37 protein-coding genes and 8 pseudogenes are annotated in these 81,387 nt (G+C 40.8%); 14 read left to right on the forward strand and 31 right to left on the reverse strand.

Going from position 1 to position 81,387, the window contains the following annotated elements; translation table 11 throughout:
• Window positions 1-113: 113 nt before the first annotated feature.
• The gene (locus HWQ42_RS08740) at window positions 114-290 is read right to left on the reverse strand and encodes a hypothetical protein (protein ID WP_292811032.1); all 177 of its coding nucleotides are present in this window, start codon (window positions 288-290) and stop codon (window positions 114-116) included.
• A 420-nt stretch (window positions 291-710) separates the two neighbouring features.
• On the opposite strand from HWQ42_RS08740, the gene HWQ42_RS08745 reads away from it, so the two are divergent.
• Window positions 711-1,100 (forward strand): transposase, encoded by a 390-nt coding sequence (locus HWQ42_RS08745; protein WP_292811034.1) that lies wholly within the window; start codon window positions 711-713, stop codon window positions 1,098-1,100.
• A gap of 213 nt (window positions 1,101-1,313) precedes the next feature.
• Here HWQ42_RS08745 and HWQ42_RS08750 read toward each other — a convergent pair whose 3' ends face one another.
• From HWQ42_RS08750 to HWQ42_RS08790, 8 genes and pseudogenes are all read right to left on the reverse strand, one after another.
• Window positions 1,314-2,228, reverse strand: a complete 915-nt coding sequence (locus HWQ42_RS08750; protein WP_292811036.1) for a hypothetical protein — start codon at window positions 2,226-2,228, stop codon at window positions 1,314-1,316.
• Window positions 2,229-2,306: 78 nt separating this feature from the next.
• A complete protein-coding gene (locus tag HWQ42_RS08755) occupies window positions 2,307-3,158 on the reverse strand; it encodes a hypothetical protein (protein ID WP_292811038.1) in 852 nt (283 codons plus the stop codon).
• Window positions 3,104-3,700 (reverse strand): hypothetical protein, encoded by a 597-nt coding sequence (locus HWQ42_RS08760; RefSeq protein ID WP_292811040.1) that lies wholly within the window; start codon window positions 3,698-3,700, stop codon window positions 3,104-3,106. The genes HWQ42_RS08755 and HWQ42_RS08760 overlap by 55 nt, the downstream gene beginning before the upstream one ends.
• A 34-nt stretch (window positions 3,701-3,734) precedes the next feature.
• Window positions 3,735-3,919, reverse strand: a pseudogene (locus HWQ42_RS08765) (ISKra4 family transposase); the annotation flags it as partial.
• 407 nt (window positions 3,920-4,326) lie between these two features.
• On the reverse strand, window positions 4,327-5,352 hold the full coding sequence (locus tag HWQ42_RS08770) for an iron-siderophore ABC transporter substrate-binding protein (RefSeq protein WP_292811042.1): 1,026 nt from the start codon (window positions 5,350-5,352) through the stop codon (window positions 4,327-4,329).
• Between the two features lie 15 nt (window positions 5,353-5,367).
• Window positions 5,368-6,015, reverse strand: a pseudogene (locus HWQ42_RS08775) (TonB-dependent siderophore receptor); the annotation flags it as partial.
• Complete coding sequence (locus HWQ42_RS08780) at window positions 5,910-6,671, reverse strand: hypothetical protein (RefSeq protein WP_292811044.1); 762 nt, start codon at window positions 6,669-6,671, stop codon at window positions 5,910-5,912. The gene HWQ42_RS08780 and the pseudogene HWQ42_RS08775, both read right to left, overlap by 106 nt.
• Window positions 6,672-7,076: 405 nt before the next feature.
• On the reverse strand, window positions 7,077-8,477 hold the full coding sequence (locus tag HWQ42_RS08790; RefSeq protein ID WP_334813089.1) for an iron chelate uptake ABC transporter family permease subunit: 1,401 nt from the start codon (window positions 8,475-8,477) through the stop codon (window positions 7,077-7,079).
• A 285-nt stretch (window positions 8,478-8,762) separates the two neighbouring features.
• On the opposite strand from HWQ42_RS08790, the gene HWQ42_RS08795 reads away from it, so the two are divergent.
• Entirely contained in the window at window positions 8,763-8,960 is a 198-nt protein-coding gene (locus tag HWQ42_RS08795) for a hypothetical protein (protein WP_292811046.1), read from the forward strand.
• A gap of 12 nt (window positions 8,961-8,972) precedes the next feature.
• A pseudogene (locus HWQ42_RS08800) lies at window positions 8,973-9,587 on the forward strand (IS982 family transposase); the annotation flags it as partial.
• A gap of 104 nt (window positions 9,588-9,691) precedes the next feature.
• Here the strand turns inward: HWQ42_RS08800 and HWQ42_RS08805 are convergent.
• From HWQ42_RS08805 to HWQ42_RS08895, 18 genes and pseudogenes are all read right to left on the reverse strand, one after another.
• A complete protein-coding gene (locus HWQ42_RS08805) occupies window positions 9,692-10,102 on the reverse strand; it encodes a hypothetical protein (protein ID WP_292811048.1) in 411 nt (136 codons plus the stop codon).
• Between the two features lie 38 nt (window positions 10,103-10,140).
• Window positions 10,141-11,832, reverse strand: a complete 1,692-nt coding sequence (locus HWQ42_RS08810) for a GUN4 domain-containing protein (protein ID WP_292811050.1) — start codon at window positions 11,830-11,832, stop codon at window positions 10,141-10,143.
• A gap of 28 nt (window positions 11,833-11,860) precedes the next feature.
• Window positions 11,861-13,879 (reverse strand): ABC transporter ATP-binding protein/permease, encoded by a 2,019-nt coding sequence (locus HWQ42_RS08815; RefSeq protein ID WP_292811052.1) that lies wholly within the window; start codon window positions 13,877-13,879, stop codon window positions 11,861-11,863.
• A 442-nt stretch (window positions 13,880-14,321) separates the two neighbouring features.
• Window positions 14,322-14,726 (reverse strand): hypothetical protein, encoded by a 405-nt coding sequence (locus HWQ42_RS08820; protein ID WP_193945309.1) that lies wholly within the window; start codon window positions 14,724-14,726, stop codon window positions 14,322-14,324.
• Between the two features lie 128 nt (window positions 14,727-14,854).
• On the reverse strand, window positions 14,855-16,966 hold the full coding sequence (locus tag HWQ42_RS08825; RefSeq protein WP_292811054.1) for a patatin-like phospholipase family protein: 2,112 nt from the start codon (window positions 16,964-16,966) through the stop codon (window positions 14,855-14,857).
• Between the two features lie 132 nt (window positions 16,967-17,098).
• A complete protein-coding gene (locus tag HWQ42_RS08830) occupies window positions 17,099-18,076 on the reverse strand; it encodes an MvdD family ATP-grasp ribosomal peptide maturase (RefSeq protein WP_292811056.1) in 978 nt (325 codons plus the stop codon).
• 78 nt (window positions 18,077-18,154) lie between these two features.
• Complete coding sequence (locus HWQ42_RS08835; RefSeq protein WP_292811058.1) at window positions 18,155-19,147, reverse strand: MvdC family ATP-grasp ribosomal peptide maturase; 993 nt, start codon at window positions 19,145-19,147, stop codon at window positions 18,155-18,157.
• Between the two features lie 279 nt (window positions 19,148-19,426).
• The gene (locus tag HWQ42_RS08840; RefSeq protein ID WP_292736178.1) at window positions 19,427-19,561 is read right to left on the reverse strand and encodes a microviridin/marinostatin family tricyclic proteinase inhibitor; all 135 of its coding nucleotides are present in this window, start codon (window positions 19,559-19,561) and stop codon (window positions 19,427-19,429) included.
• A gap of 485 nt (window positions 19,562-20,046) precedes the next feature.
• Window positions 20,047-22,038 (reverse strand): ABC transporter ATP-binding protein/permease, encoded by a 1,992-nt coding sequence (locus tag HWQ42_RS08845; RefSeq protein WP_292811060.1) that lies wholly within the window; start codon window positions 22,036-22,038, stop codon window positions 20,047-20,049.
• Window positions 22,039-22,140: 102 nt separating this feature from the next.
• Window positions 22,141-22,962 carry a pyrroline-5-carboxylate reductase gene (proC, locus tag HWQ42_RS08850; protein WP_292811062.1) on the reverse strand — a complete coding sequence of 274 codons (822 nt, stop codon included), beginning with the start codon at window positions 22,960-22,962 and terminating at the stop codon, window positions 22,141-22,143.
• Window positions 22,963-23,004: 42 nt separating this feature from the next.
• Window positions 23,005-24,111, reverse strand: a complete 1,107-nt coding sequence (locus HWQ42_RS08855) for a zinc-binding dehydrogenase (protein WP_292811064.1) — start codon at window positions 24,109-24,111, stop codon at window positions 23,005-23,007.
• Between the two features lie 59 nt (window positions 24,112-24,170).
• Complete coding sequence (locus tag HWQ42_RS08860; RefSeq protein WP_292811066.1) at window positions 24,171-24,968, reverse strand: hypothetical protein; 798 nt, start codon at window positions 24,966-24,968, stop codon at window positions 24,171-24,173.
• 39 nt (window positions 24,969-25,007) lie between these two features.
• Window positions 25,008-35,539, reverse strand: a pseudogene (locus HWQ42_RS08865) (amino acid adenylation domain-containing protein); the annotation flags it as partial.
• Window positions 35,540-35,584: 45 nt separating this feature from the next.
• A pseudogene (locus tag HWQ42_RS08870) lies at window positions 35,585-43,597 on the reverse strand (amino acid adenylation domain-containing protein); the annotation flags it as partial.
• A gap of 57 nt (window positions 43,598-43,654) precedes the next feature.
• The gene (locus HWQ42_RS08875) at window positions 43,655-47,404 is read right to left on the reverse strand and encodes a type I polyketide synthase (protein WP_292811073.1); all 3,750 of its coding nucleotides are present in this window, start codon (window positions 47,402-47,404) and stop codon (window positions 43,655-43,657) included.
• On the reverse strand, window positions 47,401-60,285 hold the full coding sequence (locus HWQ42_RS08880; RefSeq protein ID WP_292811075.1) for a non-ribosomal peptide synthase/polyketide synthase: 12,885 nt from the start codon (window positions 60,283-60,285) through the stop codon (window positions 47,401-47,403). Before HWQ42_RS08880 ends, HWQ42_RS08875 begins: the two co-directional genes overlap by 4 nt.
• Window positions 60,286-61,306: 1,021 nt before the next feature.
• Window positions 61,307-61,462: a hypothetical protein gene (locus tag HWQ42_RS08890; RefSeq protein ID WP_292811077.1), complete on the reverse strand. Its 156-nt coding sequence runs from the start codon at window positions 61,460-61,462 to the stop codon at window positions 61,307-61,309.
• Between the two features lie 204 nt (window positions 61,463-61,666).
• Window positions 61,667-61,906, reverse strand: coding sequence for a hypothetical protein (locus HWQ42_RS08895; RefSeq protein ID WP_292811079.1), 240 nt, complete (start codon window positions 61,904-61,906; stop codon window positions 61,667-61,669).
• Between the two features lie 958 nt (window positions 61,907-62,864).
• On the opposite strand from HWQ42_RS08895, the gene HWQ42_RS08900 reads away from it, so the two are divergent.
• The 5 genes and pseudogenes from HWQ42_RS08900 (at window position 62,865) to HWQ42_RS08920 (ending at window position 69,012) form a co-directional block, all read left to right on the forward strand.
• Window positions 62,865-64,025: an AAA-like domain-containing protein gene (locus HWQ42_RS08900; RefSeq protein WP_292811081.1), complete on the forward strand. Its 1,161-nt coding sequence runs from the start codon at window positions 62,865-62,867 to the stop codon at window positions 64,023-64,025.
• 584 nt (window positions 64,026-64,609) lie between these two features.
• Window positions 64,610-66,025 carry an AAA-like domain-containing protein gene (locus HWQ42_RS08905; RefSeq protein WP_292811083.1) on the forward strand — a complete coding sequence of 472 codons (1,416 nt, stop codon included), beginning with the start codon at window positions 64,610-64,612 and terminating at the stop codon, window positions 66,023-66,025.
• 140 nt (window positions 66,026-66,165) lie between these two features.
• Window positions 66,166-66,843 (forward strand): AAA-like domain-containing protein, encoded by a 678-nt coding sequence (locus HWQ42_RS08910; protein ID WP_292811086.1) that lies wholly within the window; start codon window positions 66,166-66,168, stop codon window positions 66,841-66,843.
• Window positions 66,807-67,739: pseudogene (locus tag HWQ42_RS08915) on the forward strand (ATP-grasp domain-containing protein); the annotation flags it as partial. The gene HWQ42_RS08910 and the pseudogene HWQ42_RS08915, both read left to right, overlap by 37 nt.
• Before the next feature lie 541 nt (window positions 67,740-68,280).
• Entirely contained in the window at window positions 68,281-69,012 is a 732-nt protein-coding gene (locus tag HWQ42_RS08920) for a beta-1,6-N-acetylglucosaminyltransferase (RefSeq protein WP_292811108.1), read from the forward strand.
• A 122-nt stretch (window positions 69,013-69,134) separates the two neighbouring features.
• On the opposite strand, the gene HWQ42_RS08925 is transcribed toward HWQ42_RS08920, so the two are convergent.
• Complete coding sequence (locus HWQ42_RS08925) at window positions 69,135-69,938, reverse strand: phytanoyl-CoA dioxygenase family protein (protein WP_292811088.1); 804 nt, start codon at window positions 69,936-69,938, stop codon at window positions 69,135-69,137.
• Between the two features lie 291 nt (window positions 69,939-70,229).
• Entirely contained in the window at window positions 70,230-71,675 is a 1,446-nt protein-coding gene (locus HWQ42_RS08930; protein WP_292811090.1) for an MFS transporter, read from the reverse strand.
• Window positions 71,676-71,814: 139 nt separating this feature from the next.
• On the opposite strand from HWQ42_RS08930, the pseudogene HWQ42_RS08935 reads away from it, so the two are divergent.
• The 3 genes and pseudogenes from HWQ42_RS08935 to HWQ42_RS08940 form a co-directional block, all read left to right on the forward strand.
• Window positions 71,815-72,294: pseudogene (locus HWQ42_RS08935) on the forward strand (transposase); the annotation flags it as partial.
• A gap of 126 nt (window positions 72,295-72,420) precedes the next feature.
• Entirely contained in the window at window positions 72,421-72,510 is a 90-nt protein-coding gene (locus tag HWQ42_RS35480) for a hypothetical protein (RefSeq protein ID WP_367119044.1), read from the forward strand.
• Window positions 72,511-72,620: 110 nt separating this feature from the next.
• Window positions 72,621-72,857 carry a hypothetical protein gene (locus tag HWQ42_RS08940; RefSeq protein WP_292811092.1) on the forward strand — a complete coding sequence of 79 codons (237 nt, stop codon included), beginning with the start codon at window positions 72,621-72,623 and terminating at the stop codon, window positions 72,855-72,857.
• A 79-nt stretch (window positions 72,858-72,936) separates the two neighbouring features.
• On the opposite strand, the gene HWQ42_RS08945 is transcribed toward HWQ42_RS08940, so the two are convergent.
• The gene (locus tag HWQ42_RS08945) at window positions 72,937-74,766 is read right to left on the reverse strand and encodes a DUF4157 domain-containing protein (RefSeq protein WP_292811095.1); all 1,830 of its coding nucleotides are present in this window, start codon (window positions 74,764-74,766) and stop codon (window positions 72,937-72,939) included.
• Window positions 74,767-75,470: 704 nt separating this feature from the next.
• Here HWQ42_RS08945 and HWQ42_RS08950 point away from each other — a divergent pair.
• Window positions 75,471-76,004 carry a hypothetical protein gene (locus HWQ42_RS08950; protein ID WP_292811097.1) on the forward strand — a complete coding sequence of 178 codons (534 nt, stop codon included), beginning with the start codon at window positions 75,471-75,473 and terminating at the stop codon, window positions 76,002-76,004.
• A gap of 380 nt (window positions 76,005-76,384) precedes the next feature.
• Here the strand turns inward: HWQ42_RS08950 and HWQ42_RS08955 are convergent.
• Window positions 76,385-76,544, reverse strand: a pseudogene (locus HWQ42_RS08955) (IS1 family transposase); the annotation flags it as partial.
• A gap of 64 nt (window positions 76,545-76,608) precedes the next feature.
• Between HWQ42_RS08955 and HWQ42_RS08960 the strand changes: the two are divergent.
• Both HWQ42_RS08960 and HWQ42_RS08965 read left to right on the forward strand, forming a co-directional pair.
• Window positions 76,609-79,548: a type I polyketide synthase gene (locus tag HWQ42_RS08960; protein ID WP_292811099.1), complete on the forward strand. Its 2,940-nt coding sequence runs from the start codon at window positions 76,609-76,611 to the stop codon at window positions 79,546-79,548.
• On the forward strand, window positions 79,493-81,364 hold the full coding sequence (locus HWQ42_RS08965; protein ID WP_292811101.1) for an SDR family NAD(P)-dependent oxidoreductase: 1,872 nt from the start codon (window positions 79,493-79,495) through the stop codon (window positions 81,362-81,364). Before HWQ42_RS08960 ends, HWQ42_RS08965 begins: the two co-directional genes overlap by 56 nt.
• Window positions 81,365-81,387: the final 23 nt, after the last annotated feature.

Raw genomic sequence — 81,387 nt, forward strand, 5'->3', positions numbered from 1 at the left:
CTGAGTCTGAATGGTAGGGCTTTCACCTACATCTGACCGAGAGTTCAACCTTTAATGACAGTAATCTGCTGTCGGGCTGGTTTAGTTATGTACGGACTGATTACCGTGATTCACTAAACAACGAATCGCACTAGCACATCTGCCCATTTAGGAGCAGCAGACTTTGTACTTTTCTTTAATTGAATACGAAAGCGAATGCGAGTTTTATTTAACTGTGAGAAATTGTGGCGCTCGACTACTGCATCAGTTAGGAAATTCGCTGCGATAGGGTTGTCAATTGCTTGTACCATAATCGTTGACCTCAATCATTATTCTTCACTTTCAATTAAGCGAAGCTTTCTTTGTGGCTATTTCTCAATTTGTGAATGTCTCTAGTAGCTCTATAGATTACTTTTGTAGAGCTATTTTGTAACCTAATATGTCTTTTAATGACTGGTGGTTTATGTATGGACATTTAATGACTGGTGGTTTATGTATGGACATGGCTTAAAATAGCTGAAGTTGCTGTGAATTATCCTGTACCGCAGGCTTCTCATAGACCATGCCTTCGACCTCATAACAACGAGTCATAAGTTTGTTTCGATTTAATCGAAAGCTGGCTTTTTTCTTTTGATTTGGCAGAGGTAAAAATAGATCCTGTGGATGTTTTATAGTACCTTCATCACCCAAATATCGAGAAAGCGTACTGTTGATTTGGTCAACTCTTAAATGTGATTCTAACTCCCGGTAATATTGATGACCGTCAGCCCGGACAGGATTTACTGAGTGGTTTGTTTGGCAAAATCTTCGCTGATAGAGGTTATGTCTCCCAGAAATTAGCATCTCAACTTTTAGCAGACTTTGGAATTGAATTTTTTGCTAAACCTCGTCGCAACATGAAAAATAAGTTGATGCGTCTTCTTGACTTGCTTTTATCCCATAAACGCTCCATTATTGAAACGATTAACGACCAACTCAAGAATATTTCTCAAATTGAACATTCTAGACACCGTAGCCCCGTTAATTTCTGTGTTAACGTTCTTTGCGGATTAATCGCTTATTGTCACCAACCGAAGAAACTCAGTCTTCAACTAGAGTGGCTTTTACCTTCATATCTTTAACCCGAACTCAGGTTGAGTAGTTCCTCTTGGCGCATTAAGGCAGCAAGTAATTCGGCATTTTCTTGAGGGGTCATTTGTTTGTACCAAAAGCATTTTCACTTTCGCATTGGCGCAGCCGTTTAATTGTGATATATGAAGCGTAGAGCCAATAAAACAGCGCTCTTGATTTCACAAAAGCGCTTTCTATTACTAATTATTTGTAGTTACGGATTACTAGTGTGAATTAAATCTTGCTAACAACTCTTCACGGGATAAACTAGACAATTCCAGTAAAAATCTTGCAAAGTCATCTGGTGCTAACTGCAACAAATTATCGACCACTCTCGCTAATTCTTCATCCACAGAACCAAACCTAAATCTCAACAAGTTTTCTACAACTTGACGGCGTTCAAGTTGTACACCTTGCTCCACACCTTCTTGTACTGCTGCTGCTCTAGCTTCTTCGTAAGCTTGAGTTAAGTTCATGATCAACTCCTGGTCATCTTTGGTTAATTCTGTCTGTGTCATTACACTGATACGCCACCTGTAAACCATTTCAAGAACATTACGGCGGACAAGATTCTCTGGTGGAAGGGCAACCAGTTCACTTACTGCTTGGATTTGTACTTTTCCCCTCCCTAAGAGCCTAAACCACAGCGTGTCTGGAGTTCGCGGTAGCTTGTTAATCGCTACTATTGCTGCTCTTACTCCTTCAGGCAGAAAGTACACCCCGCTCATCCAATTGTCTAAGTCTAGTTTAGCTCCAAAAGCCTTGAGCAGAGCTTTGGAAGCACTTGGAGAAATAATCCACAGTTGTGCTAGCTCGTTCTCCGCTATTGTTATATCTTCCCTGTTGGCTTTACGTTGCGCGTCTGCAATCACAGTAAATAATTTTTGAAGGCAACTACGTACTTCTGTTCTATTTGGTTGATTACAAAACGGTTCTAGCAAAGTAGTATTTAATACCGCAATTCTACCCAGTAATCCTAAAGTTTCTGCATCAACTGCAGATGTCGGTGTTGGCGAAAATAACACATCAACAAATCTTGTTTCATCAGTTACTTCCCTGTTAGTTTTTACTTCCCCAAAGGGAGAAAGTAACTCTTCTAAAAACTGCTTGGCAAATTTATCATGAGGTTGTTGGATCATTTTGTCCCTGGCGAACTGTGTTTTATTTTACGAGGTTGAGAAAAGCTTGGTGGTGGGTTTCTATACCCACCTTTTTATTTACGCTGCTACCAACTCCCGACGAACTTGCGGCAGTTCAATTGGAGCAGTTGCCCTGGATAGCACCTCTACAGCCTCTTTCACACTCCAATACTGCACTCCATCGCCACACTGCCAGTAGTAGGTCTTGGGGTCGTTTTCCCAGACTTCATCAGCGTTTCTGACCTTGAAGAGTATGCCCAAAAACTCACCATCTAGATATACGTTGTGAGCCGTCTGGAGGTCAGTGCGTCGTACATAGGTCAGTCGATAGCCGTCCACTAGCGTACACAAGTCTTCTGCACGAGTCCCGCAATACCCACAGTTACCGCACCCATGTCCTTCGCAGTCTGGACAGATGGCAGCAGGCATATTCCACTTCGGCAGTGTAAAATCCCATTCAGCCGGCGGAGTTAATATTTGAGGCTTCTGTGAAGTGTAGCAACCAGCATGACCGATTATCTTATCAGGATAGTATTGGATGCTCAACGATAACCAATCACAATCACCTAACAAGCCAATTTTCTCAGAAGCTTGTTTTAATTCCTCATCTTCCTTGTGATTGCACTCTACTGGAGCAGAAAGACTCGCTTTAACTTCTGCTACTGCACGTTTGAAAGGCTCTTTGTGATATCTAGCATAGCCGTGGGTCATTTTCATCCACACGATATCATCATTATTGATCCAGATAGTTACTACATCTTCGGGCTTGCAGTTTTTGGAGTAGTCTGACTGATTGACGATAGTTGCAATGATTTGGCGATCCTGTGTGGTTAGCGGATCTTTTGTTGGCACAGGGGCTGAAACTTGTGTCATCATTAGAAATACCTCTTGTTTGGGGTAAAAAGGCGATCGCTTAACTGGTTTTGGCACTCTTGTTCTTTGTATCTTGCTTCCTCTATATACTGTTTTCCATCTTGTTCATAATTGCCCTGGTCTAGAGTATCCTGTAATCTTTCTAAAGTTCTCGATAACTCTACCAAACGCCATTTTAAGGACATCATCGAGTCTGCATGGGGTTGTAACCAATTAGCTTCGATTAAAGATTCCCCGGCTAAACCCATAATCCGGTTCAAGTTTTCTGCACTTACCCGCACTACCCGATCTTGTGCCGGGATTTGTTCAGATGCGGATATTGCCAGACTCTTCTCCTCGGAAGAAAGAGATTGTGATGTCTTTTGATGATTAGGAAACTCTGTTGATGAGGGAGACTGATTTCGGGATGCGGCAGCTGACTCTGGAATTAATTGCAGAGTGACTTTACTCAAACTTGGAGATGGAGATATTTCTGTGTTCGTCTTTTTCTGACTCACCTCACATACTGGTAAAAACACAACTTGCGGATTCAAAAATGCAGTGACTGCTGATTGCGTCAGGGTAAAAGCTGCATTCTGGTTTGCTAACCAATTAGGCAAGTCTGCATGGGAGCATCTCACTTTTTCAAGTGGCTCAAACAGACAATAATCTATTTAGGTAAGCACAACGATGGCAAGGACTTGAGGCACATTTTCCCGCTTCCACTGCGCCCCAGAAATCTTAGTTCGACGGTCAACCTGTTTAACCGCAGATTCAACCGACCCAGAACCAATCGAACAAATTTGTTCAGCTTGATGATATTCGTAATTGATGATGCGTAGGCGTAGCCCGCATTTATTAAAAAAGCAATGAACCTTAAATTTTAATGCTGATCTAATATTTTATTTTAAATACCCAATATCATAATTGCCATATCCTGGCAATATTTTGGATGATTAGTTTCTCCCATGCTATGCTTTACCACTCGGCACTCTGTGCTTGGCTGTTGAAAGTTTGAGTTTTTCACTTGCAGAGAAATACTGCTACAAACTGAAACAGATATAAATATCAAAATTCCTAATAAAAATAGGGAAATTAAGTGGCGCAAAGGTATCTTCACAAGTTTAACTCCTCACCCAAATGTCTCAAGGGAGCAACACTCAATAGACCTCTTGCAAAAGTCCCTAACACTCCTCCTGGCTTGCGGGGAGGGGAGACAAAGCGTAGCTTTGACGGGGTGGGGTTCTTATGTTTTTGATTTATGCAAGAGGTCTAATGACCTACTTTCACGAGTTTGAGGTTTGTTGACGAAATACTTCTCAATATTGTCCATTACAGCATGAGCCGCCAGAAAATCAAACCCATACCAACTCTGAAAATCTACAGGAAATACTTGTTTGTTTTGGACAGCTTTAACTTTAGACCATAAGGGTTTTCCCCGAAGTTTTTCTAAAGTAGAGCAATCATTTTTTTGATAACATCCGATAAAAATAACATCACTATCAATTTCGGAAAAACTTTCCTCGGAAATGGGCAAGGATAAATTATTAGATGATTTGGGAGATAGCAGTCCAATATCATTTAAAATTGTGCCAGAAAAGGATTTTTTCATACCAAGATATACTCCTCCAGAGTTAACATACACAAATGATGCCCGAAATGGCTGAAGATGATTATTCTGTAATCTCTGTTTTAGTTTTTCAACTCTTTGATAGTAGCCATTTAAGAGTTGAGTAGCTACCTCTGTTTTATCAAAAACTTTTGCGGTTTCTTTTAAGTGTTGTTTCCAATCTCGTGAAATCTCCGCCCAAGGAACTAATACAGTAGGAGCAATTTGTGATAATTGCTTGTACTGCCCTCGTGATGACGGATCTGAAGGACTAATGATTAAGTCGGGCTTAAGTTGCAGAATTTTCTCTAAATTGGGTTGGCTAGTAGAATAACTATGTAAAACAATTCCTTTGATTCTTTCTGCCAAATAAGGGGGAACTTCGGAATTGATTTCTGTCCGAGACCATATTGCTGCTGCGATTGGCTTGATACCCAAAGCAACGGTTTCACCAAGACTCAGGATATCTAAAGCTACAATCCGTTGAGGATTGAGTGGAACGCAGGTTTCCCCTATTGGATGTTTTATGATTCGACAATTTTCTGCTGAAGATGTTGGAGATGTGGCATCTTGATAGTTACTTTGGCTACAGGCACAAACAAGTATAAATGCCACAATTCCCAGACATAGCAGATAGGTGAGACGGCGTAGAAACCTCTTCATGAAAACCCTGACTTTTTAAAACGTCCAAGAAATAGTTCCCTGCACAGTAAATGGCGCACCAGGAGAGACTCGCAATTGATTGAAGGCATTTTCAAAATAATCCACATTAAAGAGGTTTTTGATATTGATCGCAGCACGTAATCTGTCTTGCTTGTAGAAGATAGCAGCATCAGTTGTTAAATAGCTGGGTACTTCAAATGTATTTCCAGCATCTCCGGCGCGATCGCCTACATAAAAAAGTCCCAAACCAAAGCCCAAACCTTGTAAGTCTCCTCGTTGAATTTCGTAGGTTGTCCATAAGCTGGCAGCATGGGGAGTTGTCTGCAATGCACGGTTCCCGACTGGAATGATATTATCTTTAGTCACGCGGGCATCGTTGTAAGCATAGCTAGCAAAGATGTTCCATCCTGATAAAATTTCACCCGCGAGACTGAGTTCGATTCCTTGACTACGCTGTTCTCCAGTTTGAACAGCAAAGCCTAAGTTATCTGGATCGTCAGTTACAATATTCGATTGGGTAATATCGTACAACGCCAATGTAGTTGAAAGCCTGTCATTCAAATCTGCTTTGACTCCAATTTCAAACTGAGTCCCCTTGGTTGGCTTAAATTCACTTTCATCAAAGGCTCGACCAATTGCTGGCTGGAATGATTGACTGTAGGAATATCCTGCTCTTGAAATTGCTGAAAATGAAGCGTAATCAATTCCATCGACTTACTTTCTAGATACATTCGCTTCATCAAGCCTTGATAAGGACACTGTAGAATATTACATAATACCATCCACATTTGCTGTGTAATTTCCCCTTGGTGGTAATAGGGCTGTAACTTATCACCGATTAAAGCTTGACGCAGAGAAATTGGTATTTGTTCTAATTCTTCCTCGCTAAAACTTTGAAAAAATTCCTGCGGTTCGATTTTCAGATAAATGCGTGAAAACTTCTCACCGGCTTTCCACCACTCCGTTTCTTTGATATCACAGTTACATTCCAAATAATATCTGCCTACTGATTCATCAGTCTCATTAGTTAAACCGTGGCGTTCAATTCTCACTTTTCCTGAAAGAAAAAAACTCAATCCAAATTGAAATTCATCTAAACTATATTTAACCCACACCAGATCATCAATAAACTCCCTTTCATTTATACAAATAGACAATCCATTACGTAATTTTATCCAGTATTCATAGATATTAGAGATATTTAAAATCTTCCCTTGGTGGATAGTTTCAACTCCCTTTGATTGACTGGAAATTGCGCCATTTTGCTCACTTTCTACCCACAGTTCTTCCCACTCTGTATCTGTAAAAATTTTTGTCATGGTTTAATAATAATTAATGTCATTATCAAGCTGATATATGATTGGGGCTGAGGCATTGTTTAGAATTATCCAAAAGGCAATACTATGCTATGTGGGATGCTCATGGTTGCTCCCAGTCAGCTTGTTGTGAAATGGTGATAGTCATAGCGATCGCTCTGGCGATAAGTACCCCAGCAAGCTATATAATCTTTCTTTAAATAAGAAAGATTCTTAATTATTGCACGAAATTCACCGTTAGAAAAGCGACTTGCTCACAATTCTAACCTCTCACGGATGACCTTCCCCTGATGCAGTAGTTCGTCGAAGACTTGGCTGGAGATGGAGATAGGCATAGTTAGAGCTTGCTGAAATAAAAGTAAAATTTACATGTCCACAAAAAATGTAGATGTTTTATAGGCTTTTTAACTATCCCTTTAAATTGGCGATCGCAGACAAACCTACGCCCATTAAAATGAATAGAACGGGGGAACTACCATTATTCCAAGCCAAGGAGTAAATTAAACCAGCTATCAATAAAGCACCGACAAAGGCTGATACAGGCAAAGTGTAAATGGGCGCTGAGGGAAATAATACAATTACTATAAAGGCTGCTAGACTTGCTCCGGCATTGATGCCAATAATGCCGGGATCAGCTAATGGATTGTGTGTGATGCCTTGAAAGATACTCCCAGAAACGGCCAGTGCCATTCCCACCATGAAAGCAACCAGGGTAAGGGGTAGACGCAGGTTATAAATCACAAAAGTATGATCTGGGTTGCCTGTATCTATACGCAGTACAGTTTTGATGATATCTAAGGGCGAAATAGGATATTCACCCCGCCCTAAATTCATCACCATTACTCCCACGGGTAATTCTTGGGGTTTGAGTAAGATACGCGCAGCGACATCTGCAACTAAGAGTAAAGTTGCACCCACTACTGCGGAGTATGGCAAAATCCAACGGTAATCAGCTTTGATGAAAAATCTCACGATATGAGGAACAACTAAGCCAATAAAGCCGATGGGCCCGGCTAGAGAGACGGAACTTCCTGCCAGTAAAACAACGCTTATAGCGGTCGCAATTTTGACCCAAGCTGTGTCTTGACCCAAGCCTTTAGCCACATCTTCACCCAGACTCATAGTAGTAATTTGTCTACCAAGGGCAAAGGCAACTACTAAGCCAATCATGACGAAAGGCAATGCTGACAATAAGATGTTGAAATCCCGTCCCGCCAGAGAACCAGCCAACCAAAATCTAATTTCTTCTAAGGTGCGTTGACTGACGATGAGAATAGCAGTAGTGAGGGAAGAAATCAGTGCCGTGATCGCCGCGCCTGCTACAGTGATATTTAATGGTGTAGCTCCTCCCTTTCCCAAAGAACCGAGAAAGTAGACTAATATTGCTGTCGCGCCTGCATCCAAAAAGGCCACAATGGTTAAAATACCTAACGAGAGGCTGCCAAACACAAAAATTGTGGCAACTACAGCTAATGCTGCTCCTGACTCAATCCCTAAAATCCCTGGATCTGCTAAGGGGTTGCGTGTCAAACCTTGCATTAATGCGCCGGCGACTGCCAAGGATGATCCTACAACAAGAGCGACGAGCGATCGCGGTAATCTCACCGTCTGAATCACTAAATGCTCATAAGAACCGTCAAAGGTGATAAAGGATTCCAGAATCTTGTTTAACGGTATTTCTGCTGCCCCCAAAGTTACACTATACACCAAGCAAGTTAGCAGAATCAGTATGCCCAGAATCAGACCCACTAATGGCGATATTTTCGGTGTGTTCCAGTTTTTGGGTGATGCTGTGGTTGCTCTTGTCATTATTTTTTAGTCAATTGAAAAATATAATCATTTAGGTAAGCCAATCGTGCCTTCTGTCACATTTGCAGTTTCAACATCTTAATTGACAATTTTTATACATTTATCGAGTATTTAAACAAGGTATATTCTCAAAATATCTTGATTTTCACGCTGATGTAAGCAGGAAGTTCCAAGATCATAACTTTATACTTATTAACCTAAGTTGCTAGTTATGCGGGAGTGCGATCGCTCCAGAAGTCACTTAGGTAATAAAATCCCCTCCAGAGCGAAAAATAGGAGGGGTATATGTTAAACAAAATAATTACTGTCTATGCTATCACTGACGACTTGTTAAAGGCGATCGGGCATCATGAAGATTGCCGTCGTGAGATGAGTGATGCAGAAATTATTACTACGGCATTAATGGCGGCAATGTTCTTCAATGGGAATCACAGCTTGGCTTGTACTTGTATGAAAGACCATAACTTGATACCCAATATGTGAGAAAAATCACGATATAATCGGCGATTACACAATGTATCGATGTTAATCAATGACTTATTTCATCAAATCAGTATGATACTCAAAGAAAATAGTAATTTTACTGAATATCTTTTAGACTCGTTTCCAGTACCGATATGTGAGAATATTCGGATTTTTAATGTTCGGTTAATCAAGTCAAAGGAATACAGAGGTTATATCGCGTCTAAAAAACGCTATTTCTATGGAGTTAGAGTTCAGTTATTAACTACTAAAACTGGTATTCCAGTCGAATTCGTATTCATGCCTGGTAGCGCTTCTGATGTACGTGCATTAAATGCTTTACCGTTAAATCTGCCAGATGGTAGTGAAGTTTATGGTGATTCAGCGTATACCGATTACACTGTTGAGGATAACCTCGAAGAAACTAGTCAGATATCGTTAAAAGTGATGCGGAAAAAGAATTCTAAGCGTCAAGACCTGCCCTGGAATCAATACATTAAACAATCTACTCGGCATTATATTGAAACCGTGTTTAGTAGTATCACTCGTGTTTTCCCAAAATCGATTCATGCAGTCACATATGAAGGGTTTTTACTGAAACTCCAAGCATTTATTTTTGCATTTACTCTCCAACAAGCGTTTATCTAATAAGTTAATTTTAATACTTGAAACCGAGTTAACACTTTTATATTGGGTTAGCTTTAAATTACGGTTGCACTTTTAACAACCGTATTACAAGCATAAAATAAGTATTAATTTATTTTTATACCAGCAATTCTGTGATTTTTGTCGCTTATTAAAAATTTTAATTTATCAATTTCAATAACCTCATAATTTTCTGTTACAAATATAGAGTAGATGCTGGCTATCATATCTGCCAAATTTACTCTAGATAATATCAGTATTTGCAAATTGAAAAATGATTTAGGAACAGTTTTAACAATTAAACATAATCTTTTATCATTTACGTGCCATACACCAGTAAATTTATTACCCGTGATAAATTCTCTAGGTTTAGATAAAAGAAACGTTTGAATTCTAGTTTGCTCATAAGTCATATTATCTTTAAATTCGATAGAATTTTTTTCCCAATTTGTATTAAAACGCCATTTTCCAAGAAGTAAAATTTCTATTTCTGTATCTGACAGATTCATGTTATTCATTGGCTTTTTCTCCTATTATTAATTAAATAATGTTTAATTCACTCATGGTAAATTTCATGACAAGTTTTGGCACGAGTAAAAAATAAATGCATCTGCCATACTAGCCAAGATCCAACTCGCCAAGCTGCCATTGACAGGGGGGTTGTAGATGAATATGAAGGTATGTCTAATATATTTTGGTCATAATATAACCATTTAACTGGTAGATGTCCCATCGGTGTCGTTGGGGATAATTTAAAAGTTAGTTGGTCGTAATTTAACCAGTTTCCCTCTTTTCGCCAACCCAGGCGATCGCCAAGTCTTTTTTCTGTTTCATAATCTATTTGACCGCCTATTTCGTTCCAAATACTTTGCTGAATACTAAAGCCAAAGTAACCATGACTGTATTGTTGCCAAAGTTGATCAAGTTTATGAAAAGCTTCACATGAAAAGTTAAGAATATCCTGTTTATAAACTTCATTCCAATCATTCTTACCCATGACTTGTAGCATTAATTTAGCTGTTTCAATATCAGCTTCTTGCCACTTGTGCTGTGTAAGAAGGTTTTGCAATTTACTGTAATCAATATTCCAATTAATTTTAAATTCTGTGGGAAGCTCAATATCAATATCATTATTAGGTTGTTCCGTCAATTCTGTTTTCTCGATAAAAGGTTGAGGATAAGGAGAAACAATATCTGCTTCTTCTATCCCTAGCACTTTCTTTTGAGCAACCAGTTGAGTAGACATATAATTAGATATTAGGTAAATCGCTTGATTTAAAGTTATCTCATTTTTACTTAGATCGAAGTCATGAACCTGTAAATCTAATAATTTTGACTGAAAAAAAGCATCTTGCAGTCTATCTTTTTTATCATAACTTGCCACTAATAAATTGAGGATGTCATGAGATATCGTACTAGGATCTTGTATTGTTAATAAATTAACTTGAGAATTTAGAGTACTACTTGCTAAATTTTGAATTTCTCCTACAATTGCGTAAAAATCTGCATCTCCTTTTACTACATCATCTATTAAAGATTGAAACGGACTAAAGTAATCTTGTAGAGAGTTTTCTAGATTAATTGCTGTTTCAGCTATTTTTGCGATTTCTTGACGAATTTTTGTAGCTTTGACTTGATATTCATAAATCTCTTGATACACCTCTATATCTTTAAGTATTTTCTGAATAGCTTGCTTTTGATTTTTGGTATCTTCCGCTAAATTTTTAATTCCTTCACTGAGTAGTTTTACTTTTTGTAAAATTAAAAAGTTAGTATTACTTAACAGTAAAATAGATTTTAAATTTTCTTCTTCCTCGCATTTTAACTTGTCAATTATTTGAAAATTTTTATGATTTTTTATCTCTAGCTTACTTCTTTCCTCATTTACTTTTCTAATTTCATCATACTTTTGGTTAAATAGATTTTTCCAGTCATCTATAAATTTTAATAAAAATTTTTGATAACTATTTTTATAATTTTCTAAAAAATCCAGAATTTGAGTATAATTTGAGATTAATGATTTAACCTCTGCTAAAGTTTCTCTTTGACTAATTTCTTTTTTACATTTAATTATTCCCCAAAAATAAAAATGATATTTAGTACCTTCTTTAATTAAGCTTTGGCATTTTCTAATTTTCCTTTGAAATTTTTTTAGTTTTGGGTTTTTTAAAGTAGGAAATTTGTAATGTGTTTCATAAATCGTAATAGATTCATAAGTAACTAATTGTTTTTGGTTTATAATTAGCATCACTTACTTTTAAATATACAAATATTTACTAAACTCTTACCCATTTCAATACCTCTGGGTTCTTGTTATAGCGGTAGGTTACACCATCTTTAGTAGTCACAGACTTTTCTTGACTAGCCTTGCTTCTGATGGTAGTAATAGAATAGTCTGTTAATGTCTGAAGCTCTTTATGAGAAAATCCTATAATTGTGGCACTTACTGTTGATTCTAGTTTTATTTTGAGTTCATTCTTAGGATAAATATCTATCGTAATTTGCTCCTTTTCAACTGGTTTAATAACAATTCCTTTTTGCAATTGATAATCTGGCATAGAAACAAGTTGCCAATTAGATTCTTGTGAAAGTTCTAACACCCATTGATGATAATTAAATAAGCTTTCTCTATGACCAACGCTGATAAAAGTTGTTTTCGTTGATTGTAACTGTTGATATAGATTACCTTCGTTATTTAAATCTAAAGCACTCGTTGCTTCATCTAAGATAGTGAAACTAGAATGTGTAATTAATAGCCGTGCAAAAGCGAGGCGTTGTTGTTCTCCTAACGACAATATATTTTCCCAAGGAACTTCTGTATCAAAACCATTTATGCGGGTAAGTAAGTGTTGCAGATTAACTTGTTGCAAAATGTGTTCAAGTTCGCGATCGCTCATTTTTCTATCTGTGTGAGGATAGAGCAACTGTTCGCGCAAAGTCCCTAAAATAATATAAGGGCGTTGGGGTAAGAATAATACTTCTTTTAAGGGAGGACGCACTAGACGACCAGTTCCCGCATTCCACAAACCAGCGATCGCTCTCAACAAAGAACTTTTACCTCTACCACTAGAGCCAACAATCAGTAACCCTTCACCTGGCTCAACAGCAAATGATAAATTTTCAACAATTACCTGTTCATAATTTGGCGTTTGTAAAGTGACATTCTCAAAAGCTAAACGTTCTTCTTCTAAAATTTGAATAGTACTGACATTTTCTGGTTGTTTACTAGCAGCCTGTAGCGCATCTGAAAACTCTGCTAAACGCTTTAGATAGCCAGAAAATCGCCCTGAAATCCCAAATTCGGCTATCAGTTCTCCTAGAGCATTAGAAAACATAAAGCAAGCAAAACTAGCTTGGTTAATTTGTCCATAATCAATTTGATCTTGAAGAAATAAAGGTGTAAGAATGAACATCGAGAATACGCTAATTGCAGACTGATATGCTCTACCAAAAGCGTCTTGTCCCCTCTCTAAATTCAGCCTGCGTTCAGCAGTTTTTAAAACATTATCAAATCGGCGCTGAATTATATTTAATTCTTCATCTTCTCCCTGAAAAAAAGCGATTGATTCAGCATGATTACGAACATGAGTTAAGCAATAGGCAAAATCTGCTTTAAATGCAAGTTCTTCTTGGTTAACTTTATTTATTCCTTGATTCAAGTAAACAGCTATTAAATTACCTATACTTGTATAAATAACTAAATAAATTGCGATTTCTGGAGAAACTATCCAAATAATTATCAAACCACTGACCATTTCTAAAGATTTTTCTAGTAAAGAAGATGAGAATCTCAAACCAATACTAGTAATAGGTTCTATTTCTTGGGATAAGCGTTGATCTGGATTATCTATATCAGATTGAAAATTGATTTTATAATAAGCTTGATTGCTTAAATACTTTTCTAAAACATGAATATTTAGCCATTTATACCAATCAAGAATTATTTTTTTTCTGACATATCTCAAAAGAGTTACTAATAAGACTATTCCTACAATGATGAGACTAGAAAACCATAAAGTACTATTATATTTATCAAGGTTTCTCTGTTCAATAACGATATCAATTACATAGCGATTCCAGTAACTATTTGCAGCATTTACACCAACACTTACGACTATTAATAATACTAAGAGAATGAGCATTCCCCATGAGCGAATTACATCTAAAAATGCTCTTCCTTCTGCTTTTGTTGGATACCAATAAGGTTGAGCGACTACTTTCACATCCTGCCAAAACTGAATCAATGCTGAAAAAGGATTTATTGTATTTTGCTCACGCACAGATGGAGTTTGCATATTCTAAAAATGTAGCCGTTACTAATTACCTAGGAATTTTGAAATGGCCTTTGAAAATTAAGTTAGACTCAGAGGCCATTTTTGATTTTAGAGAATGTCTGAAAACTTTTATGGTGTTGTATTCGAGCTTTGTAGATCCCCCTAAATTTCCCTTTTTAAGGAGGGATTTAATTAAATTTCCTTCTTTTTTAAGGGGAGCCAGCTACGCTGTAAGCGTTAAAACAGGCTAGCAACTGGCGTAGGGGGGATCAAATCGAATGCACTAGTACAGCACGGCGTAAATAAAGCAACTATTTCAAATTGTTCAAAAGCCTGTCTTCTAAGCTTTTTGACTTTTGACCCTTCGACTGCGCTCAGTGTCAAGGTTGAGCGAACTTGTGCTGAGCGTAGCCGAAATAGCCGAAGCCTTGACTTTTGAATGCGTGACTTCCGCTTTGCGGTACTAGGTCAATGGTTCCTCATCAACAATTTCGACTGTTCTCGGAAAAGGTCCTTGGTCAGGCTCAGTAACGACTACTGGGCTAATATGATGTTTCAGTTTGAGTTTTAACTCATCTGAAATGGGCAATTCTTGAATTTCTTTGAGAAGAAATCTGACAGATTCAGTTTTGCTACGTTCTGTATAGATGAGCTTGAGAATGTTTTCAATTCCAAATCCCGCTATATATTCCCCTAGAACGGCTACCAGCCCAAGCAAGCCCAAACCTCCTAAGAGGCCTAAAGGCCCGCCCAGCGTTGAAAGCATAGCGACAACGGCAGCGACATTACCCCCTGATGCACCCGTTGCTATCACGAAAAGTATGCCAGGAAGGCCTAAACCAGAAATTTTTTTGACGAGTTCATCCATTGTACTTACCTACAATCCTTATAAAGTGAAAACATGACTAAGAGAGTCATTACTAATTTCTTTTGTGAAGAAATTAAAAATCTTACATCTTGCACCAGTTAGTTGGTGCAAGATGTAATAAATCTGATTTAGCCCAAAAAAAGACTACACAGTTCATCGATTTCTTGACTTTTGTTAGATATTAGTCGATGGGCTATAGCTTGTAACTGACGAGTATTTTGGAGTTTGGTATTATCTATTTCTTCTAGTTCACTATCTAACAATGTTTGAAAGCGATAATAAAAACTTTTAGCTTCTTTATCAGTAGGCTCAAACAACTGTTCTAATTCTCCAGCTACCACTTCACTACCACCGTCAAACACAATATTTAAAAGTGGTCTTCCCCATTGTAAGAGTCCCCAATTTTTGACTTCTTTATAAGGGTAAACACTCGTCAGCGAACCTGTACCTAAAGAAACTACTAAAATATCTTCTGTATTGAGGACTTTTTGGGCTTTTCGTTTACTACTAATTTGTGCTTCTAAAATAGCTAAATGGGCTGGATTATTAGCAAATACTCCACCATCGATTAAAGTATAGGCGATGCCGCTATTGTGGGGGTTTACAAGCCGATGAGGAGCAAAATAAGTTGGAGTAGCACTAGTTGCTAATGCTGCATCTAGGAGCGAAAACCCACCACATAACTTCTGAAAACTCTTAGATTCTATTTGCTGTTTTTCTAGTTGGTTTGTAAAAAATATCGGAATTCGCTGCTCGATATCGTAACTCGTTACAAAAACTTCTTTGAGATTATTTTCTAGAGGAGCGTTACCAAAATATTGCTTGAAAATTTCTTCTTTGCTTTCGGAAGGATATTTTGGCTGGAGAAATATATCCTCTAATGGGCCGAGTAGTCTTTCAAACAACGGTTCATAAAATATATCTACCCCATACTCAAGAAAGAACTGTAGGAGATCCTCAGCAGTGTATTCAGCTACTGGCAAGTTATCAGATACATTGGAACTTAATCGGGGTTTAGTTAGTCCAAGTGCTAAAATTCCACCGCTGGAAGTGCCAGTAATTAAATCAAACAAGCTGAATATAGGCTTTTGTGTCCGCCTTTCAATTTCTGCTAGGATTAATGCAGGAATAATGCCCCGAATACCGCCTCCATCAATGGAAAGTATTTTATATTTGGGACGGGCTTTTGTATTCATGGTTTCTGGCGATTCCTCCTGAGTTAATATTTGTGCTTGTTGGATATTGACAGGAGCTTCAGTTTGGTCTGTCTTGGTTTTATCGTCATGTGGTTCGAGAGCGATCGCGGTTAGAATAATCTCGGATTCTTCCCTGTTTGTTTCTGTCTGTTGAATTTCCTTTGGTTGATCTTCGTCGTCGCTTACTAACGATACCGTTGCTGCTAATAAACTTGTGGTTAGTGGTGAGATATTTTCTTCAGGAATAACTGCTGTTTCAGTTTGGATCTCTTCTTGAAAATCTTCTTGATTGAATAATTCTCCTGCAAATGGAACTGGATTGAATGATTGTGTTGCAAATGGAATTTCTGCTAAAGTCCAAATAGGATTACCACGAAAATTTCCTTGATAAGACTTTCCAGTTTGGTTTTTGCCAGTTTGGTTTTTTACAGTTGTACCTTGCCCTTCGTCTAATCTCCAGTAGGCCACTAATCCTGATTCATCTCCGACTATTAGCCCACAACGATGAGTCTGAATTTGTGCTTGAGTACAGGGATAATTCCAAACACTAATATTTGCTAATTGTCCTTTGAAATAGACCTGTTTGTGTAACGTTGCTCCCAGAGTTATAGAACTTGTGGCTTTGTTTAAAGATGAACCTCTAAGAGAATCGTTGTATTCATGCTCGTCAAGATATATGGTTAGCTGACCACTATTAAAAACAATAGCAAAAAAGTGCCATTGTCCTATAGTTAATTCTCCTTGCCCAAAGGTTTTGATATTTTTGTTAACACTTTCATCAATGTATATATCTAGGCTTCCTGTTTCACTGATGCCAAATTCAAAGTTATCGCTGTATCTCTCTGAAGAACGGGCAAAAAATACATTGCGCGTCCCGTAACTAGTGGCTTTATTTGTTAGTTCATGTGGATTTACCCATCCTGAAACCGTAAAAGCTGAACTCCCTTGAGCGAAAACGCCCCCAATATCGTTTCTGCCAAAATCTATATAATCATTTACCCCATCAAATGTTAAAACTGTTTGTGTATTTACGAGGTTTACCACAATAATTTAATCTCCAAATATCAATAAATTCATAATTTTAAATAAGAAATTTAATATTAATAAACTTAATAGTGAAATCTCACTAACACCTTTCAAAATAGAACACAATAAAAATATACAAGGCTCAATCACCTAATTTTTATGAGTCAGTAATACCTCTGTGATCGCCTGCGAAATGGGGTAGTGTGGTGGATATATCTCCAGCCAAAAAAATTCCCCGACTGGGTTAACTTCGAGGAATACATGGCGACCATCGGGCGTGATAATAATATCAATTGCTCCATAGTTTAAGCCAAAATAAGCCATCAGTTTGAGCAATTTTTTCTCAATATCTTCTGGCAAATTGTAGGGCTGCCAATTTTTAACTAAGGCTCTTCCCTCTTTGCGCCAGTCGTAAGTAGATCCTTCTAAGCTTTGAGAATCTACTGCGGCAGTAAACACGCGGTGTCCAACAATAGTTGTCCGCAGCTCCAATGCCTTGGGTACATTTTCTTGAAAGGTCATCGGACAAAAACGCAGTCCTTCCATATTCTCCAGATCATCATTTGTAATTGGAGTAGTAAACACAACATTTTCTCGTCCCTGATCATCATAGATAGCAAAGGAAGAAAGCATTTTGGTAACTATACCTTGCTTACACTCTTGAGCAAATTGCTTGACTGCTTCTGGATTGTTTGAACTCAGAGTCCGTGGAGTTACAAGACCAACTTCTCGTGCAACTTGCAATTGTAGTTGCTTATTATTAGCCCGGTCTACATTGGACATTTTATCAAAGTGGAATCCCTGAAGGCTGGCAATCATACCCCTGACTGTGGCGCGACATTCGTTAATTGACGCATCTCTGTATTGCTTGTCCATTGATTCGGGGATTTTTTGTCCGTAGCGCATCCGCCGATACCAAACTGAGGAGACCTCACTCAAATCTAGTTTCTGTTCGCCATCAGTAATAATTACCCGTTCAGTATCGCCGCAGTAAATATCTAACTTCACCTCGGTGGGATATCTGTCTGTATCAAAGCGAAATGCTTTTTCTCCTCTAGCCTCAATTTCTTTGATCACTAGAGGAATACTTTCGTTGTCTTTACTAAACGTGACTATTAATACGGTCATAAAAACTATGAAGTGTGAAGTATATAGACACCTTTTGGGTAGCTTGCCACAGGCTAATATCAAATATTAAATTTTTGATTATTCATTTTTTCTTTGAAGTAGGGCGTCTGCGATCGCACTTGCAATAGGCAAGTCCAAATCTTTTTCCAACATTCCCCACTCTCCCAGAGGGTTGATTTCCAAAAAGACGTATTCGCCTGACGGTGTAACGATGAAATCTAAGGCTCCAAACAACAGCCCAAATTTCCCTATAAAGGCTTTGAGACGACTAACTACTTCATCAGGAAGTTGGTGGTGTTGCCATGCGCCAATATCAACACCAGGTTTACGCCAATCAACTTTGGCTGCTGCATACACATCTGCATTTAGCGCCCCCACAAATACATTACCATTCACATACACTACCCGTAATTCCTGTTGCTTTGGAATTTGCTCTTGAAAAACCATTGGGCAATAGCGCAGTGATTCGGCATCTTGTAAGTCTTCTTCCTTGACAATGCTGGTGTAAAGAAAAAACGAGGAGTTAGCTTCCATACTGCGGGAAAGAGCAGTTAAGAGCTTGCTCACCATTTTGCCGTTAACTTGCTGGAAAAACTCTCGTGCTGCTTGGGCTTTGTTGGTAACAAGAGTCTGGGGAATAACAAAACCTACTTCAGACGCAATCCGTAGTTGACGCAGCTTGTTACTTGCATAATCTATCCGCTCTAAATTATCTACCCAACAAGCTCCCTTGAGGCTGTCCCAAAAAGCATCTAAAGTTGCTTGTGATTCTCTAATGCAGGCTTCTCGGAACTTTGGCGCTAATTCTTGACTCAGTTCTGGTTCCCAAATACGGCGCATCCATACAGCTTGCACCTGCTCTGTGCTGATAGAGTGGTTGTTACATTCTATAATGTGGTAGCTTTTAGACTTATCAAAATGTGCTGTTAATTGGACTTCTAGAGGAAACTTATCAGTATCTAGACGAAATGGTTGCACCCCTTTTTTTGATAAGGCTTCTGCCACTCTATCTATTGTGAAAAAATCACCACTGTGGGTGATTAATAAAACAACATCACGAGATAGGTGCATAAATATTTTTTCAGGATAATTTTAGGAGGTAGCTATTAATTAATAGCAAACATATTGCTTTCGATACCCAAAAATATTTGAAGAATTTAGGCGAATAGAAAAAGCAATCACCTCCATGTTTGGAAAAGGTAATATGAAAGCGATCGCTCTGCGCCATCGCGTTTATATGAGTAGTTTTCAGTTATTTGATAACTGCTACTCTATGAAATTATGATTCAGTCAATTACAAGGTATCTTTCCGACCAGAAAGGTACTTTCAGATGTAGAAGACTAAATAAATTATCTATCTTCCAAATCTGAAGGATACTTGTAAGTCCAAGGAACCTCTGTTCCTTCAGTAGCTTGCTCTGACAAGAAACGCGCAAAAAATGGTATTGCTACGATATCCATTGTTTCTACTGTGTTTGTAGGCATAGAGTTTTCCTTAAAATAAATTGATTTTTCAAGTAAAAATATATCATTAATTAAATATGTTTTCAAGGTCAGTTAAGACAGTTAAGAAGTAATTATTCTAAGGTAGCTAGGAAAGTTAAGAAAGTTAAGAAAGTTAAGAAAAAACTATTTAATAATCATCAACTTAAGTAATCAAGGTCATAGTAATTTTATTTGATTATTGAACAAGTAGGGGTGGTTTCTCCGAGATGATCAGTAGTAATTAATAACATTTTTAAACCCGCCCCTACTTTTGCCTGTTTTCTTTGCTGTTAATTTCTTTCATACATAATTATATTTAATAATAAACCAGATTCCTATACACACCAGTTATAAGTTATTAGTGAACAACAAAAACCCCAATTTTTTAAAAAAGTCGGGGTTCTGAGCAAGGACAACTTTTACAAATCAAAATAGAAGACTATTCTTTCACAGGTGATAATTCAACTGAACAGATTGTCTAACCGCTAAACTCTCAGCCATTTCAACACACTTGAGTTCTTGTCATAGCGGTACGTCAACCCATCCCTAGTAATAACAGAATCTCCTTTGCTTGCCTTACTTCTAATAGTGCTAATGGAATAGTTAGTTAATTCACTTATTTCCTTATGAGTGAGCTTTTCACTTGTGGTTGTTTCTGTCAATATTTGAGATTGATTTTGCAACTCATTATTAGGCGCGCTTTGAATATTTATTGCTTTTTGATTTCGATAATCTTGCACAGTCACAAGTTGCCAACTGGAATCTTGTGAAAGTTCCAAAACCCATTGATGATAATCAAACAGGCTTTCCCGATGCCCAACACTGATAAATGTTGTTTTCGTCGATTGTAACTTTTGATATAAACTTCCTTCATTTTGCAAATCTAAAGCACTCGTTGCTTCATCCAATATAGTAAAGCTAGGATGAGTAACTAACAGTCGTGCAAAAGCCAAGCGTTGTTGTTCTCCTATCGATAATATATTCTCCCAAGGAACTTCTGTATCAAAGCCATCGACTCGACTCAATAAGTTTTGTAGGTTGACCTGTTGCAAAACTTCTTTGAGTTCTGCATCAGTCATTTGACGACTGGTATTAGGATAGAGCAATTGTTCGCGCAAAGTTCCCAAAATTATGTAAGGACGTTGGGGTAAAAATAAAACTTCTTGTAATGGAGGTCGCACTAAACGGCCAGTTCCCGCATTCCACAAACCAGCGATCGCTCTCAATAAAGAACTTTTACCTCGACCACTTGGCCCAACAATCAATAAACCTTCTCCAGGTTGAACAGACAAGGACAAGTCTTCAACGATTACTTGTTCATAGTTAGGCGTTTGTAAGGTAACATTCTCAAAAGCAAGATGGTTTTCTTCTATTATTTTAATGGTGCTTACATTCTCCGGTTGTTTGGTCACTTCTTCTAACGCACTCGAAAACTCAGCTAAACGCTCAACGTAACTCGAAAAATTTCCAGAACTGCCAAATGCAGTTATTAGTTCTCCCAAAGCAGTAGCAAACATAAAGCTAGCTACACTAGCTTGTCCAACTTGTCCGAAATCAATTTCACCTTTAATATACAAAGGCGCAAGTATGAATAACATAAAAAGTTCTATAGCAACCTGATATGCTCTGTTAAAAATGTCTCTATTTCTCTCCCAATCAATCTTGCGTTTAATGTTTATTATCAATTTACTAAATCGGCGTTCAATTATATTTGATTCTTGTTTTTCTCCCCGAAAAAAAGCTATTGATTCAGCGTGAGTGCGAACATGAGTTAGGCAGTAATTATAGTCAGCTTTAGATTCAATTTCTGCTTGATTAATACTATTTAATTCCTGATTTAGGTAGACAGCAATCAAATTGCCCATAATCGTGTAAATAACCAGAGCAACAGCAATCTGTTGGGAAATTGACCAGATAATTGCTGTAAAAGTTATCATTTCCAGTACTTTTTCTAGAAAAGTAGCTGAAAAATAGAGGACATTACTGGTAATTGGTTCAATCTCTTGGGATAAACGTTGATCTGGGTTATCAATATCAGCTTTAAAATTAATTTTATAATAAGCACGATTGCTTAAATATTTATCTAAAATCTGATTATTAAGCCATTTGTACCAATCAAGAGCAATTTGTTTTCTAACAAATTTAGAAAATCCTAATAAAAGCGTTACCAAGACAAGTCCAGCAGCATAAAAGGATATAATATTAACAAATTTAGAATAATCTTTTTCCTGAAGTATGATATCAACTATGTAGCGATTAATAAAACTATTAAAAGCAGTTACACCTACAAATGCAATTATTAGCAATATTAGGAGAATAAGCATTCCCCATGCACGAATTACGTCTGAGAATGCTCTTTGTCCTGGCTTTGTTGGATACCAGTAAGGCCCAGCAATCACTTTGGCATTTTCCCAGAATTGGATAAAATCTGAAAAAACATTCTTTGAGGGTTGAGCTTGAACAACTTGGGTTGGCATATTTGAGAAATAAATTAAAATCTTTTATCAGCTTTAATACTTTTTAGTGTTGAATGAACAGTAATAAGTACCGAATAAGTAACCCCAATCAGCGCTAATTTTTTAACTGATATTACCTAATTGTTGAGTGCGGCTCAAAGCGGCAAGCACTGCATTAGAAATAACAGTTCGCATACCACCTTTTTCTAACTCGTAAAGACCAGCAGCAGTGACTCCCCCAGGACTTGTTACCTTGTTTCGTAAAACTGCTGGATGTTCATGAGTCTGAAACATCAGTTCTACACTACCAGCAATCGTATGCAATGTTAGTTCTTGGGCTTGTGTGCGAGTTAAACCCATCTGAACGCCAGCATCAATCATCGCTTCGATGTAGAGAAACACGAATCCAGTCCCCGCGCTACTCAACGCCGTTGCCATATCAAGGTAATGTTCATTTTGGGTAGTAAATTCCTTACCTAATGCTTGTAAAATGACTTGGGTATGCGATCGCTGTATCTCTGTCACACTTGATGATGCACTCCACACTGTAGTCCCATGACCAACTTGTAGTGCAATATTTGGCATTGTACGGACAACAGCAGGATGATTCAACCCTTGGCACAGAGATGAAATACTCGCTCCACTCACAATACTAATTACTAAAGCATTAGGTGGAATTTTATCCTTAAGCATACCCAGAACCTCTACTAAAACCTGCGGCTTCACCGCCAATATCACAATAGATGCGCCAAGAACCGCTTCTATATTGGAGGTTGTAGTACGTACTCCATATTCCCTTTCTAAATGAAGGCATCGCGCAGAAACTGGATCGCTGACTATAATTAGATCGGCTTTGGGAACAATTTTCGTTGATAACAATCTAGTAATTATCATTTCGCCCATCGTGCCACCGCCGATAAAGGCAATTTTTAAATCTGTGAGCATATTTTCTCCCGATTATCTAAGTCATTTGATATATTGTTGTCATTAAGATAAATTGGGCTGAATCACAGCTTTTAATACAGAGCCTTCCTCTACATCTGCCAGTGCTTGATTAATTTCTTGTAGTGTGTATGAACGGCTAATTATGCTTGACCAAGCAATATTTTTACTGGGATCACTATGACGTTTTAGTAATTCAATCATTCTGTAAAAATGGCTGAAATCAATTCCCCAAGTTCCGCGAATATCAATATGCTTTAGATTAATTTCTAGGTGTGGATTGATAAGAATTTCACCCGTGTTTGTGTAATGCCCGACAATAACATAGCGACCTCCATTTCTGGTCATATTCAAGCCCTCTTTGACAGCAATGGGAATGCCTGTGGCTTCAATAGTGACATCAGCACCGTGTCCGTTTGTCAATTCCAAAACCCGCTCAATATGTTGTCGTGGCTCATCAGGCTTAATTGCAAGGGTTTCATCTACACCGAAGGATTTTGCAACTACTAATCGGCTCTCAAATTTATCAATTACAATTACTTTGCCCGCACCTGAGAGCAAAGCTAGAATTGCCGCACTCAAACCCACAGGCCCGCAACCCTGCACCACGACGACATCACCAATTTGAATCTGCACTCGATCAATAGCGTGTAGTGCAGTTGGTAAGGCACATCCTCCAGCAATGAATTGTTTTGGTGAGACTTCTTCGGGTAGAGTTAGAACTTTAACTCCTGGTTTGAGGTAAATCAGTTCAGACCAACCACCCAGCAACCCATCTTTGGCTGAGTAGGTGACACCATAAACTTTGCGTTTTGGACAGCGAGTGGATGCTTTGGCTACTAGACAATACCAGCAGTTGTAACAGGTTTCGTGGACATCTAAAAAAGTAGCGATCGCTGCAGGCTGAATTAATTTACCATTGACATCACTAACTGCTCCACCTGTTTCCACCACACGACCAACTGAGAAGTGTCCGGGGATGATGGGATATGGTACTCCCTCTAAACGCCCATGTAATAAATGTACGTCAGTTCCACAAACCTCAGAATATAAGGTTTCAAGAATGATTCCACCCTTTTCCAGAATCGGCTCTGGTAATTGTTGGACTTCAACTGGTTGATTAGGTGCAGTCATCACAGCTGCTAAGGGCATGAATTATTTCCTCACTATGTTTACCAAATTGCTTCCTGCTTCTTAGTTATCTATCACATTCAAGACCACAAAATAATTTCACCGTTAGGTAGTAATCCGATCGCAGAAGTAAAAGTCACACGTTGTCCATCCATCGGTTCAACAGTGTGATAGTTGCGTGTATTGAAAATGAACACATCTCCTACATAAGGTTGGAAGCTGATCATGTCTGCATCTGCAATTACTGTATCACCATAGCCGTAGGAATCGAGTTTATATTGGTCATCTCCTGGTTGCCACTGGCGATCGTAAATGCGTGTTTGACCATGATTGTTTGGAGAAAATTTCAAGTACAAATTCCAAGAAAGTTGATTAATAACTGTACCAATTTCCCATTTTGATTGTTCTAATGGAGCATAATCAATATGAAGTTGAGTACCCTGCTCTATTTTTCTGATCAATCCTGCATAATAACTACCATAGAGTGGTTCCGAAGCAATTCGTACAGTCGCGCCTGTAAACTCTCGAATTTTCACCATTAAGCGTTCTAATGGATTAAAAGAGGCTGCCATAATGCAGTCTCTTAATTTAGTTGTGCGTTCTACTGCTTGAAAATAAGCTGCTTTACTAATGCGATTATATTCAAACACTGTGATACCAATTCGCTCAATCTTGGGATTCACATTTTGATAGCAGTCAAAGTTGAATAATTCAGCTTGATTGACTAACATCTCACACTCTTGGGATGTGGCGAATTCCCTTAGCCGAATTAAAGGAATTCGGTTTTCCAAGAGCATTCTTAAAGACTCTATAGTTAAAGGATACTCTTGCTTTTTGTCCCAAACCTTGGATTTAATCTGGTTAGAAGTAGCAGTCATGATACAGTTCCTTACATTAAAATTTGAACTCAAATGAACTCACTTAATATCTACGGGATGTTGGTTAGATAAAAACTTGATAGGCCAAATCTGATTATCATAATCAGGTTTATATTCATCGCCTCTAACTTCTTGTGCTTGCTCAATGCAAGCTTTCAACTGTTCCGCTAAGACTTGAACATGGGGCAGATTCATCATCGTCACATGATTACCTGGGACAAAATGGACATCCACTGGTTCGGCAGAAAATTTACTCCAGCCCCAGTGCAAATTCTGCAAAATCTCAGAAAGTACTTCACTATTAGATTCATCAACCTTGACGACATTCTCCTTGGCGCGTAAGAGGGTAATTTTAGTTGGATAAACCTCTTGTGGTACATAATTCACTACAGCGTTAGCTTTGAGCAGTTGCACCATATTATTAAGCTGCGTAATTTCATCGTCAGGAGGTAAGATATCAGCATTCTTTAACCTTTCTAGAACGTATTTCAGCTGATCTTCCCAAACCATCGATTGAAGAGTATCAACAGAACAATCCATCTTTTTACCGTAAACAACTTCGATTGTGTCTGCTAATTCAACTAACCATTTAGTGTTATCCAAATCAAAAGCTGATGGATTTTTCTGATGAAATGGTGCTGTAGTATCAAGAATGGCAACTAAAGCAACCTTATGACCTTTACGAAGTAACTGCTGCGCCATTTCAAAGGCTAATTTACCGCCAAAAGAATGCCCTGCTAAAAAATACGGCCCCTGTGGTTGAACAACAAAGAGTTCTTGAATATAACGGATGGCTACATCCTCAACTTGGGTAATTAGTTCTCCTCCTTCACTAGGAGCAATTGCTTGGAAACTGTAAAATGGTTGGTCTGAACCCAGACAACGGGCTAAATCATACAAATAAAAGGGATAGCCCGCAGCCCCAGGAAGACAAAATAAAGGTGGTTTAGAACCGTGCGGCTGAAGTATTACCAAGGGAGATCCACTCTTAGAATCTGAATCGAATGGTACAATAGTTGCCAATTGTTCAATAGTTGGATTTTGGTAAAGGCTGGCGATCGCAATATTTTTACCAAACTGCTGTTTAATTTGAGCCATTAAGTAAGGAGTTAAAAGAGAGTGACCACCGAGGTCAAAGAAATTATCTTTTACTCCCACCTTGTCAACTTTCAAAATTCTTGACCAGATTTGCGTTAGTTCCAGTTCTACTTGGTTGCGTGGAGCTACATATTTGTCTGAATTACTGCTGTGTAAATCCGGTGCAGGCAATGCACGGCGGTCTACTTTGCCGCTAGGAGTTAGTGGCATCTCTTCCAACATCACAAAAGCGCTTGGCACCATGTAGTCTGGTAGCTTTGCTTTCAGGAATTGCCGCAGTTCGCTGATTGTGGGTGTACAGTTCTGATGTGCTACCACGTAGGCAACTAGTCTTTTATCACCCGGAGTATCTTCGCGGGCGATGATACAACATCCCTCCACATCTCCATGCTGGCTCAGTACTGCTTCAACTTCTCCCAATTCAATCCGGAAGCCTCGTACCTTAACCTGATTGTCAATGCGCCCCAGGTATTCAATGTTGCCATACGGTAAATAGCGGGCTAAATCCCCTGTTTTGTAGAGGCGTGAATACCTGTCAGTGCTAAAGGGGTTGGAGATGAATTTCTCAAGTGTTAACTCTGGCCGGTTGAGGTAGCCTTGCGCCAAAGAGACACCACCAATGTGCAATTCTCCTGCTACACCCACAGGTACAGACTGTAGGTACTGATCCAGGATGTAAATTTGCGTGTTAGCAATGGGACGACCAATCGGAGGCAGTAGCGGCCAAGCCTCTACTGGATCAGCCAAAGTAAAAGTGATGATTACATGGCTCTCCGATGGCCCGTAATGATTGTGCAAAGTACAATCAGTTAGTTTGCTTAACCATTGAGAAATCGCGGGAGTAATCTGCAACTGTTCCCCAGCAGTAATGATTTCCCGCAGATGACTATTAACTAACTCACTACCAACAGCGACTTCAGCTAGTTGCTGTAAGGCAACAAAGGGAACAAACAGTCTCTCAACAGCTTTTTCTTGGAGAAAACCTAACAAAGCTGAGATATCTCGGCGCAATTCCTCCGTAATTAAGAACAATGTGCCTCCCGAAAACCAGGTAGAAAACATTTCTTGGAAGGAGACATCAAAGCTAATAGGAGCAAATTGCAGCGTTTTTGCTCCAGTGGAAATTGTATTATTTTGCAGTTGCCACAGAATCAAATTGCAAAGAGCAAGCTGATTCATGGCTACACCTTTAGGTTGGCCTGTAGAACCAGAGGTATAAATTACATAAGCCAAATTAGTTGCTTGCACAATAGAGATGAGATTATCCTGACTCGACTGAGAAATCACTTGCCAGTCAGTATCCAAAAAGACAAGGTGAGCTTGATGCTGAGGTAATCTGTCGAGGAGTGAATGTTGGGTTAGCAACACTGAAACTTGAGCATCTTCTAACATGAAAGCCAAACGCTCTTGAGGGTAGTTTGGATCGAGTGGCACATAAGCCCCACCAGCTTTGAGAATTCCTAACAGTCCCACAACCATCTCTAGCGATCGCTCTACACAAATGCCTACCAGCACATCTGCGGACACTCCCAAAGACTTCAGGTAGTGCGCCAACTGATTTGCACGACAGTTCAATTGGTCGTAAGTCAGCTGTTGATTTTCAAACTCCACCGCCACTGCATTGGGTGTACGCTCTACTTGTTCCTCAAACAACTGATGGATAGATTTATCACGGGGATAATCCACCTGAGTATTGTTCCATTCAACTAATAACTGCTGTTGCTCTGTCTGTGACAGCAAAGGCAATTGCGAAATCCGCTCCTCTGGGTTAGCAACAATTCCAGAGAGCAATGTTATAAAATGTCCAGTCATCCGTTCAATTGTGCTGGCATCAAATAAGTCAGTGTTATATTCCCATACACCCACCAGTCCATTACCAGTGTTCTGTATTGATAAAAACAAATCAAACTTGGCAGTTGCGCTTTCTACTGGCAAAGAACTGATAGTTAAGTCAGCAAGCTCTATCTCAGACATAGGCACATTCTGGAGGGCAAACATGACTTGGAAAAGTGGTGTATGACTGAGATCCCGTTCTGGCTGCAATACTTCTACTAGCATTTCAAAAGGTAAGTCCTGATGAGCATAAGCATCTATTGCCATCAATCGAACGCGACCAAGTAATTCGTTAAAGCTGCGATCGCCTGATAAGTCAGCACGTAACACTAAAGTATTGACAAAAAAGCCAATTAACCCTTCAATTTCATTACGATTACGGTTTGCAATTGGCGAACCCACCAAAATATCTTCCGTACCTGTGTAGCGGTAAAGCAAGGTATCAAACGCTGCCAACAACGTCATGAACAAAGTAACCCCTTGCTCCTGGCTCAGTTTTGTCAGCTTATTGCTTAACTCAACTGAGAGTGCAAACTCTTGATGTCCACCAGCGAAAGTCTGCACAGATCCTCTGGGTCGATCTGTTGGTAGGGACAACAAGGCTGGTGCAGCTTTTAGTTGTTGTTGCCAGTAACTTAGTTGAGTTTGCAGTACCGAGCCTTGCAACCAATTTCTTTGCCAGATCGCAAAATCTGCGTACTGAATCGGCACTGATGTCAAAGGTGACAGATCACCTTGAGAGAAAGCGTTGTACAGTGCTGCTAGTTCTTGGATAAACACACCCATTGACCAGGCATCAGAGACAATATGGTGCATACATACACTCAAAACATGTTCTGTCTCGGACAGCACAATTAATGTTGCCCTAACTAATGCTTGGTTTGCTAAGTCAAACGGTTGACTAGCTTGTTGTTGCGCTAATTGCTGTGTAGCAATTTTTTGTTCAGTTGTTGATAAATGCTTCAAGTCAACTACTGTTACTGTCCAATTCGTTTGTGTTTGAATAAGTTGAGTTGGTTGTCCATTAACGGTTACAAAATTGGTGCGTAAGGCTTCGTGGCGAGCAATAATTTCATACAAGCTTTGTTCTAAGGCAACTTGATTAAGTGTTCCAACTAGACGCAAAGCCATAGGAATGTTGTATATGGCACTGTTTGGCTCGAACTGGTCTAAAAACCATAAACGCTGTTGAGCATAAGACAGTGGTAATTCTGCATTCTCTGCCCTTGGTAAGATGGGTGGGGAAACCAGTTCTAAGTTTTGTTGCTGTAATTGCCTAATCACTTGCGCCAATTCGGCAACTGTTTTTCTGGCAAAGAACTCACGCAATGGTAGTTCCACTTTGAAAATGTTGCGGATACGTGAAACTAGTTGCGTTGCTAGTAGTGAGTGCCCTCCAAGTTCAAAGAAGTTATTATATATACCCACTTGGTCTACTTTCAGCGCTTGTGTCCAAATTTGCGTCAGTATTTCTTCAATTGGGCTACGCGGGGCGACAAAACTTATTTCCAGTCCCTCACGAGAGTCTGGCGCTTTCAATGCGCGACGGTCTACCTTGCCGTTGGGAGTCAGAGGTAAAGACTCTAGCATCACAAAAGCATGAGGTATCATGTATTGTGGCAGTTGACTAGAGAGGAAGGATCTTAACTGGCTGATTGTAGGTGAATGTTGTTTATGTCCTACCACGTAGGCAACTAAGCGTTTATCACCTAGATGATCTTCGCGGGCAATAACACAAGCTGTCTGCACATCGCCATGTTGGTTCAGTAATTCTTTAATTTCTCCCAACTCGATACGGAAGCCGCGGATTTTTACCTGATTGTCGATGCGTCCCAGGTATTCAATATTGCCATCTGGTAAATAGCGTGCTAAGTCTCCAGTTTTATATAAATTACTCTCTCCTGCTCCCTTAAACGGGTTGGGAATAAATTTTTCTTTTGTCAACTCTGGGCGATTAAGGTAGCCTCGTGATAAACCAGTACCACCAATGTGTAATTCACCTGGTACACCAATCGGTACTGGTTGCAGATATTCATCTAAAATATAAACCTGGACGTTAGCGATCGCCTTACCAATAGATATTTTATTGTCATCTTCAGTGCATTTTGCGATTGTGGCACAGACACTAGCTTCTGTTGGCCCGTAGGCATTGAAGAAGTTTCTGCCAGCAGACCATTGTCTGATTAATTCAGATGAACAAGCTTCTCCCGCTACAATTATTGTTTGCAGTGCCGACAGTTCCGACTCAGGCATAACTGCTAACGCCGATGGTGGTAGGGTAATATGGGTAATGCTGCGATCGCGTAATTGCTCAATTAATGGCTTCCCTGGCAGTAGAGAGTCTTTTGTTCCCAGATACAGCGTTGCACCTGACCCCAGAGCCATCAAAATTTCTGAGATGGAAGCATCAAAACTGAAGGAGGCAAACTGAAGAACGCGACTATCCGAAGTCAAGCCAAAAGTTTGAATCTGAGCTTGAGCTAGGTTGCATAATCCCTTATGCTCAACCATCACACCTTTAGGTTTACCTGTTGAACCAGAAGTGTAAATCAGGTTAGCTAGATGAAAAGCTTTGACTTCACTTGTTGGGTTATCTTGATTGTTTTGGGCAATTTGTTCCCAAGCTTCATCTAAACAGATAAGTTTTGCTTGATGCTCAGGAAGTCTGTCAATAAGTCGCTGTTGAGTCAACAGTATGGAAACTTGAGCATCTTCTAACATGAAAGCCAAACGCTCATTCGGATACTCTGGGTCAAGTGGTAGATAAGCTCCGCCTGCCTTGAGACTCCCCAACAGTCCCACCACCATTTCTATTGAGCGTTCCACACAAATACCCACCAGCGTATCTGGTTTTATACCCAAAGACTGTAAGTAATGAGCTAAATGATTAGCGCAACAATTCAATTGCTGGTAAGTCAGTTGTTGATTTTCAAATACTACAGCTATAGCATCCGGGGTACTCAAAGATTGCTCCTCAAACAACTGATGAATACACTTATCAACAGGATAATCTGCTTGAGTATTGTTCCATTCAACTAATAACTGCTGTTGCTCTGTCTGTGACAGCAAAGGCAATTGCGAAATCCGCTCCTCTGGGTTAGCAACAATACCTGAGAGCAATGTCACAAAATGCCTACTCATCCGCTCAATTGTGCTGGCATCAAATAAGTCAGTGTTATATTCCCATATCCCCACTAGTCCAGCACTTGAGTTGTGCATTGATAAAGTTAAATCAAACTTAGCAATTGTGCTTTGGGCGTTCAATGAACTGATAGTTAAACCAGCAAGTTCTACTCCAGACATGGGCGTATTCTGGAGGACAAACATCACTTGGAATAGTGGTGGATGGCTGAGATCCCGTTCTGGTTGTAATGCCTCAACTAGCATTTCAAATGGCAACTCTTGATGAGAGTATGCTCCTAGAGCTATTTGCCGAACGCGAGAAAGTAATTCGCTAAAACTGGGGTTGCCTGATAAGTCAGTACGCAACACTAAAGTATTGACAAAAAAGCCAATTAACCCTTCAATTTCGCTGTGTTCGCGGTTTGCGATCGCAGACCCTACTAAAATGTCTAACTGTCCTGTGTAGCGGTAAAGTAGGGTATCAAAGGCTGCCAAAAGTGTTATGAACAAAGTCACCCCTTGTTTCTGGCTCAGTTGTGTTAGCTGATTACTTAACTCGACTGAGAGGGCAAACTCTTGAATTGCGCCAGCGAAAGTCTGCACAGCAGGTCTTGGTCGGTCTGTGGGTAGGGACAACAAGGCTGGTGCATCTTTTAGTTGTTGTTGCCAGTACGAGATTTGATTTTGCAGTACCTCCCCTTGCAACCACTCTCTTTGCCAGATGCCAAAATCTGCGTACTGAATCGGCAGTGGTGTTAAAGGTGACGTTTCTCCTTGAGAATAAGCATTGTACAGTGCTGCTAGTTCTTGGATAAACACACCCAATGACCAGGCATCAGAGACAATATGGTGCATACACAATAACAATATGTGTTCTGTCTTAGACAGCACAATTAATGTTGCCCTGATTAATGCTCCCTCTGCCAAGTCAAAAGGCTGAATCGCTTGTTGTTGCACCAGTTGCTGTGTAGCGATTTCTTGTTCGCTTGGTGGCAGCTTTTCGCACTCAACAACTGAAACTGTCCAATTAATTTGTGCTTGAATGATTTGAGAAGGTTTTCCATCAACTGTGATGAAGTTTGTGCGTAATGCTTCATGACGATCAATAATCTCTTGAAAGCTTTGTTCTAAGGCAGCCCGATTGAGATTTCCCACTAGACGCAAAGCTAAGGGGATGTTGTATATAGCACTGTTCGGCTCTAACTGGTCTAAAAACCACAAACGCTGTTGAGCATAAGATAGGGGTAATTCTTCAGTCATCATCTTTTGCTCCTTGGTAGAATGCGTGGAACAGTTAGGTCTGAGTTTTGTTGCTGCAACTTCCCGATTGATGGCGCTAATTCAGCGATGGTTGGGGTGTTGAACAATTCGTGTAAAGGGAGTTTGACTTTAAAGCGATCGCGGATACGTGAAAGTACTTGTGTTGCTAGTAGCGAGTGTCCCCCAAGTTCAAAGAAGTTATCGTGTATGCCTACTTGCTCTACTTTCAGCACTTGTGACCAAATTTGTACCAGTATTTCTTCAATCGGAGTGCGCAAGGCGACATATTTTTCTGTGCCTTCACTGTGTAAATCTGGTGCAGGTAGGGCGCGACGGTCTACTTTGCCGTTGGGAGTGAGTGGCATTGACTCCAACATCACAAAAGCGTTTGGCACCATGTAGTCTGGTAGCTTTGCTTTCAGAAATTGCCGTAGTTCATTGATTGTGGGTGTATGCTGATGCGGCACGACGTAGGCAACTAAGCGTTTATCACCTGGGGTATCTTCGCGGGCAGTGACTACAGATGCCTGCACATCATCATGTTGGTTGAGTAATGCCTCAATTTCTCCCAACTCGATGCGGAAACCGCGAATTTTTATTTGGTTGTCAATGCGTCCCAGGTATTCAAGATTACCATCAGGCAACCATCTGGCTAAATCGCCAGTTTTGTAGATTCGTTCTTTTTTACCAAATAAGTTGAGTTCGATGAATTTTTCAGCTGTGAGTTTGGGACGGTTGAGATAGCCACTGGCTAAACCAGCCCCGGCAATACAAAGTTCCCCAGGAATGCCGACAGGAAGGAGTTGGTTTTGGTTGTCTAAAATGTAAATACGTACATTGGCAATTGGCTGTCCGATTAATAAATCGCCCGCTAGATCCCTTTTTCCAGTTGCTTCGTAGACACAACACCCGACAACCGCTTCTGTCGGACCATATTCGTTAATCAGGCGGGTATTGGGGGCATGAGTCAACCAGGGAATTATTTGGTTAGCGTGTAATGCCTCACCGCCTAAAACAAAGGCATTGACCCGATTCGGCATGGGATCAGGCTCAATTTGCTGATTGAGTATTTCCAGATGGGAAGGTGTGATTTTGACGAGCGATAGATGATTGTTTTGTTTAACAATGTCTGCTAGAAGCTGCAATTCTTGTTTTTCTCTTACCAAGATGGTGGTACGCCCACAAATTAGCGGGAGGTACAGTGATGTAATGGTTGCATCAAAGCTAAGAGAAGACTGCACAGGTGTACCTTGTCCTTCTGCTACTGCGTAGTAGTCTTTAGCCCAGTGTAAATAGTTACTTAAACCCCGATGCAGTAGTTGTACCCCTTTGGGTTGTCCTGTAGAGCCTGATGTATAGATTACATAAGCTAAATCATCGGGTTGACTTTGCCGACTGGGGTTCTCTGTAGATTGGTTGGCAAAGTTATCGTGATCTAAATACAGTATGGAAGGGTATTGGGCAAGAGTTTCTTTGTTGTCAGCCGCCAGTTCTGCGATCGCACTCAAGTCTTTGAGTTGACTATGGGTGAGCAAAACCTTTGCCCCACAATCTTGCAGCATGAAACGAATTCGCTCTTGTGGGTAGTTCGGGTCAATTGGCACATAAGCCCCACCCGCCTTGAGAATGCCCAACAATCCGACAACCATTTCTATTGAGCGTTCCACACAGATACCCACCAGCACATCTGCGGAAACTCCCAAAGACTTCAGGTAGTGCGCCAACTGGTTAGCGCGACTATTCAACTGCTGGTAAGTGAGTTGTTGATTTTCAAACTCCACTGCGATCGCATCAGGTGTACTCAAACACTGCTCCTCAAACAAGTGATGGAGACATTTATCTAGTGGATAATCTACTTGAGTATCGTTCCATTCCACTAATAATTGATGCTGTTCGGCTTCTGTCAGCAGGGGTAATTGTGAGATTTGCTGTTCTGGATTAGTAACAATTCCCTCAAGCAATATTTGGAAATGTCCTAACAAGCGAGTAATTGTTGCATCATCAAAGCGGCTAATATCGTAGTTAATCTTCACCAACAATTGCTTACCAACAGCAGCAATTACAGTCAGAGGATAATTAGTTTGTTCAATAGCGTGAATCTTGTCTATAGAGAAACTGTAATTGTGCGATGCCTTCGGCGGCTGGCTACGCACTGCCTCATCAACTGGATAATTCTCAAAGACAACAATGCTCTCGAACAAAGGCGTTCCTCTGTTGATTTCACTCTTACCTTGAATCTCCACCAATGAACTATATGAATATTGCTCAGATTCAACTTGTTGCGCCTGTAAATCCTTCAACAAAGTCAACACTTGGGTATCGTCTGAAACTTGAACTCGCACTGGCAAGGTGTTGATAAATAGTCCCACCATCGACTCGATACCAACAAGAGATGGCGGACGACCAGATACAGTAGCACCAAAAACAACATCAGTTTCTTGACTGTAGCGACACAGCAGTAATGCCCAAGTTGCTTGCACCAGATTATTGATCGTCAGTTGATGCTTCCGTGCAAAACTTTGGATTGCGGCTGTCGCTTGCACTGTAAGTTGAATTTGTTGTTCGCTATAGCTAGAATCTAACTTTTTCCGGTTTGATGATTGTTTTTTATCAACACTCAAAGGAGTGGGTGCGGTAAAACCTTGGAGTTTTTCTCTCCAAAATTGTTCAGCTTGGGCTAAGTCTTGTTTCTGTAGCCAAGCAATATAGTTGCGGTAGCTTTGAGTTGGTTGAATATCTAGAGTTTCACGCTGAGAAATTGTTTGATAAAAGTACAATAAGTCTTTGAAAACCAAAGGCATTGACCAGCCATCAAGCAATAAGTGATGAGAACTCCAAATAAATTGATAAGTATCTGCACTCAATTGAATGAGGCTCAGATGTATCAGTGGTGGTTGAGACAGTTGGAAACCTTGTTTTCGCTGTGAGTGCAACAAAAGCTCTAATTGCTGTTGTTGATCTTGTGCAGATAGCTGTTGCCAATCATGGCTGTTGAGCTTAACATCCACCTGCCGATACACTACTTGAAGTGGCTCGGCTAATTGCTCCCAAATAAAAGCAGTCCGCAAGATTGAATGCTCTGCTACCACTTGCTGCCAAGCTTGCTCAAATGCTGTCACATTCAACTTTCCACTCAAAGTTAAACTTAACTGCTGAAAATATACTCCTGAGTCTGGAGCGTACAAACTCTCAAACAGCATACCCTGTTGGGTTGGCGAGAGCGGGTAAATATCTTCAATATTTCGCCAGTTAGTTTTGCCTGATTGATTTTTGAATACTAAACTTGCCAACAGTTGGTCTATTTCTGGCTGATTGAGCTTGACTAGCGAGAAATCTGAAGGTGTATAACCTCCACTCTCAGGTGATGAACAATGAGCAATTAGTCCAAGCAATGTCTTGACAAATTCTTGTGCCAGACTTTCGATTGTGGCGTGCTGGTGGATATTTTTGCTGTAAGCCCAATTTATTTGCAACCGTTCTTCAGTAATAACGCTATTAATATCTAGTAGATGAGCGCGGTTGTTCTGCAAACCGTGGCTGTGTCCCGTAGACTCACTAGCTAGCTGCATCCAAGAAGATGTATTGAGCAGTTGGTCGAATTGACCCAAATAATTAAAACTGATTTCTGCTTGCGGTAATGTCTGTAGTTGGGCAGCGATTTCTGCATCCTGACTCAGATAACGCAATAAGCCATAGCCAATTCCTTTATTGGGAATAGCCCGCAGTTGTTCTTTGACAGATTTTAAAGCATCTGCGAGATTTTCTGTTGCTCCCAGTTCCAAAAGTACAGGGAAGATGGTTGTAAACCAACCGATAGTGCGTGACAAATCTACATCATCAATAATATCTTCCCGCCCATGACCTTCTAAGTTGAACAGCACACTCTTAGAGTTAGTCCATCTGCTCAAAACCAGCGCCAAGGCAGTCAGTAGCACATCGTTAATCTGAGTGTTGTAAGCTTTTGGCACATCTTGCAGTAAGGCACGAGTTTGCGCTTCATTTAACGACACTGTTACTGTACTAGCTGCTTCAACAGTGTTTGCCCCTTTATAGTCCACTGGGATAGGAGGAACTGCGGCGCGAGATTCATTCAACCAATAAGCCACCTCGGATTTGAGAGTTTCTGACTGTGCATATTTGGTTAATTTGTTAGACCAATCTTTGAAAGAAGTTGTTTTAGCAGGCAGTGCGATCGCTTTACCGTGAGCAAGTTGCTGGTAAGCTGTTTGCAAATCTTCTAACAATATTCGCCAAGAAACACCGTCAACTACCAAGTGGTGGATAACGATGAGTAATCGCGCCCTCTTGTCAATACCCAGATAGAAAAAGGCGACTTGCACTAGATTCTCTGACAGATTCAAACTCGCCTGTAAGCAAGTTGCGCTAGCTTCAATCGCAGTTTTTTGCTCATTCTGTGGGAGTGCCGATAAGTCTACATAAGAGAAAGCAACGCTATCAGTCACAGCAGAGTGAATTTGCTGCCAAGTAGAGTCAGTTTGTGTAAAACGTAGGCGCAGAGCATCATGATGTACTAGCAATTGCTGCAATACTTGCTTTAATAACTCTGGTTTGAGGTCAGATGGTACTGAAAGCAGAAATGATTGATTAAAGTGATGCGGTTGTTGTAAATTTTGCTCAAAAAACCAGTGTTGAATTGGCGTTAGAGGTAATGTCCCTGTTACCAAACCTTGTTCTATTTGAATAACACTCGCTACATTTGCCACTATGGCCAATTCTGCAATTGTTTGATGTGCGAATAATTGCTTGAGAGTCAGTTGCAATTCTGCAAGCTTTGCTCTGTTGATGATTTGAAGACTGAGAATAGAATCTCCACCGAGTTCAAAGAAGTTATCGTGAACTCCTACTTGCTCTACTTTGAGAACTTCTGCCCAAATCTGCGCTAATATTTCTTCGATTTGATTGCGTGGGGCTACAAAACTGACTTCTAGTTCTCCACGAGAGTCTGGTGCTTTTAATGCGAGGCGGTCTACCTTGCCGTTGGGAGTAAGAGGCAGGGACTCTAGCATCACAAAAGCATGTGGCACCATGTAAGTAGTCAGTTGGTTAGACAGGAAGGAGCGCAACTGGCTAACTGTAGGTGTCTGTCCTAGATGCGTTACTACGTAGGCGATTAGGCGTTTATCACCTGGAGTATCTTCGTGGGCGATAACACAAGATGCTTGCACATCCTGATGTTGGCTCAGGACTGCTTCGATTTCTCCCAACTCGATGCGGAAACCACGTATTTTTACTTGATTGTCAATTCGTACCAGGTATTCAATTGTGCTATCGGGTAGATAACGTGCTAAATCGCCGGTTTTATAGAGGCGCGAATGAGGGTCTGTGCTAAAGGGATTAGAGATAAATTTCTCTTGTGTCAATTGTGGACGGTTAAGGTAGCCTTTTGCTAAACCTAAACCACCGATATGCAATTCTCCTGCTACACCTACAGGAACTGGTTGTAAGTGTGAATCTAAAATGTAAAATTGAGTGTTAGCTATGGGACGACCAATGGGTGCAATTGCGCCAAAGGCGATCGCATTTCTAGCTTCTAGTTGCGTTGACTCATTCCTAAGTTGGCAAATACTCGACCAAATTGTTGTTTCTGTCGGCCCATAGAGATTCCATACTTGGGCACCAGTTTCTAGTAATTGATGAGCTAATTGAGGTGGTAAGGCTTCTCCCCCACACAAGAGTTTCATTCCCAACCGTTGAGTAGATAAGCCGGAAGCTACCAGCATTTGCCAAGTGGCTGGAGTCGCTTGCATCACTGTTGTGCTTGAGTGCTGTAACTTTAGTAACAGCCTAGCGCCATCCCTGGCGACTTCACGTCCAATTACTACTACCTTTGCTCCTACTATGAGTGGCAGATACAGTTCCAAAGCCGCAATGTCAAAGGATATGGTAGTAACGGCACAGAAAGTATCAGAGTCAGTTAATCCTGGACAATGACTCATGGAAACTAAAAAGTTGACTACACTGCTGTGGTTAACTTGAACTCCTTTTGGCTGGCCTGTGGAACCTGAAGTATAAATTACATAAGCCAAGTTTTCTGGTTTGCTGCCAGTGAGTGGATTTTCTCGACTGTGTTGCTCAATGAGTTGGCGATCGCTATCCAAACATACTACCTGTGCGGTATGCTCTGGCAAAGATTCCAATAATGATTGCTGAGTTAACAACACTGGCAGCGCCGCATCATCTAATATGAAACTCAAACGTTGTTGGGGATAGTCTGGGTCAAGTGGCACATAAGCCCCACCCGCCTTGAGGATGCCCAGTAATCCCACAACCATTTCTATGGAGCGCTCCACACAAATACCCACCAGCACATCTGCGGACACTCCCAAAGACTGCAAGTAATTTGCCAACTGGTTAGCGCGACAGTTTAATTGGTAGTAAGTAAGTTGTTGGTTTTCAAATATAACCGCTACAGCATCGGGGGTGCGCTGAACTTGCTCCTCAAATAACTGATAGATGCACAAATCTTGTGGATAATCTACCTGAGTATCGTTCCACTCTACTAATAATTGATGCTGTTCGACTTCTGTCAGCAGGGGCAATTGTGAGATTTGCTGTTCTGGGTTAGCAATAATTCCCTCAAGCAATGTCACAAAATGACCCGTCATGCGCTCAATTGTGCCCGCATCAAACAAGTCTGTATTATATTCCCACACACCCACCAATCCATCAGCAGTGTTCTGCATTAGTAAGGTAATATCAAACTTGGCACTTGTGCTTTCTGGCATCAATGGAGTGACACTTAACCCAGCCAACTCTACTCCAGATAAAGGCACATTCTGAAGTGCAAACATTACTTGGAACAGTGGTGTATGACTGAGGTCTCTTTGTGGTTGCAATGCTTCCACCAGCATTTCAAAAGGCAAATTTTGATAAGTGTATGCCTCCATTGCCATTTCCCGAACACGAGTCAGTAATTCACTAAAGCTCGGATTACCTGCCAAGTTAGTACGCAAGACTAAAGTATTGACAAAAAAGCCAATCAACCCTTCTATCTCACTGCGATCGCGGTTAGCAATGGGAGATCCCACTAAAATGTCTTCTGTACCTGTGTAGCGGTAAAGCAGGGCATCATAAGCTGCTAACAGCGTCATAAACAAGGTTACTCCTTGCTTTTGACTTAGTTGTATCAATCCTTGAGTGAGCGGCTGTGAGAGCGCAAACTCTTGATGTGCGCCAGCGAAAGTCTGCACAGCAGGTCTTGGTCGGTCTGTGGGTAGGGACAACAAGGCTGGTGCATCTTTGAGTTGCTGTTGCCAGTAACTCAGTTGGCTTTGCAGTACGCCCCCTTGCAACCATTGTCTTTGCCACAGTGCAAAATCTGCATACTGAATCGGCAGGGGTGCTAAAGGTGTACCCCTTCGGGGAAGCAAGCTACCTGTAGCGTCTCGTAGAGACGGTTGAGCTTGAGAATAAGCGTTGTACAATGCTGCTAGTTCTTGAAAAAACACACCCATTGACCAGGCATCAGAGACAATATGGTGCATACATACACTCAAAACGTGTTCTGTCTCAGACAGCACTAGTAATGTCGCCCTAACTAATGCTTGATTTGCCAGGTCAAAAGGCTCAATAGCTTGTTGTCGCGCTAATTGCTGTGTAGCGATTTCTTGTTCAGTTGTTGATAAATGCTTTAAGCCAACAACTGAAACTGTCCAATTCGTTTGTGTTTGAATAATTTGAGTTGGTTGTCCATTAACCGTTACAAAATTGGTGCGTAATGCTTCGTGGCGAGCAATAATTTCATGTAAGCTTTGTTCTAGGGCAACTTGATTCAGAGTTCCGACTAGACGCAAAGCTAAGGGAATGTTGTATAAGTCACTGTTCGGCTCGAACTGGTCTAAAAACCAAAGACGCTGTTGAGCATAAGACAGTAGTAATTGAGCATTCTCTGCCCTTTGTGCGATGGGTGGTGTAGAAAGTTCTAAGTTTTGTTGCTGCAATTGTCCAATCGATTGCGCCAATTCCGCAACTGTTGATCTGGCAAACAATTCACGCAATGGTAGTTCCACTTTGAAAATGTTGCGGATACGTGAAACCAATTGCGTTGCTAGTAGTGAGTGTCCACCAAGTTCAAAGAAGTTATCATATATGCCTACAAGCTCTAAGTTCAGCACTTGTGCCCAAAGGAGCGCCAGCATTTCCTCAATGGGTGTGCGCGGGGCGACATATTTTTCTAGCAGTGTGGTGTCTAAATCTGGTTTTGGTAAGGCGCGGCGGTCAACTTTGCCGTTGGGAGTCACGGGTAAGGATTCCAAGATTACAAAAGCACTTGGCACCATGTATTCTGGCAGCTTTGTTTTGAGGAATTGTCGTAGTTCGCTGATTGCGGGTTTACAGTCCTGATGTGCTACCACGTATGCGACTAAGCGTTTATCACCAGGAGTATCCTCACGGGCGATGACACAAGATAACTGCACATCACTATGTTGGCTCAATACTGCTTCAATTTCGCTCAACTCAATGCGGAAACCACGTATTTTTACTTGGTAGTCAATGCGCCCGAGGTATTCTATATTGCCGTCATTTAAATAGCGTACCAAATCCCCAGTTTTATATAATTTACTCCCTTCTGCCTCCTGCCTCCTGCCTCCTGCCTCCTCAAACGGATTGGGAATGAATTTTTCTTGTGTTAACTCTGGACGGTTAAGGTAGCCTTTTGCTAATCCCGCACCACCAATATGCAATTCTCCTGGCACACCTATAGGTACTGGCTGTAAATAAGAGTCCAATATATAGATTTCAACATTCGCTATAGGGCGACCGATGGGTGGTGAGATATTATTATCCCGCCCATTAGAAACTACTAGTCCTGAAGTTGTGACAACAGTATTTTCAGTTGGGCCATAATTATTCACTACCTGGAAAGGGAGTAAACCTGATGGATATCGATGAAGCTTATCTCCTCCAGTCAGTATGGTTCGCAAAGTTGTACTTTCTGGCCATTCCAGAGAGAATAATTGCTCTGCCATCGGTGTTGGCAGAAAACTGATAGTGATCTTTTTCGATTCCAACCAATCTTGCAAATCTACTGGGGATAGAAGAATTTCAGGTTTGACTAAATATATACTTGCTCCTGCGGTCAGGTAAGGCCACAATTCCCATACAGCAGCATCAAATGCTGTTCCTGCTAGCTGAGTTGTTTTGTCTAAGGTCGTGATTTTAAAAGTGCGTTGATGCCAGAACACCAAATTTAGCAATCCTTGATGGGCAATCAGTACTCCCTTGGGTTGACCTGTAGAACCGGAGGTATAAATCACATAAGCCAAGTTAGCTGCTTGTATCTCAGGTATTAAATTATCCTGACTTAACTGAGAAATAAGCTGCCAGTCAGCATCTAAACAAACACGCTGTGCAGTATGCTCAGGCAATCTGTCGAAGAGTTTCTGCTGAGTCAGCAACACTGAAACTTGAGCATCTTCTAACATCAAGCGCAAACGCTCGCTAGGATAGTCTGAAGCAAGTGGCAAATAAGCGCCACCCGCCTTCAGAATCCCTAGCAGTCCCACCACCATTTCTAAGGAACGCTCTACACAAATACCAACTAGCATATCGGCTTTTACACCCAAAGACTTGAGGTAGTGCGCCAACTGGTTAGCGCGACAGTTTAATTCGTGGTATGTAAGATGTTGATTTTCATACACCACTGCTACAGCATCGGGAGTACGTTCAACCTGCTCCTCAAATAACTGATGAATACATTTATCTTGGGGATAATCTACCCCTGTATCATTCCACTTTAGTAATAACTGCTGCTGCTCAATTTCTGTTAGCAGAGGCAATTGTGAAATCTGCTCTTGAGGATTAGCAACAATTCCTTCGAGCAATGTTTGGAAATGCCCCCTCATCCGCTCGATTGTGCTGGCATCAAACAAGTCAGCATTGTACTGCCACACACTCACCAATCCAGTTGCAGTATTCTGCATTGATAAAGTTAAATCAAACTTGGCAGTTGCGCTTTGCGCTGGCAATGAACTGATAGTTAAGCCAGCAAGCTCTACTTCAGATATGGGCGCATTCTGGAGGACAAACATCACCTGAAATAGTGGCGTATGGCTGAGGTCGCGTTGTGGCTGCAATGCTTTTACCAACTCCTCAAAGGGCAGGTCTGGATGAGCGTAAGCTTGCAGTGTCAGTTGCCGCACTCGACTTAGCAATTGCTGAAAACTGGGGTTGTCCGACAAATCGGTACGTAATACTAAAGTATTGACAAAAAAGCCAATTAACCCTTCAAGTTCCAAGCGATCGCGGTTAGCAATGGGCGTACCCACTACAATGTCATCGGAGTCTGTATAGCGATAAAGCAAGGTGACATAAGCCGCAAACAGCGTCATGAATAGGGTGGCTCCCTCTTGCCTAGTGAAATTAGCGATCGCTTCACTCAGTTCAACTGAAAATTCTCCATATTGAATTTCGCCCCGAAAAGTTTGAATCGCTGGTCTTGGTCTGTCTGTGGGTAATTCTAGTAACGTGGGAGCGTTTTTGAGTAGTTGTTTCCAGTAATCAAGCTGCGTTTGGAGTACTTCTGATTGCAACCATTGTCGTTGCCAAATAGCAAAGTCGGCATACTGAATTGGTAGCTCAGGTAGCTGTGGTGACAAGTTATTGCAGATGGCTGAGTAAATGGTTGCTAACTCGTGCATCAATACGCCTATTGACCAACCATCCACTACAATGTGGTGTATTGTTAGTACCAAAGCGTGTTCTACCTCTGTGAGTTTAACCACAGAAGCTCGAATTAAAGGAGAACTAGCAAGGTCAAAGGGTCGATTAGCTTCAGTTGTGGCTAATTGTTGGCAAGCGATTTCTCTTTCACTTTCAGGTAATTCTGATAGGTCTACTATTGCCACATTTAAGTTTAAGCTGTCAGTAATTACCTGGACTGGCTGCTCGTTGATAGTGCGGAAGTTAGTACGTAAAGCTTCGTGGCGATCGGTAATTTTGTTGAGGCTTTGCTCTAGCGCCACGACGTTTAATTTACCGTGAAGTTTTAGAGCTGCTTGTTCGTTATAGGAGGGGTTATCTGGTTCCAACTGGTTTAATAACCAGAGTCGTTCTTGGGCAAAAGATAGAGGTAAGTTCTGAGGACGCTCGGCTTTGATCAGGGGTAAATCTGTATCGGTGTCCGCATTTTTTTCGTGCAGCCAAAAAATAAGTTCTGCTTTATTTTTAGCTAATAAGTCACGAGTTTCTAGCGTCAATACTCCCTTTGGAGCATTAACACGCAACTGCTCACCTTCAACCCACAACTTTACACCCTGTTTACTAAGATCAACTACCAATTGTTCAATATTCACAGAAATATTACCTCCACTCGCCTAATTCGTAATTCGTAATTTAAAATTATTTGTTAATTAAATTGCTATTTCTTCTCTCTCACCTGCACCAAAGCTTGGATCTGGATCTATTTGTTTTTCTAGCTTTGGTGCTATTTCAGCTATTGTGGGTGACTCAAATAAAATCGCTACAGATAATCGGATAGAAAAAATATTTCGTATTCGGGATAAAACTTGAACGGCTATTAAAGAATCTCCTCCTAATTTAAAGAAATTGTCATGGATTCCCACCTGTTTAATTCCCAATAATTCTTCCCATATATCGGCAATTTTTTGCTCAATCTCATTACGGGGAGCTACATAAGAATTAGGCAAATCCGGTCTGGAGTGGAGTGCAGATAATTTCTCTGGCTGAAAAATATCCGGCTTTCTTTGTAATGAAATCTCTGATTTCTGGTTATTCTGTTCTAGCCTAGATTTTATGCTAAATGCGGCTGATGCAGAAGATTGAGGCAATGTCAATAATTTGACCACCTGTTCAAAACTTGAGTGTAAAATAGAGCTGTAGTAAGTAATTAAGGGAGATTCTGAATGTGAACCGTTGTTTTCTTTTTGGTAAACCAGTTCATTGAAAATCTCTAAGGGTTCTTGTTTAACAACAATAGCAGCTAAATTTTCACCACAGCGTTGCACTGAATCGAAATCTATTAAAGATGAAGTAGCAAACCTCGCTCTAACTTCTTCTAAATGTTCATTAATATAATCTTGTGAACATGGCAGTAGCCCAGTAAATAACCCCTCCTGTTCCTGTAGTTGTCCTTGATCAACTAATATTTGCAACCATCTAGAAAACAATTGCTGATAGCGAGGAGAAATATGGCATTGCGCCAACAAATTCTCCAAAGAATACTTTTCTTCGGCATTGCTAAAAGCCCCTAATTGCCTGAATGCAGAGTTGATGTAGGCTGTACATAAACGAGCCAACCACTGTATGTTTTCCTGATATGTTAACTCGTTGAGTTCTGCATTTCTAGTATTTGCTTGATTTTGACCTCCTTGTACAAGCGATGTCCATAATTGTGATGGTGTGGGTAATGCTTGCAACTGTCCCCAAGCTGTTTTTTGTGGGGGGTCAATCCAATAACGTTGGCGCTCAAAGGGATAAGTCGGTAAGGGAAGGCGGTGATGCTCCTGGTGACTATAGAATCCAAACCAATCTATATTGACTCCAGCCAGCCAGAGTTGACCTAATGTAGTAAATAAAACATGATTATCAGATTGTTTTTCTTGAGGATGACGTACCGAAGTCAAGACAGTTTGTGCGGCTGCTTTGTCTGGATGCCTTTTGGCTAATGTAGCCAGTGTGTGTCCTGGCCCTACTTCTAGTAAGACTTGCTCAGGTGTTGCCAATAATTTCTCTACACCTTGGGCAAACAGCACTGTGGAACGCAGATGTTGAGCGTAGTAGTCAGGATTTGTGGCTTGGGTAACTGTAATCCAAGTACCAGTGAGGTTGGAAATATAAGGAAGTTTTGGCGGATTTAAAGTAACTTTTTTAACTCGTTCGGCAAATGCCTTTAAGATTGGTTCCATCATTTGAGAATGGAAGGCATGGGAAGTATGCAGTTGGCGACATTCAATCCCTTGAGCAGCAAGCTGATTTTGTAGTGCATCTACTGCTGTTGTGGAACCGGAAACTACACACTGAGAGGGTTGATTAATCGCTGCAACAGAAAGTTCTGGCCCTAGTAGGGATTTTATCTTGTCTGCGGGTAAGGGAATTGAAAGCATTGCTCCAGTAGGCAGTTGCTGCATCATCTGTCCGCGTGCTGCTACCAGAGATAAGGCATCTTCTAGGGAAAAAACTTCTGCTAGAGTTGCTGCTACATACTCGCCAATACTGTGACCGATCGCAGCTTGTGGCTCCACTCCATAAGACTGCCATAATTTAGCTAGGGCGTATTCAATTACAAAAATAGCAGGTTGAGCGATCGCTGTTTGTTGAAGTTGCTTTGATGCCTCATCAATCTTTTCTTCACTGGGATAAAGTATGTGACGTAAATCTAGCCCTAGTAAGGGTTTAAGAATTTCTGAGCAATAATCAACTTGTTCTTTAAATACTGTCTCAGTTTCATAAATTTCCCGCGCCATGTTCACATACTGGGAACCTTGACCGGGAAACATAAAGACAACAGACCGTTCTGTAATCTCTGTATAATTGGTAGAAACTTGTTGGGCTGCTAAACTACCAAGAGTTTTGACAGCATCTTCTAAGTCTTGACAAATCAACATCCGTCGGTAATTAAAACCCCGCCGACCACTATTGAGGGTATAAGCTACATCGCCTAAGTTCAGTTCTGGATGCTCTTTTAAATGTGTGATTAAATTAGCTGTTGCCTTCTCAAGCGCACTCGCAGTTTTAGCTGAAAGTACCAACAAGTGTAAAGGACGTTCAATAGCATCTTTAGAATTTTTAATTTTTAATTTTAAATTTTTAATTTCTAAAGGTGCTTCTTCTAAAATTACATGAGCATTAGTACCCCCGATACCAAAAGAACTAACTCCAGCACGGCGAGGGGTGTTATTTGTTTTCCATTCAGTCAGGGTTGTATTGACATAAAAAGGACTGTTGGCAAAATCAATTTTGGGATTAGGTGTCTCGAAGTGCAAACTAGGAGGCAGCATTTTATGTTGCAGTGCTAATACAGTTTTAATCAAACCTGCCACACCTGCTGCTGTATCTAAATGTCCTAAGTTGGTTTTTAACGAACCAATAGCGCAAAAACCTTTTTTATCAGTACTTTGACTAAAAGCTTGAGTTAAAGCGGCAATTTCAATGGGATCTCCTAAAGGTGTAGCTGTCCCATGAGCTTCGATGTAGGAAATTGTTTCGGCATCTACACCAGCTATAACTTGAGCTTCGCTAATCACTGCTGCTTGACCGCTAACACTAGGAGCAGTGAAGCCTACTTTCATTGCACCATCATTATTAATTGCCGAACCTTTAATGATTGCATGGATATGGTCGCGGTCTGCGATCGCATCCTTTAATCTTTTCAATACCACAATCCCAGCACCGCTACTGGCAATTGTTCCTTGTGCCTTAGCATCAAAAGCACGGCAGTGTCCATCAGGAGAAAGAATCATTCCCTCTTGATGCAAATAACCTATTTTTTGGGGAATGCTGAGAGTAACTCCCCCAGCTAAAGCCATGTCACATTCACAATTTAATAGGCTTTGGCAAGCTAAGTGAACAGCAACCAAAGAAGTAGAACAGGCTGTTTGCACATTCACTGCTGTCCCAGTCAAGTTGAGTTTATATGCAACTCGTGTTGGCAAGAAATCTTTATCGTTGGAGATTATTAATTGCAGTGGATCAACTGTCTCTAATAATTGATGATGAGGGTAGAGATTGTTGACAAGATATCTGTTCATTCCCACACCAGCATAAACCCCTATTAACCCATTATAGGTATGCGGATCATAACCAGCCTTTTCTATTGCCTCCCACGCCAATTCTAAAAATAGGCGTTGTTGGGGATCTATTAACTCAGCTTCTTTCGCGCTATAAGCGAAAAAGTTTGCATCAAACAATTCAATGTCTGATAAAACAGCATTAGCTTTTACATAATTAGGATTATTCAGTAAATCTAGAGAAACGCCAGAATTTATCAATTCTTCATCCGTCAACCTGGAGATAGATTCTACGCCATCACGCAAATTTTGCCAAAAAAAGTCAATATCTTTGGCTTCTGGGAACCTACCAGCAAGAGAAATTATTGCTATTTCAGAATTATTGAAATCATTAATATTAACAGAATCTATCATATTTTTTTACCCTTCCTTTGAGAAAGATACTGCTGTCTAAGCTGTAATTGTTGGTTCCTGAAAGCTTTACTTTCAATTGGAGATTTAGGGCGAGAATTATTTTGTTTTAACGTATCTTCTTTATTAAGTTTAGTACTTAAGTATTGGCTTAATCTATGTATAGTTGGGTAATTAAACATATCAACTATTGACACTTCCAAACCAAACTTTTCTTGCAATTGCTGATTAATTCGTACCAGTAGTAACGAATGACCTCCTAGTTCAAAGAAATTATTGTAAATTCCCACCTTTTCTACTTCCAGTGTTTTTTGCCAAATGCCAGCAATGATTCTTTCTACTTCAGTATTTGGCATTACATAATTTGATAGTTCCTGTTGTAAATCTGGAGCAGGTAAAGCGCGACGGTCTACTTTGCCGTTGGGTGTCAGGGGTAAGCACTCCAGCATCACAAAAACACTTGGCACCATATACCCAGGCAGTTTATCGTCAAGAAACTGACGCAGTTCGTCCATTGTGGGTGTCACCTCTTTTTGTGGCACGACATAGGCGACTAAGCGCTTATTACCTGAAGTTTCTTCACGAGCAATGACACAACATATCTGCACATCATCATGTTGTCCCAGTAATGCTTCAATTTCTGCCAACTCAATGCGGAAGCCCCGAATTTTTACTTGATTGTCAATGCGTCCCAGGTATTCAATGTTGCCATCGGGTAGATAACGTGCTAAATCCCCAGTTTTGTATAGGCGCGAATGCAGCTCAGTGCTAAAGGGATTGAGGATGAATTTTTCAGTTGTCAGGTCGGGGCGGTTAAGGTAGCCTTTTGCCAATCCAACACCAGCAATATGTAACTCTCCTGGGATACCAATGGGAACTGGTTGCAGATTACTATCTAGAATATAGATTTGAGTGTTAGCGATCGCTCGCCCAATACTCGGTGATATCTGATCTTGCTCCTTGGCAACTACCAGCCCAGAAGTTGTAACAACAGTATTCTCAGTTGGGCCATAATTATTCACTAGTTGGAAGGGAATTAAATCTGATGGATACTGATGAAGCTGATCTCCTCCAGTCAGTATGGAACGCAAAGCCAAACTTTCAGTTGGCCATTCCAAAGACAATAATTCCTGTGCCAATGGTGTTGGCAGAAAAGTGATAGTAATCTTCTTGGAAATCAACCAGTCTCGTAGCTTCACTAACGAGCTAAGGAACTCAGATTTGACTAAGTAGATACTTGCTCCTGCCGTTAGGTAAGGCCATAATTCCCATACCGCAGCGTCAAATGCTGTTCCTGCTAGCTGAGTAGCTTTATCTAAGGTCGTGATTTTAAAAGTATGTTGATGCCAGAACACCAAATTTAGCAATCCTTGATGGGCAATCAGCACTCCCTTGGGTTGACCTGTAGAACCGGAGGTATAAATCACATAGGCCAAATTAGTTGCTTGTGTCTCAGTGATGAGATTATCCTGACTTAACTGAGAAATAAGCTGCCAGTCAGTATCCAAACAAATAAGCTTTGCTTGATGTTGGGCCAGTCTGTCAATGAGTTGCTGCTGAGTCAGCAACACTGAAACTTGAGCATCTTTTAGCATAAAGTGCAAGCGCTCAGTCGGATACTCCGGGTCAAGTGGCAAGTATGCGCCACCTGCCTTAAGAATACCTAGCAGTCCCACCACCATTTCTATTGAGCGTTCCACACAAATACCCACCAGCATATCTGCGGACACTCCCAAAGACTTGAGGTAGTGCGCCAACTGGTTAGCACGACTATTCAACTCGTGGTAAGTGAGTTGCTGATCTTCAAACACAACTGCCACAGCATCAGGTGTACTCAAAGACTGCTCCTCAAACAACTGATGGATACATTTATCTACTGGATAATCTACCTGAGTATCATTCCACTCTATTAAAAGTTGATGTTGCTCAAATTCTGTCAGCAGTGGCAGTTGAGAAATTCGTTCCTCTGGGTTAGCAATAATACCTTCAAGTAATGTCAGAAAATGACCCGTCATTCGCTCAATGGTGGATGCATCAAACAAATCAGTGTTGTATTCCCACACCCCAACTAGTCCAGTGGCAGTGTTCTCCATTCCTAAAGTCAGATCAAACTTGGTAGTTGTACTTTTTACCACCAGTGGACTAACAGTTAACCCAGTCAACTCCAATTGTTGAGATATGGGAGCATTTTGAAGGACAAACATCACTTGAAACAGTGGTGTATGACTGAGATCCCGTTCTGGCTGCAATGCTTCCACTAGCATTTCAAAAGGCAAATTCTGATGAGAGTATGCATCCATCGCCATTTCACGAACACGACCTAGTAATTCGCTAAAGCTAGGATTGCCTGCCAAATTGGTACGCATAACTAAAGTGTTGAGAAAAAAGCCAATTAACCCTTCTATCTCACTGCGATCGCGGTTTGCAATTGGCGAACCCACTAAAATGTCTTCTGTACCTGTGTAGCGGTAAAGTAAGGTGTCAAACGCTGCTAACAGCGTCATGAACAAAGTAACTCCTTGTTGCTGGCTTAGTTGCGTGAGTTTATCAGTTAGTTCCTTGGAGAGCGCAAACTGTTGATATGCTCCTGCGAAAGTCTGCATAGATGGTCTAGGTCGGTCAGTGGGTAGTGACAACAAAGCTGGTGCGTTTGCCAGTTGTTGTTGCCAGTAACTCAATTGACTTTCTAAGACATCTCCTTGCAACCAATTTCGTTGCCAAATTGCGAAATCTGCATACTGTATCGGCAGTGGTGTTAAAGGTGACGGCTCATCTTGAGAATAAGCATTGTACAGCGCTGCTAGCTCTTGAACAAACACACCCATTGACCAGCCATCACTGACTATGTGATGCATACACACTAATAAGGCGTTTTCTGTCTCGGACAGCACTACTAATGTTGCTCTAACTAATGCTTCATTTGCTAAGTCAAAGGGTTGTTGCGCTAATTGCTGTGAAGCTGTTTCTTGCTCGGTTGTAGATAAATGTTTTAAGTCAACAACTGAGAGTGGGCAATTTATTTGTGTTTGAATGATTTGAGAAGGTTTTCCATCAACGATGACGAAGTTGGTGCGTAAGGCTTCGTGGCGATAAATAATTTCTTGTAAGCTTTGTTCTAACGCAGTTCGATTAAGAGTTCCGACTAAACGCAAAGCTATGGGGAAGTTGTAGAAGGCGCTGTTTGGGTTTAACTTGTCTAAAAACCATAGTCGTGTTTGGGCATAAGACAGTGGTAATTCTGCATCCTCCGCCCTTGGTACGATGTGTGATGCTGTTAATTCTAAATCCTGTTGCTGTAACCGTTGAATGTTTTGGGACAATTCAGCAACCGTTGGTGCAGCAAATAAGCTACGCAATGGTAATTCTACTTTCAAGCTGGTACGCACGCGGGAGATGAGTTGCGTTGCTAGTAACGAGTGTCCTCCAAGCTCAAAGAAGTTATCATATATACCCACTTGCTGTACTTTCAGAACTTGCGCCCAAATTAGTGACAGGATTTCTTCGATTGGGTTACGTGGGGCAACATATTTGTCCAATAATTGGCTATGTAAATCAGGTGCGGGTAAAGCACGGCGGTCTAGTTTACCGTTGGGGGTAAGCGGTAAAGCTTTTAAGATAACGATCGCACTTGGCACCATATATTCTGGTAACTTTGACTTCAGGAAGCTACGCACAACGCTTACTGTGAGCGTCTGCTCTTTTTGAGGAACAATGTAAGCGACTAAGCGTTTGTTCCCAGGAATGTCTTCGCGGGCGATCGCACAAGATGCTTGCACATCAAGTTGGCTCAGTACTGCTTCAATTTCTCCCAACTCAATGCGGAAACCCCGAATTTTCACCTGATTGTCAATACGCCCCAAGTATTCAATATTGCCATCACTTAAATAGCGTGCTAAGTCCCCTGTTTTGTAAAGACGATCGCAATTAAAGGTTTCCCCTCTGCTCCCCTGCTCCCCTGCTCCTCTGCTTCTTTTGAAGGGGTTAGGGATGAATTTCTCAAGTGTTAACTCTGGTCGGTTGAAGTAGCCTTGCGATAAAAGGACACCAGCAATGTACAATTCTCCTGGTACAACAACGGGTACAGGCTGTAAGAACCTGTCCAGAATGTAAATTTGCGCGTTGGCAATGGGACGACCAATGGGAGGAAGTAGCGGCAAAGTCTCTACTGAATTAGTCAGAGTAAAACTGGTGGCTAAATGGCTCTCTGATGGCCCATAGTGATTGTGCAAAGTACAATCAGTTAGTTTGCTTAACCATTGAGAAATCGCGGGAGTAATCTGCAACTGTTCCCCAGCAGTAATGATTTCCCGCAAATGACTATTAACTAATTCACCACCAATAGCAACTTCAGCTAGTTGCTGTAAGGCAACGAAGGGAAGAAACATTCTCTCAATTGCTTTTTGTTGGAGAAAACCTAACAAAGCTGATGTATCTCTGCGTAATTCCTCCCCAATTAAGAACAATGCGCCTCCAGAACACCAGGTAGTGAATATTTCTTGGAAGGAGACATCAAAGCTAATAGAAGCAAATTGTAGGGTTTTTGCTCCACGAGAAATTTTCAGATTTTCCCGATGCCACAAGATCAGATTGCTAAGGGCAAGCTGATTCATGGCTATACCTTTAGGTTGACCTGTAGAACCAGAAGTATAAATTATATAAGCTAAGTTATTTGCTTGTACGTCGAAGATGAGATTGTCCTGACCCGATTGGGAAATCAGTTGAGCGTCAGTATCCAAACAAACAAGCTGTGCTTGATGCTGGGGCAATCTATCAAGAAGTGACTGCTGGGTTAGCAACACCCTAACTTGAGCATCTTCTAAAATAAAGCTCAAACGCTCAGGCGGATATTCTGGGTCAAGCGGCACATAAGCAGCACCCGCTTTGAGAATCCCCAATAATCCTATGACCATCTCTAAAGAACGCTCTACACACAGACCAACTAGGGCATCAGATCCTACACCCAAAGACCGCAAGTAGTGCGCCAACTGGTTAGCGCGGTAGTTTAACTCATAGTAAGTCAGTTGTTGATTTTCATATATAACTGCGATCGCATCGGGTGTACTATCCACCTGTTCCTCAAACAACTGATGGATGCACAAATCTTGTGGATAATCCACACCTGTATCGTTCCACTCGACAAGTAACTTTTGTTGTTCCGGTTGTGTCAGCAGTGATAATTGGGAAATTCGCTCCTCTGGGTTAGCAATAATACCTTCAAGCAAGGTCACAAAATGACCAGTCATTCGCTCAATGGTACTAGTATCAAACAAGTCAGTGTTGTACTCCCACACCCCTACCAAACCAGTAGAAGTATTCTGCATTATTAAGGTTAAATCAAACCTTGAAGTTGTACCTTTTATTGGCAATGAACTGACAGTTAACCCAGTCAGTTCTAATCCAGATGTGGGTGCATTCTGGAGGACAAACATTACTTGAAACAGTGGTGTATGGCTAAGATCCCGTTCTGGCTGCAATGCTTCTACCAGCATCTCAAAAGGCAAATGCTGATGAGAATATGCCTCCATTGCTATTTCGCGGACACGAGTCAGTAATTCGCTAAAAGTGGGGTTGCCTGATAAGTTAGTACGCATGACTAAAGTATTGACAAAAAAGCCAATTAACCCTTCTATCTCACTGCGATCGCGGTTAGCAATTGGCGAACCCACCAAAATGTCTTCTGTACCTGTGTAGCGGTAAAGCAGCGTATCAAACGCTGCCAACAGCGTCATGAACAAAGTAACCCCTTGCTCTTGGCTGAGTTTTGCCAGCTTACCAGTTAGTTCTTCAGAAAGTGCAAACTCTTGATGTGTCCCTTGGTAAGTTTGCACAGCAGGTCTTGGTCGGTCTGTGGGTAGCGACAATAAGGTTGGAGCCGAAGCCAATTTTTGTTGCCAATAACTCAATTGGCTTTGTAGTACTTCCCCTTGCAACCACTGTCTTTGCCACAGTGCAAAATCTGCATATTGAATCGGCAGTGATGCTAATGGTGATGGCTGACCTTGAGAGTAAGCGTTGTACAGTGCTGCTAACTCCTGAATAAACAGACCGATTGACCAGCCATCAGAGACTATGTGGTGTATACACATTAATAGTATGTGTTCTGTCTCGGATAGCACTACTAATGTCGCTCTTACTAATGCTTGTGTTGCCAACTCAAAGGGTTGAATAGCTTGTTGTTGCATTAATTGCTGTGAAGCTATTTCTTGTTCAGTTGTAGATAAATGCTTTAAATCAACAACTGAAACTGTCCAATTCGTTTCCGTTTGAATGATTTGTGTTGCTTGTCCATCAACCGTAATGAAATTAGTACGTAACGCTTCGTGGCGATGAATAATTTGTTGGAAGCTTTGTTCTAATGCGGCAACTTCCACAGTTCCTGCTAAACGCAAGGCTATGGACATATTGTAGAAGGGACTGTTTGGCTCGAATTGGTCTAAAAACCACAGACGCTGTTGAGCATAAGACAGTGCTAATTGTGCATTCTCCGCCCTTGGTAAGATAGTTGGTGCAGACAGTTGTAAGTCTTGTTGCTGTAATTGTTCAATTTCTCGTGCTAATTCCGCTAGTGTGGCGGCGGCAAACAACTCTCGCAATGGTAGTTCCACTTTGAAAATGTTGCGGATGCGTGAAACTAATTGTGTTGCTAATAGTGAGTGTCCGCCAAGTTCAAAGAAGTTATCATGTATGCCTACCTGTGGCAGTTGCAGCACTTGCGCCCAAGTTTGTGCCAGTATTTCTTCAATTGGAGTACGTGGGGCTACATATTTATCTTTGATTTCGCTATATAAATCCGGTGCGGGTAAAGCGCGACGGTCTACTTTGCCGTTAGAAGTGAGTGGCATTGATTCCAATATTACAAAAGCACTTGGCACCATGTAGTCTGGTAGCTTTGCTTTCAGGAATTGCCGCAGTTCATTGGTTGTGGGTTTAGAGTGCTGATGCGGCACTATATAGGCGACTAAATGTTTATCCCCCGTCGTACCTTCGCGGGCAATAACACAAGATGCCTGCACCTCCTCATATTGGTTCAGTAATACCTCAATTTCTCCCAATTCGATGCGGAAACCACGTATTTTTACTTGGTTATCAATTCGCCCGATGTATTCAATTGTGCCATCTGGTAAATAACGCGCTAAATCTCCAGTTTTATATAATTTTGAATTGTCAAAGGGGTTGGAAATGAATTTTTCTTTTGTCAACTCTGGACGGTTAAGATAGCCTCTTGCTAATCCTGCACCACCAATATGCAATTCTCCTGCTACACCTACAGGGACTAGTTGCAGATGCTCGTCTAAAATGTAAATTTGTGTGTTGGCGATCGCACGACCAATCGGTACTGTCCTAAGATTGCCATTTGGAAAGCATTGCCAGTAGGTGACATCTATTGCCGCTTCTGTTGGCCCATAAAGATTGTGCAATTCACACTCTAACCGAGCAAAAAAGCGTTCCTGAAGTTCTACAGGTAAAGCTTCACCACTACATATAACTCGTTTCAAGCTACGGCAATTTCCGAGACTTGGTTCTTCTAAGAAAACCTGGAGCATAGAAGGAACAAAATGCACATGAGTAACCTGCTGCTCTAAAATTAGGTTGACCAAGTAAGCACTATCTTTATGTCCACCTGGTTTAGCCACAACTAAATGCGCTCCAGTGATTAATGGCCAGAAGAACTCCCAAACTGAAACGTCGAAGCTAAAAGGAGTTTTCTGTAAAATGCAATCTAGTGCTGTTAATTGATAAGCTTGTTGCATCCACAGCAGGCGATTGCAAATTCCCAAGTGGGTGTTCATTGCTCCTTTGGGCTTGCCAGTAGAACCGGATGTGTAAATCACATAAGCCAAGTTACTATCTTGCACGGTAGTAATTGGATTATCCTGACTGAACTGAGAAATAAATTGCCAGTCAGTATCTAAATATACAACCTGCCCTTGATGCTGAGGTAACTTTTCCTTGAGTTGCTGTTGTGTCAGCAGCACTCTCACTTGAGCATCTTCTAGCATGAAGCTCAAGCGATCGCTAGGATAGTCTGGGTCAAGTGGCACATAAGCCCCACCCGCCTTAAGGATGCCCAGTAATCCCACAACCATTTCTATGGAGCGCTCCAGACAAATGCCCACCAGCACATCTGCTCCCACTCCCAAAGACTGCAAGTAATGTGCTAACTCATTTGCGCGACAATTCAACTGCTGGTAAGTCAGTTGTTGATTTTCAAACACCACCGCTACAGCATCGGGTGTACGCGCTACTTGCTCCTCAAACAACTGATAGATAAACTTATTTTGAGGATAATCCGTTTGAGTATTGTTCCACTCAACCAATAACTGCTGTTGCTCAATTTCTGTCAACAGGGGCAATTGAGAAATGGACTGTTGTGGGTTAGCAATAATACTTTCAAGCAATGTCACAAAATGACCCGTCATTCGCTCAATTGTGCCCGCATCAAACAAGTCAGTGCTATATTCCCACACACCCACTACTCCAGTAGCAGTATTTTCCATTGACAAGGTAAGATCAAACTTGGCAGTTGTACCTTCTATCAACGTTGAACTGACACTTAACTGATTTAACTCCACGGTCGATAGGGGCGCATTCTGAAGTGTAAACATCACTTGGAATAGCGGTGTATGGCTAAGATCCCGTTCTGGCTGCAATGCTTCCACTAGCATTTCAAAAGGCAAATGCTGATGCGAGTATGCCTCCATTGCTATTTCGCGGACACGAGTCAGTAATTCGCTAAAACTGGGATTGCCTGATAAGTCAGTACGCATCACTAAAGTATTGACAAAAAAGCCAATTAACCCTTCTATCTCACTGCGATCGCGGTTAGCAATGGGAGACCCCACCAAAATGTCTGCCACACCTGTGTAACGGTAAAGTAAGGTATCAAACGCTGCTAACAGTGTCATGAACAAGGTAACTCCTTGTTGCTGACTCAGTTGTATCAACCTACCAGTGAGTTCAGCAGAAAGTGCAAACTTTTGATATGCACCAGCAAAAGTCTGCACAGCAGGTCTGGGTCGATCTGTGGGCAGCGACAATAGAACTGGTGCGTTTACCAGTTGTTGTTGCCAGTAAGTTAGTTGGTTTTGTAGTACATTTCCTTGCAACCACTCTCTTTGCCAGATAGCAAAATCTGCATACTGAATCGGTAGCGGTGTTAAAGGTGACGGCTGACCTTGAGCATAAGCATCGTACAGCGCTGCTAGTTCTTGAACAAACACACCCATTGACCAGCCATCACTGACAACATGATGCATACAAACTAACAATATGTGTTCTGTCTCCGACAGCACTAGTAATGTTGTCCTGATTAATGCTCCGTTTGCCAGGTCAAAAGGCTCAATAGCTAGTTGTCGCGCTAATTTCTGGCTAGTAATTTCTTGATCGGTTGTAGATAAATACTTTAAATCAATAACTGAAACTGTCCAATTCGTTTGTGTTTGAATAATTTGAGAAGGTTTTCCATCAACTGTAATAAAGTTGGTGCGTAAGGCTTCGTGGCGATGAATAATCTCTAGTAAGCTTTGTTCTAGGGCTGGTTGATTCAAATTTCCCACTAGACGCAAAGCCATAGGAATGTTGTAAAAGGCGCTATTCGGCTCGAACTGATCTAAAAACCACAGACGCTGTTGAGCATAAGACAGTGGTAATTCTGCATCCCTCACCTTTGGTAAGATAGGTTGTTCAGAGAGTTCTAAGTCCTGTTGCTGTAACTGCCTAATTGATTGTGCTAATTCGGCTACTGTCGCTCTTGCAAACAACTCACGCAATGGTAGTTCCACTTTAAAAACGTTGCGGATGCGTGAAACTAATTGTGTTGCTAGTAGCGAGTGTCCCCCAAGTTCAAAGAAGTTGTCATGAATGCCTAAAAGCTCTACTTTCAGCACTTGTGCCCAAAGGAGTGCCAGCATTTCTTCCATTGGATTACGAGGTGCAACAAATTTATCTTGTTGTTCGCTATGTAAATCCGGTATGGGTAAGGCACGGCGGTCTACTTTGCCGTTGGGAGTAAGCGGCAGTGACTCCAAGATAACTATTGCATTTGGCACCATGTAATCTGGGAGTTTTGCTTTGAGGAATTGCCGTAGTTCGCTGATTGTGGGTTTACAATCCTGATGTGCTACCACGTAGGCGACTAAACGTTTATCACCAGGGGTATCTTCCCGGACAATAACACAAGATACTTGCACATCACTATATTGGCTCAGGACTACTTCGATTTCACTCAATTCGATGCGAAAACCACGTATTTTTACTTGATTGTCAATACGTCCTAAGTATTCTATATTGCCATCTGCTAAATAATGTGCCAAATCCCCCGTTTTATATAATTTGGAATTATCAAACGGATTGGGGATGAATTTCTCTTTTGTCAACTCAGGACGATTGAAGTAGCCCTGTGCTAATCCTGCTCCACCAAGATATATTTCTCCTGGTACACCTACTGGTACAGGCTGTAAATTTTGGTCAAGGATGTAGATTTGCGTATTGGCGATCGCCCGACCAATGGGAATAGTTGTGGCTGTCGTTGCTAAGTCCTCTACCAAATACCAAGAAGAAAACGTGGTGTTCTCTGTTGGGCCATACACATGGAGCAAATGCTGAGGAGCGCCTTTATCTAGTACTTCAAGCACCCATTTGGGATCAACCGCTTCACCACCAAATAGTAGATATCGTAGAGAACTAAATGCTTGCGGGACAACACTGGCTAACTGATTAAATAAAGCTGTGGTTAAAAATAAGACACTGATTTTATGCTCGTGGATATTGACCGCAAATTCTTTTGGGATCAGCAATACGGATTTAGTGATAATGACTAGCTTGGCTCCGTGCAGCAATGCTCCCCAAATCTCAAAGGTGGCTGCATCAAAAGCAATATTTGCCGCTTGAGCAACGCATTCATCAGCTGTTAACTGTATATAGTTGGTGTTTAACACCAGGCGATTGACGGCCTGATGATTGACAGCGACTCCCTTGGGTGTGCCTGTAGAACCGGAGGTGTAAATCACATAAGAGAGGTTTTCTGCACTGACTGTGCTATTGAGATTACCCTGATTTACTTGGCTAATGCTTTGCCAGTCTGTGTCTAAGCAAACGACACAAGCTTGATGTTGAGGAAGAGATTCTACTAATTTCTCTTGAGTCAACAGCACTTTTACTTGAGTGTCTTTGAGCATGAAGCTTAAGCGTTCAGCAGGATACTCAGGGTCAAGTGGTACATAAGCCCCACCCGCCTTGAGAATCCCCAATAGTCCCACCACCATTTCTAAGGAACGTTCTACACACAAACCCACCAGCACATTTTCACCCACACCCAAAGATTGCAAGTAATGGGCTAATTGGTTAGCGCGACAATTCAACTGCTGGTAAGTCAGTTGTTGATTTTCAAACACAACTGCTATAGCATCGGGGGTGCGCTCTACTTGCTCCTCAAATAACTGATGGATACATTTATCTTGGAGATAATCTACCCCTGTATCATTCCACTCAACTAATAACTGCTGTTGTTCAATTTCTGTCAACAGAGGTAATTGCCAAATCTGCTCTTGAGGATTAGCTACAATGCCTTCAAGCAATGTAACAAAATGCCCTGCCATACGCGTGATTGTACTAGCCTCAAACAAGTCAGTATTATATTGCCAGCAGAGTTGCAATACTCCCTGAGCTTCCATCACCATTAAATTCAGATCAAAGTCTGCACCGCGTTGATGTCCCAGCAAGTATGGCTTCATTTCAAGCACTTGTTTTCCACTGTGCAATAAATTCTCTGTTTGTTCGCACCAACGTTGTCTTTGCCAAGTGAAACTAACTTGACATAAAGGAGAACGACTGGGATCTCGTTCTGGCTGGAGTTGTTCTGCTAAGAGAGAAAAAGGGTAATCTTGATGTTTTTGGGCATCTTTAACTGTGTTGTTGACTTGAGCCAGAAATCCTGTAAATGTAGTGTTTTCCTGTACAGAAGTTCGTAAAACCATCAGGTTAACAAAGTAACCGACAATCTCTTTAAAATCTCCACCCCATCTACCTCTCATCGGGCTGCCTATGAGGATGTCTGTTTGATTCGTGTAGCGATAAAGTAGCACGTAAAATGCTGCTAGCAAAACCTGATAAAGGCTTGTTCCAGAAGCTAAACCTAGATATTTGAGTTTTTGAATTAACTGTTCGTCTAGTTTTAAACTATGTCCTGTTCCTTGATAAGTCTGTACTGGGGGACGGGGTTTGTCTGCAAACAGATTTAAAATTGGTAATTCGCCAGCTAATTGTTTTTGCCAATATTGCCACAGTTTTTCTCCTCTAGAACCAGATAGCATTTCTGATTGCCAGCGAACAAAGTCTAGATAAGATTTATTTTCAGTCAAAGAATCTGGAGCGGTTTGGATCTCCTCTTGACTAACTTGCTCAATTTCCTTAGCATACAAAGTTTGAAATTCACTCAGCAGTAAATCAAAAGACCACATATCACCTGCAATGTGGTGCATTGTTAGCAAAAGAATGTGTTCTTTTGTTGAGCGAGTAAATAAATTAATTCTCAAAACAGCATCTTTTTCTAACTTAAAAGGGCTGTCGGTTATAGCAAATATTTTCTCTTTTAAGTAATCTTCACTCCAATTGCTGGCATTTATTACCTCAACATTACATTTATATTGTTGATTAACTTGCTGAACGGGTTTGCTTTCAAAACTGGTATATGTAGTTCTGAAGATAGGATGGCGTTCAATAATTTTTTCCCATACACGATTGACAGCAACAATATTTAAATAAAAATTGATTTTTACAGTAATAAATATATTATAAGCAACGCTCTCTGGAGCAATTTGGTAGATAAACCACATTGCTTCTTGGCCAGAAGAGAGTGGGGAACCTGCTTCTATAATTTTATCCATTAAAACTCCTTAAAATCCTGACAACTTAATTATAAAAATACAAATAATCCACAAATATTGTCTTTGCTACTAAAAAACCTTTGTTTAGATGAACTTACTCTTTTTGTCACTGTTACATTGGAAGTATTAGAACTGTTTTTTTTGGCTAATATCTAGTTTTTGTACCAAGATATATTTCCCTCTTATGATAGTGAAAATAGCTAAATATAATTATACTCAAAGCGAGTTAAGATTAACTAACAAATAGCCATCAAAATTATTTATTAAAAATCTATTTTTTTGAATTTTAAATATCTTGGTTATCAGTAAAATTTTATGGGATAAATTCATTTTTTCATTCTGATTTTTTGCTCCTCTGTAATCAGTAAACTTTTAATTTATTTGAGGATAACTTGAACAGATTTGGTTTTGTTACGTTCTTTATGAATAGCTTTAATAGACTTGTCGCTTAATAAGGTAAAGTGAAGTATTATCGACTGGAATGAAATAGGAAAGTGCTAGATAACAATCGGGTACTAAAAGTAGACCGATTACTGAGGGCATTTACTGGGCTAAACCACAAGGCATTTGATGAACTTTTACAAACGTTTGAAATTGTACTCAATCAGGAGGTGTAGCTTGCCGCCGTAGGCATCGCCTCATCTAGAAAAAAGCTACGGAAACGTTCCTTGGGAGGAGCCAGAAAGGCGAGATTGCGACGAGTAGAAGACAAGCTATTTTTCATATTGTTCTATTTCAAGTGTTATCCTATCTTTGATGTCGCAGGGGTGTTGTTTGACCTACCCCGCAGTCAGACACATGCTGGATGCTAAAACTACAATCTTGTTATTAATTTGTAAGCAACATCATAATTTATTTTTAATCATCCAGTAGATATATTCAGATAGATAATCCCAGTTTTTTAAATAAGATGCAAGACCAGTTAAGACATTTAAGAAGATATTTAAGAAAACAGTTAAGAAAGTTAGGAAATTTAGGAAAGTTAAGAACATAGATATTTAAAGTATACGCCTTATGTGAATTAAGCCACAGGATGTTGTTCAAAAGTAAGGACATCAATGCCTAAACGCTTCATTTTTCGACTGGTACACCACCCATAATCAACACTGCCAGTAAAATCACTTTGGTCTTTGTCGCGTTTGTAGTCAACTACTGCTACTGGTTTTGTATCTAACAACAAGGTGCGCTCAAATATTACCCCTAAGTCTCAAACTCAAAAACGTCTTAGTTCTTCGAGCATTCCCTCCAAGCGTCTGGCTCAACAGTAGAATTGGCTTTGGCCTGATAATTTCAGGAATAGGCTTGCAGTTGTTTACTCTGACAAACCCTAAAAACTGCTGTTCTTCTGGATATGGGAAAAAATCTATTACTACTAACAGCGTCAACATTTCACTATCTGTAAATCTTGGTGAAGGTCTTGGTAATAACGGTATATACAGCACTTCCCGCTGCTGTGAGGTACATATTTAGTGCTGAAAGTTCTAAAAGGAGGAGTGTGGAAGGGGAGAGACTGTACTTCATAGCAGCAGGAATTGCTGTAACGATAGCCTTTTTGCTGATACCAATCATCTACTAGCACAAAAATTGTGGTCAACAGGGTTGAGCCGTCTACCATATTCATTGGGAGACCTTAAGCTTTGGTGTGCTTAGTTTGCCTGGTAATAGGGATGAGCCTGTGGTCGATAGATACCATTTTAAAAACACTTAATGGATTAAAAAGTGTAATAGTTGCTAAAGCAAAACGTCAAAAAGTAAATTTCAAGACCAGTTATAAATTTAAGTAAGTTCAAGCTTTTTATTATTAGGTAATAATCGCATTTTCTTGATTTATAATGGTTGGTCGTTATTTTAGGAATTTTTTAGTTCAAAACACAACTTACTTATTTTTTTATTAACTGGCTTAACTAATACTGCTCGCTTAAGCTCTTTGGGCATTATAGACAAGAATATATCAAGGGTTTGAGCCGAATGGCACTAAGAAAAGCTGAAATCTGGTCAGGGCAGGGTGTAGGGGGTAGGGTGTAGGGTGTAGTTTTAAGACAATTAAATTTTAGTTGCGTCAAGGAGTTCACCATCTTCTTAATTCCCCACACCCCACACCCTTTCATCCAGCTATATCATGGCTTTGCGCTTAACTTAGTACCATTCGGTTTGAACCTACTTTTTTTAACCGAGCAGTATTTCTGTCTTAACTATCTCAATAATTTACTTAAATGTCTTAACTTTCCTTGATTTTTATTTTTAGCTAAGAGAAGATAAGTCTGCAAATAATATAGTGATTAAGTTTGGCACTATCTCTTGAGCGATCGCTCTTTAGTTATCTAAAGTTTATAATTTTCCTCCAAAAATTTGCTTTTTTCATAGAATAATTAAGATTGAAATATAGCATAAAACTTAAGAATAAACTATTCCCTGAGAGTAATGAAATAGGGAAACCGCTATCAGATAATGTGAGGAAAGTTAAGACAGAGTAAAAACAATGGTAATCATAGTTAAATTATATTAAAATATTGTTTCGTTTAAATATAGCATCGATTACAAAAGTACAAGTATCCCTATTGATGGGAATTGACTGGACTATGAGATATCAGGTTGGTGGTAGCCTGAAGTATGATGACTCTACATATATTGTCCGTCAAGCAGACGAACAACTTTATACTGGATTAAAAACAGGAGATTTTTGTTACGTCTTCGACTCCCACCAAACAGGTAAATCATCTCTACTACACCGGACTATTCATCGCTTAGAAAAAGAAAATCATATATGTGTTTATCTGAGTTTAGCTCTATTAGGTACTAATCAAATTATACCTATACAATGGTATAAAGGCATTATTTTTAGCCTGTTTCACAAGTTAAATCTGACAAAACGGGTCAACTTTGAGAGTTGGTGGGAGCAACAATCAGAGCTTGAGCCAGTACAACGACTGTATCAATTTATTGAACAGGTGTTCCTGAAAGAAATTAAAAATAATCGCATTTTCATCTTTATCGATAATATTAGTAGTTTACTAAGTTTGAATTTCCCGGTCGACGATTTTTTTATCTGGATTCGTTACTGTTATGAGCAGCAAGCACACAACCCAAGTTTTCAATGCTTGGGTTTTGCTTTGTTTGGTGTAGCCAGCCCATCTAACTTAATTGCTGATCGACATCGAACTCCCTTTAACATTGGTCAAGCGATTAAGTTATGTGACTTTCAATTACATGAAGCTATGCCCCTGCTCAAAGGCTTAGAAGAAGTATTCAGCCAGCCACAAGTAATATTGCAGCATATTATTCATTGGACAAGAGGACAACCGTTTCTCACCCAAAAGCTTTGTCAGTTAGTTGTGCAAGTTGTCTTAGAAAGTTATAAGGAAACAATTACCATACCGAAGGGTGCTGAAGGATATTGGGTAGAACAATTGGTGCGATCGCGGATTATTCAACATTGGGAATTCCAAGATGAACCTGAACATCTCCGTACCATAAGAAATCGCTTACTTTTTGATGAACACAAAGCAGGAAAGCTATTAAATATTTACCAACGCGTGTTACAAGTAGAGGAACTAAGGAATAGGAATGCGATAGATAACTTGATACCAGCCGATAATAGTGAAGAACAGACAGAGCTGTTGCTATCTGGTTTGGTGGAAAATTATAACGGCTATCTGAGAGTTAAAAATTCGATTTATCGGAATGTTTTCACTCCTCAATGGGTATCAAGGCAGTTGGAAAATCTTCCCTTTTCTTGGTAGAAGCTAGTACTCAGAATACATTTGTTAGGCAAGCTCTGCATTGCTTGTTTGATAAACAAGTATAAAATGCTATTAAATAATACACCATTTACTCGTATATCTTTGGAGTTTACTTGCTTGTGCATAATTTCTGTCAATTTTTCAACTAAGTCGTGATTGTAGGTAGTTCCACAACTATTAATATTTAGTATTTAAAGTTCTACTAAAGCGATAATATTTTTGCAACACCCCAACAAAAAGTCATAAATTATACAAGTTAAAGATATTACATTATTTAATCACATTTGTACAAATTCAAGTAAATACAAGGGCTTCATTTTTCTAGACAGTTTTTGCAAGATAACCATCAAAACAGCGAGTGGAAAAGTAGGAAAAGTAGGAAAAGTAGGATAAATAGATCATTGATGCCAGTGTTTACTATCAAGCTAATATAATGTAACTTAGTTGATTAGAGTTCCAATGGATTGTAGGAAAAATTAAATAAGAGTGTATCAAAAATTGCTACGCTAAATTCCAGTTTCAGTAGGCAAATAGAAAAAATTATCGCTTGTGACACTCATTTATCATAAATATCTGGAACAGCAATGTATAAAAATAAACGTAAACGGGGAGTTGTACTAACTTCCACAGGAATTAAACGGTTACAATCAGCAATTCTTTCTGTGGAGATAGTAGAAAATAAAGGCGAACACTTGAGTTTAGAAGAAATAAGCTCGCGCATTAATGTTTCTAGTAGAACTTTGAGTAAATTATGGTCTTTAAGTGAAAGTGTAGATCAAAAGACTATAAAAATCTGCTTTAGCGCTTTTAATCTAGAATTACATAGCGAAGACTACACCATAGTCAACAAAGCAAATGAGACTGAAACATCTGAGTTATTGTCTATTATAAATATAGAAGAAGATTTCTCCCAACGTTCCGAATTAACCTCATTTGTCGAAGAACATCACACACAAACTGAACAGATAGAAAATCTTTGGTCATACCCGGATGGTCCCGTACCTTTAAATTCTCACTTTTATATTGAACGTCCTTCACTAGAGAGAAAAGTTTATCGAGAAATAACTACTAGTGGCTGCGTGGTTCGGATTAGGTCTCCCAAACAAATGGGTAAAAGTTCCCTTGTATTGCGGCTTTGTGACTTTGCACAGAAACTTGGGTATCAGACTGTAAATTTGAATTGCTATCAATTCGATAATGAGTGTTTAACTGATTTAAATAAACTGTTGCGTCGTCTTTGCTGGAAAATTGCAACAGGGTTAGGTATAGACCCAAACCTTAAGGAAAAGTGGAATGAAGAAATTGGCTACAACTTGAGTAGCGGCTTCTATTTAGAAAACTATTTGCTCGAACAATGTCAAACCCCAATGGTTTTAGTGTTGAATGAAGTTGACCGTTTTTTTGAATATCCTCACATTTGTCACGAGTTTTTTGCTTTGTTGAGGTCATGGTGTGAGGAAGCACGACACAATCCCAACTGGCAAAAGCTGAGGTTAGTAATGGTTTACTCAACCGAAGACTATATCTCTATGGATATTAACCTCTCTCCTTTTAATATTGGTCTACCTATTCGTCTAAACGATTTTACTCAACCACAAGTAGAAGATTTAGCTAGGCGGTATAGTTTAGACTCGTTTAAAGCTAAAGATTTTGCCAAGCTGATGTCACTAGTAGGAGGACATCCCGCACTAATTCAGATTAGTTTGTACTATCTTTGCTCTCAAGAAATGACCCTGCAAGAAATAGTAGAGGATGCGATGGCTAATGGCGGCATCTACCGCGATCATTTATGGCGACACTGGAGGAAACTGCAAGAAAATCCTAGATTAGCAAAGACCTATGCTGAAATTTTGGCAGCAAAGGAGGATATTTCTCTTAACCCTATTGAGGCTTATAAGCTTGAAAGTTTGGGATTAATTTGCTTTGAAGGCGATCGTGTTTTACCACGTTGCGAACTTTACCGTGCCTATTTTGCCAAGCAACTATGTACAATTGTTTGATAGAGGGACAGTAAGGCACTCAATATCAAGTACCGTTACATAAAACTATGCTGTAAAACTTGCAATACTTACTTTCAATAATTTGTCTACAAATTACTAGTCATTATGTTAATGTCTTTATTTGATAATCACACTTAGATATGAGATATCAAGTAGGGGGTAGTCTTCGCAGTGACGACCTCACATATGTTACCCGTCAGGCAGATGAACAACTCTACGCCAGCTTGAAAGCTGGCAATTTCTGTTATGTCTTCAACTCTCGTCAGATGGGCAAGTCATCGTTACTACAACGCACAAGTTATCGTCTTAAGGAAGAAGGGCATAGCTGTGTTTACTTAGATATGACTCGCTTGGGTATTGAAAATACTACACCAGATCAATGGTACAAAGGCATTATTATTAGCTTATTATATAGCTTAAAATTAAGGTCACAAATTGACTTTCAGCCTTGGTGGGAAATGCAAGCAGGTATTTCCTCAGTGCAAAAACTACAGATATTTGTTGAAGATATTTTACTACCAAATCTCCAAAATGATTCTCTACGAAACGGTAAAGCCAAACGTATTTTCATATTTATTGATGAGATTGATAGCCTGCTGAGTTTAAGTTTCCCAATTAACGACTTTTTTGCTTGGATTCGTCAGTGCTATAATCTCCGACCACATAACTCAAACTTTGAACGCTTGGGATTTGCACTATTTGGTGTAGCTAGTCCCTCTGACTTGATTACTGATAAACGCCGCACGCCCTTTAACCTTGGTAAAGCAATTGAGTTACAGGGGAATACTGCGAAGTTTTCCACTTTGATCCAGATATAACCAAAATGTTGGATGATAAATTTGCCTTCACCGATCAGGCGCGATCGCTTGGCTTATCTGTCCCCAAGTCATTTAAAATCACAGATCCTCAACAAGTTATTAACTTTGACTTTAGTCAAGAAACCCGCAAATATATACTTAAAAGTATTGATTACGACTGCGTTCGGCGCTTAAATTTAACTAAACTTCCCTGCGAGACTCCAGAACAGACAGCAGCTGTTGTCAACAGTTTACCCATCAGTCCAGAAAAACCTTGGATTATGCAAGAGTTTATTCCTGGCAAAGAATTATGCACTCATAGTACAGTGCGGGATGGAGAATTAAGATTGCATTGCTGTTCAAACTCTTCTGCCTTTCAGATTAATTATGAAAATGTCGAAAATCCCCAAATCCGTGAATGGGTGCAACACTTCGTCAAGAGTTTGGAACTGACTGGACAAGTGTCTTTCGATTTTATTCAAGCTGAAGACGGTACAGCTTAAGCTATTGAATGCAATCCCCGCACTCATTCAGCAATCACAATGTTCTACAATCACCCTGGTGTTGCAAACGCCTATTTTGGTAAAATTTCCCTAGATGCACCTCTGGAACCCCTAGCAAGTAGCAAGCCCACTTACTTCACATATCATGAAATCTGGCGACTAACTGGTATCTGTTCTTGGAAGCAATTGCAAACACGGTTGAATATCCTATTGACATACTCCCCGCCCTATAAGTGCGGGGATTCTAGCTTCAAACAGCAATTGCAGGCGTAGCCCGTCTGACATCGCCTAAGCCAATGGGTAAGGGGAACTGATGCTATTTATCAGCTTGATGACCCTATGCCATTTTTAACTTTGCATCACTGGCAGATTCCCTTACTTTTGCTGAAGAATCTCCAATAACTCAAAGGATAGGTGAAAATAGATTTCAATATTGGTAAATTGGTAGAATTAGGCGGGGATTAAAATAATTCGTAATGATGCTTGTAGCAAGAGACGCGATGAATCGCCGTCTCTACAATTTAGAATTTTCATCAAAAAACTTTAACCGAATCGTATTGCGACGGAGCTGGTTTTTCAAATTATCTCTACTTGGTCTTTCATGTCAATGCGTAAGTTTTAGTAAAGATTCTTAGATATAAAGCTGCTGTAGCCTCTACTAATCACAGAGGTAAATCATAACTCGCTTAACACTGTATAAATCTTAACGGTAGATAGAAAGATAAATCATGCCAGCACTTCGTATTCTTCAATTAGTTGGGTCTGCAGGAGTCCTATATATGTCTAATTATCCTAGTAATTCAATAGGTTTTATTTTACTAACTCATACAAAACCTCTACAAATTTACAGATTGATAAATACGTTAAACAGGATGTTCAACTATCCTTTAATTGTGTGTCATCATGATTTCTCAAAATGTGATTTATCTGTAGATACTCTGACAAAAAACGTCTTATTAGTACATCCTTACTTACAGAATGGGCGAACTTTACTTTAGTAGAAGCTACAGTACAGGCACTACAAGTGATGTGTGAGGTTCCAGATGCACCGGATTGGGTTGTATTACTAAGTGGAGCAGACTATCCCATTAAAACTGCAAAGCAAATATTGGACGATTTAGCCTCAAACCCTTATGATGCTTATATTCAGTATGAGCAAATCACATATAAAATTTATAAAGACGATTTAACACCAAATATGTTATGGCTGAAAAATTCCTATCAACGATATTGTACAAAGTCATTTTCTTTTAATTTATCAAAAAAATACTTTGCTCAACTAAATCTAGAAATACGCTTAGAACACCCACTATTAACAAAAGCTTTCCTTCCTTTTTCTAATAAACTAGCTTGCTTCAGTGGAAGTCAATGGTTTTGCACCAATCGCAAAGCTGCCGAATACATTATTAATTTCCACAGTCAGAAAAATGCTTTAACTTTGTACTACAGTAATCTTAAGTATACAGACGAGTCATATTTTCAAACTATACTTGCTAATGCACCTCACCTTCAACTAAAAAATGACCGTCGCCGATATATTGATTGGTCAAATGGAGGACCTCATCCAAAAGTGTTAGTAATGGAAGATTTGCCTAATCTAATTGCATCATCTGCTCATTTTGCTCGGAAATTTGACATTGATACAGATAGCAATATTCTCGATGAACTTGATAGGATTACATCCTAATATTCACTTAAAATTATGAGCAACTCAGCTAAATAAATCCCAACTATGGTTGCTACTAAGTTGAGGAAAATTTTCATAAGCGTATCCTAAACAGATAGCAGCAACCACCTGTAAATTTAGGACTAACGATGCACTTCAACTCTAGGAAACATATCGCAGTCTATTGGCTCACCAGGTTTTTTGGCTTTGAATGAATTAAATTCTGGGAGATCAATTTCTTCAAGAGGTCTGAAAGGCCATGCTTTCGGGCGGTGATAGTAAGTAACATCATCACCAGTCCAATTCGTTACAACTGCACGGCGTTGGGTGGAAGATATGTTAGTTACTGAATGATGAATTGTGAGAAAATGATGAACCAAGCAATCTCCAGGCTCCATATCCCAAGACAAAATTTCGTGAGGCTCTGGCTCTACAAACCAGGAAGGGTTTGCTCCTTCACGTAACTCTTTGCCCCATTGATGAGAAGCTTTTATATACTCTAATCGACCATTTTCTTGGTTCGCGCTATCTAAAGCCAGCCAAATTTTACAACACTGCCAACCTTGTATAGGCCAGTAAGGTAGGTCATTGTGCCATCCAACACGGCTGTTTACTTTCGGCTTTTTAACAAAAAAACCGTCGCTCAAAAAGTTTAGTTTTTCTGATTTTAATACTTGAGCAGCAAGCTTTGCTAGCGGAGATTCAAAAGCCAAAGCACGGAAATCAGCATCAGTGAGCCATAAGCTACTGGTATGCTCCACACGTCCTGCTGGTCTGGGGATGCCTTTAGCTTCCAGAGGGCCAGGAATTAATACATTTCTGTCAACAGCTGTTCGTATCCGTTCTACCCAGATATCATCCAAAACATTTTTGACGCAGATAACGCCGTCTTGCTCAAAAGCTTCAATTTGCTGAAGACTGATTTTTGATGTGTCTACCTTAAGCATCCTAATTTTTTTAGATTTTGAAATTTAACTTATTTGAATTAGATAAGCTAATTGGCATTCAGATTGCATCTTGAAACAGGAATTATAACCAGACTGCAAATTAAATGCATATTAGCTTATGTAACAACAGATTTAAACAACATGATTCACTAACATGAACTTTTTCACTATGTTACAAAGCTTTTCTAGTATAGAGTAGAGATATAAGTTATAAATTCTTTCTGTAGTTAGATAAATATCGAGATTGAGTGTAACATTGTTTATTTACATCCGTAACCAATAAATTTTAGCCTAACTACCCAAATCTTTTTTTACAATGAGTGGAACAAGTGATGCTAGTCGTAATATACCAGATATAATGAACACTTCCGCTATGCCAAAAGACCCAGCAAATTGAGCGATTAAGCCACCTATAGTTGCTCCTAAAGCACCACTTGCTCCCGCAACAGCTGCTGCTGTTGCAAAATAGATAGACTGATTTTTTACCGTTGCAATCTCTATCTGAAGATTGTTGCTGCACAAGTCAATTGCTCCCCAATTACCCCCAATAAATATGTGTAATAGCGGCAACCACAGCCAGAGATCGAGAGGACTAGAACCAATCCTCAGCCACAACCAGGGTATAATTGCAATTAGAATTCCACTATAAATTAAAATCGGACGATTGCCTATTTTATCTGATAATCTACCCCACAGAATGAGCATCAGCATGTGTGCCCCTGCACGCAGGCTGTTATAGAAAGTTACCCAACTCACATCCAGGTTTAGCGTATCTAACAAGTAGAGATTAAAAAACGGGGCACTCAGGTTAACAGCAAGCGTCCATGAGCCGAAATAAAGCAGAAACACCAAAAAATTAGAGTTTTTCCAAATACTGGTATCTATCTTCTTTTGGGGAGTTGGTATTTGCGGCAGACAGATGGCTTCAGATATCTCACCAGGTTTATTTGGTGTCGAGTCTGACTTAATCTCACTTGTTTGAAATGAGTTAGCATAATAAGTATTTTGTAATTGGGGATTTATATCTACCTGGAAATACTGACACCCCAAACTCACAATTCCAAAGATAATGCCTAAGAGCAAAATCACCCCATAACCTTGGATAGTTCCCCCATACCAATGTGATACAACTAGACCAGCTATTGGCAAACTGACCAATTCGGTTAAATTAGCAATACTATTTCGTAACCCGAAATATCTTCCTCGCAATCGTCGTGGCACTAACATTGCTATCCAACTAAACCACGATGCAGTTCCTAGTCCTCCTAAAAGATGGCTGCATACGAGAATAAAAAGTGACAATATCACTAATTGGTTGGAATTAAGCCCTCCCCAACTAAAGCTAACAATGCCAATTACTAAAATCAACCACAGTAGCCGAGCAATCCCATGAGTGCGAAGGGAGTACTGAAAGCGGCTAGTGCTGCGTTCAGACAAATAAGCACCCATCGGCTGAAAGAGATTCACCAACATGGGGATAGAACTCACCATGCCAAATACCATCGGAGTGGCATCTAATTCCACCAAAAAATTACCTAGTAAAATTCCGCCGGTGCCAATAGAGAAAACTGCTGCGAAAATACCATCGACAGTGGAAGCTCTCAAACTGCTGCGAATAGCATCTTTAGAAATAGGAGGGTTGAGTGTTGAGGCTGGAGAGAGGGTTGTTAATGGTGAGGCAATCTGAGCAATTTCTATAGGAAGAGGCGCACCTGTTTCAACCTGATAAGAATCCATAAATCTAGTATTTAATAAAATGATAGCAAAGCATCTTAAATTACAATACCTTCGCCAAAACAAGAGTATGAAGAGAGAGGGCGCTCTGTAGTAGAGTTGTTGTCTTCCCAAACGACAACTCAAAAACTACAATTCGCCCATGTTCGACATCCTATCACTCTTACAATGCCTGCTACCGCAGATAAACGCTACAACAATGCGGCAGTTGAACCAAATAATCTTGGCTATGTTAGTAATGAACGGTCGAGTCACGATGCCCTTGAATATCACGTTGGGCAGGGATTGGTGGCAGTTATCGGACAATATTGAGGTTTTTTCATACAGTAATACCTTGGGCGACGTTATTTTGGCTATTTTTCCGCAAGCATTTGTTTAGTGCAAATGAGGTATATTTACTTGCAGGAGATGAAGTTGTAGTCAGTAAATCAGGTAAACAGACTTATGGATTAGATAGGTTCTTTTCCAGCCTAGTAAGTAAACCAATATCAGGACTATCAATATTACTTTATCCCTAGTAAGTATCGAACAAAGACACTCATTTCCGATTCAGATTGAACAGGTGATAAAGAGTGATATAGAAAAAAGTAGCCCATTACCACCCCCAGAGATAAAACGTGAAATATTAAAAATGCTTCCTGAAACCCCTGAGCCTATTTTATTAACCCAGATTTTTGCCAAGCTTACGTCTTTAGGTCGTATTCATCCCGTTTCTACGGGCGTTGAACCCTCGTAAATTGGCAGAGGTATTGTTAGAAAAGTTGCTTTTAGTCCCGATGGCAAAATGTTTGCAACCGCAGCAGACGGTGGAATAGTTAAATTATGGCAACTTGAATGATTCAATGAACGGCTGAAGTAGGCTTGTGACCAAAAGCGATCGCTCATCAAACACCAGAGCTTCTAGAACAGGGAAATTCAGCTTCTCTAAGAGACGCTACGCGAACCTTGTTGGCTGGAAACTCGGTTTCGGGTATAGAAGTCAAAGCAGATCATGAGGGTGACAGTTCCGCCGCACTTGTACCAAATCCTGAAAAATGGTCGCATGAGGCGATAGTTGCGTGGTCAAATCTGCGACCTGTAAGAAGGAAAAAACTGAATCGAGCGGCGAATTCGGGCGAAAATCCGGGTTTTGACTTTTTGCAGGAGTGTTGGCGTGATGATCCGGCGAAAGCAAATTGTGATTAAAAAATTCGCTTTAGAGCCAATTGTCAAGCTAAATCAAACGCTTTAGTTATGCTTCTGCGACTGATCACAGATATAGGTGTTAGCTTGCACGGTCAATCAGCTTCACCTGGGGATTTAATTGTTTAATGAGGTCCTTGCTTTTATGGAGATTTACGCTGAATATAGACTGGTCTAATCCCATTATGTCGTTCTGCTCACTCTTTCCGGTCAGCTTATTGTCTCTTGGGGCTCCGCCTTCACCCCCTCGGCTAATCTGGGTATAGTTTATCAGGTTCTGTGCCTTATTGGAGAACTCGAATTCAACCAATACATCGTCTTTTGCGTCACGCTTGGACATTGCAAAATAGTGCATGGCTTGCCCCAGTGATCCACCATGGCCATAGAGAATATTGCCAAGGTCATTGCTCTGAGTATAGTTGTTCCAGTTAGCCGCGCTCATAGTGCGGTAAATACGCAGAGTCTTGGTCTTACCAGTCCTCCCCACAGTTGGCTCATCGTTAGCTTCTGAGAATTGCCCGTCCTGATGATCTACCCCGATGACATTTTCCATGCCCAGCAACCTTAACTTTACGTCCTGCACAACCTGCCTGGCTAAATCTTGGTTATTGTCGAACGCTTTGATTCCATTGTATTTCCGCAGCATTGCCCTCATATCATTCCTCAACCCGTTAACACTTTCTCCGTCCTGGTCAAGGTAATTGTTCTTTGCGATTCTGGTTGCACTCTTTGAATTTCGCTGAAAAATTTCGTCCATCTTACCCCATTGATTGATATAGGGTCTCGCGAGGTTATAGATGTCGCCGAGCAGTTGCTCGTTATAAGGTTTGTATCTTGTATCGCCAATCAAAATCTCCCTCTGGATAACTGGGGCAAAATAGCTGGCAGCAGAGGGTGCGAGTTTAAGATTTTGCGCGGCAGTGGGCTTGCTTCGAGCCTCATGTAATAACTTCGGTTGTGCAACCTCTTTCTGCTGTATAGCCTCTTCGATGGGTCTATTCGCATCTTTGTCTAATAACGGTTGTATCCCGTTCCCTCCACCTTGCTGCACAACGTGTGTAAGCTCATGTGCCAACAACTCCTGCCCTCCACGGCTTCCCGGCTGATACGCCCCCTGCCGAAAGAACACATCTTGCCCCGTAGTAAATGCCTTCGCCTGTATCGACTGGTTCAACTGATCCGCCTGAGAATCCGTATGGACACGCACGCCGCTAAAGTCAGCCCCAAACGCCTGCTCCATCGGTTCTCTGATACTATAGGCTAATGACTGTCCACCACCTCTTGCACTTTGTATCCCGGCTTCCACGTCAGATGATGCAGCCATGCCACCATCAGCCACACTCTGCACCATCGGCTTCATCTGTAATTCTTCATCTTCAGGCAATTCCTGATGCTGAATATTTTCTACTGGCTTAGTTTGCAATTCCTCTTCTTCAGTTACAGTTTCTCGCTGAACTTGCTGGTTTGATTGCTGATGAATCCGTTGGACTACTTGGCGTGCGGTTTCGTCTGCTTCTTGCTCATACTTGTCCCCTGGCTGGCCAATTGTCAGCTTTGCTTGTATTGGTGTATCTTGCTTTCTCAGTGGAATATTAGCAATATTATGACCAAATCGGGTTGCATGTTCAAGTCGAGAATTCAATAATCCCTTCATCTTGGCTTGTAATACAGTTAGGCGCTCCTGTCCTTCGGACGTAATCGAGCCAGACTCCGCTTGTATGGAAAGTCCAGTTGCTTCCATCTGTTGTTCTGCAAAGCCTTCATTCTCTATATCAGTCGGTGTTTTAGCTGCAACTGATGCTTTTTGGATTTCGCTACCAAATGGTCTATGCGCTAATTGTGGAGATGAATTTAGCGCTAAGGAATTGGAATAGATAGATGAGTCAGTCTTTGAAGATTTTGTTTTGTGCATTGTTTTTACAAGTCCAATGATTTACGTCAACCTGACATCAATCAGAGATATCAGGAAAATCTTGAATATCGTGTTGTGAAAATCTAGGTACTTATGGTTACAAAATGCCAAAAACCAACTATTGGATCATAACAGTCACGAAATTCTGTTCTAACAGGATTTTATAACTGTTTTTACATTCTTAGGACTTACGCATTGACAGAAAAGCCTAAATGACAGATATGCCTTTCAAGGCTTTTAGCTAGATTTTTCAATTATCTTTTTGCGATCGCAATTAACAAAGGATGCTTTGTAAAAGCCTGAAACAACCTATTTACGTTAATATACAAGATGATTCATTTGTACAGTGCGTAAATCCTAATTCTTTAAAAACAGACAATTTAGCTATTTGATTTTTGTCCAACAACCAGATGTCGAGATTTCCTCCAGCTTTTATGCAATATTTCTATTTTCGTAACAGTCCTTAACGACTTTGATCTGAATATGCATAAGACAAGAACTTTCAAGAACTTTATAAAAAAGAAGATATTGTATAGTATTTTAAAAGATATTCGCTTCATATTAAGAGATTTTTATCTATCTGGTGGTAGAGATTACTATTGAGTAACGTGAAATTATATTAATAATAGAGCTTGTAACTATACAAATGAACAATTTTATGTATTAAGGCAAATAGCTCGTTTCAACTTTTTACAAATCATGCTTTGTTTGCGATCGCGTCCCAAGAAAAACCCTTCCCCACTGCCGCCGATTTTGCTAAAGCAGTTCAGAAGGTTGTTCCAAAAAATACGTCGCCTACTAGAACCACTAACACAAAACAAGAAAAAGTCAAAACGCAATTGTGTAATTCTGTCACTGTTTCTCCCCTTTCGCATCCTCGTTATGGAGATTCGGGAGTAATTGAGGCAGATGCACCAAATAACTATCAGCAGATTGTTACTTTCAGCGATGGTGAGAGGCTGCTGGTAAACAATGCTGATTTGGCTGATTTAAATGACGCAATTGTGTCCGAATCGAGTGGGCGGACTTACCCAAAACAATATTCTGAGGCGATGTCTACGACGGGCTACGCCTACGCAGCACTCGAAGAACGCCATAAACAGGAACTAGAGCGACCGGGTTTTGACTTTTTGCAGGAGTGTTGGAATGATGATCCGGCGAAAGCAGATTGTGATCAAGAAATTGCTGGCGAAGTTTCCGCAGTGGAGAATTGCTTGTGTGGATGGGGTGTTGGTTGATTGGGAGGAGTGGCAACAAGTGAATAATTGTATACTTAGCTATAGTATTGCTTATTCGGTAAAATAGGAAAAGTGGGTTTAGTAGGATCTTTTGTACTAACCCTTGATTATCTTGTTGATAAGCTGTAAATTGATGCTTATTAGATAATGAATATCAAATTATATAAGTCATATCCAATTTGCTTTTTCCTAATTCGCAATTGCAGATGTGAAACTGTGAATTAACTTAATTGAGAAGATATATTGTGGGCTGCTCAACAAAATAATTAAGTAGTTTTTTTAACTGTCTAAATTTATTTTCTTAACTGTCATTGCATATTTTTAAAACAAATCACAGCATTAATTTAGTGGAAACAGCAACAATGATATCTATTAATAAAGTACATTGTCAAACATTGTTTCTTAATTTTATCTGAATAACTTCGTTTTGAATGTGATTTTGTAAATTGGCGTTCGCATAACACGCAAATATAAATTTGTTTATCACGTCGATGCCCGTTCTTACGAATATGGGTGAGATGCACAATGAGGACAGTTCATCACTTAATTATGCAACGCCAGAATGAAATTATTCTTTTAAGAATAAATCTATTATGACTCAGATATGACTCAGAATGTGCCATATCTTAAGCCGCAAACTTCAAAAGAAACTACCGACTTTGAAAGTGCAGACAGTGGTAAGATAGCAGAATCTATAGCCATTATCGGTATAGGCTGCCGTTTTCCAGGCAGTGCTAATAGCCCAGAAGCTTTCTGGAAACTGCTGGTTTCGGGCATAGATGCTATTACCGAAGTGCCAGAGTCACGCTGGAATGTAAATAAATTTTACGACCCAGATATAACAAAACCAGGCAAAATGCGAACCCGCTGGGGCGGCTTTGTAGATAAAATAGACTTTTTTGATGCTCAATTTTTCGGGATTTCTCCCCGAGAAGCCTCACGCATAGACCCACAGCAACGAGTGATGCTAGAGGTAGCCTGGGAAGCGCTAGAAGATGGGGGGCAGATGAGCGAACGCCTTGCTGACTCCAAGACAGGGGTGTTTATTGGAATATCAGGTAGCGATTACCAAAACATCCAAGGGAGCGATCGCGACTCCATTAACGCTTACACAAATTTGGGCGGTGTTAACTGTGTCACAGCTAACCGCATTTCCTACGTATTTGACCTCAAAGGGCCAAGTATGACTGTTGACACAGCCTGCTCTTCATCGCTGGTTGCAGTTCATCTTGCGTGTCAAAGTATCTGGTATGGAGAGTCTGTGCTGGCAATAGCAGGAGGCGTGAATGCGATACTCAGACCAGAAGCAACCATAGGATTTTCTAAGGCATCAATGCTCTCTCCCGATGGGCGTTGCTTTACCTTTGATGCACGAGCCAATGGTTATGTCCGCGCTGAAGGAGCCGGTATTGTTGTCTTGAAGCCTTTATCTCAAGCCATAGCAGATAGAGACCCGATTTATGCTGTCAGTATCAGCAGCGCAGTCAACCAAGATGGTCAAACCAATGGGATCACGGTTCCTAACGGACAGTCTCAAGAAGCAGCACTCCAGGAAGCCTGCCAGAATGCAGGGATATTACCACAGCAGATACAGTATATTGAGGCTCACGGCACTGGTACACCTGTAGGCGATCCGATAGAAGCGATCGCTCTGGGAAACGTACTGGGTAAAAATCGGACTCTGGGAGAGTACTGCACAGTTGGTTCAGTTAAAACCAATATTGGACATTTGGAAACAGCATCAGGAATTGCTGGACTCATCAAAGTCGCACTGGCTCTCAAGCACCGCCAGATTCCGCCAAATCTCCATTTTCAGACACCGAATCCCAAAATTCCTTTTGAGGAATTGGGGTTGCGGGTGCCTACTACCCTTGAGCCTTGGCCAAACTCAAAAGAAGCGCGACTAGCTGGTGTAAATTCCTTCGGATTTGGGGGAACGAATGCCCATGTGCTTTTGTCAGGATTAGCAACGGATGTAACGGATATAGGCGATTCAGAGCGCGGTTCTCTTCCCGTGCTATTGCCCCTATCGGCAAAGAGTCCGAACGCACTTGTGGCTGTTGCGCGAGCAACCCATAAGTTTTTAACTACTCTTTCTGAGGGCGCTGATGTTTCATTGACAGACATCTGCCACACTGCCAGCAATCGCCGAGGTCATCACGACCATAGGTTGGCGCTAGTGGCTCATACCAAAGAAAATCTGGTAGAAAATCTGGAAGCATTTCTGGCGGGAGAAAACCGTCCAAGTCTGTCTTCTGGTCACCTAGTTCCAGACTTTCAACCCAAGCTAGCTTTCGTTTTTTCTGGCATGGGACCGCAATGGTGGGCGATGGGGCGTCAGTTGTTGGAGTCAGAACCCATATTCCGAGAAGTCATCGAACAGTGTGACGAGTTGCTGCGGCAATATGCTGATTGGTCATTGTTGTCAGAACTGAGAGCATCAGAAGAGACGAGCCGTATCAACTCTACCCAAATCGCTCAGTGTGCCATCTTTGCCGTGCAAATCGCTCTAGCTGCCTTGTGGCGTTCCTGGGGGATTACGCCCCAAGCGATCATAGGTCACAGTGTTGGTGAAGTTGCAGCCGCCCACGTTGCCGGAGCTTTGAGCTTGTCAGATGCTCTACAGGTCATCTTCCATCGCAGCCGCGTTCAAGCCTCGGCAGCGGGCTTTGGGAAAATGCTAGCCGTCGGGCTGTCTCAAGAGGAAGCCGAGCGCGTATTAGCAGGATTAAAATACGAAAGTTGCGTTTCTATTGCAGCCGTTAACAGTCTCAGTGCCGTCACCCTGGCTGGGGATAGCGCCGCCTTGTCAGAAATTGCCAAATCTTTGGAACAAAAACAAATTTTCTGTCGCTTCCTGCAAGTTGAGGTGCCTTATCACAGCCCCTTTATGGAGCCATTAAAGGCAGAACTGGCACAATCATTGCAAGAAATCAAGCCTCAAACAGCCACAATTCCCTTGTTCTCTACCGTTACGAGCAAGCAAGTAGAAGGTTCAGAGTTGGATGGTACTTACTGGGGGCTAAACATAAGGGAGCCGGTTCTTTTTGCAGCGGCGATCTCTTCCCTTATTCAAGCTGGTTATAACACCTTCCTCGAAATCAGCGCTCATCCAGTTCTCGCTAATTCAATCTCCGAATGTCTCGCTTTCGCTAAGATATCTGGAACAGTGCTTCAAACCCTGCGGCGCTTTGAACCGGAACGCGCTACGATGCTCTCGTCATTTGGCAAGCTCTACACCTTGGGATACCCAATTGATTGGCATCATCTCTATCCACAGCAAGGGCGTTTCGTGCGTTTGTCTTCTTATCCCTGGCAGCGAGAGCGTTGTTGGCAAGAGTCTGAAGAATCTATGGCAGTGCGAATTGGAACAATCCCCCAGCGCTCAATGTTGGGGCAACAAGTCCACCCCCTTTTAGGAAGCCGTCTGAAATCAAGTCAACCGATGTGGGATGCAGAGATTGACAAGCATCGCCTCAGTTATCTTGATGACCATCGCGTCCAAGGATCTGATAGAACCTGGAACTGTTTTCTGGCGCCTTGATGCAGATAGCTTCCAAATTCGCCCGGAACATGCAGAAGATATGCAGCAACTCCTAAAAGCTGTTGATGCAAATCAGCCCGCCTGTCGTGGCGTAGTTTATCTGTGGAGTCTAGACACACCTCCAAGTGAGAAAATGACAGCAGCTACCCTAGAATCAACTTTAACAAACAGCTGTTTGGGCGTGCTGCATTTGCTTGGGGCGTTGGCTAAAGTCAATTGGCCGGATTCTCTGCGTCTATTTTTGGTGACGAACTCTACCCAGACAGTAGGAGGTGTAAAATCTCTCTCGGTTGCCCAATCTCCTTTGTGGGGTTTGGGCCGAGTCATTAACAATGAACATCCCAATCTTCGCTGCACTCGCGTGGATTTGAGTCCTGCCATTGCCCCAGAGGAGATTCAGTCTCTCATAGAAGAGTTGCTGGCAGACGATAAAGAAGATGAAATCGCCTTGCGGGGTAAGCAGCGCTATGTAAATCGGTTAATACGGTTATCGCCAGCAGATTTGATTCAAAAATCAAAATCTCTGGCACAAAATCGAGAACCCTTCCGTTTGGAAATCTCTGCACCAGGAGTGTTAGATAACTTGCAACTGCGGGCGATGGCGCTCTCAAAACCGGGGACGGGAGAGGTGGAAATTCAGGTTTGCGCCACAGGTTTGAACTTCAAGGATGTTGCTAAGACAATAAATTTGTTAAATGATGCTAGTTTGGAGGGGACTTTCTCCGGGCGAACGCTTGGTATAGAATGTGCCGGAATCATTACCGCCATAGGCTCTGGCGTTGAAGGGTTTAAGATCGGTGATGAAGTTATTGCTTGTGCGTCTCACAGCTTTAGTACGCATACAACGACAGATGCCCGCGCTGTAGTGCATAAGCCGGCGCATCTTAGTTTTGAAGAAGCCGCCACAATCCCTGTGATTTTTCTGACTGCTTACTACGCCTTGCACTATTTGGGAAGGCTGCGTCAGGGTGAGCGGGTTCTCATCCATGCAGCAGCAGGTGGTGTGGGTCTTGCTGCCATCCAAATTGCCCAGACAGTGGGTGCAGAGATTTTTGCGACGGCAGGTAGTCCAGAAAAACGGGAGTTTTTGCGATCGCTTGGCGTAGAACATGTAATGGATTCTCGCTCCACCGCATTTGCCTCGGAGGTGATGGAAATCACTGGCGGTAAAGGTGTAGATATTGTCCTCAACTCTTTGGCAGGTGAGGCTATCCCTAAGAGCCTCTCTGTGCTGGGAGCTTATGGACGTTTTATAGAAATCGGGAAGCGCGATATCGAGCAGAACAATAAGCTGGGTCTGCGACCTTTTCAAAATAATTTGTCCTTCTTTGCGGTAGATTTGGACAAGCTGTTAAGCGATCGCCCTGATTTTGCTGGCTCTTTATTCCGTGAAGTCATGGAATATTTTGAGGCAAAAACCTTTCACCCCCTTCCCCACAGAGTCTTCCCAATATCGAGGGTAGTAAGCGCCTTCCGCTACATGGCGCAAGCCAAGCACATCGGCAAGATTGTCATATCGTTGCAAGAGCCAGATGTAAAGGTAGCTTCCTTATCTCAAGCAACAGTCACTTTTCACGCTGACGCAACTTACTTAATTACTGGTGGACTAGGTGGGTTTGGTTTAGCAGTGGCTCAGTGGTTGGTGAAAGGGGGGGCGCGGCACTTAGTGCTGATGGGTCGTAGTGGTGCTGACTCGTCAGCAGCAAAGGAAGCGGTAAAAACATTGGAGTCAGCAGATGTTCGTGTGATAGTCGCTAAAGCAGACGTGTCACACGAAAAGGAAGTGTGCGATTCGTTGCTTAGTGAATCACGGTAATCAGCCCGTACATAACTAAGCCA

Origin of the sequence: Nostoc sp. JL23, assembly GCF_017115065.1 — a bacterium.
Lineage (GTDB): Bacteria > Cyanobacteriota > Cyanobacteriia > Cyanobacteriales > Nostocaceae > Nostoc > Nostoc punctiforme_A.

Coding starts and splice junctions, on each gene's coding strand:
- HWQ42_RS08740 (WP_292811032.1), bottom strand. CDS start 290: ATGGTACAAGCAATTGACAACCCTATCGCAGCGAATTTCCTAACTGAT.
- HWQ42_RS08750 (WP_292811036.1), bottom strand. CDS start 2,228: ATGATCCAACAACCTCATGATAAATTTGCCAAGCAGTTTTTAGAAGAG.
- HWQ42_RS08770 (WP_292811042.1), bottom strand. CDS start 5,352: ATGAAGAGGTTTCTACGCCGTCTCACCTATCTGCTATGTCTGGGAATT.
- HWQ42_RS08780 (WP_292811044.1), bottom strand. CDS start 6,671: ATGACAAAAATTTTTACAGATACAGAGTGGGAAGAACTGTGGGTAGAA.
- HWQ42_RS08790 (WP_334813089.1), bottom strand. CDS start 8,477: ATGACAAGAGCAACCACAGCATCACCCAAAAACTGGAACACACCGAAA.
- HWQ42_RS08795 (WP_292811046.1), top strand. CDS start 8,763: ATGTTAAACAAAATAATTACTGTCTATGCTATCACTGACGACTTGTTA.
- HWQ42_RS08805 (WP_292811048.1), bottom strand. CDS start 10,102: ATGAATAACATGAATCTGTCAGATACAGAAATAGAAATTTTACTTCTT.
- HWQ42_RS08810 (WP_292811050.1), bottom strand. CDS start 11,832: ATGCTAATTATAAACCAAAAACAATTAGTTACTTATGAATCTATTACG.
- HWQ42_RS08815 (WP_292811052.1), bottom strand. CDS start 13,879: ATGCAAACTCCATCTGTGCGTGAGCAAAATACAATAAATCCTTTTTCA.
- HWQ42_RS08820 (WP_193945309.1), bottom strand. CDS start 14,726: ATGGATGAACTCGTCAAAAAAATTTCTGGTTTAGGCCTTCCTGGCATA.
- HWQ42_RS08830 (WP_292811056.1), bottom strand. CDS start 18,076: ATGACCGTATTAATAGTCACGTTTAGTAAAGACAACGAAAGTATTCCT.
- HWQ42_RS08835 (WP_292811058.1), bottom strand. CDS start 19,147: ATGCACCTATCTCGTGATGTTGTTTTATTAATCACCCACAGTGGTGAT.
- HWQ42_RS08840 (WP_292736178.1), bottom strand. CDS start 19,561: ATGCCTACAAACACAGTAGAAACAATGGATATCGTAGCAATACCATTT.
- HWQ42_RS08845 (WP_292811060.1), bottom strand. CDS start 22,038: ATGCCAACCCAAGTTGTTCAAGCTCAACCCTCAAAGAATGTTTTTTCA.
- proC (WP_292811062.1), bottom strand. CDS start 22,962: ATGCTCACAGATTTAAAAATTGCCTTTATCGGCGGTGGCACGATGGGC.
- HWQ42_RS08855 (WP_292811064.1), bottom strand. CDS start 24,111: ATGCCCTTAGCAGCTGTGATGACTGCACCTAATCAACCAGTTGAAGTC.
- HWQ42_RS08860 (WP_292811066.1), bottom strand. CDS start 24,968: ATGACTGCTACTTCTAACCAGATTAAATCCAAGGTTTGGGACAAAAAG.
- HWQ42_RS08875 (WP_292811073.1), bottom strand. CDS start 47,404: ATGATAGATTCTGTTAATATTAATGATTTCAATAATTCTGAAATAGCA.
- HWQ42_RS08880 (WP_292811075.1), bottom strand. CDS start 60,285: ATGGATAAAATTATAGAAGCAGGTTCCCCACTCTCTTCTGGCCAAGAA.
- HWQ42_RS08895 (WP_292811079.1), bottom strand. CDS start 61,906: ATGAATATGGTAGACGGCTCAACCCTGTTGACCACAATTTTTGTGCTA.
- HWQ42_RS08900 (WP_292811081.1), top strand. CDS start 62,865: ATGAGATATCAGGTTGGTGGTAGCCTGAAGTATGATGACTCTACATAT.
- HWQ42_RS08905 (WP_292811083.1), top strand. CDS start 64,610: ATGTATAAAAATAAACGTAAACGGGGAGTTGTACTAACTTCCACAGGA.
- HWQ42_RS08910 (WP_292811086.1), top strand. CDS start 66,166: ATGAGATATCAAGTAGGGGGTAGTCTTCGCAGTGACGACCTCACATAT.
- HWQ42_RS08925 (WP_292811088.1), bottom strand. CDS start 69,938: ATGCTTAAGGTAGACACATCAAAAATCAGTCTTCAGCAAATTGAAGCT.
- HWQ42_RS08930 (WP_292811090.1), bottom strand. CDS start 71,675: ATGGATTCTTATCAGGTTGAAACAGGTGCGCCTCTTCCTATAGAAATT.
- HWQ42_RS08945 (WP_292811095.1), bottom strand. CDS start 74,766: ATGCACAAAACAAAATCTTCAAAGACTGACTCATCTATCTATTCCAAT.
- HWQ42_RS08960 (WP_292811099.1), top strand. CDS start 76,609: ATGACTCAGAATGTGCCATATCTTAAGCCGCAAACTTCAAAAGAAACT.
- HWQ42_RS08965 (WP_292811101.1), top strand. CDS start 79,493: ATGACCATCGCGTCCAAGGATCTGATAGAACCTGGAACTGTTTTCTGG.